We start from the raw sequence: 113,826 nt of genomic DNA, 5'->3' as shown, positions 1-113,826 counted from the left end.
CCGCCTACCTCATCGGGCGCGTCAGGCCGCCCGTCATCGATTTCGCCGGCCCGCCGCTCGCGACGCGCGGCGCCTGGGGGATCTGGCCGGTGCCTCCGGCAGGCGGCGCGCTCGGGGCCTTGCCGGAGGGTGGCTCCAGGGGCCCCGCGCACCCGGCGGACGGGGCGCCATGAGCGAGCCCGCAAAGCCCTACTTCGCGCACCCGTCCGCGTGCATCGACGAGCCCTGCGACATCGGCGAGGGGACGAAGGTGTGGCACTTCTGCCATGTCTCGGCGGGGGCGCGGATCGGCCGCGCCTGCGTCCTAGGCCAGAACGTCTTCGTCGCGGGCACCGCCGTCGTCGGCGATGGCGTCCGGATCCAGAACAACGTGTCTCTTTATGACGGCACGCTGGTCGAGGACGACGTGTTCCTCGGCCCGTCCGCGGTGCTCACCAACGTCGTCAACCCGCGTGCCCCGATCGACCGACGCGCGTTCCTCGACACGACGCGCATCCGTCGCGGCGCCACCGTGGGCGCCAATGCCACCATCGTCTGCGGCGTCACGATAGGGCGCCATGCGTTCGTCGGCGCCGGCGCGGTCGTCACGCGCGACGTGCCCGACTATGCGCTCGTCACCGGCGTGCCGGCCCGGCGAACCGGCTGGATGAGCCGCCACGGTCACAAGCTCGTCGCCTCGCGCGACGGCCTCCTGCGCTGCCCCGAGAGCGGCTATCGCTACGAGCGCCGCGGCGACGTCGTCCGCTGTCTCGACCTCGACGAGGACGCGCCGCTCGCCCGGCCCCGCGCCGCGGCCACGCGCCATTACCGCGATCCCCTCTCCCCGGAGGACACCGACGGATGACCGCGCCTGTTCCCTTCTTCGATCGAGCCCGCGGCGATCTCGCCATGCAGGACGAGCTCTCCGCCGTGTTCCAGTCGGTCCTCCGGAGCGGCCACTACGTCCTCGGTCCGGAGGTCGAGGCCTTCGAGTCGGAGTGCGCCGCGTACCTCGGCGTCCGGCACGCGATCGGCGTCTCTTCCGGCACCGACGCGCTGCTCGTCGCGCTGATGGCGCTCGGCGTCGGCGCGGGCGACGAGGTCGTGTGCCCCGCCTACACGTTCTTCGCGACCGCGGGCGCCATCCATCGCACCGGCGCCACGCCGGTCTTCGCGGACGTGCTCCCTGGCTCGTTGAACCTCGACCCCGCCTCCACGGCGCGCGCCCTGACGGAGCGCACCCGGGCGATCCTCGCCGTCCACCTCTTCGGCGGCTGCGCGCCCATGGACGAGCTCCTCGCGATCGCGGGCGGCCGCGGCCTGCCGGTCATCGAGGACGCGGCCCAGGCGTTCGGCGCCGAGCGCGGTGGCCGCCGCGCCGGGGCGCTCGGGCTCATGGGGTGCTTCTCGTTCTTCCCGACCAAGAACCTCGGCGGCTTCGGCGATGGCGGGCTCGTGACCACCGATCACGACGAGCTCGCGGAGCGCGTCCGGACGCTCAGGGCGCAGGGCGCTCGGAAGAAGCACCATCACACCCGCGTCGGCGGCAACTTCCGGCTCGACGCGCTCCAGGCGGCGCTCCTCCGGCGCAAGCTCCCGCGGCTCGGCGCGCTCCTCGAGCGGCGGCGCGAGCACGCCGCGCGGTATGCCGCGCTGCTCGGCGGGCGCGATCTGCCCCTCGCGCTGCCGGACGCCGGCGCCGCGGGGCGCACGTTCAATCAGTATGTGATTCGCCTGAAGGATGCCTCTCTGCGCGATCCGCTGCGGAGCTCGCTCGCGGAGCGGGGCATCGGCACCGAGATCTATTATCCCGCGCCGCTCCACCTCCAGCCCTGCTTCGCGCGCCTTGGCCCGCCGGAGGGCTCCCTTCCGGTCGCGGAGGCGGCGGCGCGCGACTCGCTCGCGCTCCCCATCTTTCCCGAGCTCACGGGCGAGGAGGTCACCCGCGTGGCGGCCGCCATCGCCTCGTTCTTCGGTTGAGCCGGGCGCCTCGGCGCGGCGGCGTCAAGGCACCTGAGCCGCACCTCGCGTCGAGCGCGGCGCGCGTGCGCCATGGCGCCGGGCTCCGGCTTGCCGGATCGCGCGAGCGGGTGCTAGCGTGCGCCGCGCTGACGATGTTGCCGGCTCGCGCCATCACCCCGACTCCTTCCAGCGATCACCTCGCGCTGGGGGTCTCTGTACGGGAGCGGGCTCCGGCGGTCTCGTCCGTGCACCACCTCGACGCCGACGGCACGGTCTGGGCGAGCCAGGGGCGCGTCGTGCTGCGCCGCGCCCGCGGCGTCGGCGCGTTCGAGCCGTTTTGCCGGTTTCCCGCGGCGATGCCGCGTGACGCGATGGCGTTTCAGCGCCTGCTCGTCCGGGCGGCGCGCGCCGACAAGTGCAATGTGTACCGCACGTCGCGCGGCGTCGTCATCGGGGTCCGCGCGGGGACGATCTACCGGCTCGAGGAGGGGCGCGATCCGGCGCCGCTGGGCACGATCGCTGGCGATTGCGTCCTGCACCGCGGGATCGCGGAGGACCCTCTCGGCGCCGCGTACCTCGGCGAGTACACGAGGAACGAGCGCCGTGGCCCGGTGCGCGTTCACCGGGTCGCCCCCGACGGCGACCGCGTCGATGTAGCCCACGAGTTCTCCGCGGGGTCGGTGCGGCATGTTCATGGCATCTTCGCCGACCCGTTCGACGTCGGCGCGGCGTGGGTGACCACCGGTGATCTCGACGGCGAGTGCTACCTGTGGCGAACGCGCGACTGGTTCCGCACGATCGAGAGGTTCGGGGACGGCACGCAGCGCTGGCGCGCCGTGCAGCTGTTCTTCACCGCGGACCACGTGTGCTGGTTGACCGACTCCGAGGTGACGCAGAACCATGCATGCCGCGCCGATCGACGCACGCTCGCCCTCGAGGTGGGCTGTGCGATCCCCGCCTCGGCGTGGCACGGGGCCCAGCTCCCAGGTCCGGTGCTCATCGCGCTCACGGTCGTCGAGCGCGGCGCCGGGGTCCACCGCGACACGGCGGCCGTCCTCGCGAGCCGCGACGGGATCACCTGGCGGGAGCTCGCCTGTTTCCGCAAGGATCGATGGAGTCCTTACTGGTTGTTCAAGAACGGTGTCCTCACGCTGCCGTCTGGACATCTGCGCCAGGACGATCTCTGGTTGAGCGGAGAGGCGCTCGTCGGGCTGGACGGGAGCAGCGTGCGTATCGCGATCGAGGGGGGCTTGCCGTGACCCTGCGCGATCGCGTGCTGGCGGGCGTCCGCGCCGCCGCGGTGTGGCTCGATGATCCGGCCCGGGGGCGCGAGCGCCGGAGCCGCCTCGAGGCCGCGCTGCGACGGGCGGCGTCCGGGGTGACCCGCGCCGCGCCGGCGCGCGCCGAGGGCGCCCTCCGCCCGGCGCTGGAGCAGCGCCGGTGGCGCGCCGGCGCGTGCGCCGACATCGAGGCGGCGCTCGCCGCGGGCGACGCTCGGGGTGCCGAGGAGCTCGAGCGGCTGCTTCGTCATGTCGAGCTCCGTCGCGGCGACGCCTTGGCGGAGATCGAGCCGCCGCAGGATCGCGCCGGCGTCGCGCGTGAGCGCGCCGCGGTCTGCTCGCTGCTCGCGCGGCAGGCGCCAGCGCGCCGCGACTGGCGCCTGCTCAACGCCGCCCTCAAGCTCGCGGATCGGTTCGCGCCGGGGATGTCGTGGCGGGTCGGACCCGAGGTCGCCGCGGACTGGGCCGCGGCGCTCCGCGACGTCGAATCCGCCCTTGCGGAGCTGGAGGCGCAATGCGCATCGCGCTCCTAGCGCCCGTGCATACGAGCATGTACGCGCGGCTGCTCGCGTGGCGGCTCGGTCGCACCGACGGCATCGAGCTGACCGACGTCCTGCTGCGAGCGCCTTACCAGCTCGACCGGCTCCGCGACGAGCTTCGCCTCACCACGCCCGGCCGCGTGCTCGCCAAGGTCACCGGCAAGGTCCTGGTCGGCAGCCTCTCGTCCCCTCGCGAGGGGGAGCGATCGGTGCGGGACATCGCCGCCGAGGAGGGGCTCCCCGGGGCGTCCCTGCGAGACGTCGCCGCGGCGATCGGCGCGCGGTTCCACGTGGTCCAGAACCACAACGACGACCGGTCGCTCGCCGCGCTCCGGGCCGCCGCGCCCGACCTGATCGTGTTCGCGGGCGGCGGCCTGCTTCGCGCCCCGCTTCTGGCGATCCCCAGGATCGGCGTCCTCAACGCCCATGCGGGCGTCTTGCCCAGGTACCGTGGCATGGACGTCGCGCTGTGGCCCTTCCTCGAGGACGGCCCGCCCGAGCTCGGGGTCACCGTGCACCTCATCGACACGGGCGTCGACACCGGGCCCGTCCTGCTGGTCGAGCGGTTCGCGCTCGAGCCCGGAGACGATCACCCGGCCGTGATGAGGCGCGTCGAGCGCGTCGGGCTCGAGCTCATGTGCCGCGCGGTGCGCGGCCTGCGCGACGGGACCCTGACGCCTTCCCCGCAGGCCGCCGACGCGGGGCGCCAGCATTTCGTGCTGCACCCTGCGATCGCGGCGATCGCGGCGAGGCGGCTCCGGGCGCTCGCCCGCTGATCACGCCCCCGCATCACACGCGCGCCGCCGGCTCCTCGGCTGCGAGATTTCCCCTCGCTGGGGCCCCGGGTCGACGGCCCGCCGCGCGCCCTCCTCCGGCGGCTCCTTCGCGCGGCGCTCCGCGACCGGTGAATCTGAGCCCCGGAGCGTACAATCGACGCGTGAAGGCGAGGATTCATGAGCTCGGTTCATCAATCGACCCGTCCGAGGCCGCGCACGCGCTGCGGCTCCTTGTGGCGATCGCGGATCTGCGCTCGTTCTCCGCGGCGGCCGAGCGGCTCGGTCTCACGCCCTCGGCGGTGAGCAAGGCCGTCTCCCGCGCCGAGGCTCGGCTCGGCGTGCAGCTCGTGCAGCGCACGACGCGCCGGGTCTCGCTGACCGACCTCGGCGAAGCGTACGTCGCGCGCGGCCGGCAGCTCCTCGCCGACGTCGAGTCGCTCGAGCGCGACATCGCCGCGCGCGACCAGGCGGTGCGCGGTCCGCTGCGCGTCGCGGCGCCCGCGGTCTACGGCGCGTGCCGCGTCGCCCCGCTCTGCGCGCGCTTCCAGGCCGAGCACCCGGGCATCACCGTGGATCTCCGCTGCGGCGATCGGCTCGCCGATCTGGTCGAGGAGCGCATCGACGTCGCGGTGCGCATGCTCTCCGCGCTCCCGGCCGAGCTCGTCGCGCGGCCGCTCGAGGACGACCGGCGCGGGCTCTACGCGAGCCCGGGCTACCTCCGCCGCCACCGCGCGCCGCGCGGCGCGGCGGAGCTCGGATCACACGCCGGGCTCCGCTACGGCGCGGGCGGCGCGTCGCACGTGGCCTTCCGCCTCGTCGAGCCCGGCGGCGCCGCGGCGACGGCGCGCTTGCCCGCGGTCTTCTCGAGCGACAGCGTCCTCGCCGTGCTCGAGGCGACGCGCGCCGGCCTCGGCCTGGCCGAGCTGCCCGCGTACCTCGCCGCGCCCGACGTCGCCGCGGGCAGGCTGCGCGAGGTGCTCGCCGGGTGGCTCCCGGTGCGCCGCCAGGTCGTCGCGGTGTACCTCCCGTCGCGCTTCCTGCCCGCGCGGGTGCGCGCGTTCGTCGACCACCTCGCCGGCGCCCTCCGCGCGCCCGGCCGCGCGCGGCGCTGACGGCGGACGGCGGCGCGGGCAAACCGGGAATCTCGCTAGGCGCTAGGCGCTAGGCGCCAGGTGCCAGGCGCCTGGCGCTTGGCGCTTGGCGCTCGGGCGGCGCTGCCCACGGGGCCGGGCCGCGCGACCCTGCCTGTGCTAGACGTGCGCGCCATGAGCGTCGAGGTTGGCATCGTCGGACTGCCCAACGTGGGCAAGAGCACCCTGTTCAACGCGCTGACGGCCGCCAAGGCCGAGGCGCAGAATTACCCCTTCTGCACGATCGAGCCCAACGTCGGTGCCGTCCCTGTCCCTGACGATCGGCTCACGACGCTCGCGAAGCTCATCAAGAGCGAGAAGATCATCCCCGCCATGGTGCAGGTGGTCGACATCGCCGGGCTCGTGCGCGGCGCGAGCACGGGCGAGGGGCTCGGAAACAAATTCCTGAGTCATATCCGAGAGGTAGACGCCATTCTCCACGTCGTCCGCTGCTTCACGCTCGCGGACGTCGTGCACGTCGACGGCGGGGTCGACCCGCTCCGCGACATCGACACGATCGAGACGGAGCTGATGCTGGCCGACCTCGGCTCCCTCGAGGGGATGCTGGAGCGCACGCGGAAGCAGGCCAAGGGCGACAAGGAGCTCCTCCCGAAGATCGCGCTCATGGAGAAGTGCCTCGAGGCGCTCCAGGCCGGCAAGCCCGTCCGCGGGCTCTCCTTCGACGACGAGCAGCGGAAGGTCGTGAAGACGTTCGGCCTGATCACGGCGAAGAAGGTCCTTTACGTGGCGAACGTCGACGAGTCCGACGTCTCCGGCACGGGCCCGCTCGCGACGAAGGTGCGCGAGCGCGCCGCCTCCGAGGGCAGCGGCGTCGTGCCGGTCTGCAGCAAGCTCGAGGCGGAGCTGAACGAGCTCGCGCCCGACGAGCGCAAGGAGATGCTCGAGAGCCTCGGCATGAAGGAGCCGGCGCTCTCGACGCTCGCGCGCGAGGCCTACCGGCTGCTCGGCCTCCAGAGCTACTACACGGCCGGTCCCAAGGAGATCCGCGCCTGGACGATCCCGATCGGGTGCACGGCGCCGCAGGCCGCGGGGGTCATCCACAGCGATTTCGAGAAGGGCTTCATCCGGGCGGAGGTCTACAAGGTGGACGACCTCGTCGAGCACAGGACCGAGGCCGCCATCCGCGCCGCAGGCAAGCTGCGCGTCGAGGGCAAGACGTACGTCTTCCAGGACGCCGACGTCGCGCACTTCCTCTTCAACGTCTGACCGTCCGTCCCACGAGCGCGCCCGCTGCCGTCGCTCTCCCCGAGGGCGCCCGGTGCGCCCCGGCTTCGCGGGCGGCGCGGCACCGCCGTTGCTCCTCCGGCGTTCGCGCAGGCGCGGTGTGCCGGCCACGACCGCCGGCGCTCCGCGGGCCTCGCGCTTCTCGGACGGAGGCAGGACGGTGCCCAGGGCGAGCGTCGGCGCGTTTCGTGTGCTGGTTCTCTTCTCCTCGTGGGGGAGCGTCGCGGCGGGCTGCGTCGCGGCTGCAACCGACGTCCCGCCCGAGGAGGCGGGCGCCCCGGACCCGGGCGGCGGCGCGGCGCGGGCGCCTGTTCCGCCCGCGTCGTGCGATGTGCCGCGCGGGTTCTCGGAGGGCGCGCCGCCTCGTTTTCCTGCGGTGCCCGCGCCGGCCATCGGCCACAGGCCATCCGCGGAGCCCGGCGGCGACGTCTTCGGCCGCTTCCTGCGAGCCACCGTCGTCTTCTGCGGGCCCGACGAGCAGCCGTATTTCCTTCACTATCGCTTTTACCTCACTGGCCCGTTCTCGGGCCGCTGGCTGCGCCCGCCGCTCGTCCAGCCGCTCTGACCGCGTCTCCCTGCCCAGCCCGCCTGGCCGCCGGGGCGATCGCCGTTCGTCGCCGTTCGTCGTCGTTCTCCGCCCGATGGCCGCGGCGCCCCGTCCGGTTTTTTGACCCCCTGGATCCGCTCGGCTACCTCCTGCGTCTTCACGAGACGAAAGGACGATCATTTGGGCGCACTCAAAGGATCCATCTCATTCTCGAAGTTCTATGTCCGCGGCGAGCTCCCCGAGGGGTTCCGCGACAAGTTCGTCGAGCGAATCCGCCTCCGCGCGTTCCGGCCGCTCACGGTCGAAGAGGACGCGGAGCAGCGCGCCGGGTGGTGCTCCATCGAGAATCCGCTCGACTGCGAGCTCGATCACGGCAAGATCTTCTTCAACTCGTACATCAACCTCGGGCTCAGGACCGATCGCTGGCAGGTGCCCTCGGCGCTCTTCAAGGCGCATTTCGCCGAGGCGGAGCGGGAGCACCTCGCGAAGCGCGGGCGCGAGAAGCTCGGGCGGCGCGAGAAGGAGGAGCTCCGGGCCGTCGTGTCGAGGAAGCTCCGCGCGCAGCTCATGCCGGTGATGAAGGTCGTGGATCTGTCCTGGAACCTGGAGGCCGGCGTCGTCCGGTTCTGGAACCAGTCGCCGCGCGCGCACGAGGGGCTCTCGGAGCTCTTCGAAGAGACCTTCGAGCTCGATCTCGTGCCGGAGAGCCCGTATACGGCCGCCCGTGAGCTCGGCTTGACGGCCGAGCAGCTGGCCGCGTTCGAGCTGCTCAAGCCCACGGTCTTCCACGCTGAATCGACCCTTGGAGGTGCCCTGTGAGCCTCGCTGAGCTGATCGAGCAGCGCCGGTTCGTCGGCCGCGAATTCCTTGTCTGGCTCTGGTTCGAGAGCGAGCTCTTCGAGGGCCGCTTCTCCCTGGACGCCCTCGGCGTCTGCGAGCTCTGGCTCGAGGGGCAGATCACGCTCGTCCAGGAGAAGGAGCAGAGCCGGCTCAAGGGCGCGGCGCCGAGCAGCGCCCCCGAGGCCCACGAGGCGCTGCGCCAGGGCAAGCTCCCGTCGCACGCGCGCGTCCGCGTCACGCGCGGAGAGCTCGAGTATGCCTTCCTGTTCAACGCCGACGCGTTCTCGCTCTCGGGCGTGAAGATCCCGAGCGTCGTCAAGGACGCCGCGGACGAGCAGTTCTACGAGCGCATGTACCTCATCGAGGAGCTCGAGACGCTCTTCACCGCGCTTTACGGCGAGTTCCTCGCGCTCCGACTCGGCGCCGCCTGGGAGTCCGGGGTGGCGCCGTTCATCCGCACCTGGGTCCGGGGCGAGCCCGTCGACACGGCCGCGTATCAGAAGCTCCGGGGCAAGCTCGCGCCCGTCCGCGGCGCGGCGAGGTCGAGGACGACCCCGCCGCCGGCGGAGAGGCCCGAGCGCGCGGCGCGCGTCGTCGCCTGAGCGCGCCGGCCGCCGTGCGCCGGCCGCGCCGCGCACGGCCGGCGCGCTCGCGCCGCTGCTTCTACTTCACCTTGTCATAGACCTGCCTCGCCATCGCGAGGTGCTCCCGGAGCAGCGGCAGCGCCGTGGTGGCGAAGCGCTTCACGTCGGCGTCCTTCGCATCCTTCGCGGCCTCCTCGAACTCCTCGACGTCGTCCTCGTGGTCGTCGACCATCTCGCTCATGTATTTCCGGTCGAACGCGGCCCCTGTCTTCCTGGACAGCTCGTCGACCTCCTCGCGGTGTTCCCGGGAGAGCTCCTGCTGCACGGGCACGCCCTTCTGCTGCGCGAGCGCCGCGAGCCGCTTGTTCATCGCCGAGTGGTCGTCGATCATCCGCTGCGCGAAGCGCTTCACGTCCGGGCTCGCGGCGCGCTGCTGCGCGAGCTGCCCGAGCCGCACCTCCAGCAGCCCTCCCTGGCCGGCCTCCTCGAGGAACTCCCGATCCGACTCGTCGAGCTTGGTCTGGTTGGCATGGGCTTGCTCCACTGCCGGGCGCTGCCCCGCTGCAGCTGTGGAGGCCGGCAAGGACGCTGCCGCCGTCATGATGGTGAATAGAACAGGCTTGAGCATCTCCTTCCCTCCTTGTCCTGGCGGTCGCCCGCGGCCGCGCCGAGCGCTCCATCGTCCCGCGACGGCCGCGCTCCACGGCTCGGCGCCTCCGGTCGAGCCCCCCGCCGTTTGTCGTGAGGTCGGGGCGCTCTGGCAAGGGGCGCAGCGAGCATCGGCGAGCAGGTGATCGCCTCCGGCTGGAAGGGCAAAAGGCTCCCGAGAACTGGGCCCCGGCCGATCGCTCCATCTACGGTTGGCGCCTGTGGTCGGCGAGTTCTTCAAGCGCCTCACGAACGGCGTCGTCTTCCTCCTCGCCGCCCTGACCTTCTTCCTCGTCCCCATCGGCAGGAAGACGGCCGCGCAGCACCTCGTCGCGATCGTCTCGACGCCGCCGGCCAGGGAGGCCGCCTCGGCCTTCGCCCATATCGCTCGGCGCATCGCCACCGAGGCGCGCACCGAGCTGGACAAGCTTCGCCGCCCGCCGCCCGCGCAGCGCGAGCCGAAGCCGGCGACCGCGAAGGTGCGGCCGCCGCCGTAGCCGTCCCTGCGTCGTTGCGGGTTGATGGCGCTGGTCGGCCCGCGCCGGGCGGCGCGCGCTGCTCGCGCTGATCGGCCCGCGCCGGGGGCTCAGCCCTTGCGCGGATCCTTCACGTTCGGGTGCTCGTTGTAGAAAGCGTCGAGGCTCTCGCGGGAGATCTCCGCCTCGATATCGCCGTCTTTCAAGATCTTCGCCTGACAGCCGAGGCGGCTCGTCGACCGGACGTCGAAGGCCTTGTCGAGGATGTCCTCCTCGTCCTCCTCGGCCTCGCTGAGGAGCTCGCGCCCCTTCGTGACGTAGACGTGGCAGGTGGAGCACGCGCAGACGCCGCCGCACGCGTCGCCCTCGGGCGCGCCCACGGACTTCGACGCCTGGAGGACGGACGAGCCCACCGGGGCCTCGACCTCCCACGCGCGTCCGTGCGCCAGAAATCGGACCTTGGCCATCAGCTCCTCCTCGCATCGACGCCGGCCTTCGCCGGGCCAGCGCCGCCCGCCTCGACCGGCGCGTGGCTCGCGTCGCCCCCGCCGTGCTCGGCCAGGTGCGCGTCCACGCCCTTCGCCGCGGCGACCTTCGCCTCGACGTCCTCGACCTGCTTGCCCGCGATCGCCCTGGCCACGGCGCGGTCCATCCGCCGCCCCGCCCACCCGTGCGTCGCCTCGTCGAGCGCCTCCGTGCGCGCGAGGATCAGCCCTGGCTTGTCGCCGTGGATCGCCGCGTCGAGGCCCTTCAGCGCGCCCTCGATCGCCTCGCGCTCACCGGGCTCGAGCAGATCGGCGTCCGCGGAGAGCGCCTTGCGCGTCGCCATCGCCACGCGCTCGCCCTCGACCCGCGCCTCGACGAGCCGGCGCTTGAGCAGGTCCTCCTCGCCGTGGTCCAGCGCCGCGAGGAGCATGTCCTCGACCTCCTCGTCCGTCAGCCCGTAGCTCGGCTTCACCTCGACCTTCTGCTCGACCCCCGTCGTCAGCTCGCGCGCGGTCACGCCGAGCAGGCCGTCGGCGTCCACGCGGAACGTCACCTCGAGCCGCGCCATGCCCGCGGGCATCGGCGGGATCCCCTTCAGCACGAAGCGCGCGAGCGAACGGCAGTCGGCGGCCAGCTCCCGCTCGCCCTGCACGATGTGCAGATCGAACCCGGTCTGGTTGTCCGCGTAGGTCGTGAAGACCTGCCGCGCCCCCGCCGGGATCGTTGTGTTCCTGGGCAAGATCTTCTCGGCGACGCCGCCCATCGTCTCGATGCCGAGCGACAGCGGCAGCACGTCGAGCAGGAGCACCTCGTCCGCGCGATCCATCGAGCCGGCCAGGATGTCGGCCTGGATGGCCGCGCCCAGCGCGACGACCTCCTCCGGATCGATGTCCTTGAGCGGCTCCTTGCCGAAGAGTCGCGCCACGTAGTCGCGCACGTGGGGCACGCGCGTCGCGCCGCCCACGAGGATCACGCCGTCGATGTCCACGGCCTGGACGCCCGCGTCGCGGAGCGCGCGGCGGCACGCGACGCCCGTGCGCTCCAGGAGCGGCGTGATGAGCGCGTTCAGCTCGTCGCGGGTCACGGTGACCGGCTTCGACGCCGGGCTGCCCGTCGCCTCGGCCGCCTGTACGGGCAGCTCGATCTCGATCTGCGCCGCGTCGGTCAGCGCGTGCTTGATGCTGCGGGCGGTGTCGAGCGCGAGCCGCACCACCTCGGGCGTGCGCCGCGTCGCGCCCATCTCCTCGAGCAGCCGCTCCGCGAGCGCCCTGTCCATGTCGTCGCCGCCGAGCGAGCTGTCGCCCCCCGTGGACTTCACCTGGAAGACCCCGTTGTCGAGCAGGAGGACGGTGACGTCGAACGTCCCGCCGCCGAGGTCGTACACGGCGAACAGGCCGTTCTGCTGCTTGTCGAGCCCGTACGCGAGCGCCGCGGCGGTCGGCTCGTTGAGCAGCCGCAGCACCTCCAGCCCGGCCAGCCTGCCGGCGTCCTTGGTCGCCTGCCGCTGGGCGTCGTCGAAGTACGCCGGCACCGTGATCACCGCGCCGCCCACGGAGCGGAGCTCGCGCTCCGCCGAGGTGCGGAGCTCCCTCAAGATCTCCGCCGACACCTCGACGGGCGTCACGACCGCGTCCCGCACCTTGAAGCGCACGCTCTTCGCGTCCTCGGGGCCCTTCGGCTCCGCGAACTCGTACGGCCCGAGCCGCCGCGTCTCCGGATCGTCGGCGCCGCGGCCCATGAAGCGCTTCACGCTGACGATGGTCTCGCGGGGGTGGCTCTGCGCGAGCCGCCGCGCGCTGTCGCCCACGACCGCGCGGCCGCGCTCGTCGTAGTGCACGACCGACGGCACCAGCCGCGCTCCATTGCAGTCGTCGATGACCACCGGACGGCCGTCCCGCACGCGGGCGACGAGCGAGTTCGTCGTCCCGAGATCGATGCCGATCGGGCTGGGCCTTGCCTTGGGGTCGAAAATTTCGAGGAGGGTCATTTCAAATCTGCGAGCTCTTCTTCGATGGCGCTCACTTCTTCGAGGAACCGCCGGATGTAGCGGAGCTCGCTGAGCAAGGCGAGCACGCCCCGCAGCTGCTCCGCATCATTCCCTGCGGCGGCGAAGGCGCCCTGGATCGCCGTGAGGGTCGCCTGCTCGCGCGCGAGCATCGCCTCGCCGAGCCGCGCGACCCGCGCGGGATCGCGCCCCTTCGCCGCCTCGGCGAGCTCTTCGCGCGACTCCATCATCTCCATGAGCAGGGCGGGGGAGGCCTTCTGCTCGCCCTCCTCGCCCCGCGCGACCCCGGCGCGCTGGAGCAGCGCCTCGGCCCGGCGGATCGGATCCCTGAGGACGCGCAGGGCGTCGTTCGCCTCGATCGCGCGGCCGAGCGCGAGCCGGCGCTCGGCCGCGGGGGCGCCCGCGTAGCGATCGGGGTGGAGCGCGCGGGAGAGATCGCGGTGGCGCTGCTCCAGCGCGCCCAGGTCGAGGTCGAACCGCGGCTCGACGCCCAGGGTATCGAAGGGATCGGTCATGGCGTGCTCTGGGGAAGGCGCCTCGGCGACGGGCGGGCGCCCCCTGCGGCGGCTCAGGCCACCGTGAACGAGTGCCCGCAGCCGCAGCGCGTCGCCTCGTGCGGGTTCTTGAACTTGAAGCCCTGGTACATGAGCGTCTTCTCCCAGTCGAGCACCGAGCCGCCCAGGTAGAGGATGCTCTTCTTGTCGCAGAAGACGCGCACGGTCGCCTTGTCCGGCTCGGCGAACTCCAGGACGAGGTCGCCGGACCGGGGCGGCTTGTCCTCGAACTCGATGACGTAGGAGAACCCGGAGCAGCCGCCGCCGCGGATCCCGACCCGGATGGCGCCCTCGGGCGTGCCGCGCTTGGCGAGCTGCGCCCGGATGGCCTGCACCGCGGCGTCGCTCACCGAGAGCGTCCGCTTCGACTTGGCCTCCGCCTCGCCCGAGGCCCCGTCGCTGCGCGCGGGCGCGCCGTCCGCGGTCGCGGCGTGCGCGGCGTGCGGCCCGGTGTCCGCCGGCTTGGTCGTGGTCTGCTCACTGCTCTGCATGCGTCGTTCCTTCTCCGGTTCCGGTTCCGGTGCTGCGGGCCGCCTCCGCCCCGAAGCCCCGGCGCTGTTACTCCGCGCTCGCCGTCGCGGCGGCCGCGGCGGGGACCGAAGGCGCCGCGCCCGCGAGCTCCCTCTTCGCCTGCTGCTTGGCGCGGAAATCGGCGATGGCGCTCTTGATCGCGTCCTCGGCGAGGACCGAGCAATGGATCTTCACCGGGGGCAGGTGGAGCTCCTCGGCGATCATGCTGTTCTTGATCGTCTCGGCCTCGTCGATCGTCTTGCCCTTCAGCCACTCGGTGGCGAGCGACGACGACGCGATGGCCGACCCGCAGCCGAACGTCTTGAACTTCGCGTCCTCGATGACGCCGCCCTCGCCGACCTTGATCTGCAAGCGCATGACGTCGCCGCAGGCCGGAGCGCCGACGAGCCCGGTGCCGACGCGCTCGTCATTCTTGTCGAGCGTGCCGACGTTGTGGGGGTTCTCGTAGTGCTCGATGACCTTATCGCTGTATGCCATGGCTCTCTCCTCGACCGTTTCCTTTCGTCTCGAAATCTCGCTCTGTCGGGCCGGCGGCGCTCGCGCCGCTCGTCAGTGGGCCGCCCACTGCACGCTGTTCAGGTCGATCCCCTCTTTGTGCATCTCGTAGAGGGGCGACATGTCGCGCAGCTTGTTCACCTTCCGGATCACGAGGTCAGCCACGTAGTCGACCTCCTCCTCGGTGGTGAAGCGCCCGAGCCCGAACCGGATGGACGAGTGGGCGAGGTCGTCGCCGATGCCCATCGCGTGGAGGACGTAGGAGGGCTCCAGGCTGGCGCTCGTGCACGCCGAGCCGCTCGAGACCGCCACGTCCTTGATCGCCATCATCATGGCCTCACCCTCGACGAAGCTGAACGACACGTTGAGGTTGCCCGGCAGCCGCCGATCGGGCGAGCCGTTCAGCTGGATGGCGTCGAGCTCCTTCCAGAGCCGGCTCCTGAGCCGCTCGCGCAGCGACAGGATGCGCGCCGACTCCGCCTCGCCCTCCTCCATGAGGATCTCGGCTGCCCTGGCGAACCCGACGATGCCGGGCACGTTGAGCGTGCCGGACCGCATGCCGAACTCGTGGCCGCCGCCGTCCATCTGCGCGGTGATGCGGACGCGCGGCTTCGACCTGCGCACGTACAGGAAGCCGATGCCCTTCGGGCCGTAGATCTTGTGGGCCGTCACCGACGCGAGGTCGACCCCCATCTGCTCGACGTTGAACGGGACCTTCCCGACCCCCTGCACCGCGTCGGAGTGGAGGAGGACGCCCCTCGATTTCGTGATCTTCCCGATCTCGGCGATGGGCTGGACCGTGCCGACCTCGTTGTTGGCCAGCATGATCGAGACGAGGATCGTCTTGTCGGTGATCGCCCGGGCGACGTCGTCCGGGTCGACCATCCCGTACTTGTCGACCTTGAGGTAGGTGACCTCGTAGCCCTGCTTCTCGAGCCGCTTGCAGGTGTCGAGCACCGCCTTGTGCTCGATGACGCTCGTGATGATGTGGTTGCCCTTGTCCTTGTAGAACTCGGCGACCCCCTTGATGGCGATGTTGTCGCTCTCGGTCGCGCCGGAGGTGAAGACGATCTCCTTGGGGTTCGAGGCGCCGATGAACCTGGCGAGCGTCTCGCGAGCGTGGCCGACCGCCTCCTCGGCCGTCCAGCCGAAGACGTGGCTCCGGCTCGCGGCGTTGCCGAATTTGCCGTTGAAATACGGCAGCATGGCGTCGAGGACACGCTGATCGACGGGCGTCGTCGCGTGGTAGTCCATGTAGATCGGAAGCTGGATACCCATGATGTTTCTCGCTCAGCGGTGATTCGAGCCGTGGCGGCAATGCCCATTGCCGCGGATGCCGGCGACGAGCTCGGGCTCAGCCGTGCTCTTGTCGTGGAGGTTACAGTTCGTGCAGGCGGCGACGAGCTCTGCCGGGTCGCACGTCTCGCAGGTGTCGAGGTAGGCGAGGCTCGCCACGAGCTCGTGCTCGAGGGTCTTGAGGTGCGCGACCTGCTCCCGCACCTCTTCGAGCTTCTGCTGGTAGACGTGGCGGATCTGCGCCATCGCGCCGGGGGCCGAGGGGGACGACTCCCAGGTCGAGACGATCTGCTGGATCTGGCTCAGCGACAGGCCGAGGTCGTGGAGCTTGCCGATCCACCGGACGCGGGTCAGGGCCGCGTGATCGTAGAGCCGGTAGCGCCCCTTGGAGCGGGCGTGCGGCGTGAGCAACCCCACCTCTTCGTAGTGGTGGATCGCCCGCACGGTTTTCCCGGTTGCCTTGGCGATGTCCCCCACCTGAAGGAGACGCTCCTCTTCTTCCTCGGCACCGCCGAGAGCCCGCATCAGCTCGTCCGTTCGGGACGTGCTGGACGTGATGGGCCCCGCGATGCTTTGCTCGTGGGCTAGCGGAAGGTGGTGGCGGGTGGTCATCGGGTGGTCATCGGCCCGTCGCGCTGGAAACCGTGCTCGGGTGGAACCATGACCCTTACGTGCGCGTGAGGGTTGGGGACCTTGTAGGTCGGAGCGCCAAGACTGTCAACCGGGTCGTACGGGGCCAGCGTGAAACAGCGGAAGGAGGCGGAATCGCCGGCCGCTCGATGTGCCGCAGGAGCAACGTCGCGGGCCGCCGGCCACGGCCGCGAGAGGCGGCTGCTCGGGGCGGCAGGAGGGCGCGCCTGCAGAGCCCGCCTCCACCGCCCTGTGCCGAGGCAGGCTGACTGCTTTCCTGGGGTCGCGGGCCGTTCGGTGACGATCCGGCGCTGTCGGCGCGGCGCTCGGCGAGCGGGCGTTCCCGCCATCCATCGCCGTACAGGTATGGTATCACCTCCGAGACGATAGCGACGCGATGGCAGACAAGAAACGAATCCTGTTCGTGGGCTCGTTCAATCCCCCGGCCGACGGGAAGATGGGTGGGCAGTACTTTGCTTGTCGCTCTCTGATCGAGAGCGATCTGAAAGATGATTTCGATTTCCTCCTCGTCGACTCCACCCTCGACAGCATCCGGGTGCAATCGGCGCGCCGCAGGCTGCACAAGATCGCGCCGAGGGTGCTGAGGTGCGTCAGGGCGCTGCTCTTCTCGAGGGTGGATGCGGTCCTCCTGTTCTCGAGCTCGGGGCTGAGCTTCGTCGAGAAGGGGTCGATCGGGCTCCTCGGCAAGCTGCTCGGCAAGAAGGTCGCCATCTTCCCTCGCTCGGGGCCGATCGTCGACAACGTCGCCAGGAGCAGGCTGTACAGGTCGTACCTGAGCGCCGTCGTGAGATCCTGCGATGTCGTGATATGCCAGAGCGACCACTGGCGGAGCTTCTTCCAGAGCCTGGTCCCCGAGGCGCCCGGGGACAAACTCGTCGTCATCGAGAACTGGCTGCCCGACTCCAGCTTCGGCGACGTGGGACACAAGGCATATCCTCGATCCATGGACAGGCCCTTGAGGCTGCTCTATTTCAACCGGATCGAGAGGCAGAAGGGGATTTACGATTTCCTCGAGGCCATGCTCCTCTTGCAGCGCGCGAACGCCTCGGTCAGCGCCGAGATCTACGGAGACGGAAGCGAGCTGGACGGCGTGCGCAGGTTCATCTCCGAGAACCAGCTCGAGAACACCGAGTACGTGGGCTGGCTCTCGACGGACAAGAACGAGGTCATCTCGTCCTTCGATCTGTGCGTGTTCACCTCGCACAGCGAAGGGTTCCCGAACGCCTTGCTGGAGGTCATGGCCCTCGGGGTCCCCGTCGTGTCCAGCAGGGTGGGCGCCGTGCACGATCTCGTCGTGTCCGGGAGAAATGGGCTCCTCGTGGACGTCGGGAGCCCGGGCCAGATCGCCGAGGCGGTCCTGACCGTCCTCCGCGAGCCGGCGCTGCTGGAGGAGTTCTCGCGGCGCTCGCTCGAGAGGGTGAGGCAGACCAACAGGATGGGTCATGCCGTGACCAAGTTCAGAGACCTGCTGTCGACGCTATGAAGAACCCTTCTGTGCTGCTGTACCGGCTGGGAAACTTCTTTTATCGGAACAACCTGCCCCTCATCGCCACGCTCATCACGTGGTTGAACAGGTTCGTGTTCGCGGTCTTCGTCCCCTCCTCGGCCACGATCGGGGCGAATTTCAGGCTCGCTTACTGGGGGCTCGGGGTCGTGATCCACACGAGGACGGTCATCGGCGACAACTGCCTCATCTGCCAGAACGTCACGATAGGGAGAAACTTCGGCAGCCAGGGCGTCCCGCGCCTGGGCAACGACGTCTATGTCGGGGCGGGGAGCGCGATCTTCGGCGACATCACCATCGGGGATAACGTGATCATCGGGGCCAACAGCGTCGTGAACAAGGACGTGCCGTCCAACTCCGTCGTCGCCGGGAATCCGTTCAGGATCATCGCGTCCGACAGGAAGCTCAAGTACTACGAGCTGGATAACCCGAGCGCCTGATCCGCAGGATCGGGTCGGCCCGACCGCGTGATCGGGCGCATCTCCATGCGCGCCTTGTTCCATGGCGCGGGTGGCCCGCGCGGATCTGCATCACCACGGGCGCGCTGGCCTCGCCCGGCCGGGGAGCGCGCGGGGTGCCGCGCTGCGACAATTCGTCCAGAATTGTCCTGGACCGAGCTGGGAAACCGTGATTTCTTTCGCGAGGCATCCGCCCCGCCGGCGGCCCTGCCCTAGCGAGGACGTGATGAGCAACGCGGCGTCGTCGGCCGGAGACAAGGCAGGAAAAGCGCATTGGAATCAAGTGTGGTCGAACCGGTCGCTCCCAAAGCCGGTGGATCCGCATGCGCGTGGGTTTCGGCAATACGTGCGCCAGGCATTTCATCGGGAGTTCGTCCGCGCGTTCGAGGGCATGGACACGAAGGGGCAACGCCTGCTGGAGATCGGCTGTGGTCGTTCCGCCTGGCTCCCCTACCTCGCGCGTGAGTTTGGCTTTCAGGTCAGCGGGCTCGACTATACCGAGATTGGCTGCGCGCAGGAGCGGGACATCCTCGCGAGCGCCGGCATCCCTGGCGAGATCGTGTGCGCCGATCTGTTCGAGCCGCCGGAGCGCTTCGTGGGCGCCTTCGACGCGGTCGTGTCGCTCGGCGTTGTCGAGCACTTCGAGGACACGGCGGCCTGCCTCCGCGCATGCGCGCGCTACCTGCGCCCGGGCGGGCGCATCGTCACGGAGATCCCGAACATGCGCGGGCTCGTGGGGTGGGTGGCCAAGGTCACCGACAGGCCCACCTACGACGTTCATGTTCCGCTGGACCGCGAGGCGCTGGTGAAGGCGCACCGCGACGCGGGCCTCCAGGTGCTGCGGAGCGACTACATCCTTCCGCTGGACGTCAGCCTCTTCGGCGTGGGCAGCATCGGATCGCGCTGGCTCCGCCTGCCGGCGGTCGGCGCTGCCTCCGCCGTTGCTGAGCTCGTCTGGGCGCTCGACGCGCGCGGCCTGGCTCCTCGACCGAACGCCGTCACGTCTCCGTACATCTTCTGCGTCGCCGAAAAGAGCTGATGACCCGACTCCATCACACCATGGAGTCTCGGGCCAGAAAGCGCACACCAGGCGCGGGCTCCATCGCTGCTATGGAGCGCCACGCGCCTCGCGAGGGGCTCCACGCCCAGCGGAGACGAGGAGGGCCCGCCGAGGCCACGTCTCCGGTGAAGGCGTTTCCGCTTTCACGGCAAGCCCCGCCACGGCCGAGTCCGGCATAACGACATTGTCACCAGGCCGACGCACCATGGTAGACACTCACAGGTAAAATTGTTCGATGTAACTGTAAAATGTAAGCGACAGCAGAAAATTCCAGATGCTCACCGCATTCCAAAGCCTGCTCCTGGGTTGTTCCGTGTGCTGACTTGGGGTACGAAGTGCGCATCAACAACGGGCTGTTCGCCATGGTGATGAGCTATGAATGTCGCCCGCCGCGCCGCACCTTAGGGGTGCGGGATTTCCAGAGGAGCGAGCGATGGTAAGTACGCTCACGGCGGTCATTCTGGCGCTGGTGCTCTCGTGGGCAGCGACTCCGCTCGCGCGCCGCGTGGCGGTGATGGTGGGGGCCGTGGATGAACCGACCGCGCGGCGCGTACATACGCGGTGCGTCCCGCGCCTGGGCGGGCTCGCGATCGTCGCGGGTTTCGTGCTGCCGCTGTTCATCCTGGTCGCGCTGGGGACGCAGATCGGGCTGATGTGGTTCTCGCAGCGCTCGCTGGTGGTGGGGCTGCTGGCTGGAGGGCTGGCGATCGCCGCGGTCGGCGCCTGGGACGACACGAAGGGAATGCGCGCGCGGCACAAGCTGGCCGCGCAGGTCCTCGTCGCGTCGATCGCCTGGGCCTTCGGGCTCCGCCTCGAGTGCGTGACGCTGCCGTACTTCGGGCATGTATCGTTCTGGCCGCTCTCGTTCCTGGTGACGATTCCGTGGTTCGTCGCCATCATCAACGCGGTCAACCTGATCGACGGGCTCGACGGGCTCGCGGCGGGCGTCGGCTTCTTCGCCTGCGTCGCGAACTTCATCACCGCGTACCTCGGCGGCTACCCCGGCAACATGGTGATCTGCCTGCTCGCGGCGACGCTCGCGGGCGCGATCGTGGGGTTTTTGTTTCACAACTTTCACCCCGCGACGATCTTCATGGGGGACACCGGGAGCATGTTCCTCGGGTTCATGCTGGCCGCGATCCCTCTCTTCGGCGTGGGCACGCACAAGGGCGGCACCGCGCTCGCCGTCATGGTGCCGCTGCTCGCGCTGGGCCTGCCGATCTTCGACATGATCTCGGCGATGGTGCGGCGTTATGTCGCTCGCCGGCCGATCTTCGCCCCCGATCGTTCGCACATCCACCACAAGCTGCTCGACAAGGGCCACTCGCATCGCAGCGCGGTGCTGATCCTGTATGGGCTCAGCCTGCTGTTCACCGTGGTCGCGCTGGTGGCGTATGTCGGCCGCTCGCTCGAGATCGGGTTCGCCCTCGTCGCCTGCAGCGTGGTGCTCTTCATCGTGGTGCGCACGGCGGGCTCGCTCCCGCTCTTCGGGGCGCAGCCGCAGGACCCCCGGCGCGCCCGCGAGGCCACCGTGGAGGCGCTGCGCCGCGCTGTGCCGTGGGCGCTGATGGAGATGGAGGCCGCGAGCGGCGTGGACAAGCTGCGCCCGGTGCTCGAGCGCTTCGCCGAGGAGGCGAAGCTCGTCGCGCTCGAGGTGAGCTCGGCCGGGGCCAACGGCAGCGCGCGCGTGAAGCCCTGGAGCTGGGCGCAGGACGCGGCGACGGCGCAGCAGCTCCGCGAGGCGGTGGTCGCGGTGTTCCCGATCCAGCTCGAGGGCGAGACCGTCGAGCTGCGCTTCCGCTGGGACAGCGAGGAGTGCGCGGTCAACCCGCAGGCCGACATGCTGCTGCAGCTCGTGGTGGACTCTGCGGAGCGCCTGCTGCTGCGCCGGCCGCCCCCACGCACGCGGGATTCGCGCCCGCATGGGCGCTTCTCGGTGGTGTGAGGGTCCGCTATCCCGCGCTGATGTGTTCGTGCCGGACTGACTGAGGAGATATCGTGGATATTGCCCGCAAGATCGTTGGTCTCAACAGCAAGACGAACGAGCTCTATTATCGTTTCAGCGATCGTGCGCATTACTGGAAGGTCTATCAGGGCATCGTGGACGAGGCGGTCGCGCCGGCGACGGACATCATCCACCTCGGCTGCGGGCCGCTGTGGTTCGGCAAGGTCGCGACGGTGCCTCTCGACGGCAAGACCATCTACGCGGTCGATCCGGACGAGGAGGCGCTCGCGCGCAACCCGGCGCAGCGGCATATCTGCGCGTTCGGCGAGTCGATCCCGCTGCCGGACGGCTGCGCGGACGTGATCGCCGCGGACCACCTGCTCGAGCACCTCGAGCGGCCCGAGGCGGTGCTGCGCGAGGCGCACCGCCTGCTGCGGCCGGGGGGGCGCTTCGTGTTCACGGCGCCGAACCTCCTCTCCTATTCGGGCCTCGCGACCCACCTCACGCCGCACTGGTTTCACACGCTCTACGTCGGGCTGCTGCGCGGGACGAGCGGCAGCGACAATGCCAAGCCGTACCCGACGTACTTCCGCATGAACACGGTCTGGGCCGTGAAGCGCCTCGCGAAGGCCGCGGGCTTCCGCGTCGACAAGCTCGCTACCGGGGTCGACCACCCGAGCTATACGGTGTTGATCCCCGGGCTCCACCAGGCCGCGCTGGCGCTGCACCTCGTGCTCGACAAGGTCGAGGCCCTCGCGCCTTTTCGCATCACGCTCACAGGCAGCCTCGTCCGCGAGTAGCGCACGGAGACGCGCCCCGGTCTAAAAGCGGATGCGAAAGCCGCCGCGCCAGGCGTCGCGCACGTCTCCGCGGCCGGAGAAGACCGTGGCCGCCTGGGGCCTCCGGAAGCAGGGGTGCCACACGTCCGAGCTGCGCTCGGGCGTGAGCTGGATGCCCTCGATCTCGATGGGCTGGCGTCGCAAGGCGGCCTCGTCGAACCTGAGCCGGGAGCAGGCGCTCGTGCTGCCGCCGAGGATGTCGTCGAGGACCACGAGCTCCCGAGCGGACAGCTCCACCGTCCGGCGATGCCGGGGGGCTCCGGGGAGCGCTCGGTACCCGTCGTGTTCGGCCTCCACGGCGACGTGCGCCGAGGCGCGCTCGAGCCTGCGCACCCCGGCGCGCGCCCGGCGGCCGACGCGGAAGGCGCTCCACACCTCGCTCGAATCCACGTCGCCGAGCTCCACCGTGTTGTGGGCGCGCGTGGAGCGGGTGGTCTGCCGGTCGCCGTCGGTCTTGTAGCTGGAGACCCCGTAGTCGACGACAGCGCGCTCTCCGCGGAGCCATAACTCGAAGGTGAGCGCGTCCGCGTGCACGTGCCCGGGCTGATAGGAGGCTCCATCCATCCCCGCGTCGAGCGCGAGCCAGGCCCGGTCGCCGAACCGCAGGATCACCCAGCCGGTGGCCGCGAGGTGGTCGAGCGACGGCGCGTCGTCCAGCGGCGCGCCGGGGGCTGCCCGCCCGCCACCGGAGGCGCTGCCCGGCGTGAAGAGGCCGAGGTCCTCGCCGAGGGCGAGGACGTTGTCGAGCTCCGGCGCGGCGTCGAGCGACGCATCGTTGAAGAGCGGGTACGAGCCGTCCGGCGCGCGCACGGCGGCGGTCCAATCGAGCGCCCTCTGCGCCGTGGTCCTCCAGCGCTCGGGCACCTCGCGGCCGGACGCCTGCGCGAGCTCGATGGCCTCGAGCAGCCCGGCCGTCAGCGCGAGGTGGTACGACGCGGAGAGCTCGAAATGGCCGCCGTCCGCGAGGAACTGCTCCGGCAGCTGCCACGCCAGGATCGCGGAGCCGAGCCGCCACCACGCCTCCGCCTCGGGTCCGCGGGCCACGGCGCCGCCGCACACGAGCCCGATCGCGTTCTCCAGGAGGTGATTGGCGAGCAGGTGAAGCTCGAGGCCGAGCGCGATGGCCCGACACGCGCGCGCCAGCTCGGCGGAGAGCCCGGGGCGGCCGAGGCGCGCCGCGGCCGCGAGCCGGCGGGCGCGCACCGACGCGGGAAACGGGTGTGACGCGATCGGGTCGTCCCACGCGCTCGGGGCGGGGAGGGTCGGCTCGGCCCCGAGCTCGTAGCCGTAGGCGCGCTCGTAGGCGTGCAGGAGCGACCCGCCGGGAATGGCGGCCAGCCGCGCGCGCCCGCGCTCCTTCTCCGCGTCGGCGAAGGCCGCGAACCGCGGGCTCGGCGGGGCAAAGCCCGGCCGGAGGCGAGGCGCCAGCGCCCCGCTCGGGCCCCCGCCGAGCGCGCGGTGGCCGAGGGCGATCGGGCGGGCGAGGACCTGCAGCGGATGGAGCTGGACGAGGGTGCGGGCGATCCGCGGGAGGTTCATCGCTTGCTCCTGCTCTGGCCTTCACGAGAGCGCGCGCGAGAGAGCACGCGCTCCAGCACATCGACATACTCGCGCGCGAGCATGTCGCGGTCGAACGAGCGCATCACGTAGGCCCGCCCTGCCGGCCCCATGCGCCTCCGCCGCTCGGGATCGGCGGCGAGCTCGACGATCGCCCGGGTCATGGCCTGTACGTCTTCCGGGGGAGCGAAGACGCCGGCGCTCGCCTCCTCGACGATGGACCGCGCTTCGCCGTCGACCGAGATGACGATGGGCCGCTCCATGGCGAGGATCTCGAAGATCTTGGACGGGATGACCGTCTGAAAGAGCTCGGTCTTGCGCAGCGGAACGAGGCAGATATCGGCGGTCGCATACACCTCCGTGACCGCATCGCGCGGGAGGGCGCCGAGGAACGTCACGCTGGAGAGCCCGAGCTCCCGGGCGCGCGCCTCCAGGCTGGCCCGCTCCGCCCCCTCGCCGACGAACAGGAAGCGAATGTCGTCGCGGGCGCGCAGGCCGCTCGCCACGTCGAGCACGGCGGAGAGGCCGTGCGCCATGCCGTGCGTCCCGACGTACGCCACGACGAGGCGGTCGCCGAAGCCGAGCTTCTCCCGGAGCGGCGTGTCGCGCGAGGCGGGGGTGAAGCGCCCGAGGTCCACGCCGTTCCTGATGACGTCGATCTTGTCGGCGGGGACGCCTCGCTGGATGAGCCGCTCCCGGAAGCTCTGCGTGACGACCACGATCCCGTCGGCCGCCTCGTAGAGGTGCTCCTCGACGCGCGTGAGCCCGCGCACGACCGCGTGCCCGGCCGACAGCGCGCCCACGGCCACGATCGACTCGGGCCAGAGGTCGCGCACCTCGAACACGAACGGCAGCCCGCGGAGCCTCGAGAGCCCGTAGCCGGCCACGGCCGCGAGGAACTGGGGGCTCGTCGCGATGAGGACGTCGGCCTGCGGTAAACCGATCTGCGCGAGCGAGAGCGCGGATAGGGCGAAGGACCCATACGCGAGCGAGCGGCGCACCTTGCCCCGGTTGGCGGCGGCGTAGATCCAGGTGCGGAGGACGCGGACCCCGTGGAAGTCCTCTTCCACGCGGAGCCGACCTCGATAGGCAGCCGGGATCACCCCTGTCGGGTGGTTCGGCATGCCCGTCAGGACCGTGACCTCGTGTCCGGCGCGCCGCCAGGCCCGGGCGAGCTCGGAGACACGCGCGGCGGGGGCCCCGGGCTCGGGGGGAAAGTAGGGAGAGACGTAGAGGATGCGCATGAGGGCTTCAGGGAGGTCCGTGCGTGGGAAGCGAGCTTCGCTGCCGGTGAGAGAGGGGCTTCAGCAGCTCAGGATGAGCTCCTTGATCTCGGTTCCGCCATGGATGCTGTCGATGTGCTCGAAGCCGCCCTCCGTTCGCGCGAACAGCGAGGCCTTCTCGGCGTCGCGGTTGTCGATCACGAGGAGCAGCCCGTCAGGCGCGAGCGCGCGCCAGAAATTGCGCGCGGCTCGGCGGAGCTGATCGTCGGAGAAATAGGCGCGGTTCAGGATGTTCGCTGCCTTGACGACCGTCGGCGCGGGGCCGTCCCACGGCTGGAAGATGTCGTGGGGCCTGAGGCGCACGCGCGCGTCGCGGCGCGCGATCTCGCGGAGCCGCGGCTGGACGAGCGATACCTCCGGATAGGCCGGGTCGAACGGCGGGATGGCGCCGCGCCACCCGGGGAGCACCCAGCGCGGCCAGCGGCGCGAGCCCGCCGCCGCGGGATAGAACAGCAAGCGCGGGGTGGCGGCGAGGACGCAGGCGCCGTCCGCGTCGTAGAAGAACGCGCGCCCGCGGTCGTCGGCGCGCACCCGGAGCGAGAGCGCCCTGTCCGTCACGTAGTACGCCTCGAAGGCGTCGCCGAGCGCGGTGATCAGATCGAGCGCCGTGCTCCCGTCGGAGGCGCCGACATCGAGGACGACGGGGCTCTTCTGGCGGAGCGCTCCCACGAGGAGGGCGTCGCTCTGCCGGTGCCTGCCCGGCCGCGTCGTCTTGTAGGTGCCGCCCAGCAGGAGGACGGAGATCCGCTCCGAGAACACCTCGGGCGACGTGATCTCCTCGGGCCGGAGAAGGGCCCGCGGGTCCGGGAAGCAGACCCTGCGAGGCAGCATGCGCGCGGGCCAGCCTGAACGGTTCAAACGAAAGGGAAATCTCATGACGATAGGGACCTGGCTTCTCCGCTCTTCATGTTCCGACGCCGCGCGCCGCGCGGTCCATCCTGCGGCTTGCGGGCGCGCGGTCCCGCGTTGTGCTCGCGCCGGCCAACCCCGGTCGGCGCGGCTACCGCCCCAGCGCCGACGAGGGCCCGAGGCGCGGATCGCGCAGGCGCCGCCCGGATCTCCGGCGTGTCGGGCCGAGCGCCGCCAGCCCGCGCCGCAGGTGCGCGACCACCGAGGTGAGCACGACGGTCGCGAGCAGCGCGATCCCCAGCGACACCGTGATCTTGAGCAGCGCGGTCAGCTCGCCGCGAAACTGGTTGTACGCGAACGAGGCGAGGTTCACCGCCGCGGCGCGGGCGAGCAGGGGCGAGCCGCGCGCGCCGGCCACGAGGAGCGGCATCATGAAGAAGAGCGCGCTGAAGACCGCGATCTCGATGGTCGTGCCGGCGATCCCGAAGTTCAGGTACCCCTCGGCGGCCGCGCCCATCGCGAAGCCGGCGCCGCGGCGCGCGAGGTCGGGGGCCGCCCACATGGCATATCGCTGCGCGAGGCCGAGCGGTCGCTCGCTCCAGAGCGGCTTGGGCACCAGGATGAGGACCGCGTTCACCCAGCTCTCGCCCGGGTAGCTGATGATGGGCGGCTGCTCGTTCACGACGCTGACGAGGTTGGCGTAGACGCGCTGGAGCTCTCCGATCTCCAGCGGGTTATCTATCTGATCGAGGTACGCGCTGGCCGACGATATCTGCGCGTCGAGCCCGCTGCCCTGCTCGGCGCGGGCGCCTTCCACGACGATGCCGTAGAAGAGGACGCCCACCATTCCGATGGCCAGCCATACGCGTCGGATCTGGATGCCGAAGGCATGCGCGGCGAGCGCGACGGAGAGGACCGTCCAGACGAGGGGGCCCCGCCGGCCCATGATCGTGTTGAGCAGGAAGCTCACGAAGAAGCAGAACCCCGCGAGCGAGACCACCCTCGGCACGGCCAGCCCCGCCTTGCGGAGCGATACGACCCGGAGAAAGAGGTAAACGACGGCCACCCCGATGAGATGCCAGCCGCCGGTGAGCAGCCCTTTGCCATCCGCCTCGAGGTGATTGGAGGCATAGTTCATCGAGAAGAACCGCCCCACGCCGATCGTGGCGATCCACGTGGCCACGAGCCCGAGGCCCACCATGCCGACGAGGATCGTGGCCCAGTCCTGGTCCAGCGTCGCCTTGGGCCTGTGCGCCGGGACCAGGCGCTGCAGGTCGGGGGCTTCCCTGGGGCGGCTCAGCGCGGTGCAGGCAAGGGCGCACCCGACCGCGCCGGCATAGGCCACCCGCATGGCTGCCGTCTCATGGCTCGACAGCGAGAACTCGCGGGAGATGAGGAGGCGCAGGATGGGTGAGTAGGCGACGCTGAGGAAATAGGCGGCTGGTATATAGGTCTCCGGATCCAGCGGATGGAACCGGGGGCCGCTGGCGCGGGCGAGCGACGGGGCGGCCAGCAAGAGCAAGAGGCCGATCGTCCATCCGCGGCCGTCGCCGAGCGCTCCCTCGAGGACCGGGCCGAGGGCCGCCAGCGTCCCGACGAGGAGCGTCGCGGTGACCCGGCCGAGGGGCGTCTTCGTCCGCCGCGCGGGCGCCGCGCCGGCGGCGCGCGCGGCGCCGCGCGCGCGGGGGAGTCTCAGCGAGGGCAACGGCGGCGCTCCTCAGTTCGGCAAGGAGGGTGGAGAGGGGGGGGCAGGCGCGTCCGTCGGGGCCGGGGGCGACGGCTCGGAGGGCGCATGGTAATAGCCGTCCTTCCTGTCGCCATAGTAGTGGTAAACCCCGTACTCTTGGCGCTTCAGATCGACGGCGTTCAGCACGACGCCCACCGTCTTGCCGCCGACGTCGAGCAGCGCGCGGATCCCGTGGCGCGCGAAGTCGTGCCTCGTCGAGGAGGCGCGCACGACGAGCACCGTGCCGTCGACAAGCGTCGACAGCACGGCGCCGTCGGTGACCGCCACGATGGGAGGGCTGTCGATGATGACCCGGTCGAAGCGGCTCTGGAGCTTCTGGAGCAGCGCCTGGAAGCGATCGCTGTGCAAGAGCTCCGCCGGGTTCGGCGGGATCGGGCCTGCCGGGATGACGTAGAGGTTCTCCACCTCGGTCTTGAGCGCGCTCTCGTCGTCCACCACGGAGTCGTCGAGCAGCGCGCTGGTGACGCCGAGCTCCGGGCTCTTGCCGAAGATCTGGTGGATGCGCGGCTTGCGGAGGTCGCAATCGATGAGGACGACCTTCTGTCCGGCCTGCGCCATGGCGACCGCGATGCAGCAGCACACGGTCGTCTTGCCCTCGCTGGGGCCCGCGCTGGCGATGAGCAGCGTCTTGTAAGGCCGGTCGGGCGACATGAAGAGCAGGTTGGTCCGGATCGCGCGCGCCGCCTCGGCGATCCCGCTCGTCGGCTGATCGTGCACGACGAGCTCGCGCCGGCCGAGCTGCGGCGCGGCCTTGCCGCGGTGGCGCGCCCTGCGGCGCTGGGCTTCCTTCTGGTCCCGCTTGTCGAACTCCGGGAGGAGCCCGAGGAAGGGCAGCCCGAGCTCCCGCTCGACCTCATCCGGCGTCCGCAGCGTGCGATCGAGCATCGCACGCGCCAGCGCAGCGCCGATCCCGAGGAGCAGCCCGGCGAGGATGCCTATCCCGATGTTGACGCCGACGCGCGGCCGCAGCGCGGTGAGCGGGAAGCTCGGCCGATCGAGGACGTGGATGTTGTTCACCCGCAGCATTCGCTGGAGATCGCTCTCCTTCGTGCGCTCCAGGACGAGCTGGTACAGCTTCTCTGTGTTGTCCTTCGTCCTGCGGAGCCGATCGTACTCGATCTTGAGGGAGTTCAGCTCGAACGCCTGCTTCTTCGCGTCCTCGAGCAGCCCCACGAGGCCCCCCTCCTGGCGCTTCACGATGGCGAGATCGCGGCTCACCGCGCCCTGAACGTTCTTGATCTCGGCGATCAGCGCGCTCCTGTTGGCGGCGACCCGCTCGGTCGCGGCGCGGACGTCGGGGTGGTTTTCGCCCTTGCCGGAGCCGATGAGCGCGTCGCGCTCGCGGACGCACTCCTCCTGGCGCGCGCGCAGCATCTGGAGGACCGGGCTCTGGATGAGCTCGGAGGCGGGGAGATCGAGCGGGTTGTTCGGGTCGAGCTTCGACAGCTCGTGGTTCCGGGCCGCGAACTCTTCACGCTTCGTGCGCACGGACGTGAGAGCGTCGTTGATCTGCTTCATCTCCTCGCGCAGCAGGTTCGTCTTGTCCTCGAAATCGACGTCGAGGATGTTCTTGCTGAGCTTGTATTCGTGGAGCGACGTCTCGCTCGTCTCGAGATCGTACTTCAGCTTGTCGAGCTGCGCCCTGAGCCAATCGACGGCTGAGTTCGTCGAGGCGAGCGCGTCATCGAGGTTCTGCTCGATGTAGATATCCATCAGCGTGGTGAGGACGCGCTGAGCCCGCTCGCGATCCGCGTCGTTGTAGCGGATCACCGCGAGGCGGCTGTCCTTCACCGGCTCGACGACGAGCCGCTCGCGCAGGATCTCCGCGGCCTCCTCCGGGGTCACGGACATCGGCCCGGGCGAGGCCGCGTCCTTCGGGAGGTCCTTCAAAAAATAGGCATCGTTCTGCAGGTTGAGCTGGGCGACGACCGCCAGCGCCACCCGGATGGACCGGATGACCTTGTACTGGGTTTCATAGTACTCGCGGTTATTCCAGTACGAGCCGGCGCCCATGTCGACCACGGTGTCGACCCCGCGGCCGAGCGGCCGAGGAGGGTTCGGATCGAACTGCACCGTCGCCGCGGATTGATAGATCTTCTTCTGCCCGAGCGTATAGAACGTGACGCTGAGGGCGACAAGGAGCAGGGTGGTCAGCGCGATGGCCCAGTGCTTGCTGACCGTTCGCCAGGTGACGACGAGGTCGAACGCGCGCTCGCCTGTGATCTCGTCGCGGAGAGCGGTCGTGGAGGGGGCTCTGGATTCGTCGGCCATAAGTCATGCGCTCGAAGCGCCTTCGAAGCGCCTTCGTGGAGGGTAGAGGTCCGCGCGGAGGGGTAAGGTGCCCGCGGCGTCTCCAAAATTCAAGCTGGGGTTCTCAACAGGGGGACGATGTGGCACAATGTGCGCATCGTGACAATGCGCGGCCTTGCGGCGCGCCTGGCATCGGCTTGGCGTCGGCTTGGCGTCGGGCAGGCGAGGTGCGGCACATTCTCGCGCGGTGCGACGCTCGCGCTGATGGAGTACACTCCGGCCGCGCGTCCGGAAGCGGAAAACGCGCTCGGGCAGTCAGAATGGAACGATCGTCCTTCATGGCGCGCGGCGCGGTCGCGAGCGCGGTTTGCTCTGCGCTCCTCCTCGAGGGAGCCTCGGCCTCCGCCGACTGGCCATCTGCCCGTCACGACGCGCAGCGCACGGGCGCCACGTCGTCCACGAGCAATATCGTGAAGCCGGCGCCCTACTGGCGGGCGTACCTCGGCGGTGTCCTCGGGACAGGCCGGGTGCTCGCAGGGGATACGAACCAGGACGGCGATATCGACCTGCTCTTTGTGTCCGGCGGCCGCGTCGTCCTCTCCGATCCGCTGGGATTCGTCCGCTGGAGCACCCCATCGCTGGGATTGCAAACGCTGCACTCCGTCGACGATCTCGACGGAGACGGGCGGCTCGAGATCGTCGCGCTGAGCGGCGCGGGCGCGGCGGTCATCGATGGATCGAGCGGAGCCATCCTGTGGCGCGAGGACGCCTCGGAGCTCGGAACGCTCGGGGCCGCGCGCCTCGCCGATTTCAACGGCGACGGTCATCTCGATCTCTTCCTGGACGAGTGTGGCTGTTGCACCGTGCGCACGGACAGCCCGGGTGTCATCTACAGCTTCGCGGGGGGGTTCGGCGCTGTCGAGCGGTTGCCTCCTCCTCCGCGGCGCGTGCATTGCAACGCGACGATCGACACGGTGGGCGACTGGAACGGAGACGGCGCGGACGATCTCCTCGTGTCCTCCTATGACCAGCTATTCCTCGTCTCGGGATCGGGGGATGTTTTTGCAGAGTCGGCCAGGATCGGCGTCCATCTCGGCGGGGCCGTCTGCGAGGCCGTGACCATGGGCGATCTGGCGAGCCCCGGTCAGCACGCGCTCTGCTTCCAGAATCGGGTCCGCGGCAACCAGGGCGCGCGCGAGGTCACCCTGCTCGCGTACAGGCCGGACGAGAGCCCGTCGCTCGCTGTGGTCTGGCGAAGGACCCTCAGCCCCAATGACGGCGGCGACGCCCGCGCCCCGACGCGCCTCGCGTGGGATCTCGACGGCGACGGCGCGCTCGAGGTGCTGGCGAGCGGCAAGGTGGGCGAAACCTGGACGTCCTTCGTGCTCGATGCCGCCACGGGCGCCGTGCTCGCCGCCATTCCCGACGCGATAGCGCAGGGCGCGGTCCAGGGAGACGCGGGCTCCGAGCAATGGATCGTCACGTCGCGCGAAGAGCGCGTGTCGGCGCACCGGTTCAGCCGCGCCGCCGGAGGCTCGCTGGAGCGGCTCTGGTCGCTGGACGGCGAGCGGGTGCGCACGCGGCTCGACTGGGCGAGATCCCGCAGGACGAACCTCAGCTTCTCGCTGGTGACTCCGGATCTCACGGGCGACGGACGCGGCGAGCTCGTGCTCGAGTCGACGTCGGAGCCCGTGGCGCTCACCGCGGTGGACATGCAGGGGGGCGGGACGACGGTCGCGGCCGTCTACTCCGTCGGGCCTGGCAGCGGCATCGCGGCGCTCGAGCTGCCCGTCGCGAGCGCTCCGTCGTGGCCGCGGCTGGTGGTCTCGCGTGCCGATGGGTTCCTCACGCTGCTCGACGCGTCGTTCGAGCCCTCGAACCTCGTGCGGGAGGGGCGCGACGTCCTGCCCGGGATGCGCGTCGGCGGCTTCTACACAGGCCCGGGCGCCTTCGTCACGTTTGGCCGCGCCCCGCTCGCCGCGAGGTTCTCTCCGGAGGACGCCGCCGCCAGCGTCGTGGTCGTCGACAGCCGGGGCGACCTCGTCCGGGTCGCGTCCGACGGCGCGAGCAACGTGGCGCCGGCCAAGCCCGCCTGGCGTGTGAGGGACGCGTTCGGCGCGTCCATCGCCCCCGCCGAGGGGAGCTCGCCCGCGACGCTCGCGTGCTTCAGGCGGCTGCGCCCGCTCACCGACCCGGTGAAGTACGCCGTCGCGACGCTCGACGCGAACGGCAGGCAAACGAGCGAAACTCCGCTCGAGAAGCCCCCCGCGTGGGACGTGCTGCACGGGGATCTCGACGGAGACGGCGCGCGCGAGCTCGTGGCGGTCACGGTGGATCCGAACCTGCACACCGAGGTCGTCGCGATCGATGGGGGCGGCGGAGAGCGGTGGAAACACCGTATCGACGCCTCCGCCGGCACCCAGGCCGTCGCGATCGCCGACTGGAACGGCGACGGCGCGGAGGACGTGGCGGTCGCGATCAACAGGGCCAAGGTGCTCTCGGGTCGGAACGGCAGCCCCCTCGGCGAGAACCCGGAGACGCTGCTCTATTTCATGCCCATCCTCGCCGATGTGTCGGGAGATCATCGGCTCGAGATGACCCTGCAGGGGGGGTATGCCCCCGCGCGGGCGCTGCCGCACGACCTGAGCGCCGCGCTGTGGAGGGGCGCAGAGGACATCCGTCCCTACCCGCACGGCGCGATCGCCAGCTGCGACGGCAAGACCGTCCTCGTCGAGGGGTCGTTCATGAATCCGGCGCGGCTGACGTTCTCCGTGCTGGACGCCGCCAGCGGGGGGCAATCGAGCTTCATCGTCCTCGCGGGCGACCGCGCGTTCGACGCGGAGAGCGCCGCCGCACAGGCGGGCGCCCCGATGGGCCAGCTCGGAGACGTGGCGATCTCGGGGAACCTGACCGGGCGCGCGTCCGCCGGTCCGACCGCCCTCGTCGGCTCCACGAACGGCTTCCTTTATGCGGTCGACGCGTGCTCGGCGCGCCTCGTGTGGTCTTATGCTTTCGGCAGCCCCGTCGGCTCACCGAGCCTCGCGGACACCGACGGTGACGGCCACGACGACATCCTCGTGAGCGTGGCAGATGGCTACCTCTACAACATGCGGCACGAGATCCTGCCGGCGCCCGAGCTCGTCTGGGATGTCGATCCGGGCAGCGGCGAGCTGGACGAGGACATCGACGAGATCGAGACCAGGGACACGCTCCACATGAGGTGGTCGAAGGTCGACGGCGCGACGTCGTATCAGGTGACGGTCGTGGGCGGGCAAGGCGATTACCTGACCTCGCCTGCTTGGCAGGACGTGGGCGACGTCGTCGATGCCTCGGTCGGCGGGCTGCCGCTCGTCGACGGGGCGAAGTACTACGTCGGCGTGCGCGCGGTCTCTGCCGCCGGGCTCTCGCCGGACCGGGGGTCGGACGGCGTGATCGTCAGGATGCCGCAGGGCGAAGGGGGAGGCGGCGGTGGAGCAGGAGGCGCCGGCGGCGGCGGAGCAGGAGGCGCTGGCGGCGGAGCAGGGGGGGGCGGCGATGGCGGGGCAGGGGGCACCGGCAGCGCTGGTCCTGGCGGCGCCGGCGCGGCCGGATGGGACGACACGCTCCTGTACGGCCGTGGTTGCGTGTGCACCGAGGCGCCGGGGCAGCGTCCGGCCTCGTGGGCGGCCGGCCTCGGCGCCATCGCCCTGGCGCTCGTCGCCCTCGGCAGGGCCCGCGGGACGGCGAGCGCGCCGCCGAGCCGCCGCGCGACCCGGGCACCTCGCGGGCGCTGGCCGCACGACGCGCGGCCGGCGCGCTAGAAGCTCACGCCCCCGCCGAGCGCCAGCGTGAGCGCGAACGCCGCGATCAGCAGGAGCATCGCGCCGAGCGTGTACCGCCGCACAGGCGCGTCGATCACGAAGGCGAGGCGCGCCACGCCGACGAGCACCGAGGGGCCGAACACACCGAAATGGCGGACCAGGGGCGCCGGCGCCAGCAGGAGCCATCCGGCCACGCACGCGCTGCTCAGCACGCTGCCCGCCGCGAGCACGCGGCGCGAACCCGGGCCGGAGAAGTAAATGCACATGGCGTCCGTGACGAGCGGGGCCACCGCAGAGACCAGCATCGTCATCGTCATGGCGTCGCGCGCGGCGCCCGAGTGCGGCAGGCCGGGGATCCGGACCGTGAAGATCCCATAGATGGCCGCGCCGAGGAGCGAGAGCAGGGCGGCCGGAGGCAGCCAGGCGCGCACGGCGCGCGCCTGCCAGGTCGCCTCGTCTCCCGACCTGCTCGCGCCCGCGACAGCGCGCGCGGCGAACGCCTGCGACGCCTGGGAGAGCACCGCGGCGAACGACCAGTAGAGCACCTGCTGCCCCACGCGATGGTCGCCGATGAGCTTCAGGTTGGCGCTGAGCGAGATCGGGTAAACGATGACGGTCGCGAAGTTCGCGACGGAGTACGGGACCGCGCGCCGGACGACGAGCATCGCGTAACGCGCGGCGCGCCGGAGCCGGGTCGGGCGCAGGAGGAGCAGCGCGGGCGAGGCGCCGGCGATCCCGATCGCGACGGCGACGGCATCGGGGCGCCCCGCGAGCGCGGCCAGCATGGACGCGCCCGGGGAGAAGACGAGGAGCACCGCGAGCGCGCGCAGGTACCGCCCCTGGAGCTGCCAGCTCGGCCAGATGCTCGGCGAGGCGGCGGCGAGCAGCGAGCACGCGCTGAAGAGCGCGGTGACCAGACCCGCCGTCCCGCCCAGCCCGGTGGTCAGCTCATGGGCGAGCGTGCAGCTGAAGGCGAACACGGCGACGAGCGCGAGGGCGCCGCCCACGAGCGCGCGGCCCCCCCTGGTCGCGAAGGCGCGCGCCCGGCGCGCGAGGGTCGGCGCGAGGCCGGCGGAGACCAGCGCGACGACGACCATCCCGCGCGACGTGTAGTTGGCGAGCGCGGCGAGCGCCGCGGGGTCGGCCGACAGCGCGAGCACCCACTGGGCCGCGAGCGAGACGGCGCGAGGCAGGATGACCGCGAAGGCGACCCCCGCGCCGCCGTGCATCCCAGCGCGCAGCAACGACGACAGCTTCACAGGGTGATTCGAAGGAGAGGGAGGAAGGCGAGGATGGCCACGATCGTGCGCAATCTACCTACGGGCTGAGCGAAGGCGCCAGCGCCTTCGCCTTCTCCTCGAGGACCCGCTTGCGCAGCGCAGGGTCCTGCCCCCCGCGCCGCTGCAGCAGGCGCTCCAGCGCCTTCGACGCCTCGATGTGCGCGCCCGCGCGGCTGGCGGCGTCGGCCAGCTTGAGGAGGCGCTCCTCGGTCGGCTCGTCCTGCGCTGCCCGCGCGTAGTAGGTCACGGCCGAAGGATGGTCTTGACGCGCCGCGAGCAGGTCGCCGGCCCAGGTCGCCGTCGCCGCGCACGCCGCGAGCGTCGTGCACGACGCGGAGAGCAGCTCGCGGAGCGCGGGGAGGAGCTTCTCGGACGAGGCCATCTGCGCCGCCGCGACGACCCGCAGGCGAAGACAGCCGGCCCGGTTGTCCAGCCGCTCGCAGCTCCCGGAGAGCAGCTGCTCCGCCTCCGCGCTCTTCTTGCCCAGGAGGAGGAGCCGCGCCCTCAGCTGGACCGCGAAGAACGAGTCGTCGTCGAGGCCCTGCACCGCCGCCGCGTGCGCCTCGATCTCCCGCTCGCAGGCGGCCCTCCGCCCGTCGTCACCGCTGCAGCGGGCGGAGCCCGGGGCCTCCAGCATCGCGAGCAGCGCATCGCCGGCGGCCCAGCGCGCGCCGACCCGCGCGGGGTCGCGCGCGATCGCCTCCTCCGCGCAGCGCAGGCGCAGGTCGACCTCTTGCCGGCGGTCGCCCGCGGTGGCCATGCGCTCGAGCACCTCGACCCCGGCCTTGCCTTCCGGCACGGCCCGCAGCAGCTCCTCCCACGTGTGGGTCCACTGCCGGGCGAGCACCGCGGCCGTGTCGGTCACGCCCGGGTCGTCCTCGACGGCGAGCCGCAGGCTCAGGAGCGCCTGCTCCTTGGCGCCGCGCGACGCGAGCACCTCCGCGAGCAGGAGGTGGGCGCGCCCGTGGCGGCGCGAGCGCTCGAGCGTGCGCTGGAGCCATGGGAGGGGGCTCTCGCCGCTGCCCCGGAGCGCCGCGACCGCGCCGAGCAGCGGGAAGTACGGCTCCGCGGGGTGGCGGAGGATCGCCGCGCGGAGCTCCTCGCGGAAGCGTGGCCAGCCGGCGCCGCTCGCCGCGCCGGCGTCGCTCTGCGCGCGCAGCGACCGGCGGTCGTGGTCGACGTCGCGCCAGCCGAAGCGCACCATCAGGGAGGCGAGCGCGAGCGCGGAGGCCGCGGCGCAGGCCGCCGCCTGCCACGACCGCCACCGCTCCGGGCCGGGCTCGCCTGCCGGCGCCAGGTGCCGCGGCCGCTCGCCATGGGCGTCACCCCAGAGCGAGCCCAGGGTCGCCGCGAGCGCGATGCTGACGCCTGGCACCTCGAGCCCGAGATCGAACAGGTTCTGGAGGACGAGCACCGCGCAGCCGACCCAGGCGCCCAGCGCCGCCGTGCTCGCGCGCAAGGCGATCTTGCCCGGGCGAAACGCGACGCCGAACGCGACGAGCGAGGCCGCCGCGACCGGAGCACCCCACTCCGCAGCCCACTGGATCACGACGTTCTCGGCGTGTGTGAACACGATGTTCCCCGGCGACTGTCGGTACGCCGGGAACACCGTCTCGAACGCGCCGCGCCCGATGCCGAGGAGCCAGTGATCCGCGAGCAGCGGGAGCGTCGAGCGAAAGAGCGACAGCTTGTCGAGGTTGTCGTCCGCCATCTCCGCGAGCGTGCGGTTCGTCGCGGCGAGCGCGGCCAGCAGCGCGCCGCCGCCGATGGCCACGCTCAGCAGCCACGCCGCCGCGCCCCGGCCGCGGGGGCCGGAGCGGTGCCTGCCGCGCCGCCGCCGCGAGAGCAACGCGAAGAGGGCGAGGCCGAGCGGCAGCACGAGCAGCCCTCCGCGGGACGACGCGATGATGCCGACCCCGACGATCGTGGTGAGCCCGACGCCGGCGACCCAGGGCGGCAGGAGCGGCCTGCTCGTGAGCAGCAGCCCGACCCCCGAGAGGATGCCGAGGTTCAGGTAACCGGCGAGGTTGTTCGGGTTGAGCAGCGGCCCGACGTGCCATGACGCCACCGAGAACCGCGGTTGATACAGGCCGAAGACGGTCGTCGCGCCCAGCAGCCCGTGGGCGATCGTCGTGAGCGCGGCGAGGAACGCGCTGCCGAAGACCAGGGTGATCCCGAGCTTCGCGCCGCGCCGCGCGCCGACGAACGCGGCCGTGATGAAGACGCCGGTATAGGTCAGCCATTTCACGGCCTCCACCAGCGTGGCCCCGGGGTCGAGCGAGACGCTGGCGTACCGCGGCGCCGCCTCGCCGAGCGGCATCAGGGAGCGCGACCAGATGTCGGCGCTCGCCGGCGAGAGCCGCTCGAGCCACGCGAGCGGCAGCGGCGCGGCCTGCAGCAGCGTATACGCGGTCAAGCCGAGCAGCGTGAGCGCCGGCAGCGTCTTCACGGGAGACGGCTCGCCGGTGAGCGCGCTGGCGCGGAGCGAGAGCGCGGCGGCGATCGCCACGACCGCGGACACGAGGGCCAGCGTCGGCGTATGGACAGCGCCGATCGCGAGCACGGACCCGGCGACGATGGCCCCGAGCAGCCACGGGATCACGCGCTCGGCGAGCGGTGGTGCGACGCCTCCTGGGCGGCTCCGCGCCGCGGCGCCCATCGAGCGCCGGAGCTCGGCGGGCGACCTCAGCTTCGGGCGTGTGGCGTCCGTCGTCACGGCCGGCCAGGGTAGTCGATCTGCGCCGCAGAGCGGGCACCATCGAGTCGACCTGCGCACTCCCGGGATCGACCGAGAGAGTGTGAGATGACGAGCATCCATCCAGGAGCGCTGTCGTCGTGTAGAGTGCGCCGCGTGCTCACGCTCTCGGCGCATCCTCTGCTCGAAGTCGCCGCCTTCGTCACGACGTTCCCCGCGCCGCTCGGCGAGCTGCAGGGGAGCGACGCGCTCCGCGGCCTCCTGTCCGGCGAGGCCTCGGCCCCGTTCCGCTCGGACGACGCCGTGCGGTCGGCGGTCCGCGATCTGCTCCGGCACGGCGGCTACAAGCCGACGGGCCGGGGCAAGCCGGCCTCCGAGTACCTCATCCGCGCCGCCGAGGGGGGATCGCTCGCGGCCATCAACGCGGCCGTGGACGCGTGCAACGCCGTGTCGCTGCACACGGGCCTGCCCATCAGCGTGATCGATCTCGATCGCGCCCGCCCGCCGCTCCGCATCGACGTCGCGCCCGCTGGCTCCCGCTACGTGTTCAACGCCTCGGGGCAGGAGATCGACCTCGAGGGGCTCCTCTGCGTCTTCGACGCGGAAGGCCCGTGCGCGAACGCCGTGAAGGACGCGCAGCGGACGAAGACGCACCCGGGGACGACGCGCACGCTCTCGGTCCTCTGGGGCAGCCGCGCGCTTGCGGGCCGCGCGGCGGGGGCGGCCGCCTGGTACAAGGAGCTGCTCGCCGGCATCGGCGCGGCGACCTCGGACGCGCCGATCGCGGCCTGATCGCCCGGCGCGCGGGCCATCGCCTCCCACGCGCGCCGGCGCGCCGCCGCTGCAGCGACGCGACCTACGGCTGGGGCGCAGGGGGATCGGGCAGCGTGATCACGCTCTCGTCCTTGTCGGTGAGCCACCGCCAGTTGTCGACGAGCCCGGTCGAATCGAGCTGGTGGTCTCCGGCGTCGTACGCGCCCCAGCGGATCTTGATCTCCGTGTTCGGCTCCACGGGCGCCGAGGTCACCAGCCAGCTCGTCCCCGCGCGGCTCTCGAACCCCGTCCCGAGCAGCTCCCGGGTCCCGCGGGTGCACGCGTACACCCTTTCGTCGAGATCGCAGGGCGGGCCGCTCGCGCAGGCGCAGACGTCGATGAAGGAGCTGTTGACGCTCATCGCGTTCCTCTCGCTGTCGAACAGGATGTGGCCGTCGATGAGGTTGGCCGGCCGCGGCGAGAGGAACGCGACGAAGTAATCGTTGAAGCTGTCGCAGACGACGGGCCAGTCGAACGTGACGTAATTGACGTTGAACGCGAAGCCGCGGACATTCGACGGGACCCGGAGGGTGATCTCGACGGCGGTCGGGTCGGACGGCTTCGCGAGCACCAGATCATCACAGTTGCGAGGGACCTTCGGAAAGCCCTCGGGGAAATCACCTTCGTACTTCTTGTCGAAGCCTTGCGGGCTCTCGAACCCCTCGTCGTCCGCCGTCCGCGCCGTGCCGCTCGAGAGGGCGAGCAGCCGCGTGCCCGCCCTCGGCGGGACGTTGGGCCCGAACTTGGGGAGGATGCCGTGCCCGAGGTGGAAGTTGGCGAGCAGCTGGGCTTCCTGCGGCGGCGGCGCGCCGTCGACCATGACCCAGGCGGCGGAGACCACGCCCCAGTCGGCGGGCCCGGACGACATCTTGCACAGCTCGACCGCCCTCGCGGCGTTGAGCGGATCCAGGTCGTCGATCGGGATCCCCTCGTCGCACGGCTCGGGCACGTTGTCGGCGGTGCCGTCGCAGTCGTCGTCCACGGGCTCCGGCGAGGCTCCCCCTTCTCCACCGACCGTCGGGAGCTCGAGCGCTCGCGGGTTGATCAGCGCGTTGCAATCGTCGCAGTCGCCGTCGAGCTCCGTGAAGCCGTCGCCGTCGTCGTCGGCGTCCGGCGAGCCGCTGCAGCCCGCGCCCCCCGTGCCCACCCCCGCGGACGTGGCGACGGTCGTCGCGTCGGCCGTCGTCTCGGCTGTCGTTGTCGGTATCTCGCCGGTGCTCGACGCGCTCGCGGCGCCGCCCTCCCCGACATCGAGGCCGCCTGCCGGTCCGATGTTCCCGGTGCAGGCCGCGCCCAGACACCCTGCCGCGGTGATGAGGCTCAAGAAATTCAACCAAGGTTTCATCGGTGCTCCTCGAGGTCGCATGGAACCAGGGAGGTTCGGTCGATCCGGCGATACGGGAGTCGTCGATGATTTTATCAGCAGAAGCGGCCGCAGCAGTCAGCTCATCCCGGCAAAGGCCAGTGCTTTTTTGTGAGGTGAATGCCCACATCGTGGCACCCGTATCCGACCCAGGCGCCATGGCCATGAGCGTTCCAGGAGGCGCGGATCGTGGCGCGTGGCGACAAAACGCAGAGCGCCGGCGCTTCCACAGCGCCGGCGCTCTCGGCCCCTCCGAGGGGCCGTCCACGGTTCGCCCCGCTCCCACGCAGCGGGCGGAGCGCTCTGAACGATCAGGCCTGGGCGCCCGCTTCCTTCTTGCCCTTGCGCTTCGGCTCCTTCTTGCTCCCGGCGCCGTTCGTGGCCGCGGGGACGGCGGCGAGCGTCGGGCGCAGCAGGTCCTCGGCCAGCTTGGCCGCGCGGTCCGTCTTCTCCCAGGCGAACTCGTCACGCCCGAAGTGGCCGTACGCGGCCGTCTTCCGGTAGATGGGCTTCAGCAGATCGAGCTGCTCGATGATCGCCTTCGGCCGCATGTCGAAGTTCTGCATGATGTACTTCTCGAGCACGTCCTCACCTACGCGGCCCGTGCCGAAGGTGTTCACGTGGACGCCGACCGGCTGGGCGACGCCGATGGCGTAGGCGATCTGCACCTCGCAGCGCGCCGCGAGCTTGGACGCGACGACGTTCTTCGCGACGTAGCGCGCGTAGTAGCAGGCGGAGCGGTCGACCTTGGTCGGGTCCTTGCCGCTGAAGGCGCCGCCGCCGTGCCGGCCCATGCCGCCGTAGGTGTCGACGATGATCTTGCGGCCGGTGAGGCCGGCGTCGCCGAAGGGGCCGCCGACCACGAAGCGGCCGGTGGGGTTCACGTAGATCTTCGTGCTCTTATCCATCAGCTTGGCCGGGATGCACTTCTCGATGATCAGGCTCCGCACCGCGTCGACGATCGTCTTGTGCTTGACCTCGGGGCCGTGCTGCGTCGACACGACGACGGCGCTCACGCGCACGGGCGTCTGATCTTCGTACTCGATCGTCACCTGGGTCTTGCCGTCGGGGCGCAGCCAGTCGAGCTTCTTGGATTTGCGGAGGTCGGCGAGCTTCCGGGCGAGGCGGTGGGCATAGCTGATGGGGGAGGGCATCAGCTCCGACGTCTCGTCCGTCGCATAACCGAACATGAGCCCCTGGTCGCCTGCCCCCTGCTCCTTGAAGAGGCCCTCGCCCTCGGTGACGCCGCGGGAGATGTCGGGCGACTGCTTCTCGATGGCCGTGAGCACCGCGCACGTCTCGTAGTCGAAGCCCATCGCGGCGTCGGTGTAGCCGATGTCCTTGATGGTGTTGCGCACGACGACCGGCATGTCGACCCACGCCGAGGTGGTGATCTCGCCGGCCACGACGGCCATCCCCGTCTTCACCAGGGTCTCGCACGCGACGCGGGCCGTCGGATCCTTCTCGAGGATCCCGTCGAGAATGGCGTCGGAGATCTGGTCGCACACCTTGTCGGGGTGTCCTTCGGTGACGGACTCGGATGTGAACTGGTAACGGCGCATGAATCGCTCCTTCGGCGGACTCGAAATCGGACCTCTACGCATAGTTCGAGCGCGGGGCACCGTCAACGCGAGCCACGGCCTTCCGCGGACAAAAGCGCCGGCCGGACGAGCTGCCTCCGGGCTGTCGGTGTGGGCTGTCCGCGTGGGCTGTCCGCGTGGACGGTTCCCGGCGGCTGTCGTTGTCGGGCTCGGGCTCGGGCTCGGGCTCGGGCTCGGGCTCGGGCTCGAGCTCGAGCTCGAGCCGCACCGAGGTTTCGCGCAGGCTGCTGCCTGGGCAGCACTCTCACTCGGCTTCCCTGCTTCCCTGCTTCCCTGCTTCCCTGCTTCCCTGCTTCCCGGTGCGTCCGCGCTCCCCACCCCGGCGGGATCGCCCGCGAGACCGGACGAGCGGGGGGCGTCGGGCCTTCGATCCGGCGCGCTCGCCCCGAGTGCGCCGCGCCGTCAGAGGTTATGATGCCGCGCATGACGTTCGACGAGATCAAGGCGTGCCTCGAGCGCGAGGGCTGGGCTGTGGAGGTCATATCCAACGACGCCATGCGCAGCGACTTCCAGGGGGCCGAGCGGCTCTTCCCGCTGTTCGTGCGGCTCTCGCCCCCCTTCGTCGTCTTCGCGGTGATCCCGTTCGTGCGGCTCCCGATGGAGCTCGAGGAGGGCGACGCGATCGTGCGGCGCCTGCTCCAGCTGAACCGCGAGATCAACATGGCCAAGCTCTCGGCCGACGAGGAGGGCGACGTGATTCTCAGCGTCGAGTACCGCCTCCAGGACCTCGATCCGAGCGAGGTGCGCGACGCCGTCGATGTGCTCTCCTTCTACGCGAACAAGCACTATGCCGAGCTCGTGGCGCTCGCCGCGCAATGAGCGGTCACCGGCCCCGCTTCAAGGCAGGATCTGCTCTTCTCTGGGCTTGAGCCCCTCGTGCGCCCTGAGCTCGGTGCGCACGACCCGGACGCGCCGCACGTCGCGCCCGCGGACGACGGTGAGCTCGACGGCGCTCCCGACGGCGCCGCGGAGCCGATCGCGCACCGCCGCCGACGAGAGATCCCGGACATACACGCCATCAATCATCATGATCTCGTCGCCCGGGATCAGCCCCGCTCGCTCGGCGGCGAGGCCCGGCGGCACGTCGCGCACGTAGAGCGCCAGCGACTCGTTGTCTCGCCCAAGGACAGCCCCGATGGATCCCACGCTCGCGGTGCACCCTGCGGCCACGAGCAGGAGCGCCGCGCTCCAGGACCTGTTTGCCACCGCGCCACCATAGCGCCGAGGAGCCCCGGCGCGCCGCCATTCTCGCCGGGCGCCCCCCGGAGCGCCCGGCGGGACGCGGCCGCCACGTCAGACCGGCCCGAGCGGACGCGCGCGCTCGTCGAAGGCCGCAGCGCCGCAGGCGAGAGAATGGGATTTTACAGGAAGGGAGCGCACGAGTGTGCCTGTCGCGTCCGCACGCGAGGTGCGAAGCTCGGTTCTCGGTGGACCTTCAAGAGCGCAAACGACTACGCGGCTGGTCGCCGGAGGTGCGGGATACGCCCTGGAAAGCGCGGCGTGGCGCCGGGACGCGGGCTTGCAGCGATCTGTCACGCCATGTCCATCGAGAGGTCGCAATCCTGTTGGTCCCCGGGGGCGGCTGCCCTAGAGTCCGGCCCGGGATCGCCGATGTCTGAACCGCGCGCTGCTGCCGAGAGCTCGACACCTGCCGCCCAGTCCGGCGGTGTGCCCGGCGGCTGGAAGATGCGGATGGAGGACCCGCTCAATCGCTACTATCGGTACCCGATCGCGCGCTGGATCGTGCGGGCGCTGATGAGGACGCCGGTCACGCCGAACCAGGTGACGCTGGTTCAGCCGCTCTTCGCCGCGCTGGCCGGTTACCTGGTGACGTTCGATGATCCGGGGCACCTCATCGCCGGGGCGCTCGTGTTCGAGCTCCGCTCCATCCTGGACTGCGTGGACGGCGCGCTGGCGCGGGCGAAGAGGATGGTGAGCCCCGCCGGGCACGCCATTGACGGCCTGGCCGACTGGCTGGGCGTCGTCTTTCTTTATGCCGGCATCTTCTGGCACGTTCACCTTCACCCGCCGCCGGAGGGCCCGTGGAGCGCGACCGTGTCCACGAACGCGCTCCTGCTGATCGCGCTGCTCCAGGGGGCGCTGCGCTCTTTCTCCGCGGACTACTTCAAGCTCAAGTACTGCTCGATCTTCGAGACGGGCACCGACGAGACGGCGGACGTGCTGCGCCGGAAGATCCAGGCGCTCGGCCCCTCCTCCTCGTTCTTTGCCCATTTCGATGTCTTCATCGGGCGCATGGGGCACCTCGCGTTCGAGCACGAGTGGTTCGACCCGCGGCGGAGCCGGTCCTCGACCAGCGCGGATCAGGTAAAGCAGCTGATCCGGGAGGAGGCGTCGCCGCTCACGCGCCTCATCGGCGCGCTCTGGGCGATATCGAACGGCGACGCGTTCCTGTCGATGGTGGTGCTGACGCTCCTCGTGAACCAGCTCTGGCTGGGTCAGGTCTTCTTCGCGACGGGCGGGGTCGTCTGGATCGTCGCGGTCATCTGGCTGAACGGCTGGTTCCTCCGCGGCGCGTCCCGCCGCGCGAAGCTGGCCGTGGCCTGAGCTCGGCGCCCTGCGCCGCCGAGCCCAGGGGCCGCGCTGTCCCCCTCAGCGCCCGCTCTAGAGGGAGCTCGCCAGGCGGCGGGCCTTCTCCACGTCTTCTTCGAAGTCGATCTCGGTCCAGGGCAGGTCGTCGACGCGCTCGATACCGAACGGTACCTCCTGGAAAGCGCGGTCCATCGCGGCCTCGTACTCCTGGTCGAGGCGGCCGGCGGAGACCTCCTCCTCGAGGAGGCGCTGCATCGTGCGACCGCCCTGCGGGCCGACCTTGGCGAAGCCGACGGTCTCGCCCGCGATGTCCCAGTCCTTGCCCACGCGGCGCGCGATCTTGAGCACGCGGCCGGCGCGGACGCCGACCATCATCTCTTCGCCGCTCTCCTCCGAGCTCGCGTCGACCAGCAGGCAGTTCTCGTGGGGCGAGCTCACGAGGCGCCGCAGCAGCGCGGCCGGGTACAGCACGTCGGCGTCCATCCACAGCCCGCCGCCTGACAGCCGGTCGGCCGCCACGTGGAGCGAGACGATGCTGCCGTGGGTGAACCGCGGGTTCTTGACGAGCTCGATCTTCAGCGAAGGGCGGAGCGAGGCGAGCGCCTCCTCGATCATCTCGTGCCGGAAGCCGACGACGATCGTCAGATCGGTGACGCCGCTCTCGGTGAGGTTCACGAGGTGGCGCTCGAGCAGCGTCTTGCCCTCGATGGAGATGAGGCACTTGGGCGCGTCCCGGCCGATGCGCCGGCCGCGGCCGGCGGCGAGCAGGATCGCCCTCATCGGCGCGCCTCGGCCGCGAAGCGGGAGGCGAGCTCCTGCGGGGTCTCCGCGACGCGGCCGATGCCCTTCACGGTGCCGCCGTCGACGAGGGCGAGGACCATGACCGGGCCCGGCTGCACGAGCGCGACGCGCAGCGACGCCTCGAACGACTCGACGGAGTCGGCGCGGTGCGTGGCGCGGTAGCCGACCGCGCTGGCGACCGACTCGAGCTTCACGTCGCCCGAGATCGTCCGCTGCCCGCCCGTCGAGGCGTGGGAGCGGTTGTCGAGGACGACGTGCACGAGGTTCGCCGGCCGCTCGCTGCCGACGCTGGCGAGGGCGTTCATGCCCATGAGGACGTTGCCGTCGCCGTCGAGCACGAAGATCCGCTTGCGCGGCTGCGCGATCGAGAGCCCGAGGCCGATCGACAGGCCGAGCCCCATCGAGCCGATCATGTAGAAGTTCGAGGGCCGGTCCTGCGTCGTGTAGAGCTCGCGGCCGATCATGCCGTTGCAGCAGACCACGAGGTCGTCCTTGCCGACCGCCGCCGTGAACACCTTCAGCGCTTCGAGCTTGTTCATTCGAGCACCCCCGCGGGCACGATGAGCGCCGCCGGCTGCCTGGTGGAGAGCATGACGTCCTTCGCCCACTGCACCTGGGGCCCCATCGGCTCGGCGGCGCGGAGGACGCGGTGCTGGATCTTCATCAGATCGAGGATGGGGAGCATGATCTCGCCCATCATGATGTGCTCCGGGGCGTCGTTGCCGCCCTCGCCGCGCCAGGAGATGACGAGCAGCGCGGGCACCTCGTACATCGTGCTGAGCGACGCCAGCGCGTTCACGGAGACGCCGAGCCCGGAGTTCTGCATCAGGACCATCGGCAGCCTGCCGCCGAGCCAGGCGCCGAACGCCATGCCGATGGCGCTGTCCTCGCGGGTCGCCGAGATGTAACGGGCGCCCGCGTCGGCGTCGAGCAGCGAGACAAGGCCCTTCAAGAGCGAGCAGGGTACGCCCGCGAAGAAGTCGAACCCCGCCTCCTTGAGCGCGGCGACGAACTCGGGCGCATACGATTTGCCTGAACCGTGGGACATCACATCACTCCTTGATGAGCGCCCAGGCGCGACGGTAGTCCTCGAACGTGTCGATCTCGAGCCACCCCTTGTAAACGTCGATCGCCTGCACGTCCGCGCCGCGGTCGATGAGCTCCTGGAGCAGGTCGGTGAAGGTCGCGTTGCGGAGCGACTCGGCCTCGTGGAAGCCGCCCTTCGCGCGGCTCTCCTGCAGCTGGTGGTAGCAGTCGGTGAGCAGGCGCGCGCCCTTCGCGGTGAACATGGCCATGCCCACGAACTCGCCGTGCGCCTCGCCCGCCGGGATCGCGCGGCCGACGCGGGCCACCCGGTGCGGCGCCTCGGCGCCGACGAAGCGGTAGCCGGCCTCCTGCGCGTCCTTCAGGGCCACGAGGTCGGGCACGCCGCGCGCGTCCTTGGGCCGCTGGCCCTCGGCGTACGCGCGGTCGATGACGATCGAGATGTCCGCCGGGCTCTTGAGGAGCTTCTCGAGGTGGCCGCGCTCGAACACGATGTCGCCGTAGAGGAAGAGGAACGGCCCGCTCAGCTCCTTGGAGGCGCGGAAGAGCGAGACCACCTCGTTCGTCGTCGCGTACTCGTCGTTGTCGTAGAAGCGGGCGTTCGGGACCTTGATCGCCTCCTTCTTGTACCCGCGCACGACGGCGACGTCCTTGACGCCGCACGCGTTGAGCACGTCGATCTGCCGCTCGAGGATGCTCTTGCCCTTCAGGTCGAGCATCGGCTTCGGCAGCTCCTCCGTGAGCGGCAGGAGCCCCTGGCTCTGGCCGGCGGCGAGGATGACGGCGGTGACGCCCGGGCTGCCGGAGGGCAGGAAGCTCGACTCCTCCTGCTTCATCTTGTCGACGCCCACGAGCTGGTAGACGCGCTCGAGCGGCACGACCTTGTCGTCGACGCTGCCGGTGTACATCTCGCGCTTCAGCGTCTGGAGCGTCTCCGTCATCGCCTTGATCGACGAGCGGATCGCGTGGTTCGCGAAGATGATCAGCTTGAAGCCGGCCTTGTGCAGCGTGTCGACGCTCGTCGTGCGGTAGATCGTCGGCACGCAGACGAGCGGCGTGTTCGGGCGGTCCCACGCGCGGGCGAAGGAGAGCACCTCGTCCGGGTCCTTGCTCTTCGAGTGGATGAGGACCATGTCGGCGCCCGCGTCCGCGTAGGCGCGGCCGCGGCGGAGCGCCTCCTCCATCCCCCAGCCGGCGATGAGCGCCTCGGTCCGCGCGATGACCACGAAGTCGCGATCCTTCTGCGTCGCCTTCGCCGCGCGGACCTTGAGCGCGTGCTCCTCGACGTCCGCGAGCTCGCGCTTCACGCCGGCGTAGAAGCTGCAGCGCTTCGGGAAGATGTTGTCTTCCATGCAGATCGCCGCGATGCCCGCCGCCTCGTACTCCTCGACGCAGCGGACGACGTTGACGGCGTTGCCGTAGCCGTTGTCGCAGTCCGCGACGACCGGGAGCGACGTGTTGTTCATCATCTTGGCGGCCTGGAGGTTCTCCGCCATCGTGAGGATGTTCGCGTCCGGCACCGCGTAGCTCGCGGAGATCTCGAAGCCGGAAGCCCAGAGCCCGTCGAACCCTGCCTCTTCGCCGATCTTTGCAGAGAGCCCGTTGTGCGCGCCGATGATGACGATCGGCCCGGGGCGGGCCATGAGTTCGCGCAGCTTCCTGGCTTTGGTCACGTCTCGTCCACTCCTCCGCGCGGTGTTGCCATCTCCGCCCGACGGGCGACCGCGGCTGCAGGTGCCGCGGTGCGCGTCCCAGGCGAGCGGCGTCCCGTCGTCACCGCGCGCGGGCAGCTCCGGGGTGCGCCTGATCTCGCTCTCCTCCCCGAGGAGCCGGGCCTCAGAACGGGGCCTGCCTTAACACCGTTCGCCTGTGCCGCCAATGGCAGGGCACGACCGGAGCAGACGATCGCGAGGGCGACGGAGCGCGCTCCGCCGCGTGGGGACGTGCGCGCTGCGGCGGTGCCCGATGGCGGGCGCGCGCGATGCTCGCCGCGGGCTCCCTGCCGCTCAGCCCTCGCGGCCGACGACCCCGCGCAAGCGGACCAGCCCGGGGCCCGCGCGGAGCACCGCCTGGCACGCGAGCCGGAGCCGCGGCGGGGCGCCGAGGCGCTCGAGCAGATCACGCTCGCCGCGCGCGGGCGGCTCGAGGAGCTGCTCGCCTTCGACGACCTCGACGCGGCACGTGGCGCAGCGCGCGTCGCGGCACGAGAACACGATCGGAGCGCGCGCGTCGTCGCAGACATCGATGAGCCTGCCGGCTCCCGCCTCCGCGGTGACGGCGGGGCCGAGCGCGCCGTCCTCGAACACGACCGTGGGCACCGCCGATCCCTCCTCCCTGCCCGGCGCGCGACGCCGAGAGCGCATTTTCTCGGGCGTCGGCACGCACTATACGACGAGCGATGACGGATCGCTGGGACGCAATCATCCTCGGCGGAGGGCCGGGTGGGTCGACGCTCGCCGCATCGCTGGCCCGCCTCGGCCGCCGGGCCCTCGTGCTCGAGCGCGAGAGGTTCCCTCGCTTTCACATCGGCGAGTCGCTGCTGCCGCTGTCCCGCGAGGTCTTCGAGCGGCTCGGGCTGGACGCGGAGCTGGACGCGCGCTTCCTCCGCAAATACGGCGCCCGGTTCCTGTGCTCGTCGACCGGGCGGACGCGGCGCTACAGCTTCGCCGACGCGTTCGATCCGAGGTTCGAGTTCGCCTACCAGGTGCAGCGCGACGCGTTCGACCAGCTGCTGCTCCGCCACGCCGCGGAGCTCGGGGCGGAGGTGCGCGAGTCATGGGAGGCCGTCGAGGTGGTGTTCGAGGGCCCCCGCGCCGTCGGGGTGCGCGCGCGGCCCAGCGCTCGACCCGACGGCGCCGGGCCGGAGGAGGCCGCGGCCGCGCGCGCCGGCTCGAGCGACGCCGTCGAGCTCCGGGCGCCGGTGATCGTGGACGCGACGGGGCGGGACACGCTGCTCGCGTCGAGGATGCGGCGGAAGGCGCAGCTGGCCGAGCTCGACAAGACCGCGCTGTTCACCCACTACGAGGGCGTGCCCCGCGAGGAGGGGATCCACCAGGGCGACATCCAGATCGTCCTCTTCGAGCACGGGTGGTTCTGGTTCATCCCGTTCCGCGGCGAGGTGACGAGCGTCGGCGCGGTGGTGTCGTCGAGCTGGATCCGGAGCCGGGCGAAGGGGGAGCGGCTCGACGAGCTCTTCGATCGCACCGTCGCGCAGAGCGGCTGGGCGCGGGAGTTCCTCGCGAGCGCGCGGCGCGTCAGGCCGGTGGGGGCGCTCGCCGATTTCTCGTACCGGATCGACCAGCTCGCCGGAGATGGATGGCTCTTCGTGGGCGACGCGGGCGGGTTCCTCGACCCGCTCTTCTCGACGGGCGCGCACCTCGCCATCAAGGGCGCCGATCTGGCCGCCACGGCGATCGACCGCGCGCTCGACGCCGGGGACACCTCGCGCGCCGCGTTCGCGGCCTACGAGGCGGAGATCCGCTACGCCGTCGATCTCTTCCTGGGGGTTGTTCAGGGCTTTTACAAAGGCCAGTTCCGGGAGACGCTGTTCGAGCCGAACCAGCGGCCCACGATGCGCAAGCTCATCACCAGCATGCTCGCGGGCGACGTGTTCCACGCGGAGCGGCGGCCGCCGTGGGCCTCGTTCCTCCGGCAGCACTATCCGGCGGAGGTGCCCGCCTTCGCATGAAGCGCGGCGGGCGGCCGCGCGTGCCTCGCAGCGTGAACGCTCGCCCGGGCGCTCAGCGGCCGCACGCCTCGCGGTCCAGGACCGCGTCGCTCATCTGCTTGCAGGCGGCCGCGAGCGCGACGCGCGCCTCCGCCCTCGCGTCGCCCTCCAGCGCGTCGTCGTCGGCGTCCGCCCGGGCCTCGAGCACGTCGCGCGCGATCCGGATCGCGGCCTCGTGGCTCTTCCTGCTCTCCGCGGGCAGCTTGCTGGCGCAGGTGGTCATCGTGGCCAGGTAGCTGTCGCAGGCGTCGACCCCCGTGCTGTCGAGGTCGGCCTTCCCCGGATCGCCGCCCGCCTTGCCGCAGCCGAGGGCGAAGGTGCCCCAGAGAAGAAGAAGTGCCAGGTGAGCTCTCGCCATCGTCGCGCGCGCCGGGGCGCTGCAGGAGGCCGTTGCTGGCCGCCTCGCGCGCTGCCCGACGCCGGTGCACCCTGCCATGAGCCCGCGCCGCGGGGCAATTTTCGGTGGCTCATGCGCGGCGGCGCGGCCTGCCATGCGCCTGCGCCGCGGGGAGCTCGGCGGGTCATGCGCGGATCAGCAGGATGGCGTGCTCGTGGCGCGGGCGGCGCTGGAAGGCGCGCGCCGTGGGGCGGTGGAAGTGGGGGCGCGGCTGCGACGCGACCGCGCGGACCGCGAAGCGCGCGCCGGACGCGGCGGCCCTGACCACGTCGACCGCGTAGACCGGCGCGCCGGCGACCACGCTGTCGGCGATGAGCAGCACGAGCGGCGCGCCGCTCCGGAGGACGCGCGCGAGCGCGGTGAGCACGCCGCCGAGCTCGTCGCGCCAGCGCGCGCGGCCGGCCTCGGGGCCGAGCGGGTCGAGGTGCCGGCGGGCCCCGATCTCGTCCTGCTCGAAGCGAGCGCTGCGGAGCCGGAGCCAGCGCAGCCTCGCCTCGTGGTGGGCGAGGTAGTCGTACACGCCCGGGTAGGGCGGCGACGTGATCGCGAGGTGGACGGAGCCGGCCTCGACGCCGCGGAGCACGCGCGCGTCTCCCTCCTCGACGAGCGCGGGGGGGCTCGCTTCGAGCGGCGCCGCGACCTCGGCGAGGCGCTGGGCGAGCTCCTCCGCCTTGCGGATGAAGAGCCGCGCCGGATAACCGGCGGCGATCCGCCGCGGCAGCTCGTGCTCCGACGTGTCGGACGTGCGGCGGCTGAGCTTCGTCAGGATGGCGGAGAGGACGAGCTCGAGATCGGCGCGGAGCGCGTCGGCGCCGTGGCCCGCGAGGCGGTCGAGGCCGACGCGGAGCCCGTCGAGCTCGAGGAGCACGTGCGGCTCGAACAGGGCGACGTCCTCGGGGCCGTACCGGCGGCTCGGACCTGCGCGCGCCTTGCGGCGCTCATCGGCCGCGGCCGCGACCTCGCGGGCGGCGGCGACGAGCCGCTCGCGCTCGCCGGGGGTGCTGCCCTGCACCTTGAGGCGGGCGAGGCGCACGGCCAGCGGGTTCGCGTCGACGCCGATCGCCGCCCGGCCCGCGAGCCGGGCCTCGACGAGGACGGTGCCGCTGCCGCAGAAGGGGTCGAGCACCCGCTCTCCCGGCCTCGAGAGGCCCTCGATCAGCCGGCGTGCGGTGTCCGGGTGCATCCGGGCCGGGTAGCTGTGGAACCCGTGCACGTGCGCGCGCGCCGCTTCCTCCGCCGTGCTCGAGCTGGCCACGTCGAGCGCGTGGGCGAGCTTCGCGGCGCTCTCGGGGTCGCCCTCGAGCACCGTCGCGCCGCCGATGTGGGTCAGGGCGCGGCGCTCCTGGGGCGCGGGCCGGCCCGCGCGGGCCTTCTGCTGCGGCGGGCTCGGCTTCGGCTTGGGATCAGCGCTTCGCGGGGTCGACATGGGCGGTCCGTTGCGTCAGGGGCTCGGCAGCGAAGGCTTCCTCTTCGGCGGCGAGGGCGTGCGCCGCGCTCTCGGCCCCGGCCTCGCCCTGGTCTTCGCCGCGCGCCGCGCCGACGCGCAGCTTCGGCGCATAGCCGAACTCGCCCGCGGGGCTCACCGCGCCGCGCACGACGTCGTTGACCTCCAGCAGGGCGAGGAGCTCCTCGGCCTGGGACTCGGCGATGCGGAGGGTCGAGGCGAGCCCGCCGGCGGTGAGCGGGCCCTCGGCCTGGCGGGCGACGTCGGAGGCGACGGAGACCCAGGCGGCGTCGAGCGCGGGCGCGATGTCGCGGCTCCGCGACTTCGCCCGCCGGAGCGCCCAGAGGGCGAAGGCGCCGACGGGCGCCATGGTGAGGAGGCCGGCGGTGAAGAGCCCGACGCTCGCGTTGAGGACGAGCAGCAGCACGGCGAACAGGAACAGCTCGAAGCCGAGCAGCGCGCTGGCCGCGACGCCCGCGGCGCGCCAGACCGAGCGCGCCGAGGCCGCCACGCGCGCCTTCTGGAGCAGCGGCACCTCGCGGCCGGATCGCTCGACGCGGTCGTCGGCGACGGGGACGCGCGGGCCGCCGCAGGCGTCGCACGCGAAGCGCAGCTCGGGGTGCGCCGAGACGCCGGTCACGCCGCCGCAGTGCGGGCAGGCCTCGGCGCGCGCGGCCGCGCCGCACTGCGGGCAGCGATCGCCCTCCGGCGCGAGCGCCGCGTCGCACACGCGGCAGCGGGCGGCGCCGGGCGACGCGTCGCTCACGGCGCGCTCGCGGATGGGGCCGAGCGGGCGCCGCCCACGCTGCGCAGCACGGCGTCGAACAGGGCGCGCCCATCCGCGCTGCCGTGGCCCTGGAAGGGCTCGCTCATCCGTTCGGGGTGCGGCATCAGCCCGAGCACGTTCCGCCGGGGCCCGCCGTAGATGCCGGCGATGTCCATCGCCGATCCGTTGGGGTTCGCGTCGCCGCCGACCAGCCCCTCCCGGTCGCAGTACTGCAGCGCGATGGCGCGCTCATCGACGAGCTTGCGGAGCGTCTCCGGATCAGCCTGGTACCTCCCGTCGGCGTGGGCGATCGGCGTGCGGACCTGGAGCACGTCGCGGAGCGGTTGGATCATTTCGGCATCCGCGTCGGATCCCGGGAAGATGACCACGGTCGCGTGCATGGGCGTCGACGTACTCCGGTTGCCGGCGCTCGGCCAGGGGTCCTGACGGCGCGCGCGGCTTCACCGGCTTCTTTCGGCGTGCCATGATGGGACATGGCGTCGCGATGGGCGCGGACCGGTCGAACCGACGCGACGGTGCAGGCGGCGTCCGGCTATCTCATCCTCGCGGCGCTGGCGGTCTCGCTGGGCCTGGTGCTGCGGGATGGATGGCCGTGGATCCACCCGAGCCCGTGGCTCGCGCTGCCGCCGCTGGCCGCGCTGCTGACGAGCGCCGCGCTCGGACTCACGCTGGCGGCCGGCGTCATCGTGACGACGCGCGTCGCCGTGGCCCGGTTCAGCTGGGCCCGGCGCCTGCACGCGGAGCTCCGCCCGGTCGCGCGCGACTTCTCGCTCGGCCAGATCCTGCTCCTCGCGGGCCTCTCGAGCCTGGGGGAGGAGCTGCTCTTCCGCGGGCTGCTGACGCCGCTCCTCGGCGTGCTGCTGAGCGCGATCCTCTTCGGTCTGATGCACCAGATGCGCGGCCCCAGCCGCTGGGTGTGGATCGGCTGGGCGGTGGGCGTGGGCGCGGGGCTCGGCGCCATCTTCGCGGCGACCGGGTCGCTCGTCGGGCCGGTCCTGGCGCACGCCGTCGTGAACGCGGTCAACCTGAGCTACTTGCGCGATCACGATCCGGGCGAGGTGGAGCAGCAGCCAACGCTCTAGATCGGCGCTTCCGCTTCTTCTTCTTGTACCCGTTGCCCGCCGTCAGCGCTTCTTTGTGTCGGGGCGGGGAGGCCTGGCCGGCGCCGGTCTCGGTGGGATCGGGGTCGCGCGCGGCGGGCCTTCGTCGCTTGCCGGCTGGGTCTCCGGGGGAGCGAGGGTCCCGCGGGAGAGCTCGCCCGTGTCCACGGCGCTCTGCCGCTCGCGGCCTGGCGAGGACGGCGTTCGGCTCCCGCTTCGCGGGAGCGTCGGAGGCTCGCTCTCCTCCACGCGCCTGCCGCGCTGGCTCGACGGCCTCGCCGTCCTGCGGGCCAGCGAGGGCAGCGTCGGCGGCGCCGCCGGGGTCGCCAGATCGAACTCGAAGTTCAGCTCGAGCGACGGCGGCCCATCGGAGATCGCCAGGCCGGGGTCGGAGCCCTTCGGCGGCGCAGGGGTGGGCCCGCGGCGCAGGCGCTCCTCGGACACGACGCGCGACGACGGCGGCGCGACGTCGTCCAGGATGGATGACGGCCCGCCGAGCGCCGTCGTCGCGCTCCGGGGCTCCGGACGGCGTCGCGATGGCGGGAGCGGCAGCTCGACGCGGGCGCTCTCGTCCTCGAGCCGGGTCGCCTCGAGCAGGTACGCAGCGATGGAGGTCCGCTCCGCGGGCAGGGGGCGGACGCCTGGCACGAACGCGAACCGTCCGACCTTCCAGCTGAGCATGGTGCGGAGCGCGGCGAGCGCCGATGCGCGCGTGCCTCCCACAGTCCCCTCGACGATGCACCCTTCGGCGATGTCCAGCTGAGCCCGACGTTTCTTGCTGCTCACCTCGAACACGCCCGACCGCCGCTCCATCTCGAGCACCGTGAGGACGGTCGCGATGGACATCTGGCTGAGATCGCCCTCGATCGCGGTCTGATCGACGGAGGCCGGGATGGACATGAGGCTGTCCCGCCGCTGGCGCAGGCGCGACGCCATCTGCACGAGCGCCCCGATCTGCGCGACGACCTCGTCGACCCGGAACGGCTTGGTCATGTAGACGTCGGCGCCCACGTGGAACCCTTCGAGGCGGGCCTCCTGGTCGTCGAGCGCGGAGAGGAACAGGAAGGGGGTGACCGATACCCGGGACGGCTGGGTGCGCACGTTGCGCGCGACCCAGTAGCCGTCGTGGTCGGGCAGCCCGATGTCGCAGACGATGCACTCGGGCTCCAGGGTGCAGGCGGTGGAGAGCCCGGCCTCCGCGGTGGAGCAGAAGATGACCTCGTAACCTGCCTCCCGGATCGCGGTGGCGAGCAGGTCCGCGATGTACTCCTCGTCCTCGATCACGAGCACGACCCCGCTCGGCATCTGGCAGACGGTACACGCGCCCTGCGGGGGTGGCCAAGGGTGAATGGCGGAGAGCCAGCCTGATCATTCATTCGCCGGCGCGCCGCCGTCCCGGCGCGTCGCGCGAGCCCTCGCCGCGGCATCCCGCGCGAGCTCGCCGCGGCATCCCGTGCGGGTTCGCCCGCGGCGTCCGGCCGCGGCGAGGAATCCACGCTATAAGAACGGAAATGGCAACTCTGGTCCGAGAGGCCGACGGTACGGCGCGGCCTGGCGAGCGGGCCTCGTCGGGGGCTCGCGTCTTCATCGCGATGAGCGGCGGAGTCGACTCGTCCGTCGCGGCGGCGCGCCTCTGCGACGCTGGATACGAGGTCGTCGGCGTGACGCTGCACCTCTGGGACTACCCCGACGACGGCAGCGTCAAGAGCCGCTGCTGCGCGCCCGAGGATCAGCACGACGCCCGCCGGGTCGCCGACCACCTCGGGATCCCGCACTACACGTTCGACCGCCGCGCCCTGTTCCGCGAGCACGTCGTCGACCCCTTCGTCGACGCCTACCTCGCGGGCGAGACGCCGAGCCCGTGCGTGGCCTGCAACCGCTCCGTCAAGCTCCGGGAGCTGTTCCCGCTGGCGGAGCGGCTGGGCGTCTCGTGGGTCGCGACGGGCCACTATGCGCGGGTCGTCCAGGAGGAGGGCGGCGCTCGCCTCTACCGCGGCCGCGATCGGCACAAGGATCAGAGCTATTTCCTGCACATGCTCCGGTCGGACGAGCTGTCGCGGCTCCTCTTCCCGCTCGGCGACTCGACCAAGGACGAGGTGCGCGCCGAGGCGATCGCCCGCGGGCTCCCGGGCGCCGAGAAGGGGGAGAGCCAGGAGCTCTGCTTCATCCCCTCCGGCCGTTACGCGCCGTTCGTGGCCGACCGCGCCGCGGACAGGCTCCGGCCCGGCCCCATCGTCGATCGGGACGGCCGCGTGGTCGGGTCGCACGGCGGGGTGCACGGCTTCACGGTGGGCCAGCGCAAGGGCATCGGCGTCTCGCTCGGCCGGCCCGCGTTCGTCGTGGGCCTCGACGCCGCGTCCGGCGCTGTGCACCTCGGCGACGAGGGCGATCTGTACGCCGCGGGCGCCGAGATCGCCGACGCTGTGTGGTGCGACGACGCGGTCTTCCCCCTGGAGGCCGAGGTGCGGGTGCGCGCGCGGCACGAGGCGGCGCCTGGCATCATCGAGCGGCGCCGCGATCCCGCGACGGGCGCGGAGAGCTTCGTTGCGCGGTTCGCGAGCCCGGTGCGGTCGGTCTCCCCCGGGCAGATGGCCGTGGTCTACCGGGGCGATCGCGTCCTCGGGGGAGGTCGCATCAAGGCGGCCCTTCGCTCGCAGGCGGCGTCATGACGATCCGTGCGCTCGCGCCCCTCGCCTGCGCGCTCTCGCTCGGGTGCTCGCTCGGGCAGGGGGAAGGCGAGGTCGTCAGCGAACGGCTGCGCGCGGCCGGCTGCTGGGACGACAGCTACGACATGAACCCGGACTTCTTCGCTGCGGTCCCCTACCGCTCCACCTTGCAGGTCCGGGTGCAGCGGGGGAGCGACCTGCAGGAGATCTCGGACGGGCTCGCGGTCCTGATCGATGACGTCGACCTCATCCGCGGGGACGGGACCGTGAACAAGCTCGACGTCGACCTGAGCGTCGGGCTCCCGCCCGGCGTCGAGCTGCCGGGCTCGCCTCCACCGACGCCGAAGCCGGAGGGGCTCGCGCCGCTCGTGCACATGGCGCTTTACCTCCAGCGGTCCTGCCACAACCAGAACATCGTGCTCTACGCCGTCGATGGGACCATCAAGTTCCAGGCGCTGTTCAGCGGCGATCCCAACGAGACGGACGCGGTCGACAAGTACACGGACGCGACGTTCGACGTCTGGGTCGGCGATCCGCGCGACGCAGGGCTCGGTAATCCGGCCGACGCCATCCCTCGGGAGCTCCTCTCGCGGGTCACCGGGGGGTTCCGCTTCTACTTCGAGCGGGGTCAACCTGGGCAACCGTTCCCCTGAGCCCGTCACGACTCCGTCCTGGGTTTCAGGTGGTGTCCTACCTGTCGGGACAGGCGCCTTCAGCGCTCCGGTGGATTGAAGCTGACCATCTGGAAGGTGTCCTGGCCGAGACGACATGGCAAAGCGCCGCGAACTCGCGGTAAAGTAGTGACCGCTCATGCCCCAACCCCCGCCTCGACCCGCATCGCGAATGGGCGGACCTCCAAGCCCCGGGTCGACCCATTCATCGCTCGAAGCGCGCGCGAAGGAGTCCGAGAAGCAGCAGGGGACCTACTTCCTGGGCCGTTACCGTGTGGTCGACGAGATCGGGGTGGGCGGAATGGCGAGCGTTCACCTGGCTCGCATGGATGGCCCGGGCGGCTTCCAAAAGTGGGTCGCGATCAAGCGGATCCACCCTCATCTGGTCGAGGACGATCAGTTCGTCGACATGTTCCTGGATGAGGCGCGCATCGCGGCTGGCATCAACCACGCCAACGTCGCGCAGGTCTTCGATCTCGGGAAGGACGACAACACCTACTGGATCGCCATGGAGTACCTCCACGGCGAGCCGCTCCGGGAGGTGATGCGCCGCGCGGAGGAGCGCCGGCTGCGCATCTCGCCCGAGCTCGCTGCGCGCATCTGCTCCGATGCCGCAGAGGGGCTTCACGCCGCTCACGAGCTGCGCGGAAAGAACGGCCAGCTGCTCGGCCTGGTGCACCGAGATGTCACGCCGCACAACCTGTTCCTCACCTACGACGGCTACACCAAGGTCGTGGATTTCGGGATCGCCAAGGTGGCCGACAGGCTGTCGTCCACCCGCGCGGGAACGCTGAAAGGCAAGTTGGCCTACATGTCTCCCGAGCAGGTGCGCGGCAACGAGATCGATCGCACGACCGACGTGTTCGCGCTCGGGGTCGTCCTCTGGGAGCTCACGACGAACCAGCGCCTCTTCCGGATGGATACGGATCTCGACACGCTCGAGAAGGTGCAGGCCTGCGTGGTCCCGCCGCCGTCCACGATCGTGCACGACTATCCGATCGAGCTGGAGAGCGTGGTCATGAAGGCGCTCGCCAAGCACAAGCAAGACCGCTTCCAGACCGCGCGTGAGTTCTCGCGAGCCCTGCAGAATTTCCTGATGAGGAGCGGGGTCTTCGTTGGCTCCGAAGAGGTCGCGCAGTTCGTGCAGCAGGTGTTCGTCGATCGCATCCAGAAGCGCGAGGCGCACCTCGCGTGGGCCGCCGAGGTGACGTCCACCATCAACGTCGAGCAGGTGCGCGCGCGCAGCTCGACGACGGCCACGGACAGCGTCGGGCTGCGCGGCCGCGGTCGAGAGCCCGAGCCGCAGCAGCGCCTCACGCCGCCGCAGATCCTGCGGCACAACGCTCCGCCGGCGAGCGGGATCGCGCCGGTCGGGCGCCCGCAGCCGAGGGACGCAGACGACAGGCAGATGGTCGCCTCATCGCTGATGGATGACGATGAGGATGTCCCGACGACGGTCGCGACGCGCGAGCAAGCCGAGCCGGTGCGCTCCCTTCCTCACGGGGAGCGCCCGATGGTGCGCCCGGCGGCAGGCATGGTGCCCGAGCCGGCGCCAGCGCAGCTTCGCCAGGCCGGCGTCCAGTCCGGCATTGCCACGGTGCGCCCTGGCATGCCGGCGGCGCGCCCCGGCGTTTCGCCGGCCTACCCGAGCCCACCGCGCGTGCCCGGCGGCCACGACCCTGCTCCGCCTCCGCTCTCCTCGATCCCGTACCCTCCGCGCGACTTCGACACGGGCGAGCTCGCGCCCCTCCCCAAGGGAGGCCTCCTCGACAGCGATCTGGGCAACCCGCTCGCGTCAACGCTCGCGCTCCCGTCGCAGGATCCACCGCCGGTTCTGCAGAGCGCGAGCGAGCCTGCGCGTCACGCCCGGATGACCAGGACCCCTGCCGTCGCCGCGCCGTCGCCGGCGCACGCTGCGGTCCCGTACGCGCTCCCCTTCAATGGCCAGGGCCATGCCCCGGCCCATGCGCCCGCTGTCGGCTCGCCGGTGCAGGCGGCGCCGCCGCCGATGACCGTGGGGCAGGCCCAGCTGTTCGCGTCCGCGGCGACAGCGCAGCCTCCACAGTCGCAGATCGAGACGGCGCTCTCCCTGCCGCGCCCGGATCCGGCGGCCATCTGGGCCGCCACGCAGGACGCGGCGTCCAAGGGGAACGGCAGGAACACGCTCGTGCTCGTCGCGGTCATCACCCTCACCGTGCTGTGCGTGCTCGGGATCGGCGCGCTGATCTACATGAAGACGAGCGCCGCGCAGTCCTCGCCTTCCAGGGGCGTGGACGCTGTCCCTGCGTCGCCCGCCTCGACGGACGCGACAACCACGGGCCAGTCGAGCTCCTGCGTGCCGGGGGGCTCCTCGGGGGACGGGGGCGCGCGCGGCCTCGCTGTCCGCGACCGAGCGTCCGTCGTCCACCCCGGCCCGATCCGCCTGCAGCGCCTTACGATGACGGGATGAAGTCTGTCCACCGCCGCTCGAACGGTGCCAGGGCGCGGCACCGCCCCGGCGAGCGAGCTCAGCTGCGTATCGAGGCGCTGGCCGCCGGAGGCGCGGGGGTCGGTCGGCTCGCGGGCGAGGTCGTCTTCGTACCTGGGACCGCGCCGGGTGATCTCGTCGAGGTCGAGCTCGACAGGAGCGCGCGCCCGGCGAGGGGCAGGCTCCTCGGTGTCGTCGAGCCGAGCGCCGACCGCGTCCCTCCGCCGTGCCGCTTCGCTGACGCCTGCGGCGGCTGCGACTGGATGCACGTCCGTATCGAGGCGCAGCAGGCCGCGCACGAGCAGATCGTCCGGCAAGCCATCGCGCGGGCGACGTCGCTTGCCGAGGCCGATCTGCCGCCGATCCGCGTCCATCCGGCCCCCCTTCCGCTCGGCTACCGGTCGCGGGCGAGGTTGTTCGCGCGCGCGGAGCGCGGCGAGGTGCGCGTGGGGTATCGCGCGCCGAGGACGCACGCCGTGGCGGCGGTCGATCGCTGCGTGGTGCTCGTCGACGCGATCGCGCCGCTCGCCGGCGAGCTGCCCGGCGTCCTCCATGGGGCCGTGGGGGAGGGCGATGTCCTGATCTCGCTGGGCGCCTCGAGCCGCCCGGTGGTCGAGGTCCTGTGGCGTGGCCAGCTGCCGCCGGCCGTGTGGCAGCGGCTGGACGAGCGCACGGCGCGCGGCGGGTGGGCCGGCGCCCGCGTCACGCTCGACGGCGCGCGCGAGGCCGCGTCGTTCGGCGATCCGCGGCCCGCGATCCTGGGAGCGGACGGCCTGCCGCTGTTCCTCGCGCCGGGCGGCTTCGGGCAGCCGTCCGAGGAGGGGGCAGCCGTCCTCGCCCGCCGCGCCGCCGAGCTCGCCCACCTCGACTCCACCCGCCCGCCGCACGTCCTGGAGCTGTTCGCCGGGAGCGGGACGCTCTCCGTGCTGCTCGCGCGCGGCGCGCAGCGACCCTCCCCGGCCGCCGAGCCCGCCGGGGCCGCGGCTTCCGGCGCGACCTCCGACCCCCCGGGGCCCGCGTCCTTCACGGCCGTCGAGCTCTCGTCCGCAGCGGTCGCTTGCCTGCGGCAGAACCTCGCCGCTCGGGGCCTCGCCGGCAAGGCGATCGAGGCGGACGCCGATCAGTGCCCGATCCCGGCGCGCACCGACGTCGTGGTGCTGGATCCGCCGCGCAGCGGGGCTCCCGGCGCGGCGCGCGCGATCGCCGCCTCGAGCGCGCGCGTGGTCGTCTACGTCTCCTGCGATCCGGCCACCCTCGCGCGCGATCTCGGCGGGATCCTCCGCGGGGGCTTCGAGATCACGGACATCGAGGCGGTCGAGCTCTTTCCCCAGACGAGCCATATCGAGTCGATCGTGCGGCTCTCCCGCGCCCGCAGATCCGCGCGCTGATCCGCGCGGGCATGCCGGCTTGCTCGCCGCGCCGAGCGCTGCTCCGCCGAGCTCGGCCGGAGGGCCGCGCGCTGCCGCGCGGCGCCGTCGCCCGGCGGCTTGCGCTACGCTGCCAGGGATGATTCACCACCTCGACGATCGGCTCCGCGACGAGGCGCGGCGCTATCGTCTCGTGTTCGCCTGCCCCGATTGCGCCTCGTTCGAGCCGGTGGTCCCCGATCCCGACGACCGGGGCGCCGGGCCGCCTGGCCGCGGGCCTCGTTGCTCGCTTGGCTACCCGGTCGCGCCGCACCTGAGCACATCGCTCGAGGATCGCGACGAGATCATCTTCTGCAAAGCGTTCGAGCTGCGATGAGCCCTCCTGCTGGACCTCCCCCGCCGCCCAGGCGGGGCCGGTCGCATCCCCCGTCGCTGATCCGCCTCGCCGAGCGGCTGATCCGGGACGAGCGGCTGCTCGCTCGCGGCGACGTCGTGCTCTGCGCCTGCTCCGGAGGCCCCGACTCGACCGCCCTGCTGCACGTCCTTTCGCTGCTCCGGCGGCGGATCGGCCACGAGGTGGTCGCGCACGGCGTCGACCACGGCCTCCGCGCCGCGGCCGCGGCCGAGCTCGCGATCGTGCGCGACCTGTCCGGGCAGCTCGGGGTCCCTTACGCCGAGACCCGCGTGGACGTGGCGCCCGGCGCGAACCTCCAGGCCAGGGCGCGCGCCGCCCGGTTCGCCGCGCTGGCGGCCGCCGCGGCGGCCCACGGCGCCCGCGCGATCGCGACCGGCCACACCGCGGACGACCGGGCCGAGACGGTGCTCTTGCGCCTGCTGCGGGGCGCGGGGCCGCGTGGGCTCGCCGTCCTGCCGCCGCGCGCCCCGCTCCCGTCCGACGTCGCCGGCGCGGCGCGCGGCGGCGCGGAGCCGGGCTCGGCGGCGAACATCGAGCTCATCCGCCCCTTGCTCCAGGCCCGCCGCGCCGACGTCCTGGCCCACCTCGGCCGACATCGCCTGGCGTTCGCCGAGGATCCCAGCAACCGGGATCCCCGTTTCACCCGCGTCCGCGTCCGCCGCGAGCTCCTCCCGCTCCTCGAGGACCTGTCACCGGCGATCGTCGAGCACCTCTGCGCGCTCTCGGACATGCTCGTCGCCGGGCGAGAGCGGCCGCCTGGCGGCGATCCAGACGTCCTCGACGGCAGCGAGCCGCTGTCGATTCCGCTGTCGATTCCGCTGTCGATTCCGCTCGGTCGGGCGCAGCGATTCGCGATCGAGCGGGCTCGCAAGCTGGGGCGGCCGCTGCGCGTCCGGGTTCGCGGCGGCGAAGAGATCGCCGTGGGCTTTCCAGAGGAGTCCAGCGTGCTTATCGAGGACGGGTCTGCGCGTCGCGGGACCTGACCGCATGCACCCCACCCGCGGCCCCTGTCGAGTCCCTTTTTTCGCTGTGTCACCACGGTGGAGAGCCGCGGTCGACGACCGAGCTGACGGGTGGCATGCTGACTGGAACACGCGTACAATTTCAGTACACGCCGGCTCGCCGCGCGAGCTTAGAGGGTCCTCGTGAAGCAATCGCACAAGACGCTGCTGCTCTGGGTTCTGCTGATCATGATGTTCTTGGCGATCTGGCGTTTCTTGAGCCCGGATTCCCGGCCCGCCACACAAGTCGCGTTCAGCGAGTTCATGGCCCAGGTCCAGGTCGAGGCCAAGGACAAGGATCCGCACGTCGAGTCGGTCACGATCAAGGACCGCGAGTACACCTTCTGGGTCAAGGACCCGAAGAGCGGGACGAAGACGAAGAAGGTCACGATCGGGCCTGACAACGCCGACGAGATCACGAAGACGATCGTCGACAACAAGGTCGCGGTGTTCTTCGAGAAGGAGGACACGTCGCCGTTCTGGCCGGGGGCGATCATGTACCTCCTGCCGACGGTCTTCCTGCTCGTGATGTTCTATCTGTTCATGCGCCAGCTCCAGGCCGGCGGCGGCAAGGCGATGAGCTTCGGCAAGTCGCGCGCCCGGCTGCTCAGCGAGGCGCAGAACAAGGTGACGTTCGCCGACGTCGCGGGCATCGACGAGGCGAAGGACGAGCTCGAGGAGATCATCGCGTTCCTCAAGGACCCGAAGAAGTTCCAGAAGCTCGGCGGCCGGATCCCGAAGGGCGTGCTGATGATGGGCCCCCCCGGGACGGGCAAGACGCTGCTCGCGCGCGCGATCGCCGGCGAGGCGGGCGTGCCGTTCTTCTCGATCTCCGGGTCGGATTTCGTCGAGATGTTCGTCGGCGTCGGCGCGAGCCGGGTGCGCGACCTGTTCGAGCAGGGCAAGAAGCACGCGCCGTGCATCATCTTCATCGATGAGATCGACGCGGTCGGCCGCCACCGCGGCGCGGGGCTCGGCGGCGGTCATGACGAGCGCGAGCAGACGTTGAACCAGCTGCTCGTCGAGATGGACGGCTTCGAGTCGAACGAGGGCGTGATCATCGTCGCCGCGACGAACCGCCCCGACGTCCTCGACCCTGCGATCCTGCGGCCTGGCCGCTTCGACCGGCGCATCGTCGTGAACCGCCCCGACGTGCGCGGCCGCGAGGGCATCCTCCGGGTCCACACGAAGAAGGTCCCGCTCGGTCCGGACGTCGACATGGAGATCCTGGCGCGGGGAACGCCCGGGTTCGTCGGCGCCGACATCGAGAACCTGGTCAACGAGGCGGCCCTCCTCGCGGCGCGTCAGGACAAGGACGTCGTCTCGATGGTCGACTTCGAGATGGCCAAGGACAAGGTGCTGATGGGCGCCGAGCGCCGCAGCATGGTCATCAGCGACGAGGAGAAGCGGACCACGGCCTACCACGAGGCCGGGCACGCGCTCGTCGCGAAGCTCCTGGAGAAGTTCTCGGATCCGGTCCACAAGGTGACGATCATCCCGCGCGGCCCGGCGCTCGGCCTCACGCAGCAGCTGCCGAAGGAGGACCGGCTCAGCATGTCGCGCGACTTCGCCAAGGCGCGGCTGTCGGTGCTGATGGGCGGCCGCGTGGCGGAGGAGATCGTGTTCGGCCAGTTCACGACGGGCGCGGGCAACGACATCAAGCAGGCGTCGAACCTCGCGCGGCGCATGGTGACCGAGTTCGGCATGAGCGACGTGATCGGGCCGATCTCGTACGGCGCGGACGAGGAGAGCGTGTTTCTCGGGCGCGATTTCACGAGCCGGCGCCGCGACTACTCGGAGACGATCGCCAACCAGATCGACGACGAGGTGCGGCGGTTCATCCTCGACGCCCACGCCGAGGCGCGGCAGCTCCTCACGGACAACCGCGAGATCCTCGAGCGGCTCGCCACGGCGCTCCTCGAGCGCGAGACGCTGGACGCCGAGGAGGTCGAAGCCATCGTCGGGGGCCGCGAGCTGCCGCAGCGCCAGCGCGTCGTGATCCCGAGCTACAGCGATCGCGATCGCGCCGCCAAGGAGAAGCGCCGCGCGGCCAGCATCTTCGGCACCCCGAAGCCCGCCCCGAGCACCTGATCCCGAAGCGCGGGGCGGCGCCCGATGCCTCGGGCGGCCCCCCGCGCACCTGCGGCGCCACGCGGGACGGCGCGGCGCCCCGGGCCCCCTCGATTCCCTTCCTCATCAGAAAAGCGGCGCGCGCAGCCGGCGCGCTCCCGGGATCGCCTCAGGGGGCGGTCAGCGTTGCCTGCAGGAACGCCCACTGCTGCAGATCCGCCGGGCGGCCGTCGTCGTGCGCGCGGTTCGCCTTCGTGAAGATCGCCTGGGCGCCGTCACCGAAGATGAACAGGCCGTAGCCGAGCGCGAGGCGCAGCGGCTCCCACGGCTGCAAGGTGAGCGAGACGTCGATCTCGTGGCCCAGCGTCCGGCTCTCGTTGTCGCTGGCGGCGCCGACAGGGAGGAGGCGCGCTGTCACCCACCTGCCTGCTGGAGAGGCGAGGCCGACGAACGTGTATCCGGCGGAGACGGTCAGCGGGTCGAACGGTGAGGCGCGGACGCTTCCGCCCCCCTCGATCACGTTGGACCACGCGTAGAGCCCCATGGGGCCGTGGTTGTTCTGTGCGTCGGGCAGGATCGGATCGAAGCGGCGCTGCGTCTCGCCCACCGCGAGCGCGCCATCGTCGCCCGTCGCGTAAGCGCCGCGGGCGCTGAAGGTGAGGTGGGCGGGGAGCGCTGTCTCGAGCTCTGCCCGCGCCGCGGCCGCGAACGCGCCGAGAGCGCGGTCGGCCGCGAACGTGGCCACACGACCGAGCTCGTACGCCCCCTCGATCGCGTAGCGAAAGCCCCGGCGGTCGCCGGAGACGCGCGCGTCGAGGACGACAGTGTCGCCGGGCGTGAGCCAGGTCGGGCGCGGCTCCCGGGTGATGCGCGCGAGCGCCGTGGCCTCGAGGTGGAGCAGGGGAGCGAGCCGCCAGATCGCGTTCAGGCCGTAGAGCTGGGACCCTGTCCCGGCGGCGATGGGCTTGCGCGTCCCCGCCACCTCGGGCGGAGCGCCTCCCGGCGCGGCGAGGAGCACGGCCATCGCCTCGAGGTCGACGTTGCCGAGCTGCAGCCCTGCGCGCACCGCATCGAGCGATCGCCCGGTGAGCGTCTCGTCGTCCGCTCCGACGAGGCGGCCGTCCCCCCACGCTACCCGCTGCCGGCCCAGCCGGAGGAAGGCGCGGCGTCCCGAGCGCGTGCGCAGATCGATGTACGCCTCGTAAGGCGCCGTCTCCGGGAGGGCCGGCTCGCCCGGCCCGACGAAGATCGCGTCGTCGTTCCCCCAGAGCCGCGCGTCCTGCAGCGTGACGACGCCCGTGACGGGGCCGCGCTCGACGGTCAGCCCGAGGCGCGCGCGCTGGGCGAAGAACCACTGCGTCTTGACGACGTTGCCCGTGTCGCTGAGCGGCGGCAGCGCGCCTCCGAAGCCCTCGGCGAGCACCGCGTTCGAGCTGTAGACGTCGCCGCCCGTGTCGACCGGGTACCGGCGGAACTCTCCGCGGAGCCGGAGCTCCACCGAGGGGCGGAACGTGAACCCGCCGACGGCCAGGCCCTCCGACTGCGGCGACGCCTGCGCCGCTGCCCTCCTGGGCGCGGACGTGAGCGCGAGGAGCGCCGATCCCAGAGCGATGGAGGCGAACGGCAGGGATCGGATCATCAGCGAGGAGGGCCGGAGCGCGGGGGCGTCGAACTGCAGATGTGCGGCCAGGACCGCGCCGTTCAGGCGGGCCGCGCTCCTGGAACGCTCGCGCGAGGATAGGCGTCCCGATGCGCGTCGGACAAGTGGGGAAGCGGCTCCGCTCCTCCCCGGCGGCCCAGGCGTCCGGCGGACCAGCTCGCGCGGCGTGCGGCGTGCGGCGTGCGCCATGCCGACGTCAGGGATCGAAATCGTCCTCGCCGTGCGACGTCGGTGGCTTCGGCGGCTTCGGGGCGGCCCCCGTGCTGCTCCCGCGCCGCGGCGGCGCCTTCACGCTCGCGGCGGGTCGCCTCGTCGGCGGTCGGCTCGCCGCGCCCCGCCGCGCCGGAGCGTCGCCCGAATCGACGGCGAGCACCAGATCGAGCGCGAGCTTCGACGCCCTGCCGGCGTGTCGATCCGCGGACGCGCCCGCCTCCGCGATCACGCGCTCGGCCGCCTCGAGCTCGTGCTTCACCTCGCGGCGCTGCGGATCGTCCGCGAGCGCCTCTGCCCACGCGGCCGAGAGCGACGCCCGCTTCTTCTCGAGCTCCGCGGCGCGGCTCGACAGCTCGCCGAGCTGCTTCGACATCGCGAGGGAGCTCTTCAAGGACGCCTCGAACGCCGCGATGGTGTCCCTGTCCTCCGCGCCGAGCGAGCGTCCGCCTCGTGCGCTCACGATCCGCGCCTCTGGCACGAGCTCGACCTGGAGCAGCACGCCCGCCGCGCGGAGCTCCGCCGCGCGCGCGCGCGCCGCTTCGAGCGCCGCCTTGCCGTCCGATCTCGGATCGAGCCCGAGCGCGCGCGACAGCTCGGTGGCCGCCGCGTTCGAGAGCTCCTCGGCCTTCAGCGACTCGTCGCGGAGCGCCCGCGTGGCCTCGAAGAACTCGTCGTAGGGCTGCTTGCCCGTGCGCAGGGCCTGTCCCTGATCGAGCAGCGAGACCTGCGCGGTGCACGCGGCGAGCAAGGGGGCGTGCGGCGCGACGAGCAGCAGCGCGAGCGCCGCCATGCGGAGCCGGCTCGCGCGGTCCGGCGGCCTGGTCACCCACATTGGAGGATGACCCCCCAGAGCTCGTAGCTCGCGGCAGGCTTCGAGAGGAACACCACGCCCACGTAACCCGAGCGCGACGATACGCCGAGCACGCCTTGCCCGAAGTTCCCGGCCGGCGGCGAGAGCGCGATCGGGTCCCCGATCGGGGAGAAGTTGGCGGCCAGGGTCTGCGCGCGCATGGCGCGGCTCCCCGGAGGGCCCTCGGTCCACACGAGGAGCCAGCGTCCATCGCCGAGCCCCGCGATGTCCGGCGCGAAGGCGTCTCCCCCGGGGCCGCCGGAAGGGAGCGGGATCACCTGGGTCGACCCGGGGATGGACCCCGGAGCGGCCTGCCCGGCGCGGATCTCCCATCGCCCGTCCGCTGGCCGATCGGCAAAGACGACGGCGAGCGCGCGCTCGTTCCATCCGAGCGATGGCTTGCCGAGCGAGCCTCCGGAGCCGGTCACCCGGGTGAGCTCGCCGACGGGCTTCCGCTCGGCGTCGAGCCAGCCTGCCCACACGGCCTTCTCGCGGCGGAACGCGACGGCGTAGCCGCCGGCGCCGGCCGAGAGCGCGCGCGGCGCCTCGAGCGGCTCATCACCCTGCACCGGCCAGAGCGTGGAGGGGGCGGCGTCGGGAGCATCGGCCGCCACCAGGGCGCCGTCCGCCAGACCGACGACGAACGGCCTCGGCCCCGGCACGCTGACGGGAGAGCGGATGGCCTGCTGCGCCGCCGTGAGAATGGTGAAGCGCTCCTCGACCGGCGAGATGCTCACGATGTCGGCGGCCTCTCGGTTCGAGAACCGCTCGCGCCGCTCCCCGGTCGCGGGATCGATCTCGAGGCCAACGGCCTCCATGGGGCTCTTCGCGTACCCCACCACGAGCTTGCCGCCCTTCGTCGCCGTGACCTCGAAGGGGATGCTCTTCGCGACGAGCGGCGCCCATGGCTGGGGCTGACGCGCCACCCAGCAAGGCTTCGGCGGGACGGGGATCGCCGAGCGCGCGGCGTCCTGCGCTGCGCCGAGCGTCGTGCGCGCCGTCCCGACCGGCGACTGGCGCGCGGTCGTGACGGAGCGGCGGCCCGCGAAGAAGGCGACGACGCTCATGAGCAGCGCCGCCCCGCAGAGGCCGACGAGCGACGAGACCGGCACGGTCACCGCTGCAGAGAGCCCGTTGCCGTCGCCGCGTCGCGCCGCGAGCGCGCGCGGGTTGAGCGCTGGCGGGCCGTTGCCCGATCCGGGGACAGAGCCCCGATCCGAGCGCTGGCCCGAGGCCTGGAGCGCGTCGGCAGCCGTCGCGCTGCGCTGCGGGTTCGGCAGCCCCGGCCACGAGCGCATCGCCGGGTGCCCCGGCGACGCGCTCGATCCGACGCCGACCGACGGGATCGTCGCGTACTCGCGGCGCCCCATCGGCGCCTCGGCGGCCAGAGGAGAGCGCTTCGTCTCGCTGGGCACGGGCGGCGTGGGGAGCTCCGGGCTCTCGCGGCGCAGCACCGTGGTGGAGGGCTCCGGGGCGTCGCTGCGATCGCGGCTCGCCGCGGGATCGTGGCCGTCGGCGGCCGGCGTGTCCTCGGCGCTGCGGGGCGAGGGACCGTCGGTGGGCGTCGCTGGGCTCGCAGGGCGAGAGCCAGGCGAAGAGCCAGGCGACGCCGTCGCCGTGGGGGCGGCGCCCGTGACAGGCGCAGCTTCGGCCGGCGGGGTCGGCGCAGCGAGCGGCAAGGTCGGCGTCGCCAGCGGGGCCGATGGCGCGGGGGGCGCTGCCATCAAGGGCGTGGCGCGGGGCGCGTCCGCGGGGGGGCGCGGCGGCGGCGCGGGGAGCGCTCCGAGACGGACGAGCGCCTTTGCGCCGGCCGCCGTCTGATCCGGCGCGTCAGGCGCGCGCGGGCCTGCAGGCCGCTTCGCGGCGACCGCGGGGAACCGGACCGGAACTGGAGGTGGCGGCACGGAGCGCTTCCCCGCGGGCGCGAGGCGCCTCGTGGCGCGGCCGGGGCTCGACGGCGCCGGTGGCGTCGCCGCGAGCGGCTTGCCGGCGCCCTGATCCGCGCCGGTCGTCGCTCCGCCGCGCCCATCGTTCTGCGGTGCGGCGCCCGCCGGCGGCGCGTCGCGATCGGCGGGGAGAGGCGGCGGCCGGGGTGGTCTCGCCTCCGCGCGCGACGTCGTACCGCCCGCGGCTCTCGGCGCTGTTCCCGGGCTGCTGGGCGCGGCCGCGCCCGCCGCACGCCTCGGCGGCGCCGGCTCATCGCCGTCCGTCGTCGCGCCGGCGCCGCCCGCGGCGCTGCCTGCGTCTGCGGCGGGGCGCTGACCCGCGGAGGTCTCCTCGGGTTCCTCCGCCCCCGAGGGGAGCTTCGGCGCGCGCGGGATCTCGGTCGTCCCCTGGTCGCCCGGCGAGGGGCCGTCGTAACGGGGGAGCTGGGTGATCGCGCGGGCGACCCCCGCATCGAACGTTCCGCCCGCGGCTGGCACGACGATCGGCGCGTTCTGTCCGCTGGCCGGCGCGTCTGCCGGCGCCTCGACGCCCGTGAGCGTCCTCATGGACTCTCGCTTGCGCGGCGGCAGGGGAGGCGGCTTCGGTCGCGTGGTCGCCCGGCTCGCGTGCGGCGCCGCGGGCCTCCGCCCGTTCGAGGACCTCTCCGCGGGCGCCGGGCCGATGGGCTGACCGCCGCGGGCGGGCGCTGGACCCAGATCCTCGATGAGCTCGAGCTCCAGCGCCGCGCCGTCCTCGTGAGCGGCCTCTTCAACCCCGGCGGCCGACCCCTCGGGCGCAGCGGTGCGCGCCTCGGGCTTGCGCCGGAGCTGGGCGGCGTCGGCGAGCTCCGGCTGCCCGGACGCGGGCGCCCAGGCGTCCATGCCCTTGCGCCAGACGAGCGTGGAGCCTGGAATGATCCCGGCAGCCAGCGCGCTGCGCAGCTCGGCGGTGCTCAGGCTCCGCTGGACGCCACGCTCGTCCGTCCACCTCCACGCGCTCAACGGGGGCCCCTCCGCCAGCTGGTAGAGCGCCGGAATTTCAGGACGTGAACCACGACGATCGCGATCGTACCGCGCGTCGTTTGCAAAGAGATCTTCTTTCGTGCGCCCACGCAACCGCACGTCCACTCACGACGAAGATCGCGCTGGTAGCTCATGAGCCTTTCCAGCGCCCTCGCCGCCGCAGTCCGCTCCGTGGTCGCCGCCGCTGCGCGCACGCTCAGCCCGCCGGCCTGCGCGGGCTGTGACACCCCGATCGCCGATGCCTCGGTGTTCTGCGCCGATTGCGCGCGGACCTCCGTGCCGTACGCAGAGGGGGCGCCGCGGGGAGGAGCGGGCACGCGCGCCGCGGCGGGAGCACCTCTCGTCGCGTTCGCTCCGTTTGGAGGGGCGGTCGCGGAGGGTATCCGGCGCTTCAAGTACGGAGATCGTCCGGATCTCGCGCGCCCGCTCGGCCGGTTGATGCTCTGCGCGGCGCGCGATGCGGGGGTGCGCGCCGACCTCGTTGTCCCGGTGCCGCTGCATCCACGCCGTCTCGCCGAGCGCGGGTACAACCAGGCCGCCCTGCTGGCCGCGCACGTCGCTGACGGACTCGCGGTGTCCTTCGCGCCACGGGCCCTCAGCCGTGTCCGTCCCACCGCGCAGCAGGCGCAGCTCCCGCGCGATCTCCGCCTGCAGAACGTGGCAGGTGCGTTTCGCGTGCACGCGCCCGAGCGCGTCCAGCGCCGGAGGGTCGCGCTCATCGATGACGTGGCGACCACGGGGGCCACGCTCGCGGCGTGCCGAGATGCGCTCCTCGGGGCGGGCGCAGCTTCGGTGACCTACCTCGTCCTCGCGGCCGCCGAGAGCGGGGCGGACGAGCTCAGAAGCTCACCTCCGTCAGCACACCGCACTTGACGCGGACGGTCCTGCCCTCGGTGAGCCATCGCGTGCCGTCGCGCGTCGGCTCGCCGAGCCGAACGAAGAAGCGCCCGCAACGCACCTCGACGGGTCGCTCGCTGGGCCCCACCGGCACGCCCGTCACGTAGACGGTCGCATTCCGGGAGGAGTTGAGCTTGAGCAGGCCGTGGCCCTTTCGCGGGGTCGGTAGAGTCGTCGCTGCAGCGTCGACGGATGTCTGTTGTTGAAGGGCTGCCGTCTCGGTGGCTGGTGGTGCTGGAGGTGCCGCGGCCTCGGTGGCTGGTGGTGCTGGAGGTGCCGCGGCCTCGGTGGCTGGTGGTGCTGGAGGTGCCGCGGCCTCGGTGCTTGGCAGTGCTGGCGGTGGCGCAACCTCAGCACGTGGCGTCGGGGATGCGGTCGGCGTCGGCTGTGCCGTGGCGTCGGTCGCGCTCGCCAGCTGCACGGGGGCGGCTGCTTGCTTTGAAGCCACAGCGGTGATGCTTGCAGGATCGCCGGTGGTCACGATCGCCGGTCGAGGCGCTCGGCTGCGCGTCGCCAGTTCGGGCAGGCTCGTCTCGACGGCGTACACCCCCAGCGCAAACAGGATGGTTGCTGTCGCCAGCGCAACTCCGGCGGTGCCGAGCGGCGAGAGCGGCTTCGACAGAGGCGCCGCGACTGACTCAGGTTGAGGCGAGGCCGAACCAGGTTGGGGCGAGGGCGGCTTCGACGGGGGGCCATCGTCCGACCCAGGTTGAGGTACGTTCGACCCAGGTTGAGGTACGTCCACGCCCGTCGACCCAGGTTGAGGTACGTCCGACCCAGGTTGGGGGGCGTCCGCAGGTTGGGGGGCGTCCGGGGGAGCGTCCGCGTCCGTCGAGAACATCGGGCGCCACTCTAGCGGGATCGCTGTCGCGCCGGATTCCCCGGTCGGCGGCCCACCCGCCGGAAGCGCAGGAGCTTCGCCGTCGGAGCCGCTCTCGAGAGCAAGCACGAACGTCGAATGTGTGCTGGAATACATTCGTGTACGTCGTCGCACATCCACTGACGTGGATCCGCAGGAGGTTGCCGCGCGGTCGTCGTGTGCTGGCTGCCGGGGTGCTCGACACCCTCGGGCTCCTGGATCGCTTCCTCTGGCTGCGCGCGAAGCTTCGGCTGCCCGTGCTCTCCGTGTTCACCTACCACCGCATCGCGGACGTCTCGGAGGTGGACGAGCTCGATCCGGGGGTCGCCGAGGTGAGCGCGCGCGAGTTCGAGGAGCAGCTCGCGGTCATCAAGACGCACGGCACCGTGGTGTCCCTCCGGGACGTGCGGCTGCTCGCGAAGGGGCGGAAGCTCCCGCCGAACCCCGTCATGGTCGCGTTCGACGACGGCTACCGTGACAACCACGACGTCGCGTTGCCCCTCCTCGAGCGCGCGGGGGTCACGGCCACGTTCTTCATCGCCACCGGGTACCCCGACAGGGGCCGCCTCTTCTGGTGGGATCGCGTCGCGCTCCTCATGCACCGGTGCCGGCGGGCGCGCGTCGAGATCGCCTACCCAGCGACGCTCGTGCTCGAGCCGCTGCGCGACCCGATCGCCGCGGCGACGCTCGTCTGCCAGACCATCAAGCATACCTCCGGGGTCGACATCGGGCGCCTCTGGGACGAGATCGAGCGCGCCACGGGGGTGTCGATCGACCTCGGCGAGGAGCGCGCGCTCGCGACCAGGACGATCATGGACTGGAAGCACATCGGGGCGCTGCGCCGGGCGGGCATGGACGTGCAGTCGCACTCGCACAGCCATCGTGTCCTCCAGACGCTCTCGCCCGAAGAGGCGACTCGCGATCTTGCGCGCTCCCGCCGCGTGCTCTCCGACGCCCTGAACGAGGCCGTGCACGCGGTCGCGTACCCCGTCGGATACAGCCTGTGCGGCGCCTTCCATCGCGCCGTGAAGGAGGCCGGCTTCGAGATCGGCTTCACCAACAACTCCGGCCTTTGCATGCTCTCGTCCTTCGACCCCCTGAATTTCCCGCGCATCGCCATGGACCGCGGGCAGATCGGCGCGCTCTTCAAGCTCAAGCTGCTCATCGGCCAGCGGCCCGGCTCTCGGTCCGGCCGCTGATCGAGCAAAGACCGCGCGCCGCTCCGCCGCCGCGCGCCCCGAGCGCCTCCGCTCGCCCGACGCCGCCTCGGCCGGCGCGCGTGTGGCCTGGGCTGTGCACGTGCACGTCGCTGGGCCGGTTCTGCACGCGCGTGGCCTCGATGGGCCAGCAAAGCTGCTGCGCAGCCTGTTCGACGAAGGGGGGGCTCCCGTGAAAGGCACAATCCAAGAACGCAGCTTCCGCGCCGCCGTCTCCATGCTCGGCGCGGCCTCGCTGATCTCCGCGGCCCTCGCGTCGGGATGCGGCGGCGCGCCGGCGCCCGCCGCCTCCGCGAAGGCGCCCGCGCGGCCCGCGCAGGCGTCGCCCGACGGGCAGGGCGCGCGGGGGGCGGGCGTCGAGCAGCGCGAGCAGCGCGAGGCCCAGCGCGCCTGGTGCGTGTACCTCGAGGCGCTCTACCAGCGGGCCACCGAGCAGGCGAAGGGCTGGCCGAAGTTCGAGCAGTGCACGCAGATGACGACGATGGCCTCGCCGAAGATGCTCCGCGCGACCTCGGAGTGCTCGCTGGCAGCGCTGCGGCGCTTCGAGGGCGATCCCTTCACCGCCGCCTATGCGGAGGAGGTGAGCCGCTGCGGCTCCGAGGCCATGACGGCCACCACGCTCGCGCGCGCCGACCTGGCGCCGTACATGGCCGTCCTCTGCGGCCGCCTCGCGGGGTGCGGAGACCTCGACTACGACACCTGCCGGCACAGCCTGGAGGACGGCCTCGGCCCGCAGCTCGAGCGAGCGATCGGCGCGATGAACAGCCGCGGCCGGCACGAGGTCCGCGCCTGCTTCGGCAAGCTCGCGTGCGGCGGCGATCTCGGCCCCCAGATCTCCGCGTGCCTCGAGCCCATCATGGACGACCTGCTCTGGCTGCCGGGGTGAGCGGCCGCGGCGCCGCGCTCCGCCGCGCCCAGAGCGCGGCGGCGCCGCGCGGCGGTCAGCCGCCGGCGCCCGGCAGGCGGCAGCGCGCGATCAGGGGGACATGATCGGATAGCCCTGCGAACGCGCCCTTGTGCCCGAACGGGTGCGTGCCCGTGAAGTCCAGCCACTGGAGGCGCTCGGACGAGTAGACGTGGTCGAGGTGCATGCGGAGGTTCATGAAGCCGGCCGTCGGGAAGGCGCGCGCCTCGGTCTCGGAGAAGCAGCGGACCTTGGCGAACGCGTCCACGAAGCCGATCTCCTCGCGCAGGAAGCGATCGACCGGCGAGCCTGGCAGCGAGTTGAAGTCGCCGACCACCACGAAGTTGTCGCTCCGGCGCTCGCGGCGGACGAAATCGGCGAGCACCCTCGCTTCCTCGATCTGATTGGGCCCGAACCCCATCCGCGCCTCGCCTGTCCAGAACTCCCGCGAGAACACGCTCGGCAGGCTGAGGTGGGTGTTGAACACATCGAAGCTCTGCCCGCTCTCGTGCTCGAACGACACGTGCGCGCAGATGCGCGTCTGCTTCAGGCTCTTGACCCCCCGCCGATGGGTGATGTCGTGCGGGCGCTCCGCGTTGTGGTGTCCGATGTGGAATGTGTCGCGCGCGAGCACCGCGAGCCCGGTCGTGTAGATGTTCGTCCGCGAGGTAAGCCTGTAGGTGTGCGCGGGGAAGTAGTAGGCGACGTAGCGCTCGCGCCGCGCTGCCTGCGCCAGCGCCGCGTGCAGCTCGGTCATCAGGCGATCGAGCTGGGTCTCCTCCGGGTGCCAGCGCGGGTTCATCGTCGAGGACCTCAGCGACTGGGTCTCGACCTCCTGGAGGCACACGAGATCGGGCAGCGGGGACATCCGCGCGAGCGTCGTCGCGATCCGGGTGATGGCGGCGCTGGTCGAGGCGATGCCCCGCGTCCCGTGCCCGAAGTAGCGGACGTTATAGGAGACGATCCTGAGCGACGTGGCGTCGTCGCGCGGTGTCCCGGGGCCGAGGAGAGCGCCGGTCGGCGCGCGCGTCGAGGTCGGGTCCGGCACCCGCTCCGCCGGTGTTGGGCCGCTCGAACGAGGTGGGAGGCGTCGCTCGGTCATGTATCCTCTCGCCCATGGGCAAGAACATCATCGTTTCCGAGGATACCATTCGTGACCTGCTGGAAGCGCATGCCTCCCTCTCCGCCTGGTATTACGAGCTCTGGTCGGCGCTGCGGGTCGCGAAGGCCTCGGCGAGCGCCCCCGATGATGCGGCCCGTGCGGCGTTTGTCGAGCGGATGGCCACGAGCTTCCCGGAGGTCGCGTCGATCGCCCGCTCGATCCAGGTGCCGAGGATGTTCGTCCCGCCGCCGCCCGCGGTGAGCGTGCCCCCCGTCGCGGCGGGCGAGACGGGAGGAGATGAGGCCCCGACAGCGATCGAGCCCGCGCCCGCCCGGCTGCGGGAGCTCCACGGCCAGCCACCCAAGAGCCAGCCAGGCTCGGACCCCACCGATGAGCCTGCCCCGGCGCCGTCGCAGCCCGCCATCGCTCCTCCGCCGATGGTGGTCCCGTCGACCGTGAAATACGACACCTGAGGTCGAGTCCACGCCCGGCCGGACTCTCGATCTCCCACCACCAAGGCACGCCTCGCGTGCTCACCCCCAGCGCGCCTCGCGCGCAGCTCCTCGCACAGGCCGTCAGCGCGGCGGGCCGCGGGGGGCCCTGCGACGCGCGAGGAGCTGCTCGGCCTCGGCGGCCCCTGTCATGTCGAACCTGGGGTTCAGATCGAGCGCCTCCCGCACGAGCCGCTCGCCTCCCGCCACGTCCCCCAGGGCGATCCGGATCGCCCCGGCGTGGTAGAGCAAGCGCGCGTCCCTCGTGCCGAGCGCCAGCGCCCTGTCGCTTGCCGCGCGCGCTTCGGCCAGCTTGCCCGCGCGGTACAGCGCCCAGGCGTGGGTGTCCTCCGTGTAGATGTCCGCGCGGACGGCGCGCTCCGCGGCGGCGAGGCGGAGCGCCTCGTCGCGCTCCAGGCCCTTGGTCGCGTAGTACAGCGCGAGGGCCTGGCGGTCCGACCGCTGCCCCGCGTCGACCGCGCCGGCGTAAGCCCGCGCCGCGCCGGCGTGGTCGCCTGCAGCCATCCTGGCGTCGCCGAGCAGCCACGCGGTCTCCGCGTCCGGGCCCTGCTGGTGGGCCCGCTCGAGGAGCTCGACGGCGCGGCCCCACGCGCCGCGGGCCAGCGCGACGCGCGCCCTGCCGGTGAGCGCCGGCGGATACCCGGCCTGCGCGGCGAGCGCCCGCTCGAAGCCCAGGTCTGCGCCCTCGTGGTCGCCCTCGTGCCAGAACATCATGGCCGCCTGGGTCAGGGTCCACGCGAGCGCCTCGGGTTCGCCCGGGTCGCCGGCGTCGATCGCGAGGCGGATGATCCGCTTCGCCGTCGCCGCGTCGCCCTGGAGCCACCGCAGGTGTGCGGCCCGCGCGTAGGACGGCAGGCCGGGCCGCAGGTCGACCATCCGCTGCGCCGCGTGCGCCGCGACCTGGAAGGCGCCGAGCGCGAGGGCGGCGTCGCTGAGCGTCCCGAGCGCGAGCGCGTCGCCCTCGTCCCGCGAGAGGACCCGCTCCGCCGCGTCGCGCGCCTCAATGAACCTGCGCTCGTGGATCAGCACGAGGCCGAGCAGGTTGAGCGACGCGCGATCCCCTGCGGCCAGCGCGAGCCCGACCTCCGCGCACGTGTGAGCCCGGCCGTAGAGCGACGGATCGCCCGATGCGCGCGCCTTTCGGAGCCACGCGTGGCCGAGCGCGCTCCAGAGAGCCGCGCCGCCGGGCGCCGTCGCGAGGCGTCGGGACAGCGCCTGGATCTTGCGATCGACGGCGCTCGCGCCCACTGGGGCCGCGAGCGCGAGCGCGCGCGCCGCGTCGAGGCTCGAGGGCGCCGGCGCCTCGGCGGCGCGCCCGGTCGATACCGTCGCGGCCGGGACGGCCTCTGCGCGCGGGCGCTCGGTGCAACCGAGGCTTCCGCTCAGGGCAGCGCAGGCGAAGAGGCAACCCGTTCGTCGCAGCATCGGAGCGCTGACCTCCCCTCGCGCTGGAGCTCCGCCCTGGGCGCGCCGCGGCTCACCTGGGGCGTCACAGGCGCGAGCCGATCGCGAAAGAGCTTGCCTCGCCGGCCTGCGCCGGCAAGCTCGCCGCTCCAGCGCATCGCTCGATCGACCAGCAGCGCGCAGCGCGAAGGAGATCGCATTGCCTGTCCAGACGGATGGCCGCCGCCTGCAGCGGCTCTGCGCCGCGGCGCTCATCGTGCACCTCTGCGCCGCGTGTGCTCGCCGCACCTCGCCGGAGGCGGGCGCGACCGCGGCGCCCTCGCCGGAGGCGGGCGCGGCCGCGACGCCCTCGCCGGCAGGGCCCGCGGAGAACCTGCCGGGCGACGAGATCACGCCCGTCTACGGGAAGGCCGAGGGCGCGCCGGAGCCGCTCGCGGCCCGGCTGTGCGACGCGCTTCATGCGTTGCCCGCGCGGCGCAAGGCGGCGTGCTGCGGCGGCGCCGCGGGCTTCCAGGCCGCCGCCGAGTGCGCGCGCGCGCTGAGCGTCGCGGTGCGCGCGCGGGCGGTGACGCTATCGACCGACGAGGTGGGCCGCTGCGTCGAGGCGATGGAGCGGTCGCTCGATGGATGCGACTGGGTCTCTCCGCTCGCCGCCCCGGTCCCGCCCGCGTGCGAGGGGATCGTGCGGGGCGCGCTCGACGAGGGGGCCCGGTGCCGGTCGTCGCTCGAATGCGCGGGCGGGCTGCGCTGCGACGGCGCCGGCCCCACCGACGCGGGCACCTGCCGCGCCCCGCGCGCCGCGGGGCCCTGCGGCCTCTCGGTCGACGCGCTGGCCGCGGTCACCCGGCAGACGCGCTACGCCGAGGCGCACCCCGAGTGCCGCGGCCACTGCGCCGGGCGCGCGTGCGCGGACGACGTCCCGCTCGGCGGCCGGTGCGAGGCCCACGCGGCCTGCGGGAGGGGCCGCCGCTGCGTCGACGCGCGCTGCAGCGAGGCGGCGCTGCCCCCCGCCGGCGCCGCCTGCCTCGGCGGGCTCTGCGCGGCCGGCGCGCGCTGCGTGGACGGGCGCTGCGCGGCGCCGAAGGCCGAGGGCGAGGCCTGCGCGCGCGACGGCGAGTGCCGCGCCGCGTGTGTTCGACGAGCGCGCGGGGGCGCCGCGGGCGGCGTGTGCGGGATGCGGTGCGCCGCGCCGTGACGGGCGAGCTGCGCGCGCTGCGCCACGCCGGGCGGCTCAGGGCCGGAAGTGGCCCTGGGTCGCGCCCTCCCAGGCCGTCGCGAGGTAAGGGAAGGCCGGGAGGAACCGCGCGTCGTTCGCGCCCACGCCGTCGCCCGCCGTCGCGCCGAGCGCGCCGGTCAGGACGAGCGTGAGCAGCGCGTCGGTGACGTCGGTCTGCTCGTGATCCGCGCCGGGGACCAGCGCGCGGCCGTTCGGGAAGCCCGACGGCATGCCCAGATCGATCCGGAGCACGTCGCCGACGGTCTCCAGGCTGTGCCCTCCGAGGTTCGCGGGCTTCAGGTTGAAGGCGTCGATGAGGTCGGTCCGGCTCTGCTTCAGCGCCTCGGGATCGAACGCCGCGAGCGGCTGGCCTGCCTGGTAGAGCCCGGCGAACTCGGCGTCCCGCACCAGGATCGGGTTCAGGAAGTAGGCTCCGAAGTTGGCGAGATCGTCGCGCGGGTGCGCGCGGTTGTACTTGTCCTTGTCCTGCAGGCCGATGATCCAGGTGTTGATCAGCGGCAGGCCGACGCGCGACACCTGGACCCAGGGACCGAGGCCATCTTCCTTGCCGTTCGCGCGCAGGATCCGCACCTTGCGGCGGCTCGCGGAGGCCCAGACGCCGAGCGTCTGCCGGTCGCTCGGCCCCGGCGTCGGCTCTGCGCCGCCGTTGACCGCGGCGAGCGGGAGCTCGAGGGCGAGCGTGTGGACGTTGAAGCCGGCGAGGTTGTCGCGCGGGGTGCACGACGGGTTCGGCGCCGCGAGGAGCGGGCACAGCCCCGCCAGATCGGACGCGCGGCCGAGATCCGCGTAGAACCCGTCGTCGCGCGGCCCGGCCCAGGCGCGCCCCGCGCCGCCCGCCATCTGCTTGAGGAACTTCGAGGACGTCGCGAAGGCCGGGTAGCCGCCGCCGGTGATCCGGTAGGCGAGCTGGTTCGTCCTCCTCCCGATGTTCGGCGGCGCGACAGGGGCGTCCCTCAGGAGCACGGTCGACGCGCCGCCCTCGATCCTCGTCACGGTGTACGTCTGCTCCCCGCCGGCGAGCTGCGAGAAGAACTCGTTGCCGCCGCTCGGCGCCGGCGTGAGCCCCGCCGGATCCGCCGCCACGTACGGCCTGGTCGAGAACCGGAACTGATAGGTCAGCGCGTCCTCGAGGCTCGACGGCCCGCGCGCGATGTGCACCTCGTAGAGCACGTCGTCCGAGAAGCCGTGGAAGTTCGGCCCGCTGGCGGGCTCCTCGAGCGGAATGTAGCTCGCGAGGATCACGAGGTTGCCGCCTTCCACCCACGCGTACAGGTCGGTGTTGTCGGCGGCCGGATCCCTCGCGATGGCCGGCGCCTCGCGGTGGCTCGACGCCGCGGCGAGGCTGGGCGCGCTGAGCGCGACGGACGCCGTGAAGACGGCGACGGCGCGCGACGGTCGGTGGATCATGCGTGCGGGTCCTTCCATCGCTCCTCTGCGGCTCATTGCCTGAGCAGGAACACCGAGCCTCGCTCCTGGGCCCTGTGATCGACGAACGCGAAGACGTCGGCGCCCCTCGCCCGGTGCAGCCCCCCGGGCTCGTCGTGGCCAGGCGCGCCAGCGGCCGTCGCCGAGCGCGCTCCGGACGCCACCTCGATCCACACGACCTCGTCGGCGCCTCGGGTCGGGTCGCGCGTGAGCACGAGCAGCGCCGCGTCGTCGCGCGTCAGCGCGATGCCGCACGGAGTACCGACGTGGAGCCCGGTCGCGAACGGGCTCACGAAGCCGTCCTCGATCCTGAAGATGGTCGCCGTCTTGTCGGGGCTCGCGAGGGCGTCGCACACGAAGACGTCGCCCCGCCCGGTGACCGCGATCCCGCTCGGGTCGACGAGCGGGCTCCCCTTGGCGAGCGCCGACACCTCGCCGCCGCGCGCCGGCAGCGAGAACACGCCGGGCTGGCCGTCGTCGCGATCGCGCCCCGAGAAGATGATCCGCTCCTCGTTGTCCGCGCCGCGGGCGACCTCGAGGCCGCGCGCGCGCAGCCCCTCGCCGCCGTCGATCGGGGCCACGGCGCCGCCGGGCAGGTCGATCGCGAAGAGGGCGCCCGCGTCGTCGAGCGCCGGGTCGCCCGCGCCTGGGTCGGCCACGAAGACGCGACCGCCGTCCGCGCTCGTCGCGATCCCGAGCGGCGCCACGAGCGGCGGACCGGCCGCGATCTCGGTAGCGCCCCCGCCGCCTTGCGCGCCGATCCTGAAGACCCCGGCCCTGCCGTCCGCGCCAAGAGCGGTGAAGTACACGTAAGCCCCGGCGACATCCGGCGTCGCATCGAACGCGATCGCGGGGACGAGCGGCAATGCCGCATACGGAGCATCCCCCCCCGCGCCGCCCCCGCCTCCCGTTCCGCTCGCCGCGGTCGTGCCTGGCGCTCCGCCGGTGGAGCCCGCGCTGCTCCGTCCGGGCGGATCCTCCGCGCGGCTGCAGCCCGGGTTGCTCGCGGCGGCCGCGAGCGACGCGGCAGCGCACAGCACACCGGCGCTTCGCCGGAAGTCCCCCCTGGCTTCCGTCATGCCTGCTCCTCCCGAGGGCGCCGTTCGTGCGCTCGGCTCGCGCGGCGCGCGCTGGCGCACGCGACGCGAGCCGCACGGCGATCGCGCGGCGCTGGACGCTGCCCGTTCTGCCACGTGCCTCCCGGATCGAGTAGGCCGCGGCCGCGCCGCGCGCGACAAAGCCGCGCGCACCCTGCCTCTCGGGTCCGGGGTAGCCTGCTGGCGCTCAGGCCCATGAGCAGCGCCGCCCTGGGTGTCCGGACGGCGTTCCCCCGTCGACCGGCTGACAGCCGCGTTTTATAACGACGTCATGTTCGATGTCGCTCGGTCACTGTACGTACGGGCGTTGGAGGACATCCGTGCGGCGGGTCTCTACAAGGAAGAGCGGATCCTCGCGACGCCGCAAGGGCCGGTGATCCGGACCGAGGGCGGCGCCGGGGTCCTCAACTTCTGCGCGAACAACTACCTTGGCCTGTCGTCGCACCCGGCGGTCATCGCGGCGGCGAAGGAGGCGATCGACACGCACGGCTTCGGCCTCTCCAGCGTGCGCTTCATCTGCGGCACGCAGGACCTCCACCGGCGGCTCGAGTCCAGGATCGCCCGCTTCTTCGGCGCCGAGGACGCCATTCTCTACTCGTCGTGCTTCGACGCGAACGGCGGCCTCTTCGAGACGCTCCTCGGCGAGGAGGACGCCGTCATCTCGGACGCGCTGAACCACGCGTCGATCATCGACGGTATCCGCCTCTGCAAGGCCGAGCGGCACCGCTACCCGAACGGGGACATGGCCGCCCTCGAGGACATCCTCCGCGCGACGGCCGGCAAGCGGCTCCGGCTCATCGCCACCGACGGCGTGTTCTCGATGGATGGGTACCTGGCGAAGCTCGATACCATCTGCGATCTCGCCGACAAGTACCGCGCGATGGTGATGGTCGACGACTCGCACGCGACCGGGTTCATCGGGCCGACGGGGCGCGGGACCGCGGAGCTCTGCGGCGTCATGCACCGCGTCGACGTGATCACCTCCACGCTGGGCAAGGCGCTGGGCGGGGCGAGCGGCGGCTTCACGACCGGCCGGCAGCCGATCGTCGACCTGCTCCGGCAGCGATCGCGCCCGTACCTGTTCTCCAACACGCTCGCCCCGGCGATCGCCGGCGCCTCGATCGCCGTGTTCGACCTCATCGACGCGGAGCCCTCGCTGCGCCTGCGGGTGATGGAGAACGCGCGCCGGTTCCGGCAGGGGATGACGCAGGCCGGCTTCACCATCAAGCCCGGCATCCACCCGATCGTGCCCATCATGCTGGGCGACGCGCAGCTCGCGAACGAGATGGCGAGGGCGCTGCTCGCCGAGGGCATCTATGTCATCGGCTTCTCGTACCCCGTCGTGCCGAAGGGCGAGGCCCGCATCCGGGTGCAGCTCTCCGCCGCGCACGAGCCCGAGCACGTCGATCAGGCGATCGACGCTTTCCTGCGGGTCGGCCGGCGCCTCGGCGTCGTCGCCTGAGCGGCTCAGTAGCGGAGGATCACCTTCGGGTGGCTCGAGATCGCCTCCTGGAAGGCCGCGGCGTCGTAGTCCTCGAAGTCGAACACCGTCCCCTCGCCCCGGTTCAGGATGACCTCCCAGATGAGGTCGTGGATGTTCGGATCGCGCGACTCGAGCAGGTGGCGCGTGATGTGCCACGTCTCGAAGATGCGCCGGCCGATCACGCTGTGGAGGCTGATGCCGTCCACGATGAGGCGGTCGAAGTTCTCGATCACCGCGTCGCCGCTCTTCAGGCCGAAGAGGATCACGTCGCCCCCGCGCCTCGCCGCGTGGATCGCGTTGTTGACGCTGCTGTTCACGCCGCTCATCTCGAGCACGACGTCGACGCCGACGCCGTCGGTGAGCTTCCGGACCCGCTCCGTCAGCTCGGGATCGCTCGCGTGGGGCCGCTCGGGGCTCGCGCGGTGCGGGCGCAGGACCGCGTCGGCGCCCAGGCGGCGGGCCATCTCGGCGTTCCGCTCCGCCGGCTCCACGCCGATGACGTAGATCGCCCCCATCGCGCGGGCGATCGCGATCGCGAACAGGCCGATGGTGCCGCAGCCGAAGATGGCCACGCGCTTGCCGCGGAGGTTCACCTTGGTGCACGCGTGCACGGCGTTGCCGAACGGCTCCTGCACCGCGGCGACCTCGGGCCGGATCCTCGCGATGTCGGTGCGCCAGAGGTTCTTCGCGGGCAGCTTGACGAGCTCGGCGAAGCAGCCATCCTCGCTGATCCCGATGATCTTGTCGTCCGCGCACACGTGGGTGTCGCCGACGCGGCACTGGTAGCAAGCGCCGCAGGCGATGTGGCTCTCGGTCGACACGATGTCGCCGATCTGAAGCCCGAAGGACCGGCGCGCGTCGGTCCCGAGGTCGACCACGCGGCCGAGCAGCTCGTGGCCGATCGTGCGCGTCGCCTTCCGATCGCGATCGAGCGACGAGAGGATCATGTCCTTGAAGGCGCTGCGGAACCAGATGCCGCGATCCGAGCCGCAGAAGCCCGTCATGATCGGCTTGACGAGGACGCTCGCGCGGTCGTGGTAATCCCTGGCCTCGTCGATCGCCGGGCGCTCGACCTGATCCTTGGACAGCCCGACGGTGGACTCCCACGGCTGCTTCTCGCGGTTGTACGTCAGCGCCCACATCGCGTCGCTCATGCACCTGGCTCCTGTTCGGGGTTCGAGGCGCACGCAGCTGGCGCACGGGCGCCTCGGGCACGGGAAGCGTGGCGCGTGGACGACCGAGCGCCCATCAGAAAATTGCGCTCGGGCTGCTCCCGTCTCCGGCGTCTCCCCTCGGCCTCTTCGGCTCGATCCCGCGGCGCCCCGGGCGCACCGTCGGCTCCGTCGCCCTGGACCGGATGACTCGCCGCGTCGACCGCGAGCGCACAAAGACCGCCTGCGCGCTGTCGGGGAGACTGCGTTCGAACGCGCTGCCGGAGCGGCTTCAGCGGCGCTTCGACGGAGGGCGCGCGGACGGGGGCGGCGGGGTCGTCTCGGAGGCGGGGGGCCGCTCGCGGAGGCATTTCTCGAGGCCGTCGTGCAGGGTCGCCTCGTGGGCGCCGGGGAGCTTCGGGCGCCCCATGACGTTCACGAAGAGGCGATCCTGCGCGATGCCGCCGCCGGGGCCGAAGCTCATCCACACGAACATCGCGCGCCCCTTGATGTGATCGAAGGGCACGCCCGCGCCGAGCCCGCCGCGCCAGCTGCGCGAGTCGTGGCTGTTGTTGCGGTTGTCGCCCATCACCCACGCCTCTTCGGCGGCCACCTTGAAGGGGCCCTGGAGATCGCCGCAGATGCCGCCCCGGCACGTGGAGCCCGGCGTGCAGTCGTTGCTCTCCACGCACATCATGCCGTCGGGGTTCTTTTCGTAGAGCGTGAAGTACGACTTGTCTCCGAGGTACTCGACGAACAGCTCCGCTTGCCGGCCCTCGTAGTGGTAGGGGCCGACGTGACAGTGGGGGACGAGCCAGCCGTTGAGGACGGGGCGGCCGTTGATCGCCTCCAGCGTGTCGCCGGGGATGGCGATCGTCCGCTTGATGAAGTCCTGCTCCTTGTTCTCGGGGAACTTGAACACCATCACGTCGCCGCGCGACGGCGGCAGGCGAGGGAAGAGGCGCTGGTCGGTCCAGGGGATGAGCGGGCCGTAGGTGAACTTGTTGACGAAGATGTGGTCGCCGACCATGAGGGTCGGGATCATCGAGCCGCTCGGGATCTTGAACGCCTCGACGACGAAGGCGCGAAGGAGGAGCGCGACGGCGACGGCGATGCCGATCGACTCCGCGTACTCGCGCATCTCGCCCTTGCGCCAGCGGCCGAGGTGCTCGCCGACCGCGCGATCGGCGCGGCTGTGGGCGGCGTCGAACTCGTCGGCGTCGAACGTCTCGGCGCTCATCGCGCGCTCGAGGGCCGCGATCGCCTGCGCCACCTGCTCGCGCTCGCCGCTCGTCAGCTCGCGCTCGACGTCACGCTTGCGGCCGCGCAGGATCCGGTGGGCCTCCTCGAGGAGCGCCGCGGCGTCCTCGAAGCGAGCGCGCGCCTTCGGCGGGATGTCCCGGCGGCCGCCCACGCCGATCGCCGACGCGAACGGCAGCTCGTGGCGGAACCGCCAGAGGATCATCGCGAAGATCGTGAAGAGCACGATGCCCGCCGGGATCTGCTGCTCGCCGACGAAGACCCGCAGCGGCTGGGAGCTCCCTCCCTGGGCCGGCGGGGTGAGCAGCCAGACGTTCAGGACCGCCAGCGCGAAGGGGACGATGCAGATCCACACGAGGTGGAACAGGAAGCGCAGCGGCGCCCGGCCGTCCCTGCCCCCTGGCGGAGGAGAGCTGCCAGTCGAGCGCGGGTCTGCGCCGCCTGTCGCCTTGGCCGCGCTGGCGCGGGGCTCCGAGCTCGCGCTGCCCCTCATCGAGGGTCTGAACTCCGAGCTTGCGGGCCGGTTGGCCGCGACCGACGGGACGCTCTGGGGTTGATCATCGGGGCGCGGCGGCAAGAGAGAGCTTATGTATACGCCGCCCCTCGCCGCGGCAAGTGCGCAGGCGTGGCGGGCGACGCGCGGTCCGTCGGCGTCGTCGCCCGCGTGTCCTCGTTCGCTCTCGTCGCCTTCGTTCGCCCCTCGTTCGCCCCCTGTCAGGGCGCGTCTCCGACCTCGACGGCGTAGCTCACGAGGGCCGCGCGGTCGTCGCGGGCGTACGTCGTTGGCTGCGTCCGCCCCGCGGCGCTCGTGTTGTCGATGACCAGGTAGTACTGCCCCTTGGGCAGCGGCACCGTTCGCCGCCAGGGGGCGCCGGAGTACACAGGCTCGTCGAGCAGGGCCGCCGCTGGCAGGGGCGTCGGCGCGGGCTGCGTCAGGTACGCCTGGAGCCACGGCTCCCCGGTGCCTCGAGGCACGAGGAGGACGTCCACGCCGGGCGCGCCCTCGACGGCGACCGTGAGCGTCAGGGCCTCGCCGCTGCCCGCGATCTCCAGCGGGCCGATGGTATCGCGCTGCTCCTGGTGCACCTCGGTGCGCTCGTTTGCCAGGAGCAGCTTGCCGTTGTCGCGGCGCTCGTACGGAGCGTCGGGCCGCTTTCCCTTCTCGATGATGCCGAGCCCGAACTGCACGGCGCCGTCGTCGTCGCGGATGACGGTGAACCCCCGGGCGATCTCGGTCTTCAGGAGCTGGGCGCCGAGCGCGTTCGCGTACGCGCTGCCCTGGGCGAGCGACACGCCGCCGAGCGAGATCGCGGCGGGCTGCTCGATGAGCTTGGTCGTGAAGCTCGCCGCCGTCGTCGAGCGCTGGCGGAAGTACACGTACATCGTGTCGCCATCCATCAGGAAGTCGTGGTCGTACTCGACGGCCGCGCTCGCATCGAAGCTCATGCGCTTGGTCAGGTTCGTCCAGACGACGCCGCTCCCCCCGAACTGGAGGAGCAGGTGCCCGTTCGCGAGCTCCTGGGCGACGCACGCGCCCGGGTAGAACCGGCCCGTCACCGGATCCTCGTCGCGGAGGCGCAGCGGCACGCTCCGCTTCCGCATCTCGGTGCAGAGCTGGCTCGTCGCGAAGGCGAGGATGGCCCTGCGGAGGGACAGGTTTCCCGGATCGTTCACGACGCCGGGCATCACGCCGAGCGCGCCTTGGCCGCACGCGACGCCCACCGTTCCAAGCAGCGAGAGGCAGAGCGCGAGGCCGAGCGCGCGCAGCGCGGCGGTGCGGAAGAGCATGGGCGCAGCATAGTCGAAACACCGGCGGGTCGAGCGGCGCGCCGCCGGCCCCAGCGCGCCGTGAGGCGCGTCGCCGTCGGCCCCCGCGCGCCGCGAGGCGCGTCGCCGTCGGTCCCCGCGCGCCGCGAGGCGCGCCGCCGTCCGCCTCGGCGCGCGGGTGGTGATAGGGTCACTGCCATGGCGAACGTCGCAGTCATCGGGGCCGGCGCGTGGGGGACGGCGCTGGCGAAGTTGCTGGCGGACAAGGGCAACCCCACCGCGCTCTGGGCGCACCACGGCGAGCTCGCCGAGCGCATCGGCCGCGAGCGCCAGAACGACCGGTACCTGCCGGGCGTGGCGCTGCCCGCGAGCCTGCGGGCGACGGGCGATCTCGAGGACGCGCTCCGCGGCGCGGAGCTCGCCGTCGTGGTCGTCCCGTCGCACGCGCTGCGCGAGGTCGTCCGGGAGGCAGGGCGCCACATCCCGCGGGACGCGCTCGTGTGCAGCGCGACGAAGGGCATCGAGAACGACTCGCTGATGCTGATGAGCGAGGTGCTGATCGACGAGCTCGGGCGCGAGGCCGAGCCGCGGCTCTCGTACCTGTCGGGCCCGAGCTTCGCGCGCGAGGTCGCGGCCGGCCAGCCGACCACGGTCGTGGTCGCCGGCAGGAGCGAGCGGGAGACGCACGCGGTGCAGCGCATGTTCGCGACCGACAGGTTCCGGGTCTACTCGTCCGATGACGTCGTGGGCGTCGAGGTCGGCGGCGCCCTCAAGAACGTCATCGCCATCGCCGCCGGCATCTGCGACGGCCTCGGCTTCGGCCACAACGCGCGCGCCGGCCTCGTCACGCGCGGCCTCGCGGAGATCGGCCGCGTGGCGGCGGCGAAGGGGGCGAACCCGCTCACCCTCGCGGGCCTCTCCGGGATGGGCGACCTGGTGCTCACGTGCACGGGCGAGCTGTCGCGCAACCGCACCGTCGGGATCGAGATGGGCAGGGGACGGAAGCTCGACGAGATCCTCGCCGGCCTCGGCCATGTCGCCGAGGGCGTGAAGACCGCAAAGAGCGCGCACGACCTCGCGGACAAGCTGGGCGTGAGCGCGCCGATTACGGTCGAGGTGTACCGGATGCTGTACGAGGGGAAGCCGCCGCAGCAGGCCGTCGTGGACCTCATGACCCGCGCCCTCACGAGAGAGTGAGACGCGGGGCCGGCTCGCGGGAAGGCGCTTTCTCGCGCCGCCGCGCGCCTCGCCTCTCGCGAGCGTGTAAAGTGGCGGCGCGATGCACACGCGACCTCTCGTGAGTCTCCTCTCCGCGCTCCTCCTGTCGAGCGTCAGCTCGACGGCCGCTGCCCAGTACGGCGCGCCGCCCTACGGTGGTCAGCAGGGCGGCGGGTACGGCGGTCAGTACGGCGGCGGATACGGCGGTCAGTACGGCGGCGGATACGGAGGCCAGTACGGCGGCGGGTACGGAGGCCAGTACGGCGGCTACGGGTACGCCCCGCAGAAGAAGAGCGAGCCCAAATCGACGCCGCTCGAGGTCGGCTACCTCTACGCCACCTCCGTGGCCTACGGCGTGGGGACCGGCATCTGGATCGACGCGCTCGCCGGCATCGACGATCCCGGCGCGCAGTTCATCGCGCCCGCGCTCCTCGGCGTCGCGGCGCCGGTCGGCGTCTACTTCCTCGACTCGCCGCCGATGCCGCGCGGCATGCCGTCCGCGATCGCCACGGGCATGGTGATCGGCGCGGGCGAGGGGCTCGGCATCGCGTCCTACCAGTACGTCAGCGCGCGGAAGGGCAAGGAGTGGGGCTTCCTCGGGCTCGCGACCGCCGAGGTGATCGGCTCCACCGTCGGCGGCGCGGCGGGCTGGGGTTTCTACTACCTCCTCCGGCCCAAGCCGCAGACCAACATGCTCGTCGCCTCGGGCGCGGTGTGGGGCTCGCTCATCGGCAGCGCGTTCGGGGCCGCCGCCAGCAACGGCGACTGGAGCGAGTCGAACGACAGCATCTCGCTCGGGGGCCTCATCGGGTTCAACGTCGCGACCGCGGGCGCCGTCGGCCTGTCCGTCGCGTGGACGCCCTCGTGGAACCAGCTCGCGTGGATGTGGGGCGGGCTCGGCATCGGCACGGTGGTGTCGTTGCCCATCTACCTCGCGTACATCGGGAGCGATCATGACCCCCGCCGCGGCCTCATCGCCCAGGGCGCGGCGGGCACCCTCGGCCTCGTCGCGGGCGCCTTGTTCCTCGGGAGGCCGGACTCGAGCGCCTCCGTCGCCCTGGACGACCAGGAAGATCGTGGCCGTCCCCCGTTCGCGCGCGTGCTCGGCGGCAGCCTCACGCCCTATCGGGGCGGGCTCGGCGCCGTCGTCGTCGGAGAGCTCTGGTAAGCCGCCGTGTGCCGTCCAACACGGCTGCATGAGGCCGCGGCACGCCTGCTATGCTGCCCTCGATGCCGACCCTGAAGTATTTCGCCGCCGAGGGCGCGCCACGCCTCTACAGCGTCCACAAACCGGTCACGACGATCGGCAAGGCGCTCGGAAACGACGTCGCGGTCGCGGGGGCGGGGGTGCTGGACCATCACGCGCAGATCGTGTTCGACGGACGCGACTTCGTGCTGGAGGAGTGCGAGCGCGACGGCGAGATCGCGATCAACGGCAAGAAGAAGCGGCGCGCCCGCCTGGTGCACGGCGACCGCCTCCAGCTCGGCACGGTCGAGGTCGGCTTCTCGATGTTCGCCGAGGCGCCGACCGTCCAGGAGCGGCTCCCGGCGTGCGACGGCGGGGCGGAGCGGCCCGCGCCGCTGCAGGGATCGTCGGAGCTCGCCGGCGTCCGCAAGCTGTTCGCCTTCAGCGAGAAGCTCATCAACCGGCGCAGCGTCGACGAGCTCCTCGAGGCGATGCTCGACGACGTCATCGAGCTGACGCACGCCGACAAGGGCTTCCTCCTGCTGCTCGAGGGGGCGGAGGCGGCGGCCGACACGGCGGTCAGCGGCGGCGCTCCGGCCGCGCCGGCTGCTGGCGGCGATCGCAAGCTGGCGGTGCGCGCGTCGCGCAACATCCGCAAGGAGGCCATCACCGACGCGGCCGGGGGGATCTCGGACAGCATCGTGCGTCAGGTCATCGTCTCGGGCCGCCCGGTGATCGTCTCCGACGCGCTCGCCGACACGCAGTTCGGCCGGAGCGACAGCGTCATCGCGATGAAGCTCTCCAGCGTCATGTGCGCGCCGCTCCTGTCGCAGGGCCAGATCATCGGCGCGCTCTACGTCGGCAACGACAAGATCAAGCACCTCTTCGACCGCGCCCAGCTCGACCTGCTCAGCATCTTCGCGTCCCAGGCCTCGCTCATCCTCCAGAACGCGATGCTCCTGAACGCCCTCAGGGCCGACAAGGCCAAGCTCGTCGCCGAGCTGCACGACAAGAAGTTCGGCGAGATCATCGGCGCCTGCCCGTCGATGCTCGAGGTGTTCCGCAAGCTGCAGAAGGTCGCGGCGACGGACATCAGCGTGCTCATCACGGGCGAGACGGGGACCGGGAAGGAGCTCATCGCGCGGGAGCTGCACCGGCGCAGCCCGCGCGACGGCGGCCCCTTCGTCACCATCAACTGCGGCGCGATCCCCGAGAACCTCATCGAGAGCGAGCTCTTCGGCCACGTGAAGGGCGCCTTCACCGGCGCCATCGCCAGCCGCCCGGGCAAGTTCCAGGTCGCCGACAAGGGCACGCTGTTCCTCGACGAGATCGGCGAGCTGCCGCTGAACCTCCAGGTGAAGCTCCTCCGCGCGCTCCAGGAGCGGGTCGTCTTCCGCGTCGGCGACTCGAAGCCCGAGAAGGTCGACATCCGCATCGTCGCCGCCACGAACAGGAACCTCGAGGAGGAGATCCGCGCCGGCAATTTCCGGGAGGATCTCTACTACCGGCTCAACGTCGTGAACCTGTGGCTCCCGCCGCTCCGCGAGCGCGGCGACGACGTGCTCATCATCGCCAAGGTCCTGCTCTCGAAGTACGCCGACGAGCTCGGCAGCGCCGTGCGAGGCTTCAGCCCGGCCGCGCTCTCCGCGATCAAGAAGTACCCCTGGCCGGGCAACATCCGGCAGCTCGAGAACCGCATCAAGAAGGCGCTCGTCCTCTGCGACCAGGCGCTCCTCGCCGTGGAGGATCTCGATCTCGGCCCGGGCGCCGAGACGGCCATCATGCCGCTGGAGAAGGCCAAGGAGGAGTTCCAGCGGCGGTACGTGCTGGAGGCGCTCGAGCGCAACAACGGCAACCGCACGCAGACGGCCCGCGACCTCGGCGTCGACCCGCGCACCATCTTCCGCTACCTCGAGAAGGAGCAGAACCCGATGCCGAGCGGGGCCGGCGGCGTGGCCCGCGATCCGACCGAAGCGTGATGGACTACAACCCCGAAGGGCCCTTCGCAGATCCCTGTCCCACCAAGACCCGCGCCGACCTGGAGTGGGATCGCGTCCTCGAGGCGCTCGCGGAGCGATGCGCGTCCCGGGGCGGGAAGCGGCTGGCCCGGGCCCTGCCGTTCGCGTCGACGCGCGCCGAGGCCCTCACCGCGCTCGCGGAGGTGCGCGAGGCGGTGGCGCTCGCCCGGGCCGGGGAGCCGGTGCCGGCGCGCGACGTCGCGGAGCTCGAGGGCGCGCTCGATCGGGCCCGCATCGGCGCGGCGCTCGCGAACGAGGAGCTGCGCGCCGTGCTCGGCGTCCTCGAGGCCGCGCGGACGTCGCGGCAGTACCTGCAGGGCCGGCGCCAGATCGCGCCCGCGCTCCACGCCGCGTGCGCGACCGACCCCGAGCTCGACGCCGTCGCGCGCGAGCTCGCGGCGGCGTTCGATCCGGACGGCACGCTCGCCGATCGCGCGTCGCCTCGCCTGGAGGCGCTGCGCGCGGAGCGGCGCGCGGTGCGCGAGCGGCTCGTCCGGCGCCTCGAGGACCTCATCCAGAAGCACGAGGACATCCTCCAGGACCGCTACTGGACGGAGCGCGACGGGCGCTACGTGCTGCCGGTGCGATCCGACGCGCACGAGCGCTTCCCCGGCATCGTCCACGCGACGAGCGCGAGCGGCGCCACCGTGTTCGTGGAGCCCCGGGTGCTCGTCGAGACGGGCAACCGGATGAAGATGGTCGACGCCGAGGTCGCGCGGGAGGAGCTGGCGATCTACGCGGCGCTCACCGCCCGCGTGGCCGAGGACGTCGAGAGCGTCGCGGCCGCTGCCCGCGCGCTGGCCCACGCCGACGTGCGGGCCGCTGCGGCGCGGCTCGCAGAGGACCTCGACCTCACCTTCCCGGACGTCCCGGAGGACGCCTTCGGGGCCGGGCGGGGCGCCTCGGAGGGCGGCTCGAGTCCGACCTCCATCGAGCTCGTCGGGGGCCGCCACCCGCTCCTCGCGCTCGACGGCGTGAAGGTGGTCGCGAGCGACCTCGCGATGAGCGCGGGCCGCGCGATGATCGTCTCCGGACCGAACGCCGGCGGCAAGACCGTGGCCCTGAAGACGCTCGGGCTCGCGGCGCTGATGGTGCGCGCGGGCCTGCCGGTCGCGGCCAGGGAGGGCTCTCGCGTCGCGCTCTTCGACGTCGTGCTGACCGACGTCGGCGACGAGCAGAACCTCCACAAGAACCTGTCGACCTTCAGCGCCCACGTGAAGAACCTGGGGCTCATCCTCGGCGAGACGCGCCCCGGCGCGCTCGTCCTGCTCGACGAGCTCGCCGGCGGCACCGATCCGCGCGAGGGCGAGGCGCTCGCCGCGGCCGTGCTCGACGCGCTGTGCGCGCGGGGGGGCACCGTCGCCAGCACCACGCATTACGAGGGCCTCAAGGCGCTCGCGCTCGGCGATCAGCGCTTCGAGAACGCCTCGGTCGGCTTCGATCTCGCCACCATGAGCCCGACCTTCCGGCTCGTCGTCGGCGTGCCCGGCGCCTCGAGCGCGCTCGCTGTCGCGCGGCGGTTCGGCATCCCGGGCGCCGTGCTCGAGCGGGCCGAGCGCTTCCTCACGAAGGAGGCGGTCACCTTCGAGCAGATGGTCGAGAAGCTCTCCGCCGAGCGCCGCGCGCTCGAGCTCGCGCGCGAGGACGCCGCGCGGGAGGCGGCCGCCTCTCGCGCGAAGCGGCGGGAGCTCGAGGCGGAGATCGAGCGGCTCCGGGACAAGGAGCGCGGCGTGATCACGCGGGAGGGGGAGGCGCTGCTCGCCAGCCTGCGGCGCGCGCGCGAGGACCTCAAGGCGGCGCAGGCGCGCCTGCGCGGCAAGCCCACCGAGGACGACGTGCGCGCGGCCGCTCGCGCCATGGACGCGGTGGGGCAGAAGACGTCGATCGGCGGCGAGCTCGAGCTGCGCCCGAAGGACGAGCCGCAGGCGCGGCCGGCGATCGATCCGGCCGCCATCCGCGTCGGCGCCCGCGTCTACGTGCCTCGCTTGCGGGCCGAGGCCGAGGTGGTGGAGGTCCTCTCGGGCGGCCAGCTGCGGGTCACCGCCGGCTCGCTCAAGCTCACGACCTCGATCGCCGAGCTGCGCGGCACCGGCGCGCCGCCGGCCGCCGCGGCGCCCCCGCAGCGCCGCGTCGATCTGGACGCCGCCGCCGACCCCGACGTCCCGATCCAGACGGCGGACAACACCGTGGATCTCCGCGGCCTGCGGGCGCACGAGGCGGTCGCCATGGCCGAGCAGTTCCTCGACCGCTCGCTCGGCGCGGGCCGCAAGGTCACGTTCTTCGTCCACGGGCACGGCACGGGCGCCCTGCGCGACGCCGTCCGCGAGGCGCTGCGCGGGAGCCCTTACGTGGCGCGCCTCCGCCCGGGCGGCCCGAGCGAGGGCGGCGACGGCGTGACGGTCGCCTGGCTGAAGTGGTGAGCGAGGCGCGCGCCTGAGCGACGGCGCGCCGTGACGCTCAGCGATCCCGGTCGATGCGGCCGAGGTTCTCGGCGATCCGGTCGAGCACGCCGTTCACGAAGGCGCCGCTCTCCTCGCTGCCGTAGCGCTTGGCGAGCTCGACCGCCTCGTCGAGGATGACCGCGCGCGGCACCTCCGGGCGGTTCATGAGCTCCCACGCGCCGAGCCGGAGGACGTTCCGATCGACGCGCGCCATCCGCTCGAGGCGCCAGTTCGTGCTCGCCTTCCGGATCGCCTCGTCCACGGCCGCGAGATCCTCGGCGACCCCGACCACCACCTCGTCCGCGTAGGCGCGTCCCTCGGGATCGCCCGGCGTCTCGCGCCAGAAGGTCGCGACGACGCGGGGCGCCGAGCTCCCGCCGGCTTCCACCGCGAACAGCATCTGCAAGGCCGCTTCGCGGCCGGTAGAGCGCGCACCCATCTCTCAGAACCTTCGTTTACAGGCCAGCGGTGTCCAGCGCGGCGCCGAGCGCGAGCATCTCGATCGCGCTGACGGCGGCCTCCCACCCCTTATTGCCATGCTTCGTCCCGGCCCGCTCGACCGCTTGCTCGATCGAGTCGGTCGTGAGCACCCCGAACGTGACCGGCACCCCGGTCTGGAGCGACACGGTCGCGATCCCCTTCGTGACCTCGGCCGCCACGTAGTCGAAATGCGGCGTCGAGCCCCGGATCACCGCGCCCAGCGTGATGATCGCGTCGACGCCCTTCTTGTGCGCGAGCCTCCCCACGATGGTGGGCATCTCCCACGCGCCCGGGACGCGCACGATCGACGTCCGACCGAGCGCGCCGCCGTGCCGCGCGATGGCGTCGAGCGCGCCCTCGACCAGGCGGTCGACGATGAAGTGGTTGAAGCGGCTCGCCACGATCGCGAAGCGCGCCCCCGGCGGGACCACCAGGTTCCCTTCGATCACCCTCGCCTGTGCCTGCCCGACCGCTTGCTCTGCCATCCGCCGTTCCTCTCTCCTGCCGCGCGGGATGCGCGATCGCTGTGATCGCGATCCTGTCCGAGCGTCCTTTTACCAGCGAACGAGCGCGCCCGTCTGTCAGGCTTCGCCCTTCATCGAGACGAGCGGCACCCGCTCGATCACGGTGAGCCCGTACCCGGTGATCCCCGCGATCTTCGGCTGGCTGTTCGTGAGGAGCCGGATCTGGTGCACCCCGAGGTCCGCGAGGACCTGCGCGCCGAGGCCGAACTCCCGCAGCGTCCACGGCTGCTGCGTCTTCACGACGGGGAGCGCCTCGTCGGAGCCCGAGCCCTTCAGCAGCTCCAGCTCGCGGCCGAGGTCCCCGCGCGACGGGATGTAGACGACGACCCCGACGCCGGCGCCCTCGATCGCGAGGAGCGCCTCGCGCAGGTTCGAGCCGCCGTCGAGGGGCGTCGAGCTGAAGAGGTCCGCGATGGTCGACCCGGAGTGCACGCGGCACAGGATGGGGTCCGGCGTCGCCACCGCGCCCTTGGTCAGCGCGAGGAACTGCCGCTGCTCGTTGATCACCTCGTAGACGTACACGGTCCACTCCGTGCCCGTCAGATCGAGCCGCAGCGTCCGCTCGCCCACGCAGCGGACCAGCCGCTCGGTCTGGAGCCGGTACTGGATGAGATCCGCCACCGTCACGATCAGCAGGCCGTGCTTCGCGGCGAACCCCTCGAGATCCCGCATGCGGGCCATGCTGCCGTCGTCGTTCATGATCTCGCAGATCACGCCCGCCGGCCGGAGCCCGGCGAGGCGCGCGAGATCCACGGACCCCTCGGTCTGCCCCGTCCGCACGAGCACGCCCCCGCGGCGCGCCTTCAGCGGAAACACGTGCCCCGGCGTGACGAGGTCCTCGGGCGCGGCGTCGCGCGCGATCGCGACCCGGATCGTGTGCGCCCGATCGGCGGCGCTGATCCCCGTCGTCACCCCCGTGCGCGCCTCGATGCTGACCGTGAAGGCGGTGCCGAGCGGCGGTCCGCTCCGCCCTGGCGCGGACATCATCGGCAGCTCGAGGCGCGCGACCTGCTCCTCGTCGAGGGCGAGGCAGATGAGCCCGCGCCCGTGCATCGCCATGAAGTTGATCGCCTCGGGGGTGACCGCCTCCGCGGCCATGCAGAGATCCCCCTCGTTCTCGCGATCCTCGTCGTCGACGAGGATCACCATCTTGCCCGCGCGGATGTGATCGAGCGCGGTGTTCACCCGGTCGAGGACCGCTTTGTCGATGGTCAGCCGATGAGGCATCGGGCCCCCGGAGGTCATGTCCTGGTCGAGCCTGCCGCTCGAGGCGGCCGACACAGCCTCACCAGAATCCCCCCGCGCGCAGCTTTGCGAGGAGTCGTTCGTCGTGATCCGCATGCTCTCCCGTATTTCCACGCTCTTCGTCGCGCTCGGCGGAGGCATCGCCGCCGAGCGCGTCCTGGCTCGAGCGGCCCTTCACGCTGGCGAGCGACGCGACCGCGAGCGCCCGCGCCACGTAGCGCGCGAGCACGTCAACTTCAAGGTTGACGGCCGCGCCGGGGCGGAGCTCTCCGAGGAGAGTCCGGCCGATGGTGTGCGGCACCAGCATCACATCGAACCAGATCTCGGCGGCGCCCGGCGTGGACACGGCGTTGAGCGTGAGGCTCGCGCCGTCGACGGCGATCGAGCCCTTGGGAGCGAGGTACGGCGCGAGCTCGTGCGGGGCGCTCACCCGGAGGCGGATCGCGTCGCCGGCCCGCGCGTGCTCGACGACGCGGCCGAGCCCGTCGACGTGGCCCAGCACCACGTGCCCCCCCATCCGCGCGCCGAGCGGCGTCGCGCGCTCGAGGTGGACGCGCGCGCCCACCGGCAGCGCGCCGAGCGTGGTGCGGCCGAGGGTCTCGGCGGACATGTCGCACTCGAAGCCGCCGGGCGCGATGCGATCGACCGTGAGGCAGGCGCCGTTCACGCTCACGGACTCGCCGAGCGTCAGCGGCCCGAGGCTCGCCTCCACGAGCGCGCGGGCCACGGCGCCGCCGCTCCGGCGGCGGAGGACCCCGATCGTCTCGACAAGCCCGGTGAACATCGCCGACGCCCTCTGCCTAGCCCTTCGAGGTGCGGTGCCCCTGGCTGGTCAGGAGCTTGTCGATGAGCCCCTGCGAGTAGCCCGACAGCTCGGTGAAGACGACGCCCATCCCCTGCGGATCGTCGTGCACGCGCACGACCTCGCCGACGCCCTCGACCGTCTCGATGTCGTCCATGATCACGGTGAACCGCAGGTTCACCTTCGTCCCGACGGCGAGCGGCGTCTTCGAGCGCACGAACACGCCGGTCCGCGAGATGTTCGTCACGTACTCGTTGATGAACGCGTCGTAGGACTCGAACTCCTTGTTGATGGTGACGCGCTCTTCCTTGCGTCCCGTCTTCGCGTCGCTGCTCTCCGGAGAACCCTGATCGTCCACCATGACGCCTTACCTGCCTTGCAGATCGAACTGCTCGAGGTGGTACTCCTTCCGGGGCACGAGATCGATCCGGCGCTGGAACAGCCGCTCCGCCTCTTGCACGGCGATGCGCTCGTCGTTCTTCAGCAGGTCGATCACGGCCGGGTGCGCGTTGACCACGACCGAGTAGCCGGGCAGGTTCATCCGCTCGCGCCGTATCTGCCGCAGGATCTCGTAGGCGACGGTCTGCTTGGATTGCAGCTGGCCCGTCCCGTCGCAGTAGAAGCACGGCTCGAGGATCGTCCGCCCGAGGCTCTCGCGCGTCCGCTTCCGGGTCATCTCGATGAGGCCCAGATCGGAGATCCGGTTCAGCGTGGTCTTCGCCTTGTCCCTGGAGAGCAGCTCCTCGAGGCGGCGCCGCACCTTCTCCCGGTTCTGGGCGCGCTCCATGTCGATGAGGTCGAGGATGATGAGCCCGCCGATGTTGCGGAACCGGAGCTGGTAGGCGATCTCTTCGACCGCCTCCAGGTTCGTGGTCAGGATCGTCTCCTCGAGATCCTTCGACCCCTTGCCGACGAACCGCCCTGTGTTCACGTCGATCGCGGTGAGCGCCTCGGCCTGGTCGATGATCAGGTGCCCGCCCGAGGGCAGCGGGACCTTCCGCGACAGCGCGCGCTGGATCTCGTCCTCGATCCCGTACGCGTCGAAGATCGGCTCCGTCCCCTCGTAGAGCTCCACCGCGTCGGCGCGCTCGGGCATGAACATCTCGACGAAGCGCCGCAGCCGGATGTACTCCTCGCGGTCGTCGATCACGATCTTCTCGATGTCGTCGGTGAAGAGGTCGCGGGCGGTCTTCAGCACGAGGTCGAGCTCGGTGTAGAGCACCGCAGGCGCCCTCACGCCGCTCTCCCGCTTCTTCGCCACCTCGCCCCAGAGGCGCACGAGGTAGCCGACGTCGGCCTTGAGCTGCTTCTTCGTGAGGCCCTCGGCGAGCGTGCGCACGATGAGCCCGCCCTGCGGAGGCTTCATCGCCTCGATGGCGTCCCGCAGCCGGGATCGCTCCTTCTCCGAGCCGATGCGCTTGGAGATCCCGATGTGATCGACCGTCGGCAGGTACACGACATAGCGGCCGGGCAGCGAGATGTGGCTCGTGACCCGGGCGCCCTTCGTCCCGATCGGCTCCTTCGAGACCTGGACGATGACCTCCTGCCCTTCGCGGACGACCTCCCGGATCGGCGTCGACTTCGAGATCCGCGGCGGCTCGTTCTGCCAGCTGCGTGAGCTCTGCTGGCCCCGCGCCGCGCTCTTGCCCTTGCCGTCCCGCGACTGCTCGCGCCCGCGCTCTCGCGTCCGCTGCTCGCGCCCGCGTTGCTCGCGATCGCGCCCCTCGCGTCCGCCGCCCTGTCCTTTGCCGCCCCGGTCGCGCCCTTCGCGCGGCGCCTCGCGGCCCTCGCGCCCTTCGCGCGGCGCCTGGCGTCCCTCGCGCGGCGCCTCGCGGCCTTCGCGCGGGGCCTGGCGCCCCTCGCGCGGGGCCTCGCGGCCTTCGCGCCCCTCGCGCGGGGCCTCGCGGCCTTCGCGCCCCTCGCGCGGGGCCTCGCGGCCTTCGCGCCCCTCGCGCGGGGCCTCGCGGCCTTCGCGCCCCTCGCGCGCTTCCGCGGGGGCCGCCTCCGCGAGCGCGGCGCCGCCCTCGAGGTTGGCGCGCCGGTCGCGCGTCCGTCCCGATCGGCGCACGCGCGCCTCGCGCCGTCCGCGCGCGCGCCCGCTGCGCGCTCGCGCTGCCGGCGGGACGTCATCGTCCGAGGCCGCTGCCGCGGCCTCCGGGACCGGCGGCGCGCTCGCCTCCTGTCCGGCTGGCCAGTCGCCGGCGGCGCCGTGCGCGGCGGGCTCGTCCGACGCGCTCGCCTCCTGCGCTCCCGCCTCGCCGCTGTCCGCGGTGTTGCTCAGCGCTTCCGGATGCTCCTCGGCCGCGCTCCACGCGTCCGCGGCATCCTCCGGTGGCGGGGAGGCAGGCTCGACCTCGTAGCCGGGCGCGTCGAGCTCGTCGTCGTCCTCGATGCTCGCCTCGTCGGGGCCGGATTCCTCGTCGCTGGCCTCGTCGGCGTCGCTGCCTCCGCCTGGCGCGACCAGCTCCTCGTCGTCGTCGTCCGCGCCGTCGTGCTCGTGCCCGTCGTCGATCTCCGGCTCCGGGTCGTCGGCCTCGTCGAGCGCCACCATCGTCCCCACGCCGGCGAACGCCTGGCCGGAGGGGCTTCCGAGCACATCGAGCGCCGTGGGCAGCTCGATCGGCACGTCCCTCCCTTCGTCGAGCGAGCCGCCGGCATCGACGGAGCCGCCGGCCTCGAACCCTTCTTCCGCCCCGAAGTCCGCTCCTTCCCGGAGCTCGTCTGGCCCGGGCGTCAGGTCGGGGCTCTCGGGCGCGGCTTCTGCGCCCGATAGCTCATGCACCTCGCTTTCATCAGGTCTAGGCGCCTCGCTGCCACGCGCGGCGCGGCCTCGCGAGGAGGCGCGCTCTTCCTCGACAGTCCGGCGGTGCCCAGCCAGGTACGCCTCGAAATCGTCGGGCCGGATGAGGTCCTCGACGTGCAGGAAGGCTGCTCGCTCGAGCCCCACGTCGATGAACGCGGCCTGCATTCCGGGCAAAACACGGCTGACTTTGCCGAGGTAGATGTTTCCGAGCGTCCCCTTGGAGCTCTCCCGCTCGAGATGCAGCTCAGCGATGATCCCGTTTTCGATCAGCGCGACGCGTGTCTCGCGGATGTCCACATTGATGACGAGAAGGTTCTTTCCCATGTCGGATGCCGCACATCGGCGGCGCCGCCAAGCGTTACCACGGGTTGCCCGGCCCATGAAGGCGCAACCCGGAGTATGCTGCGCGATTGGGGGCCCGGGACCGGAGGTCGCCGAGTCAGGCCGGCCGCCTGCGCGTGAGCTACCTCGCGTCTCCGCCGCTCTGCCTCGGCGGCACCCGGCGGCGCCCGGCGGCGCCTGCCGCCTGGCCCGCGGACCGGCGGCGCCTGCCGCCTGCTCGTGGACCGGCGGCGCCTGCCGCTGGGCCAAGGCCCTGGCCGGGAGCGCCGGGTCGAGGCGCCCGCACGGCGGCGAGGGCGCGCGCGCGCTGGGGCGACGTCCCTCGGGAGGCGCTCCCCGCCCTCGCTCGGGACCCGAACCGCCCCGCTCCCTCGCCCCGCTGGCACGCCGCCGCTTCCGTGCTGCTCCGGAGCCGCCGGTGTCGTGCCTCGCGCCCCCTGCGCCGGCTGCCGAGCCGCGACGGCTGGCGCGGGCGAGCCGTCCGCCGCGGCTCGGCCCGCATAAAGGCCGAAGGGGGCGGCCATCTGGCGCCCCCTTCGGAGATGCGCTGCTGTTGTCAGGAGCTCACAGGCCACATACCGGCTCTCCGCCGGCATCGCAGCTCTCGGCGCACTCCTCGCAAACAGTGCACGTGATGAGGGCGTCGTAGGCCTCGACCCCGGCCGCGTTGTCGGTGCGGCACGTCTCGATGCACGTGGCCGAGTCTTCCTCCGCGGCGCATTCAGCGATACACACCACCACGTCAATACAATCCTCGCTGTCCACGCAGCCCTGGTGGACCTCTTTGCACGGCCCATCGACGGCGCACTTGTAGCAGCCCGCATTCGTGTCGCGGCCGCACGTGTCCTCGGTGTCATCACAGGTCGGGGTACCCGTCGAGGAAGTGCTCGTGGCGCTCGCGCCTCCTTCTCCGCCGGCGCCGCCGCTGCCGCCATTGCCGCCGTTGCCGCCGTTGCCGCCGTTGCCGCCGTTGCCGCCGCCAGAGCTGCTGCTCCCGCTGCTGCTGGTGGTGGTGCTGGAGCCCGACGACGTGTTGCCGTCGTCACCGCAAGCCACGAGGGCGCAGCCGGAGATCAAAATCGCAGCGAATACCCAAGATTTCATGCTCAATACCTCCACAGAACCCAACCGACCCTTCATTCGTGTACTCGGCGCCCCCCCAACGCTCGGCATGCCTGCCAAACCACCCGTTTCCTGCGACCGGCCCCCGGGTGCACCTGTGCAGATCGTCGGTCAGAGAGAAGCATCGCGCGTGGAGTTCAAAGAAAAACAGCCACGCAAGTCGTTTCTACACGCTCGGGATCGGCCGCGCAACGGCGTCGCTCGCCCCAGCACCCACCTGCCGTGGCGCTCTAAGCGGTTTGCTCGCCGATCTCTCCCGGAGCCCAGCTCTCGCGGGCTGCCAGCTGCCGCAAAATTCTGCTAAAGCGGGATGTTTCCGTGCTTCGTCGGTGGGTTCTTGTCCCGCTTGTCGCGCGGGAGGTCGAGGGCTCGAGCCAGTCGAGTGCGGAGCATGCGCGGGCAGATCACCTCGTCTATGAAGCCGAGCTCGGCCGCCTTGTACGGGGTGGCGAATTTCGCCTTGTCGTCGCCGACGATGCGTGCGCGGGCGGCGGCCGGGTCGGCCGCTCGCTGGATCTCGCTGCGATACACGATGCTCACCGCGCCTTCCGGGCCCATGATCGCGAGCTCGGCCGTCGGGAACGCGAGGTTGTCATCGACCCCGATGTGCTTGGAGGCGATGACGTCGTGAGCGCCGCCGCAGGCCTTGCGGTTGATCCCCGTCGCCTCGGGCGCGGTGGCTCCGGCGAACGCATAGAGGAGCTTCGCTCCGTGAGCGATGATCCCGCCCTGTCCCGCCGCGCGCGACCGCGCGAAGCCATGGCGGGGCGACGACCCCTCGCTGCCTGTACGACAAGGGAGCGAGGCCGGCGGAAACGTGCGAACCGTGCGAACCGTGCGAGACATGCGAGACATGCGAAACATGCGAAACATGCGAAACGCGCGCGACCTGGAGACGTGGGGACGTGCGAGTCGCGCGGGACCTGCGACGAAAAATGACCGCGCTCCTCGAGCGGCTCCGCCCTACTCTCTTGCATGGGCGAGGGGACACCACGTACGCTGAACGGCGCTCAGCTGCCGATGGTAAATGCAGGAATTCCCGATACGTAGACCATCTGAAGACCGGGACGCGGGGGGCGCCATCGCCGCTGCGGGCCCGCCGCGCCGCGACTTCGAACGGGGCAGCTCGGGCCGGCGTGGCAGCAGAGCGGTCGCCTGCCACGGCAACTGACGTGCGGCGCCTCGTGAGATGCGCACGGAACAGCGTCACCGGCAGCCCTCGATCGCTCGCGGGAGCGCCACGCGCTCCTGGCTCGCCGCGCCTTGCGCTCGACGGCCTCAGCGTGGCCTTCCGCCTCGCGTCGCGGGGTGAGATCGTTTCGGACGAGAGGTCGCTCGAGTGAAGCTCGCTCAGACTCGTGAGGCTCGTGCCCTGGCCGTCGCCGCCGTGGCGCGAGGGCTCATCGAGCCCAACGCCCTTTGGGATATGGCTTGCCGATGGACCCTCGGCGGCGCGTCGACGCCCCAGGAGCTCTTCGAGGGGATCCTCACGCCGGAGCAGCTGGCGGCGCTGCCGGAGCTGCTCGCGCAGGAGGGCCGCAGCCCGCCCGCCGCGCGCGCCCTCTCGCCGCAGAGCGAGGACCAGGACGCGCTGCGCTTCGACACGCAGCGGGAGATCGACCTGCCCGAAGAGGACGTCGGGGCCGATTTCCCGACGCTCGCGACCTCCGCCACGCGCGCCGTGAACTCCGGCGGCACCCGGTACGAGGTGGGCGAGGCGCTCGGGGCCGGCGGCGCCGGGAAGGTGGTGAAGGCGCGCGACCGGGAGATCGGGCGCGTCGTCGCGCTGAAGACCTTGAAGCCGGGGGCCGAGGAGGACTCCGCGGTAGGCAACCGCTTCCGGACCGAGGCGCGGATCACGGCCCAGCTCGAGCACCCGAACATCATCCCGGTCTATGACCTCGGCACGCTGCCGAACGGTCAGCCGTACTACTCCATGCGGGTCGTCAAGCGGCAGAGCCTGCAGAACGTGCTGACGAACCCCGAGCTCCGCAGGCAATGGCCGCTCGTCCGGCTCATCGGCGCGTTCGTGCAGATCTCCCGGGCGCTGGCCTACGCGCACCGGCGAGGCGTCGCCCACCGCGACATCAAGCCGGAGAACGTGCTGCTCGGCGACTACGGCGAGGTCTACCTGGGCGACTGGGGCAACGCGAAGCTGCTCGCGAGGGCGGAGGTGAGCGAGCCGATCTCCATCGATCCGAGCGGGCAGGACTTCGGCCGCAGGCGGCACGAGGCGATCGCGAGCGCGCTCTCGGGCACGCCCGGCTACATCGCGCCCGAGCAGATCCGAGGGGACCACGCGCGGATCGATCACCGCGCGGACATCTTCGCGCTCGGCGTGGTGCTCTACGAGATCCTCACCGGCGAGCACCCGTTCGACGCGCCGACCGTCCTCGCCGTGATCCTCGCGACGCAGACGCGCGATCCCAGGCCGCCGCGCTCGATCGCGCCGAGCTGCCCGCTGCTGCTCGAGGATCTCTGCCTGGCGATGCTCGCGAAGGATCCCGATCAGCGCCCGCCGACCGCCGACCGCGTCGCGGCGGAGGCGGAGGCGTTCCTCGAGGGCGCCAAGGAGCGGATGCGCCGCCGCGAGGAGGCCATCAAGCTCTGCGAGCTCGCCAAGGCCCCGCTCGAGCGTGACCGGCGGCTCGACGGCGAGCGCGAGCGGCTCGTCGAGGAGGCGCGGCGGCTGCTCAAGGACGTGAAGGAGTACGAGGCGATCGAGCGCAAGCGGGCCGGGTGGCAGCTCGAGGACAGGGCCGCCGGGGTCGAGCGCGAGCAGGCGCGCGCCGCGGCGGAGGCGATCGATCTCTACACGAAGGCGCTGGCGTACGATCCGGACCTGGTCGAGGCGCGCGCCGGGCTCGCGGATCTCTACTGGTCGCGCGCGGTGCGGGCGGACCAGGAGCACCAGCACGCGGCGCGCATCTACCACGAGGCGCTCGTGGCGGAGTTCGACGTGGGCCGCTACGCCGCGCTGCTCACCGCCGATTCCGTCCTCTCGTTCGACTCGTCGCCGCCCGGCGCGAGCGTCGTCGCGTACCGTTACGTCGAGAAGGATCGCATCCTCGTGGCGAGCGACGAGCGCTCGCTCGGCCGCACGCCGCTCCGCGAGGTGCACCTCAAGCCGGGCAGCTACCTCTTCATCCTGAAGCGCGCCGGCTGCCGGGACGTGCGCTACCCGCTGCTGCTCAAGCGCGGCACCCACCACCGCGTCGAGGTGAACCTCTACACCGACGCGGAGATCGGCGAGGGGTTCGTGTACATCCCGGGGGGGACCTTCATCGCCGGCGGCGACGCGCAGGCCGACGATCCGCTCCGCCGCGCCGAGCTCCACGTCCCCGACGTCGCGATCGCGAAGTTCCCCGTCACCTTCCGCGAGTACTGCGAGTTCCTGAACGAGCTCGAGACGCGCGATCTCGATCTCGCCCTCAAGCGCGCGCCGCACGGGACGCGCGGCTCCGAGGGCTACGTCGCGCGGCCCGCCAGCAGCGGCGGCTGGGAGCCGTTGCCCAGCGTGGTCGAGGGCGACGCGCAGAAGCGGTTCCCGGCGGAGGAGGGGCACCTCTGGAACCTGCCGGTCATCCTCATCGACTGGTTTGACGCCGTGGCCTACTGCCGTTTCCGGAGCGAGCGCGACGGGATCGAGATCCGGCTGCCCACCGAGCTGGAGTGGGAGAAGGCGGCGCGCGGGACCGACGGGCGGTTCTACCCGTGGGGAGATCACTTCGACCCGACGTTCTGCCTGATGCGCTCGTCGCGGCCGTTCCTGGCGCAGCCGGAGCCGGTAGGGACCTTTCCCATCGACACCTCGCCCTACGGCGTGCGCGACATGGCGGGCGGCGTGCGCGAGTGGGTCGCCGACGTGAACGGCGAGCGATCGTGGGCGGAGACGTCGGGTGAGCTCGAATCGGCGGCCGACGCTGGCGGGGACGCGCCGCCGTGGCGCATCGTCCGCTCCGGGAGCTGGGCCGCGGACTCGCAGCAGTGCAGGAGCGCGTCGCGCACCCGCTTCTTCGGGATCGCGCGGGCGCTGAACCTGTCGTTCCGGGTCGCGAAGCCGCTCTCGCGGGGCCTGGGTCGCTGAGCGGGCGGCTCAGCCAGAAGACCCCGCCGGGGGGTCGACGTACTCGACCTCGACGCCGCGGTGCGTGCGGAGGACGGTGCGCCCCGGCCGACGGTCGACGACGTACTCGGGCCCGACGGGCACCTTGCCCATCCCGCCGGGCGTATCCACGATCAGCTTCGGCAGCGCGATGCCGGTGAGCCGGCCCTGGAGCTGCTCCATGAGGGAGACGCCGGTCGCGAGCGGCGTGCGCAGGTGCGCCGTGCCGCGCACGGGGTCCATCTGGAGCAGGTAATAGGGGCGCACCCGCCAGCGCACGAGACCCCGGAAGAGCGTCGCGAGCGTCGTCGCGTCGTCGTTGATACCGCGCAGCAGCACGGTCTGGTTCATGACGGGGAAGCCGTGATCCGCGAGGCGCTTGCACGCGCGCTCGGCGGCGGGCGTGAGCTCCTTCGGGTGGTTGAAGTGCGTCATCACCCAGAGCGGGTGATACGGCTTGAGCGCGCGCACGAGCTCCGCGGTGATCCGCTGCGGCAGCGTGACCGGCACGCGCGTCGCGATCCGGATCGTCTCCACGCTCTGGATCTGCCGCAGCCGAGCGATGAGCCGCACGACGCGGTCCGTCGAGACGGCGAGGGGATCGCCGCCGCTCACGATGACATCGCGCACCTCCGGGTGCGCCTCGAGGTACGCCATCGCCGGCGCGAGGCGCTCGAGCGCCACCGCGCCGCCGCCGTCGCCGACCATGCGTGATCGGGTGCAGAAGCGGCAGTAGACGGCGCAGCGGTCGGTCGCGAGGAGCAGCGCGCGATCCGGGTACCGCTGCACGAGGTGGGGGGCGACCTCGTGCGCGACCTCGCCGAGGGGGTCGACCAGATCGCCGGGCACCTCGGCGGACTCGTCGGCGAGCGGCACGCACTGCCGGCGGATCGGGCACGCCGGATCGGCGTCGTCGCAGAGGCTCAGGTAATAGGGGGTGACGCGGATGGGCAGCCCCGCCTTTTCGGCGCGCCTGGCGCCAGCGAGCTCCTCCGGCGTCAGCGACAGCGCCCCGTGGAGCTCATCGGCGCTCGAGAGAGCGTGACGCAGCTGCCATGTCCAGTCGCTCTTCCGCGTCTTCACGCGGGCTGGTCGCGCTCCCTGCTGCGCGCTCGCGGCGAGCGGCCCCGGTCGCTCCGGCGGCGCGACGGCGCGGGTGTTCGCGCCTTCCTCGCCGGGTCCCCGGGCGAGCCGCGCGGCGGCGACGAGCTCGCTACTTGCCCGCATCGCTCGACGGCGCCGCGGCAGCGCCGGACCGCTCCGGCTGTGGCGTGCGGGGCTTCGCGGGATCGGGCTGCGCCGCGCTCCCGGTCTCCGTGAGCTGCTCCGGCAGCTTGACCGAGGAGAGCGCCGCCTCGTTGATCTCGACGGGGAACTTCTTCCGCAGCTCGTCCTCGAGAGCGCGCTCCTGCTCCTGCATCTTCTGCTGGAGGAGCGCGACCCGGATCGAGCGTTCGGCCTCCGCGAACTCGCGCCGGTGCCCGCTGGTGAGCCCGTTCAGGCGGACGACGAAGAACCGTCCGTCGGCCTCGACGAGCTCCTCGCCGACCGCACCCACGCCGCCGATGCGAAAGGCGGCCGCGCGGACCGGCTCTGGGACGCGGGGGTGGGCGCCGCGCGGATCGCCGGGCGGGCTGACGATGCCGAGCTCTCCGGCGAGATCAAGCGGCGGGGCCGCGCTCTTGTCCTTCGGCGCCGTGAGCGAGTGCTTGAAAAAGAGCTCACCCCACGCGCTGCTGCTCCCGGCCTTCTGCGCCTCCTTGAGGACCTTCTCCCCGAGGGCTCGGTCGCCGACGACGATGGCGGCCACGCGCCTGCGCTCGGGCTCGCTGAACTTGTCGGCGTTCGCCTCGTAGTACGCGCGCACCTCGGACGCGGGGATGTCGGCCGGCGCGGGCAGGCCCTTTCGCGCCCGGGCGATCATCGCCTCGCGGAGGATCTGCCGGATCGTGTCCTCGACCGCGGGGTCCTTGTCGAGGCCTCGGCGCCGGGCCTCCAGCGCGAGCAGCTCCGCGTCGATGAGCTCGCTGAGCAGCTCGCGGCGCCGCTCCTTCGTCTGGTAGCGGAGCCGATCGAACTGGTCCATTCGCTCCAGCGTCCTGCCGAAGTCGCCCAGCGTGATCACCCTGTCCCCGACCTTCGCGAGCACGCGCGCCGACTGCTCGGCGGTGAGGCCGAAGACCGGATCCCCCGCGTCCGAGGGGACCTGGAGGGCGGGCTCGTCGCAGCCCGCGACGAGCGCGACGAGCGAGATGGCGAGCAGGGGTCGGCGCACCGGAGCTCGGGTCATTGCTGGCTCGGGGTCTAGCATGGTTTCCGCGTGGCTCGAGGTCGCAGCGCCTCGTTCGGGCTGGCGTGCCGGCGGACGCCTCGGATCGTCGCGCGCGCTGAGCGCTCGAACGCGCGCTCAGTCGACGATCGTGCCGATCTCTTCGCCCCTGCAGACGCGGAGGATGTTGCCGCGGGTCATGAGCTTGAACACCCGGATGGGCATCTTGTTCTCGCGGCAGAGCGTGACCGCCGTCGAGTCCATGACCCCGATCCTGTCCGCGAGGAAGCGGTCGTAGCTCAGGTGCGCGAACATCTGCGCGCCTTCGTGGCGCACGGGATCGCGGTCGTAGATGCCTTCGACCTTGGTCGCCTTGAACAGCGCCTGCGCCTGGATCTCCATGGCCCGCAGCGCCGCCGCCGTGTCGGTCGAGAAGAACGGGTTGCCCGTGCCCGCGGCGAAGATGACGATGCTGCCCTTCTCCAGGTGCCGCATCGCCCTGCGGCGGATGTACGGCTCGGCGACCTGCCGGATCTCGATCGCGGTCATCACGCGCGTCGGCACGCCCGTCTTCTCGAGCGCGTCCTGGAGGGCGAGCGCGTTGATGACGGTGGCGAGCATGCCCATGTAGTCGCTCTGGGAGCGGTCCATCCCCGCGCTCGCGCCCTTCAGCCCGCGAAAGATGTTGCCGCCGCCCACGACGACCCCGATCTGCACCCCCATCCGCTGGAGCTCGGCGATCTCGCCGGCCACGTGGTGGAGCGTCTCGGGACGAATGCCGAACCCCCCTTCCTCGCCGCAGAGCGCTTCGCCGCTCAGCTTGAGCACGATGCGGCGGTACTTCAGCCCGGGGGCCGGACGAGGGGGAGGGGGAAGGAGAGAGTCCTGGTCAGCGGCCACGGTGCGACCTCGTAGCCGGGACCTGCGTGGAGGGCAACGAACAACGTGAACCACCGCTCGGGCGAAGCGGCAGCGCGCGCCGCAACCGCAAAAGGAGGAAGAGCGGGAGGCAGAACCAGAAGGGGCAGAGGAAGCAGAGGAAGCAGAGCAGGTAGACCCGCCGGGGCGGCATGTCCCTTGCGCTTGCCGGGGCGGGGAGCTACTCTCGGCCCCCCTATGGCGCGTGTGACTGTGGAAGACTGCCTCGAGCGCGAGGAAAACCGTTTCGCTCTCGTCGTGCTCGCGGCCAACCGGACGCGGCAGCTCATGAAGGGCTCGGACGCCCTCGTGAAGACGAAGAACAAGCCTGCCGTGACCAGCCTCCGAGAGATCGCCGCGGGCAAGGTGCACTTCCACCGGAGCTCCCACGAGGTCGTATCCGAGTGGCTCCAGCAGATGAACGCTGGCGGCCAGCGCTGATGCCGCATCGGAAGGGCGCGCGTCCGGTGATGCGCGCCTCCGTAGGGGCTCCGTTCCGCAGCTCGCTCCCGTCACCGTGCCAGCGCTGCGCTTGATCTGTTGCCTCGCATGAGCGGGATGGCCACGAGGCGGTCGGCGCGCGTTTCAGGCTCCGGCCAGCGTCGCGATCCGGAGCTCGAAGCAGGGACGTCGGCCCACTACGAGGATCCGGCGTACTACGCGAAGACGTACGCGCGCCGTAAGGATGACGTCCGCTACTACGTCGACCTCGCGCTCGCGTCTGCGGGGCCGGTGCTCGAGTACGGCTGCGGTAACGGGCGGATCACGCTGCCTGTCGCGAGGGCGGGGGTCCAGATCACCGGCGTGGACCTGTCCGCGCCGATGCTCGGCGATCTGCGCGCTCAGCTGGGACGTGAGCCGCGCGCTGTCTCCTCTCGCGTGAGCCTCCGGCGGGGCGACATGCGGGCGCTGCGGCTGGGGCGCCGCTTTCCGCTCGTGATCTGCCCGTTCAACGCCTTCTTGCACCTGTACACGCGCGTGGATGTGGAGCGGTTCCTCGCGCGAGCGCGCGAGCATCTGACGCCGAAGGGCGAGCTCGTCTTCGATGTTTCCATGCCCGAGCCGGCAGAGCTCGCGCGAGATCCGGATCGCGCCTACGCCACGCCGCGGTTCCGGTACCCCACGAAGGATGGCCCCGGCGAGTTCGTCCGGTACACGGAGCGGTTCGACTACGACAAGGTCCGGCAGATCCTGTTCGTTTCCATGGAGTTCTCGCCCGTCGACGGCGGCCAGCGCTGGATGACGCCGCTCGCCCATCGTCAGTTCTACCCGCAGGAGCTCGAGGCCTTGCTCCACTACAACGGCTTCGAGCTCACGGAGCTCCGCAGCGATTTCTCCGCCGAGTCGCCGGACAACCAGACGAGCATGCTGCTCTATCATTGCCGGCCACGCCGTTCTGCCAGGGCTCGCCGCCCTGGACATGACGCGAGCCGCTGAAGGGGCGCGGCACCGGCGCGCAAACGCCTGGCCCAGCTGCGCCTCGCGCCGCCCTGAGGCCTCAAGCCATGCGCGACGTGTCCGCGCACGAGCGCGCGCATGCCCTCGGTCCTGCCGCACCGAGCGTGCGCCAGGTGCCGCCGCTGTCTGGAGCCTCAGACCCCGATGTAGAGGCGGTGGGCGAAGTTGCGCTCGAGCTTGGCGCGCAGCACCTTCTCCGCCGCTGTCTCGATATCGTACTCGACGCGCTTGAACTCGAAGCGCTTCGTGTCGCTGTCGTAGACCGTGTAGCTCGCGCGGTTGTCGTAGTCCCGCGGCTGTCCCACCGAGCCGACGCTCACGATGTACTTGCGACCCTGCTCGAGCTGGAAGTCCACCGCAGGGAGCTCCTCGACGCTGTTCGGCGTGAGCGCGAACACCTTGCAGAGGTGGGAGTGGCCGATCAGCGTGATGTGACCGAGCTCGTTCCACATCGGGAGGCACTCGCGCGCCTGCTCGGGCGCGAAGATGTACTCGAACTCTTCGAGCCGGACGGGCGAGCCATGGCAGAGGTCGACGTTGATGTCCGTCAACTTCTCCTGGTACGTCAGGCTCCGGAGCCAGGCCGCGTTCTCGGAGGACAGCATCGCTGCGTGGGTGTCCAGCGCTTGCCGGGCGGCCTCGTAGTAATACGAGTAATCCATCCGACCCGCGACGGCCGCGTCGTGGTTGCCGAGGATCGTCTTCTTGGCCACCTTGCGGACGAGATCGGCGCACTCGTTCGGCGAGCCGCCGTAGCCGACCGTATCCCCGAGGCAGTAGTAAACGTCGATACGTTCGTGGCGGTAGGACTCGAGCACAGCGCTGAGCGCCTCGTAGTTGGCGTGCGTATCGCTGAAAATCCCGAGTCTCATTTCGACGCGAGGGCGGAGCTTAGCACGAAGGCCTCGACTTCCGTTAGGAATTCAAACCTGGATCCACGGATGGCCCGGTACGACCGGCACCGAGCTTTGTCGGCCCGTTGGCGTTGTGTCGGCTGGCTCGTCGGTTCCCCTGGCTCCGGCGGATCCATCGGGTCCGTCAGTTCCGTCGGTCCCGTGAGTTCCGTCAGTCTCGTCTGCTTTGTCAGCTCCGACGGAGCGTGCTTCCGCTGCGCCCGGGGATCTGCAGAGGACGGTCGAGGGCCGGACACGGTCCTTGCGGAGCTTGCCGAGGCGCTCCAAGCACGACCACGTTGACGAGCGGCCACCCGCACCGGAGAAGAATAGCGTGGAGCCCATGAATACCAAACAGAACGGTGCAGGGACGTCTCCGATTTCTGCGGAGCGGCCGGCCGAGTCTGCGCTGTCCGCTGCAGCTGTCGAACCTGTCGCGCCGCCGCCGTCCACCGTGGAGGATCTCGCCGAGGGGTGCGTGCGGTTTGTGGAGCGCGCCCTCGGCGTACGGCTTGACTATCGGCCGGAGACCCTGCCCGTGCTCGACCACTACCTCGAGCAGGCGCGCGGCGCGACGTCGGAGCGGGTCGAAGCGTTGCCGGTGATCGCGCACATGGCAGGCGCTTACTTCGGCGAGGTGATCCGGCGCCGGCACGCGTCGTGGTGGCGCCTGGATGGCGAAGATCCGACCTACTGGCAGGTGCAGTTCGGCTCGGTTTACCTCGCGTTCAGCCCCGTCCTCTTCGTGCGCGAGGCGCTCACGCGCGGACATCGGGCCGACGCCGCGCCGGACCTTGCAGAGGACTCCCTGAGCGGCGATCCGGCGGCGCTGGAGCTGGAGGAAGACGATCGCGAGGCGGTCGCGGCCAGGCTCGCGGAGCTGCCGTCGGTCTCGGAAAACGAGTACTACGCCCCCTCGACGCGGCTCGAGGTGATCGACATCGCCGTGGACGCGATCCGTTCGCGCCGGCTCGAGGCCGGCGAGGATACCGACGCCGCGCTCGATCCGGGCGACTACGAGCGCGGCGGCGACTGACGCGCGTATCGCGGCGCGCGGTCGGCCCACGCTCGCCCGGCGGCGCCGCGTGGACGTGCTCCGGAAGCGGCGACCGGTGGTATCGTCGCTTCCGTGTTGTGGGTCCTCTTCGGGCTGTTGTTCCTCATCTCGTGGGCGGCGTTCTTCACGTTCGACCTGCCCACCGCGATCCCGATCGCGACGAGCGTCGTCATCGCGCTCGCCGCGATCGCGCTCTTCGTGTACCGCCGGATCAACGCGCGCCGCGCCGCGTCTGCGCTTGAGCGGGCCATCGTCCAGCAGGGAGCGCAGCAGGCGCTCAACGCGCGGCCCGAGCGCCGCGCCGAGATCCAGGAGCTCCAGCGGCAGGTCCAGGGCGGCATCAGCGCCCTGAAGAGCTCGAAGCTCGGCAAGGGGAAGGAGCACGGCAACGCCGCGCTCTACTCGCTGCCCTGGTACGTCATCATCGGCCCGCCCGGGGCGGGGAAGACGACGGCGTTGAAGCACTCCGGCCTCGTCTTCCCGTACGCGCACCCGAGCAACGGCGGCGGCGTGCGCGGCGTCGGCGGCACGCGCAACTGCGACTGGTGGTTCACCAACGAGGCGATCCTCCTCGACACCGCGGGGCGCTACACGACGGAGCAGGACGACCACGAGGAGTGGATCGCGTTCCTGCAGATGCTCCTCAAGCACCGCGCTCGCCGCCCGCTCAACGGCATCCTGGTCGCCGTGAGCGTGGCGGATCTCATCGACGCGAGCGAGCAGCAGGTCGAGCTGATGGGGAAGAAGCTCCGGGCGCGCATCGACGAGGTGATGACGCAGCTCCACATGGTGCTGCCCGTCTACCTCCTGTTCACGAAATGCGACCTCATTGCGGGCTTCTCGGAGTTCTTCGGCGACATGCGCAAGAGCGACCGCGCGCAGGCGTGGGGAGCGACGCTCAAGCTCAGCGCGGACAAGGCCGACCCAGGGAGGCTGTTCGACGCGGAGTTCGACGCCCTGGCGAAGCAGATCCACGGCCGCTCGCTGAAGCGGCTCGTGATGGAGCGCAGCCGCGAGGCGCGCGAGCGCGTCTACCAGTTCCCGCTCGAGTTCTCGGGTATCCGGCGGAACCTCTCCGATCTGGTCTCGACGGTCTTCATGGTCAACGCGTTCCAGGGGACGCCCATCTTTCGCGGCTTCTACTTCACGAGCGGCACGCAGGAGGGCAGGCCGCTCGACCGGGTCCTCCAGCGCATGGGCCAGGCGATGGGGATCCGCACGCACGAGGCCGCGGCGCAGCAGAACGTGGAGTCGAAGAGCTACTTCCTCCACGACGTCTTCATGAACGTCGTCTTCCCGGACGGGGACATCGCCGCGAGGAGCGCGAGCGAAATCCGGCGCCAGCGGCTCGTTCGCGGCGCGATCAGCGCGGCGGCCGCGGCGCTCGGGGTCATCCTCGCGATCCCCAGCGTGGTGTCGTTCGCCAACAACCGCGCGTTCCTGCGCGACGTGGAGGCGGACGCGCGCGCCGTCAGCGCGCTCCGGTGGGAGGACACGCGACCCCTCTCGGAGAAGCTCGCCGCGCTGCGGCCTGCGCTGGATCGGCTGAAGGAGATCGACAAGGCGCGCGAGGAGGGGCCGCCGGACGGGATGGGGTGGACGATGTTCCAGGGCGAGACGGTGTACCCGCCGCTCGTGCACGTCTACGTCGCCAGCCTCCAGAACGGCTTCGTGATCCCGTGCAAGCAGCGGCTCGAGGATCGCCTCAAGCTCGCGAAGGGCGACCACTACCTCCGCGAGCGGAACGACCTCAAGCTGTACCTGATGCTGAGCGACGTCGAGCACCTCGACGTTGCGTGGGCGAAGGACAGGTTCACCTCGCTCTGGGCCGAGGTGCTGCGGGCGACCTCGAACCTCACCGAGACCGAGCTGAAGAAGCAGCTCGAGCGGCACGTCGAGTACTACCTGACGCTCATCAAGGAGAAGCGGGTCACCCCGATCGCGCGCAAGGAGGATCTGGTCGCGAGCGTGCGCGCGACGCTCCAGGCCGTGCCGCCGCGGAAGCGGTACTACGACTTCTTCGTCAACGCGATCATCGAGGAGAAGTACGACGAGACGGGCGACAACAGCCGCGCCAACCGCAAGTACCCTCCGCACACGCTCGGCGACATGTTCGCCGACCGTCCCGCCGTGCTGAAGATCATCGGCAGCAAGCTGTACGCGAAGGAGAAGCGCTGGAAGGAGGTGGACGGTCCGTACACCGAGAGGGGGCACTTCGCGGTGCTCGAGAGGCTCGAGAGCGGCGCCGACAGCTTGATGGCTGAGCGGTGGGTCGTGGACCTCGCCCCCGGCGAGGAAGCCTCGATCAACAAGAACCTGGACGGCCTCGCGGCCGACTACGACGTCAGCTACATCGCGCAGTGGACCGACTGGATGGCGGACCTCACCGTGCGGGTCCCGGCCAACCTGAAGGAGGCGAAGGAGACGTACCAGGCGCTCACCCAGGCGGATTACCCCTACCTCCGCATCCTCCGCGCTCTCGAGGACAACACGCAGTGGAAGCGGGATCGCAGCGCGATCGAGGACTCGGCCTTGGCCAAGCGGGGGAAGGAGTACCTCGATCGAAAGATCGAGCAGAAGACGAGGCTGAAGGTCCCCGTCAACGTGAAGCTCATCAGAAACCGGCCGAGCTCGGTGCCGGATGAGTTCAAGCGGACCGTCGAGTTCGGCGTGCCGGCCGCGCCGAGCGGCTCGGCGCCGATCACGGACACGCCCCTGGCGAGGTACATCTCGTTGCTCAGCGCGCTTCGCGACGAGATCCAGCGCCTCGAGGATCTGAACCCCAACGTCGACGCGCGCCTCATGGCCGATCGGTTGGTCGAGGCGACGCGACAGGCCGACGCGCTCCTCCAGCCCTTCGACGAGCGGGCCAAGACGCTGCTCCGGCCGCTGTTGCTCACCCCGATGCAGGTGGTGGCGGCGCGGCTGCCGCCGCTCGCCGCGGTGTCTCGCTTTCCCGCGGCGCCTGCTGCGGGCCCGCGCTGAGCCGCGCGGCGCGGTTCAGATCTCGATGCGGATCTCGTCGCGGCCTGGTTGCACCGCGCCGGTCGCTGGATCGAGCGTGAGCACCATCTCGATCGCATCCTCGCCGTTGTCGCTGTAGTACCGAGGGCGCACCCCCATCGCGGTGAAGCCGAGCTTCCGGTAGAGCCGGATCGCCGCCCGGTTCGAGCGGCGCACCTCGAGCAGGATCAGCCGCACTTGCTGCTGCTGCGCATACTCGAGCGATCGATTCATCAACGCCGTCGCGAGCCCGCGCCGCCGCGCGGCCGGGCAGGTGGCCACGTTCAGCACGTGGAGCTCGTCGGCGACGTGCCACGCGATGAGGAAGGCGAGCGCGCGCCGCTCTTCGCGCGCGATCCAGCAACGCGTCCAGGGGCGGCG

97 protein-coding genes (2 of these 97 cut by a window edge) are annotated in these 113,826 nt (G+C 71.8%); 45 read left to right on the top strand and 52 right to left on the bottom strand.

Annotated elements, in window-relative coordinates:
• The 11 genes from WMF22_RS39645 to WMF22_RS39595 form a co-directional block, all read left to right on the top strand.
• On the top strand, positions 1 to 173 hold the end of the coding sequence (locus WMF22_RS39645) for a hypothetical protein (RefSeq protein WP_438033096.1). The gene continues 1,480 nt to the left of window position 1, outside the view; 173 of the gene's 1,653 nt are visible here — the last part of the coding sequence; its start codon lies beyond the left edge, outside the window; its stop codon occupies positions 171 to 173.
• Complete coding sequence (locus WMF22_RS39640) at positions 170 to 844, top strand: acyltransferase (protein WP_438033095.1); 675 nt, start codon at positions 170 to 172, stop codon at positions 842 to 844. The genes WMF22_RS39645 and WMF22_RS39640 overlap by 4 nt, the downstream gene beginning before the upstream one ends.
• Positions 841 to 1,959 carry a DegT/DnrJ/EryC1/StrS family aminotransferase gene (locus tag WMF22_RS39635; RefSeq protein WP_438033094.1) on the top strand — a complete coding sequence of 373 codons (1,119 nt, stop codon included), beginning with the start codon at positions 841 to 843 and terminating at the stop codon, positions 1,957 to 1,959. Before WMF22_RS39640 ends, WMF22_RS39635 begins: the two co-directional genes overlap by 4 nt.
• 134 nt (positions 1,960 to 2,093) lie before the next feature.
• The gene (locus WMF22_RS39630) at positions 2,094 to 3,200 is read left to right on the top strand and encodes a hypothetical protein (protein WP_438033093.1); all 1,107 of its coding nucleotides are present in this window, start codon (positions 2,094 to 2,096) and stop codon (positions 3,198 to 3,200) included.
• Positions 3,197 to 3,754, top strand: a complete 558-nt coding sequence (locus WMF22_RS39625; RefSeq protein ID WP_437295132.1) for a hypothetical protein — start codon at positions 3,197 to 3,199, stop codon at positions 3,752 to 3,754. The genes WMF22_RS39630 and WMF22_RS39625 overlap by 4 nt, the downstream gene beginning before the upstream one ends.
• Positions 3,736 to 4,536, top strand: a complete 801-nt coding sequence (locus tag WMF22_RS39620; protein WP_437295131.1) for a formyl transferase — start codon at positions 3,736 to 3,738, stop codon at positions 4,534 to 4,536. Before WMF22_RS39625 ends, WMF22_RS39620 begins: the two co-directional genes overlap by 19 nt.
• 161 nt (positions 4,537 to 4,697) lie before the next feature.
• A complete protein-coding gene (locus WMF22_RS39615; RefSeq protein ID WP_438033092.1) occupies positions 4,698 to 5,648 on the top strand; it encodes a LysR family transcriptional regulator in 951 nt (316 codons plus the stop codon).
• Between the two features lie 153 nt (positions 5,649 to 5,801).
• Positions 5,802 to 6,893 (top strand): redox-regulated ATPase YchF, encoded by a 1,092-nt coding sequence (gene ychF / locus WMF22_RS39610; protein ID WP_437295129.1) that lies wholly within the window; start codon positions 5,802 to 5,804, stop codon positions 6,891 to 6,893.
• A 118-nt stretch (positions 6,894 to 7,011) separates the two neighbouring features.
• Positions 7,012 to 7,476, top strand: coding sequence for a hypothetical protein (locus tag WMF22_RS39605; RefSeq protein ID WP_438033091.1), 465 nt, complete (start codon positions 7,012 to 7,014; stop codon positions 7,474 to 7,476).
• A gap of 162 nt (positions 7,477 to 7,638) precedes the next feature.
• Positions 7,639 to 8,277 (top strand): hypothetical protein, encoded by a 639-nt coding sequence (locus WMF22_RS39600; protein WP_437295127.1) that lies wholly within the window; start codon positions 7,639 to 7,641, stop codon positions 8,275 to 8,277.
• Positions 8,274 to 8,900 (top strand): hypothetical protein, encoded by a 627-nt coding sequence (locus WMF22_RS39595; RefSeq protein WP_437295126.1) that lies wholly within the window; start codon positions 8,274 to 8,276, stop codon positions 8,898 to 8,900. Before WMF22_RS39600 ends, WMF22_RS39595 begins: the two co-directional genes overlap by 4 nt.
• Before the next feature lie 61 nt (positions 8,901 to 8,961).
• Here WMF22_RS39595 and WMF22_RS39590 read toward each other — a convergent pair whose 3' ends face one another.
• Complete coding sequence (locus WMF22_RS39590; protein ID WP_438033090.1) at positions 8,962 to 9,510, bottom strand: DUF4142 domain-containing protein; 549 nt, start codon at positions 9,508 to 9,510, stop codon at positions 8,962 to 8,964.
• 241 nt (positions 9,511 to 9,751) lie between these two features.
• Here WMF22_RS39590 and WMF22_RS39585 point away from each other — a divergent pair, with 241 nt between their 5' ends.
• A complete protein-coding gene (locus WMF22_RS39585; RefSeq protein ID WP_437295124.1) occupies positions 9,752 to 10,027 on the top strand; it encodes a hypothetical protein in 276 nt (91 codons plus the stop codon).
• 89 nt (positions 10,028 to 10,116) lie between these two features.
• Here WMF22_RS39585 and WMF22_RS39580 read toward each other — a convergent pair whose 3' ends face one another.
• From WMF22_RS39580 to WMF22_RS39550, 7 genes are all read right to left on the bottom strand, one after another.
• Complete coding sequence (locus WMF22_RS39580; protein WP_437295123.1) at positions 10,117 to 10,473, bottom strand: 2Fe-2S iron-sulfur cluster-binding protein; 357 nt, start codon at positions 10,471 to 10,473, stop codon at positions 10,117 to 10,119.
• Positions 10,473 to 12,479 (bottom strand): Fe-S protein assembly chaperone HscA, encoded by a 2,007-nt coding sequence (gene hscA, locus WMF22_RS39575; protein WP_438033089.1) that lies wholly within the window; start codon positions 12,477 to 12,479, stop codon positions 10,473 to 10,475. The genes WMF22_RS39580 and hscA overlap by 1 nt, the downstream gene beginning before the upstream one ends.
• Entirely contained in the window at positions 12,476 to 13,012 is a 537-nt protein-coding gene (hscB, locus tag WMF22_RS39570) for a Fe-S protein assembly co-chaperone HscB (RefSeq protein WP_437295121.1), read from the bottom strand. Before hscB ends, hscA begins: the two co-directional genes overlap by 4 nt.
• 53 nt (positions 13,013 to 13,065) lie before the next feature.
• Positions 13,066 to 13,542: a HesB/IscA family protein gene (locus WMF22_RS39565; protein ID WP_437295120.1), complete on the bottom strand. Its 477-nt coding sequence runs from the start codon at positions 13,540 to 13,542 to the stop codon at positions 13,066 to 13,068.
• A gap of 67 nt (positions 13,543 to 13,609) precedes the next feature.
• Positions 13,610 to 14,059, bottom strand: coding sequence for a Fe-S cluster assembly scaffold IscU (gene iscU / locus WMF22_RS39560; RefSeq protein ID WP_012239938.1), 450 nt, complete (start codon positions 14,057 to 14,059; stop codon positions 13,610 to 13,612).
• Between the two features lie 72 nt (positions 14,060 to 14,131).
• Positions 14,132 to 15,349, bottom strand: coding sequence for an IscS subfamily cysteine desulfurase (locus WMF22_RS39555; RefSeq protein WP_437301662.1), 1,218 nt, complete (start codon positions 15,347 to 15,349; stop codon positions 14,132 to 14,134).
• A gap of 18 nt (positions 15,350 to 15,367) precedes the next feature.
• Positions 15,368 to 15,898: a MerR family transcriptional regulator gene (locus WMF22_RS39550; protein ID WP_437295119.1), complete on the bottom strand. Its 531-nt coding sequence runs from the start codon at positions 15,896 to 15,898 to the stop codon at positions 15,368 to 15,370.
• Between the two features lie 502 nt (positions 15,899 to 16,400).
• Between WMF22_RS39550 and WMF22_RS39545 the strand changes: the two genes are divergently transcribed.
• The 5 genes from WMF22_RS39545 to WMF22_RS39525 all read left to right on the top strand — a co-directional run bounded on the left by WMF22_RS39545 (position 16,401) and on the right by WMF22_RS39525 (position 21,791).
• A complete protein-coding gene (locus WMF22_RS39545; RefSeq protein WP_437295118.1) occupies positions 16,401 to 17,507 on the top strand; it encodes a glycosyltransferase family 4 protein in 1,107 nt (368 codons plus the stop codon).
• On the top strand, positions 17,504 to 17,968 hold the full coding sequence (locus tag WMF22_RS39540) for a serine O-acetyltransferase (RefSeq protein ID WP_437295117.1): 465 nt from the start codon (positions 17,504 to 17,506) through the stop codon (positions 17,966 to 17,968). Before WMF22_RS39545 ends, WMF22_RS39540 begins: the two co-directional genes overlap by 4 nt.
• A gap of 364 nt (positions 17,969 to 18,332) precedes the next feature.
• Complete coding sequence (locus tag WMF22_RS39535; protein WP_437295116.1) at positions 18,333 to 19,025, top strand: class I SAM-dependent methyltransferase; 693 nt, start codon at positions 18,333 to 18,335, stop codon at positions 19,023 to 19,025.
• 454 nt (positions 19,026 to 19,479) lie between these two features.
• The gene (locus WMF22_RS39530) at positions 19,480 to 20,991 is read left to right on the top strand and encodes an MraY family glycosyltransferase (protein WP_438033088.1); all 1,512 of its coding nucleotides are present in this window, start codon (positions 19,480 to 19,482) and stop codon (positions 20,989 to 20,991) included.
• 53 nt (positions 20,992 to 21,044) lie between these two features.
• The gene (locus WMF22_RS39525; protein ID WP_437295114.1) at positions 21,045 to 21,791 is read left to right on the top strand and encodes a class I SAM-dependent methyltransferase; all 747 of its coding nucleotides are present in this window, start codon (positions 21,045 to 21,047) and stop codon (positions 21,789 to 21,791) included.
• A gap of 21 nt (positions 21,792 to 21,812) precedes the next feature.
• Here the strand turns inward: WMF22_RS39525 and WMF22_RS39520 are convergent, their stop codons facing one another.
• The 5 genes from WMF22_RS39520 to WMF22_RS39500 all read right to left on the bottom strand — a co-directional run bounded on the left by WMF22_RS39520 (position 21,813) and on the right by WMF22_RS39500 (position 29,537).
• Positions 21,813 to 23,369 carry a heparinase II/III domain-containing protein gene (locus WMF22_RS39520; RefSeq protein WP_438033087.1) on the bottom strand — a complete coding sequence of 519 codons (1,557 nt, stop codon included), beginning with the start codon at positions 23,367 to 23,369 and terminating at the stop codon, positions 21,813 to 21,815.
• Positions 23,366 to 24,631 (bottom strand): glycosyltransferase family 4 protein, encoded by a 1,266-nt coding sequence (locus WMF22_RS39515; RefSeq protein WP_437295112.1) that lies wholly within the window; start codon positions 24,629 to 24,631, stop codon positions 23,366 to 23,368. Before WMF22_RS39515 ends, WMF22_RS39520 begins: the two co-directional genes overlap by 4 nt.
• Before the next feature lie 60 nt (positions 24,632 to 24,691).
• On the bottom strand, positions 24,692 to 25,501 hold the full coding sequence (locus tag WMF22_RS39510) for a hypothetical protein (protein WP_437295111.1): 810 nt from the start codon (positions 25,499 to 25,501) through the stop codon (positions 24,692 to 24,694).
• Between the two features lie 169 nt (positions 25,502 to 25,670).
• Positions 25,671 to 27,224: a hypothetical protein gene (locus tag WMF22_RS39505; RefSeq protein WP_438033086.1), complete on the bottom strand. Its 1,554-nt coding sequence runs from the start codon at positions 27,222 to 27,224 to the stop codon at positions 25,671 to 25,673.
• Between the two features lie 12 nt (positions 27,225 to 27,236).
• Positions 27,237 to 29,537 carry a GumC family protein gene (locus tag WMF22_RS39500; RefSeq protein ID WP_438033085.1) on the bottom strand — a complete coding sequence of 767 codons (2,301 nt, stop codon included), beginning with the start codon at positions 29,535 to 29,537 and terminating at the stop codon, positions 27,237 to 27,239.
• A 299-nt stretch (positions 29,538 to 29,836) separates the two neighbouring features.
• Here WMF22_RS39500 and WMF22_RS39495 point away from each other — a divergent pair, with 299 nt between their 5' ends.
• Complete coding sequence (locus tag WMF22_RS39495) at positions 29,837 to 33,316, top strand: FG-GAP-like repeat-containing protein (protein WP_438033084.1); 3,480 nt, start codon at positions 29,837 to 29,839, stop codon at positions 33,314 to 33,316.
• Here WMF22_RS39495 and WMF22_RS39490 read toward each other — a convergent pair.
• Together WMF22_RS39490 and WMF22_RS39485 are read right to left on the bottom strand one after the other, a co-directional pair.
• Positions 33,313 to 34,575 carry a hypothetical protein gene (locus WMF22_RS39490; RefSeq protein WP_438033083.1) on the bottom strand — a complete coding sequence of 421 codons (1,263 nt, stop codon included), beginning with the start codon at positions 34,573 to 34,575 and terminating at the stop codon, positions 33,313 to 33,315. The two genes, WMF22_RS39495 and WMF22_RS39490, sit on opposite strands and share 4 nt — an antisense overlap.
• A gap of 58 nt (positions 34,576 to 34,633) precedes the next feature.
• Entirely contained in the window at positions 34,634 to 37,312 is a 2,679-nt protein-coding gene (locus tag WMF22_RS39485) for an O-antigen ligase family protein (RefSeq protein ID WP_438033082.1), read from the bottom strand.
• Between the two features lie 135 nt (positions 37,313 to 37,447).
• Between WMF22_RS39485 and WMF22_RS39480 the strand changes: the two genes are divergently transcribed.
• Entirely contained in the window at positions 37,448 to 38,083 is a 636-nt protein-coding gene (locus WMF22_RS39480) for a phenylalanine--tRNA ligase beta subunit-related protein (RefSeq protein WP_438037318.1), read from the top strand.
• 64 nt (positions 38,084 to 38,147) lie between these two features.
• Here WMF22_RS39480 and WMF22_RS39475 read toward each other — a convergent pair whose 3' ends face one another.
• A complete protein-coding gene (locus tag WMF22_RS39475; protein WP_438033081.1) occupies positions 38,148 to 39,449 on the bottom strand; it encodes a hypothetical protein in 1,302 nt (433 codons plus the stop codon).
• A gap of 329 nt (positions 39,450 to 39,778) precedes the next feature.
• Positions 39,779 to 41,029 carry a methionine adenosyltransferase gene (gene metK, locus WMF22_RS39470; protein WP_437295103.1) on the bottom strand — a complete coding sequence of 417 codons (1,251 nt, stop codon included), beginning with the start codon at positions 41,027 to 41,029 and terminating at the stop codon, positions 39,779 to 39,781.
• A 462-nt stretch (positions 41,030 to 41,491) separates the two neighbouring features.
• Between metK and WMF22_RS39465 the strand changes: the two genes are divergently transcribed.
• Entirely contained in the window at positions 41,492 to 41,887 is a 396-nt protein-coding gene (locus tag WMF22_RS39465; protein ID WP_437295102.1) for a YbjN domain-containing protein, read from the top strand.
• Between the two features lie 18 nt (positions 41,888 to 41,905).
• On the opposite strand, the gene WMF22_RS39460 is transcribed toward WMF22_RS39465, so the two are convergent.
• On the bottom strand, positions 41,906 to 42,274 hold the full coding sequence (locus WMF22_RS39460; protein WP_231864455.1) for a PDZ domain-containing protein: 369 nt from the start codon (positions 42,272 to 42,274) through the stop codon (positions 41,906 to 41,908).
• Between the two features lie 405 nt (positions 42,275 to 42,679).
• On the opposite strand from WMF22_RS39460, the gene WMF22_RS39455 reads away from it, so the two are divergent.
• Entirely contained in the window at positions 42,680 to 43,633 is a 954-nt protein-coding gene (locus WMF22_RS39455) for a CDP-alcohol phosphatidyltransferase family protein (protein WP_437295101.1), read from the top strand.
• 57 nt (positions 43,634 to 43,690) lie between these two features.
• Here WMF22_RS39455 and WMF22_RS39450 read toward each other — a convergent pair whose 3' ends face one another.
• From WMF22_RS39450 to WMF22_RS39430, 5 genes are all read right to left on the bottom strand, one after another.
• A complete protein-coding gene (locus WMF22_RS39450; protein WP_438033080.1) occupies positions 43,691 to 44,398 on the bottom strand; it encodes an NTP transferase domain-containing protein in 708 nt (235 codons plus the stop codon).
• Positions 44,395 to 44,958 (bottom strand): thiamine pyrophosphate-dependent enzyme, encoded by a 564-nt coding sequence (locus WMF22_RS39445; RefSeq protein WP_437295099.1) that lies wholly within the window; start codon positions 44,956 to 44,958, stop codon positions 44,395 to 44,397. Before WMF22_RS39445 ends, WMF22_RS39450 begins: the two co-directional genes overlap by 4 nt.
• The gene (locus WMF22_RS39440; RefSeq protein WP_437295098.1) at positions 44,955 to 45,467 is read right to left on the bottom strand and encodes a thiamine pyrophosphate-binding protein; all 513 of its coding nucleotides are present in this window, start codon (positions 45,465 to 45,467) and stop codon (positions 44,955 to 44,957) included. The genes WMF22_RS39445 and WMF22_RS39440 overlap by 4 nt, the downstream gene beginning before the upstream one ends.
• A 4-nt stretch (positions 45,468 to 45,471) precedes the next feature.
• Positions 45,472 to 47,136: an isocitrate lyase/phosphoenolpyruvate mutase family protein gene (locus WMF22_RS39435; protein ID WP_012239913.1), complete on the bottom strand. Its 1,665-nt coding sequence runs from the start codon at positions 47,134 to 47,136 to the stop codon at positions 45,472 to 45,474.
• Between the two features lie 333 nt (positions 47,137 to 47,469).
• A complete protein-coding gene (locus WMF22_RS39430; protein WP_438033079.1) occupies positions 47,470 to 47,781 on the bottom strand; it encodes a 2Fe-2S iron-sulfur cluster-binding protein in 312 nt (103 codons plus the stop codon).
• 80 nt (positions 47,782 to 47,861) lie between these two features.
• Here WMF22_RS39430 and WMF22_RS39425 point away from each other — a divergent pair, with 80 nt between their 5' ends.
• Positions 47,862 to 49,151, top strand: coding sequence for an NAD(P)/FAD-dependent oxidoreductase (locus WMF22_RS39425; protein ID WP_437295095.1), 1,290 nt, complete (start codon positions 47,862 to 47,864; stop codon positions 49,149 to 49,151).
• A gap of 52 nt (positions 49,152 to 49,203) precedes the next feature.
• Here WMF22_RS39425 and WMF22_RS39420 read toward each other — a convergent pair whose 3' ends face one another.
• From WMF22_RS39420 to WMF22_RS39405, 4 genes are all read right to left on the bottom strand, one after another.
• Positions 49,204 to 49,548: a hypothetical protein gene (locus tag WMF22_RS39420; RefSeq protein ID WP_437295094.1), complete on the bottom strand. Its 345-nt coding sequence runs from the start codon at positions 49,546 to 49,548 to the stop codon at positions 49,204 to 49,206.
• Positions 49,549 to 49,711: 163 nt separating this feature from the next.
• On the bottom strand, positions 49,712 to 51,013 hold the full coding sequence (locus tag WMF22_RS39415; RefSeq protein WP_438033078.1) for a DNA methyltransferase: 1,302 nt from the start codon (positions 51,011 to 51,013) through the stop codon (positions 49,712 to 49,714).
• A complete protein-coding gene (locus tag WMF22_RS39410) occupies positions 50,991 to 51,797 on the bottom strand; it encodes a zinc ribbon domain-containing protein (RefSeq protein WP_438033077.1) in 807 nt (268 codons plus the stop codon). The genes WMF22_RS39415 and WMF22_RS39410 overlap by 23 nt, the downstream gene beginning before the upstream one ends.
• Complete coding sequence (locus WMF22_RS39405; RefSeq protein ID WP_438033076.1) at positions 51,794 to 52,150, bottom strand: phosphoribosylformylglycinamidine synthase subunit PurQ; 357 nt, start codon at positions 52,148 to 52,150, stop codon at positions 51,794 to 51,796. The genes WMF22_RS39410 and WMF22_RS39405 overlap by 4 nt, the downstream gene beginning before the upstream one ends.
• A gap of 141 nt (positions 52,151 to 52,291) precedes the next feature.
• Between WMF22_RS39405 and WMF22_RS39400 the strand changes: the two genes are divergently transcribed.
• Complete coding sequence (locus WMF22_RS39400; RefSeq protein WP_438033075.1) at positions 52,292 to 52,900, top strand: CPBP family intramembrane glutamic endopeptidase; 609 nt, start codon at positions 52,292 to 52,294, stop codon at positions 52,898 to 52,900.
• 42 nt (positions 52,901 to 52,942) lie between these two features.
• Here the strand turns inward: WMF22_RS39400 and WMF22_RS39395 are convergent, their stop codons facing one another.
• Positions 52,943 to 54,223 (bottom strand): response regulator, encoded by a 1,281-nt coding sequence (locus WMF22_RS39395; protein WP_438033074.1) that lies wholly within the window; start codon positions 54,221 to 54,223, stop codon positions 52,943 to 52,945.
• Positions 54,224 to 54,429: 206 nt separating this feature from the next.
• On the opposite strand from WMF22_RS39395, the gene mnmA reads away from it, so the two are divergent.
• From mnmA to ftsH, 7 genes are all read left to right on the top strand, one after another.
• Positions 54,430 to 55,587 (top strand): tRNA 2-thiouridine(34) synthase MnmA, encoded by a 1,158-nt coding sequence (gene mnmA / locus WMF22_RS39390; protein ID WP_437295088.1) that lies wholly within the window; start codon positions 54,430 to 54,432, stop codon positions 55,585 to 55,587.
• Positions 55,584 to 56,237: a hypothetical protein gene (locus tag WMF22_RS39385; protein ID WP_438033073.1), complete on the top strand. Its 654-nt coding sequence runs from the start codon at positions 55,584 to 55,586 to the stop codon at positions 56,235 to 56,237. Before mnmA ends, WMF22_RS39385 begins: the two co-directional genes overlap by 4 nt.
• 190 nt (positions 56,238 to 56,427) lie before the next feature.
• On the top strand, positions 56,428 to 58,704 hold the full coding sequence (locus WMF22_RS39380) for a protein kinase domain-containing protein (RefSeq protein WP_437295086.1): 2,277 nt from the start codon (positions 56,428 to 56,430) through the stop codon (positions 58,702 to 58,704).
• A complete protein-coding gene (locus WMF22_RS39375; protein ID WP_438033072.1) occupies positions 58,701 to 60,110 on the top strand; it encodes a class I SAM-dependent RNA methyltransferase in 1,410 nt (469 codons plus the stop codon). The genes WMF22_RS39380 and WMF22_RS39375 overlap by 4 nt, the downstream gene beginning before the upstream one ends.
• 118 nt (positions 60,111 to 60,228) lie before the next feature.
• Positions 60,229 to 60,465 (top strand): hypothetical protein, encoded by a 237-nt coding sequence (locus WMF22_RS39370; RefSeq protein WP_438033071.1) that lies wholly within the window; start codon positions 60,229 to 60,231, stop codon positions 60,463 to 60,465.
• Positions 60,462 to 61,487 carry a tRNA lysidine(34) synthetase TilS gene (gene tilS, locus WMF22_RS39365; RefSeq protein ID WP_437295083.1) on the top strand — a complete coding sequence of 342 codons (1,026 nt, stop codon included), beginning with the start codon at positions 60,462 to 60,464 and terminating at the stop codon, positions 61,485 to 61,487. The genes WMF22_RS39370 and tilS overlap by 4 nt, the downstream gene beginning before the upstream one ends.
• Positions 61,488 to 61,649: 162 nt before the next feature.
• Positions 61,650 to 63,596, top strand: coding sequence for an ATP-dependent zinc metalloprotease FtsH (gene ftsH, locus WMF22_RS39360; RefSeq protein WP_437295082.1), 1,947 nt, complete (start codon positions 61,650 to 61,652; stop codon positions 63,594 to 63,596).
• A gap of 148 nt (positions 63,597 to 63,744) precedes the next feature.
• Here the strand turns inward: ftsH and WMF22_RS39355 are convergent, their stop codons facing one another.
• From WMF22_RS39355 to WMF22_RS39345, 3 genes are all read right to left on the bottom strand, one after another.
• Entirely contained in the window at positions 63,745 to 65,214 is a 1,470-nt protein-coding gene (locus tag WMF22_RS39355; protein ID WP_438033070.1) for an alginate export family protein, read from the bottom strand.
• Between the two features lie 217 nt (positions 65,215 to 65,431).
• A complete protein-coding gene (locus WMF22_RS39350) occupies positions 65,432 to 66,280 on the bottom strand; it encodes a hypothetical protein (protein WP_437295080.1) in 849 nt (282 codons plus the stop codon).
• Complete coding sequence (locus WMF22_RS39345) at positions 66,271 to 69,225, bottom strand: GYF domain-containing protein (protein WP_437295079.1); 2,955 nt, start codon at positions 69,223 to 69,225, stop codon at positions 66,271 to 66,273. The genes WMF22_RS39350 and WMF22_RS39345 overlap by 10 nt, the downstream gene beginning before the upstream one ends.
• A gap of 153 nt (positions 69,226 to 69,378) precedes the next feature.
• Here WMF22_RS39345 and WMF22_RS39340 point away from each other — a divergent pair, with 153 nt between their 5' ends.
• Entirely contained in the window at positions 69,379 to 70,119 is a 741-nt protein-coding gene (locus WMF22_RS39340) for a ComF family protein (protein WP_438033069.1), read from the top strand.
• Here WMF22_RS39340 and WMF22_RS39335 read toward each other — a convergent pair.
• Complete coding sequence (locus tag WMF22_RS39335) at positions 70,085 to 70,246, bottom strand: hypothetical protein (RefSeq protein WP_438033068.1); 162 nt, start codon at positions 70,244 to 70,246, stop codon at positions 70,085 to 70,087. The genes WMF22_RS39340 and WMF22_RS39335 overlap by 35 nt on opposite strands.
• A gap of 950 nt (positions 70,247 to 71,196) precedes the next feature.
• Between WMF22_RS39335 and WMF22_RS39330 the strand changes: the two genes are divergently transcribed.
• Both WMF22_RS39330 and WMF22_RS39325 read left to right on the top strand, forming a co-directional pair.
• Complete coding sequence (locus tag WMF22_RS39330) at positions 71,197 to 72,201, top strand: polysaccharide deacetylase family protein (protein ID WP_437295077.1); 1,005 nt, start codon at positions 71,197 to 71,199, stop codon at positions 72,199 to 72,201.
• Positions 72,202 to 72,391: 190 nt separating this feature from the next.
• Complete coding sequence (locus WMF22_RS39325) at positions 72,392 to 73,105, top strand: hypothetical protein (protein ID WP_437295076.1); 714 nt, start codon at positions 72,392 to 72,394, stop codon at positions 73,103 to 73,105.
• Between the two features lie 55 nt (positions 73,106 to 73,160).
• Here the strand turns inward: WMF22_RS39325 and WMF22_RS39320 are convergent, their stop codons facing one another.
• Complete coding sequence (locus tag WMF22_RS39320; RefSeq protein WP_437295075.1) at positions 73,161 to 74,225, bottom strand: endonuclease/exonuclease/phosphatase family protein; 1,065 nt, start codon at positions 74,223 to 74,225, stop codon at positions 73,161 to 73,163.
• A gap of 14 nt (positions 74,226 to 74,239) precedes the next feature.
• Between WMF22_RS39320 and WMF22_RS39315 the strand changes: the two genes are divergently transcribed.
• Positions 74,240 to 74,698, top strand: a complete 459-nt coding sequence (locus tag WMF22_RS39315; protein ID WP_437295074.1) for a hypothetical protein — start codon at positions 74,240 to 74,242, stop codon at positions 74,696 to 74,698.
• Between the two features lie 102 nt (positions 74,699 to 74,800).
• Here WMF22_RS39315 and WMF22_RS39310 read toward each other — a convergent pair whose 3' ends face one another.
• On the bottom strand, positions 74,801 to 76,162 hold the full coding sequence (locus WMF22_RS39310; protein WP_438033067.1) for a tetratricopeptide repeat protein: 1,362 nt from the start codon (positions 76,160 to 76,162) through the stop codon (positions 74,801 to 74,803).
• 178 nt (positions 76,163 to 76,340) lie between these two features.
• Between WMF22_RS39310 and WMF22_RS39305 the strand changes: the two genes are divergently transcribed.
• Complete coding sequence (locus WMF22_RS39305; protein WP_438033066.1) at positions 76,341 to 77,336, top strand: hypothetical protein; 996 nt, start codon at positions 76,341 to 76,343, stop codon at positions 77,334 to 77,336.
• Positions 77,337 to 77,372: 36 nt separating this feature from the next.
• Here the strand turns inward: WMF22_RS39305 and WMF22_RS39300 are convergent, their stop codons facing one another.
• Positions 77,373 to 78,785 (bottom strand): DUF4331 domain-containing protein, encoded by a 1,413-nt coding sequence (locus WMF22_RS39300; protein ID WP_437295071.1) that lies wholly within the window; start codon positions 78,783 to 78,785, stop codon positions 77,373 to 77,375.
• 32 nt (positions 78,786 to 78,817) lie between these two features.
• Positions 78,818 to 79,882, bottom strand: coding sequence for a hypothetical protein (locus WMF22_RS39295; RefSeq protein ID WP_438033065.1), 1,065 nt, complete (start codon positions 79,880 to 79,882; stop codon positions 78,818 to 78,820).
• A 289-nt stretch (positions 79,883 to 80,171) separates the two neighbouring features.
• Between WMF22_RS39295 and kbl the strand changes: the two genes are divergently transcribed.
• Positions 80,172 to 81,362 carry a glycine C-acetyltransferase gene (kbl, locus tag WMF22_RS39290; protein WP_438033064.1) on the top strand — a complete coding sequence of 397 codons (1,191 nt, stop codon included), beginning with the start codon at positions 80,172 to 80,174 and terminating at the stop codon, positions 81,360 to 81,362.
• Between the two features lie 5 nt (positions 81,363 to 81,367).
• Here the strand turns inward: kbl and WMF22_RS39285 are convergent, their stop codons facing one another.
• From WMF22_RS39285 to WMF22_RS39275, 3 genes are all read right to left on the bottom strand, one after another.
• Positions 81,368 to 82,537, bottom strand: a complete 1,170-nt coding sequence (locus WMF22_RS39285; protein ID WP_437295068.1) for a zinc-binding dehydrogenase — start codon at positions 82,535 to 82,537, stop codon at positions 81,368 to 81,370.
• 289 nt (positions 82,538 to 82,826) lie between these two features.
• Positions 82,827 to 84,287 carry a signal peptidase I gene (gene lepB, locus WMF22_RS39280; RefSeq protein ID WP_437295067.1) on the bottom strand — a complete coding sequence of 487 codons (1,461 nt, stop codon included), beginning with the start codon at positions 84,285 to 84,287 and terminating at the stop codon, positions 82,827 to 82,829.
• A gap of 221 nt (positions 84,288 to 84,508) precedes the next feature.
• On the bottom strand, positions 84,509 to 85,582 hold the full coding sequence (locus WMF22_RS39275) for a hypothetical protein (protein WP_438033063.1): 1,074 nt from the start codon (positions 85,580 to 85,582) through the stop codon (positions 84,509 to 84,511).
• A 177-nt stretch (positions 85,583 to 85,759) separates the two neighbouring features.
• Here WMF22_RS39275 and WMF22_RS39270 point away from each other — a divergent pair, with 177 nt between their 5' ends.
• From WMF22_RS39270 to WMF22_RS39255, 4 genes are all read left to right on the top strand, one after another.
• On the top strand, positions 85,760 to 86,758 hold the full coding sequence (locus WMF22_RS39270; RefSeq protein ID WP_437295065.1) for an NAD(P)H-dependent glycerol-3-phosphate dehydrogenase: 999 nt from the start codon (positions 85,760 to 85,762) through the stop codon (positions 86,756 to 86,758).
• 82 nt (positions 86,759 to 86,840) lie between these two features.
• Entirely contained in the window at positions 86,841 to 87,947 is a 1,107-nt protein-coding gene (locus WMF22_RS39265; protein WP_438033062.1) for a hypothetical protein, read from the top strand.
• A gap of 62 nt (positions 87,948 to 88,009) precedes the next feature.
• Complete coding sequence (locus tag WMF22_RS39260; protein ID WP_438033061.1) at positions 88,010 to 89,944, top strand: sigma 54-interacting transcriptional regulator; 1,935 nt, start codon at positions 88,010 to 88,012, stop codon at positions 89,942 to 89,944.
• On the top strand, positions 89,944 to 92,403 hold the full coding sequence (locus WMF22_RS39255; protein WP_438033060.1) for an endonuclease MutS2: 2,460 nt from the start codon (positions 89,944 to 89,946) through the stop codon (positions 92,401 to 92,403). Before WMF22_RS39260 ends, WMF22_RS39255 begins: the two co-directional genes overlap by 1 nt.
• A gap of 37 nt (positions 92,404 to 92,440) precedes the next feature.
• On the opposite strand, the gene nusB is transcribed toward WMF22_RS39255, so the two are convergent.
• From nusB to WMF22_RS39215, 8 genes are all read right to left on the bottom strand, one after another.
• Complete coding sequence (gene nusB, locus WMF22_RS39250) at positions 92,441 to 92,863, bottom strand: transcription antitermination factor NusB (RefSeq protein WP_438033059.1); 423 nt, start codon at positions 92,861 to 92,863, stop codon at positions 92,441 to 92,443.
• 16 nt (positions 92,864 to 92,879) lie between these two features.
• Complete coding sequence (gene ribH / locus WMF22_RS39245) at positions 92,880 to 93,389, bottom strand: 6,7-dimethyl-8-ribityllumazine synthase (RefSeq protein WP_437295061.1); 510 nt, start codon at positions 93,387 to 93,389, stop codon at positions 92,880 to 92,882.
• 96 nt (positions 93,390 to 93,485) lie between these two features.
• Complete coding sequence (ribB, locus tag WMF22_RS39240; RefSeq protein WP_438033058.1) at positions 93,486 to 94,673, bottom strand: 3,4-dihydroxy-2-butanone-4-phosphate synthase; 1,188 nt, start codon at positions 94,671 to 94,673, stop codon at positions 93,486 to 93,488.
• A 40-nt stretch (positions 94,674 to 94,713) separates the two neighbouring features.
• Positions 94,714 to 95,457: a riboflavin synthase gene (locus tag WMF22_RS39235; RefSeq protein WP_437295059.1), complete on the bottom strand. Its 744-nt coding sequence runs from the start codon at positions 95,455 to 95,457 to the stop codon at positions 94,714 to 94,716.
• 16 nt (positions 95,458 to 95,473) lie between these two features.
• A complete protein-coding gene (locus WMF22_RS39230) occupies positions 95,474 to 95,836 on the bottom strand; it encodes a PilZ domain-containing protein (RefSeq protein WP_272102827.1) in 363 nt (120 codons plus the stop codon).
• 6 nt (positions 95,837 to 95,842) lie between these two features.
• On the bottom strand, positions 95,843 to 98,602 hold the full coding sequence (locus WMF22_RS39225) for an Rne/Rng family ribonuclease (protein ID WP_438033057.1): 2,760 nt from the start codon (positions 98,600 to 98,602) through the stop codon (positions 95,843 to 95,845).
• A gap of 582 nt (positions 98,603 to 99,184) precedes the next feature.
• Entirely contained in the window at positions 99,185 to 99,724 is a 540-nt protein-coding gene (locus WMF22_RS39220) for a hypothetical protein (RefSeq protein ID WP_438033056.1), read from the bottom strand.
• Positions 99,725 to 100,042: 318 nt separating this feature from the next.
• Complete coding sequence (locus tag WMF22_RS39215; protein WP_438033055.1) at positions 100,043 to 100,588, bottom strand: carboxyl transferase domain-containing protein; 546 nt, start codon at positions 100,586 to 100,588, stop codon at positions 100,043 to 100,045.
• Positions 100,589 to 101,168: 580 nt separating this feature from the next.
• Between WMF22_RS39215 and WMF22_RS39210 the strand changes: the two genes are divergently transcribed.
• Positions 101,169 to 103,829 carry a protein kinase domain-containing protein gene (locus WMF22_RS39210; protein WP_437295055.1) on the top strand — a complete coding sequence of 887 codons (2,661 nt, stop codon included), beginning with the start codon at positions 101,169 to 101,171 and terminating at the stop codon, positions 103,827 to 103,829.
• 9 nt (positions 103,830 to 103,838) lie between these two features.
• Here WMF22_RS39210 and WMF22_RS39205 read toward each other — a convergent pair whose 3' ends face one another.
• The 3 genes from WMF22_RS39205 to pyrH form a co-directional block, all read right to left on the bottom strand.
• A complete protein-coding gene (locus WMF22_RS39205; RefSeq protein ID WP_437295054.1) occupies positions 103,839 to 105,074 on the bottom strand; it encodes a KamA family radical SAM protein in 1,236 nt (411 codons plus the stop codon).
• Positions 105,061 to 106,122, bottom strand: a complete 1,062-nt coding sequence (locus tag WMF22_RS39200; protein ID WP_438033054.1) for a peptidylprolyl isomerase — start codon at positions 106,120 to 106,122, stop codon at positions 105,061 to 105,063. Before WMF22_RS39200 ends, WMF22_RS39205 begins: the two co-directional genes overlap by 14 nt.
• 132 nt (positions 106,123 to 106,254) lie before the next feature.
• Positions 106,255 to 107,016 (bottom strand): UMP kinase, encoded by a 762-nt coding sequence (gene pyrH, locus WMF22_RS39195; protein WP_438033053.1) that lies wholly within the window; start codon positions 107,014 to 107,016, stop codon positions 106,255 to 106,257.
• Between the two features lie 216 nt (positions 107,017 to 107,232).
• Between pyrH and rpoZ the strand changes: the two genes are divergently transcribed.
• Together rpoZ and WMF22_RS39185 are read left to right on the top strand one after the other, a co-directional pair.
• Positions 107,233 to 107,475, top strand: coding sequence for a DNA-directed RNA polymerase subunit omega (gene rpoZ / locus WMF22_RS39190; protein WP_044966694.1), 243 nt, complete (start codon positions 107,233 to 107,235; stop codon positions 107,473 to 107,475).
• Between the two features lie 117 nt (positions 107,476 to 107,592).
• Positions 107,593 to 108,471, top strand: coding sequence for a class I SAM-dependent methyltransferase (locus tag WMF22_RS39185; protein WP_438033052.1), 879 nt, complete (start codon positions 107,593 to 107,595; stop codon positions 108,469 to 108,471).
• A gap of 155 nt (positions 108,472 to 108,626) precedes the next feature.
• On the opposite strand, the gene WMF22_RS39180 is transcribed toward WMF22_RS39185, so the two are convergent.
• Positions 108,627 to 109,364, bottom strand: a complete 738-nt coding sequence (locus WMF22_RS39180) for a metallophosphoesterase family protein (RefSeq protein ID WP_012239864.1) — start codon at positions 109,362 to 109,364, stop codon at positions 108,627 to 108,629.
• A gap of 292 nt (positions 109,365 to 109,656) precedes the next feature.
• Between WMF22_RS39180 and WMF22_RS39175 the strand changes: the two genes are divergently transcribed.
• Both WMF22_RS39175 and tssM read left to right on the top strand, forming a co-directional pair.
• Complete coding sequence (locus tag WMF22_RS39175; protein ID WP_437295050.1) at positions 109,657 to 110,421, top strand: hypothetical protein; 765 nt, start codon at positions 109,657 to 109,659, stop codon at positions 110,419 to 110,421.
• Positions 110,422 to 110,514: 93 nt separating this feature from the next.
• Positions 110,515 to 113,427, top strand: coding sequence for a type VI secretion system membrane subunit TssM (tssM, locus tag WMF22_RS39170; RefSeq protein WP_437295049.1), 2,913 nt, complete (start codon positions 110,515 to 110,517; stop codon positions 113,425 to 113,427).
• Positions 113,428 to 113,442: 15 nt separating this feature from the next.
• Here tssM and rimI read toward each other — a convergent pair whose 3' ends face one another.
• Positions 113,443 to 113,826, bottom strand: partial view of a ribosomal protein S18-alanine N-acetyltransferase gene (gene rimI / locus WMF22_RS39165; RefSeq protein ID WP_437295048.1) — the 3' portion only. The gene runs 141 nt beyond the window's last position; 384 of the gene's 525 nt are visible here — the last part of the coding sequence; its start codon lies off the right edge, out of view; the stop codon is at positions 113,443 to 113,445.

This window comes from Sorangium sp. So ce204 (assembly GCF_051526795.1).
In the GTDB taxonomy this organism is placed as follows: domain Bacteria; phylum Myxococcota_A; class Polyangia; order Polyangiales; family Polyangiaceae; genus Sorangium; species Sorangium cellulosum_B.
Note: the sequence above shows the minus strand (reverse complement) of the source record. Positions and strands in the feature narration are given on the sequence as shown.

Bases quoted from the DNA above. Each gene is read 5' to 3' on its own strand.
- WMF22_RS39475 (WP_438033081.1), bottom strand. From the start codon at position 39,449: ATGAAACCTTGGTTGAATTTCTTGAGCCTCATCACCGCGGCAGGGTGT.
- WMF22_RS39185 (WP_438033052.1), top strand. From the start codon at position 107,593: ATGGCCACGAGGCGGTCGGCGCGCGTTTCAGGCTCCGGCCAGCGTCGC.
- WMF22_RS39640 (WP_438033095.1), top strand. From the start codon at position 170: ATGAGCGAGCCCGCAAAGCCCTACTTCGCGCACCCGTCCGCGTGCATC.
- WMF22_RS39315 (WP_437295074.1), top strand. From the start codon at position 74,240: ATGGGCAAGAACATCATCGTTTCCGAGGATACCATTCGTGACCTGCTG.
- WMF22_RS39300 (WP_437295071.1), bottom strand. From the start codon at position 78,785: ATGATCCACCGACCGTCGCGCGCCGTCGCCGTCTTCACGGCGTCCGTC.
- WMF22_RS39540 (WP_437295117.1), top strand. From the start codon at position 17,504: ATGAAGAACCCTTCTGTGCTGCTGTACCGGCTGGGAAACTTCTTTTAT.
- WMF22_RS39320 (WP_437295075.1), bottom strand. From the start codon at position 74,225: ATGACCGAGCGACGCCTCCCACCTCGTTCGAGCGGCCCAACACCGGCG.
- nusB (WP_438033059.1), bottom strand. From the start codon at position 92,863: ATGGGTGCGCGCTCTACCGGCCGCGAAGCGGCCTTGCAGATGCTGTTC.
- WMF22_RS39445 (WP_437295099.1), bottom strand. From the start codon at position 44,958: ATGAACAAGCTCGAAGCGCTGAAGGTGTTCACGGCGGCGGTCGGCAAG.
- WMF22_RS39415 (WP_438033078.1), bottom strand. From the start codon at position 51,013: ATGTCGACCCCGCGAAGCGCTGATCCCAAGCCGAAGCCGAGCCCGCCG.
- ribH (WP_437295061.1), bottom strand. From the start codon at position 93,389: ATGGCAGAGCAAGCGGTCGGGCAGGCACAGGCGAGGGTGATCGAAGGG.
- WMF22_RS39495 (WP_438033084.1), top strand. From the start codon at position 29,837: ATGGAACGATCGTCCTTCATGGCGCGCGGCGCGGTCGCGAGCGCGGTT.
- WMF22_RS39230 (WP_272102827.1), bottom strand. From the start codon at position 95,836: ATGGTGGACGATCAGGGTTCTCCGGAGAGCAGCGACGCGAAGACGGGA.
- WMF22_RS39385 (WP_438033073.1), top strand. From the start codon at position 55,584: ATGACGATCCGTGCGCTCGCGCCCCTCGCCTGCGCGCTCTCGCTCGGG.
- WMF22_RS39260 (WP_438033061.1), top strand. From the start codon at position 88,010: ATGCCGACCCTGAAGTATTTCGCCGCCGAGGGCGCGCCACGCCTCTAC.
- WMF22_RS39405 (WP_438033076.1), bottom strand. From the start codon at position 52,150: ATGATCCAACCGCTCCGCGACGTGCTCCAGGTCCGCACGCCGATCGCC.
- WMF22_RS39400 (WP_438033075.1), top strand. From the start codon at position 52,292: ATGGCGTCGCGATGGGCGCGGACCGGTCGAACCGACGCGACGGTGCAG.
- WMF22_RS39635 (WP_438033094.1), top strand. From the start codon at position 841: ATGACCGCGCCTGTTCCCTTCTTCGATCGAGCCCGCGGCGATCTCGCC.
- WMF22_RS39550 (WP_437295119.1), bottom strand. From the start codon at position 15,898: ATGCGGGCTCTCGGCGGTGCCGAGGAAGAAGAGGAGCGTCTCCTTCAG.
- WMF22_RS39220 (WP_438033056.1), bottom strand. From the start codon at position 99,724: ATGAAATCTTGGGTATTCGCTGCGATTTTGATCTCCGGCTGCGCCCTC.
- mnmA (WP_437295088.1), top strand. From the start codon at position 54,430: ATGGCAACTCTGGTCCGAGAGGCCGACGGTACGGCGCGGCCTGGCGAG.
- WMF22_RS39235 (WP_437295059.1), bottom strand. From the start codon at position 95,457: ATGTTCACCGGGCTTGTCGAGACGATCGGGGTCCTCCGCCGCCGGAGC.
- WMF22_RS39520 (WP_438033087.1), bottom strand. From the start codon at position 23,369: ATGAACCTCCCGCGGATCGCCCGCACCCTCGTCCAGCTCCATCCGCTG.
- WMF22_RS39515 (WP_437295112.1), bottom strand. From the start codon at position 24,631: ATGCGCATCCTCTACGTCTCTCCCTACTTTCCCCCCGAGCCCGGGGCC.
- WMF22_RS39270 (WP_437295065.1), top strand. From the start codon at position 85,760: ATGGCGAACGTCGCAGTCATCGGGGCCGGCGCGTGGGGGACGGCGCTG.
- WMF22_RS39500 (WP_438033085.1), bottom strand. From the start codon at position 29,537: ATGGCCGACGAATCCAGAGCCCCCTCCACGACCGCTCTCCGCGACGAG.
- WMF22_RS39350 (WP_437295080.1), bottom strand. From the start codon at position 66,280: ATGTGGGTGACCAGGCCGCCGGACCGCGCGAGCCGGCTCCGCATGGCG.
- kbl (WP_438033064.1), top strand. From the start codon at position 80,172: ATGTTCGATGTCGCTCGGTCACTGTACGTACGGGCGTTGGAGGACATC.
- rpoZ (WP_044966694.1), top strand. From the start codon at position 107,233: ATGGCGCGTGTGACTGTGGAAGACTGCCTCGAGCGCGAGGAAAACCGT.
- WMF22_RS39340 (WP_438033069.1), top strand. From the start codon at position 69,379: ATGAGCCTTTCCAGCGCCCTCGCCGCCGCAGTCCGCTCCGTGGTCGCC.
- tilS (WP_437295083.1), top strand. From the start codon at position 60,462: ATGAGCCCTCCTGCTGGACCTCCCCCGCCGCCCAGGCGGGGCCGGTCG.
- WMF22_RS39420 (WP_437295094.1), bottom strand. From the start codon at position 49,548: ATGGCGAGAGCTCACCTGGCACTTCTTCTTCTCTGGGGCACCTTCGCC.
- WMF22_RS39370 (WP_438033071.1), top strand. From the start codon at position 60,229: ATGATTCACCACCTCGACGATCGGCTCCGCGACGAGGCGCGGCGCTAT.
- WMF22_RS39425 (WP_437295095.1), top strand. From the start codon at position 47,862: ATGACGGATCGCTGGGACGCAATCATCCTCGGCGGAGGGCCGGGTGGG.
- WMF22_RS39530 (WP_438033088.1), top strand. From the start codon at position 19,480: ATGGTAAGTACGCTCACGGCGGTCATTCTGGCGCTGGTGCTCTCGTGG.
- WMF22_RS39355 (WP_438033070.1), bottom strand. From the start codon at position 65,214: ATGATCCGATCCCTGCCGTTCGCCTCCATCGCTCTGGGATCGGCGCTC.
- WMF22_RS39565 (WP_437295120.1), bottom strand. From the start codon at position 13,542: ATGCAGAGCAGTGAGCAGACCACGACCAAGCCGGCGGACACCGGGCCG.
- WMF22_RS39395 (WP_438033074.1), bottom strand. From the start codon at position 54,223: ATGCCGAGCGGGGTCGTGCTCGTGATCGAGGACGAGGAGTACATCGCG.
- WMF22_RS39620 (WP_437295131.1), top strand. From the start codon at position 3,736: ATGCGCATCGCGCTCCTAGCGCCCGTGCATACGAGCATGTACGCGCGG.
- lepB (WP_437295067.1), bottom strand. From the start codon at position 84,287: ATGAGGGGCAGCGCGAGCTCGGAGCCCCGCGCCAGCGCGGCCAAGGCG.
- WMF22_RS39380 (WP_437295086.1), top strand. From the start codon at position 56,428: ATGGGCGGACCTCCAAGCCCCGGGTCGACCCATTCATCGCTCGAAGCG.
- ribB (WP_438033058.1), bottom strand. From the start codon at position 94,673: ATGACCTCCGGGGGCCCGATGCCTCATCGGCTGACCATCGACAAAGCG.
- WMF22_RS39255 (WP_438033060.1), top strand. From the start codon at position 89,944: ATGGACTACAACCCCGAAGGGCCCTTCGCAGATCCCTGTCCCACCAAG.
- WMF22_RS39545 (WP_437295118.1), top strand. From the start codon at position 16,401: ATGGCAGACAAGAAACGAATCCTGTTCGTGGGCTCGTTCAATCCCCCG.
- hscB (WP_437295121.1), bottom strand. From the start codon at position 13,012: ATGACCGATCCCTTCGATACCCTGGGCGTCGAGCCGCGGTTCGACCTC.
- WMF22_RS39265 (WP_438033062.1), top strand. From the start codon at position 86,841: ATGCACACGCGACCTCTCGTGAGTCTCCTCTCCGCGCTCCTCCTGTCG.
- WMF22_RS39375 (WP_438033072.1), top strand. From the start codon at position 58,701: ATGAAGTCTGTCCACCGCCGCTCGAACGGTGCCAGGGCGCGGCACCGC.
- WMF22_RS39215 (WP_438033055.1), bottom strand. From the start codon at position 100,588: ATGTCTCGCACGGTTCGCACGGTTCGCACGTTTCCGCCGGCCTCGCTC.
- hscA (WP_438033089.1), bottom strand. From the start codon at position 12,479: ATGACCCTCCTCGAAATTTTCGACCCCAAGGCAAGGCCCAGCCCGATC.
- WMF22_RS39205 (WP_437295054.1), bottom strand. From the start codon at position 105,074: ATGCGGGCAAGTAGCGAGCTCGTCGCCGCCGCGCGGCTCGCCCGGGGA.
- WMF22_RS39465 (WP_437295102.1), top strand. From the start codon at position 41,492: ATGACGTTCGACGAGATCAAGGCGTGCCTCGAGCGCGAGGGCTGGGCT.
- WMF22_RS39630 (WP_438033093.1), top strand. From the start codon at position 2,094: ATGTTGCCGGCTCGCGCCATCACCCCGACTCCTTCCAGCGATCACCTC.
- ychF (WP_437295129.1), top strand. From the start codon at position 5,802: ATGAGCGTCGAGGTTGGCATCGTCGGACTGCCCAACGTGGGCAAGAGC.
- WMF22_RS39225 (WP_438033057.1), bottom strand. From the start codon at position 98,602: ATGGGAAAGAACCTTCTCGTCATCAATGTGGACATCCGCGAGACACGC.
- WMF22_RS39285 (WP_437295068.1), bottom strand. From the start codon at position 82,537: ATGAGCGACGCGATGTGGGCGCTGACGTACAACCGCGAGAAGCAGCCG.
- WMF22_RS39590 (WP_438033090.1), bottom strand. From the start codon at position 9,510: ATGCTCAAGCCTGTTCTATTCACCATCATGACGGCGGCAGCGTCCTTG.
- metK (WP_437295103.1), bottom strand. From the start codon at position 41,029: ATGCGCCGTTACCAGTTCACATCCGAGTCCGTCACCGAAGGACACCCC.
- WMF22_RS39440 (WP_437295098.1), bottom strand. From the start codon at position 45,467: ATGTCCCACGGTTCAGGCAAATCGTATGCGCCCGAGTTCGTCGCCGCG.
- WMF22_RS39180 (WP_012239864.1), bottom strand. From the start codon at position 109,364: ATGAGACTCGGGATTTTCAGCGATACGCACGCCAACTACGAGGCGCTC.
- WMF22_RS39450 (WP_438033080.1), bottom strand. From the start codon at position 44,398: ATGAGGGCGATCCTGCTCGCCGCCGGCCGCGGCCGGCGCATCGGCCGG.
- WMF22_RS39210 (WP_437295055.1), top strand. From the start codon at position 101,169: ATGGCTTGCCGATGGACCCTCGGCGGCGCGTCGACGCCCCAGGAGCTC.
- WMF22_RS39310 (WP_438033067.1), bottom strand. From the start codon at position 76,162: ATGCTGCGACGAACGGGTTGCCTCTTCGCCTGCGCTGCCCTGAGCGGA.
- WMF22_RS39580 (WP_437295123.1), bottom strand. From the start codon at position 10,473: ATGGCCAAGGTCCGATTTCTGGCGCACGGACGCGCGTGGGAGGTCGAG.
- iscU (WP_012239938.1), bottom strand. From the start codon at position 14,059: ATGGCATACAGCGATAAGGTCATCGAGCACTACGAGAACCCCCACAAC.
- WMF22_RS39295 (WP_438033065.1), bottom strand. From the start codon at position 79,882: ATGACGGAAGCCAGGGGGGACTTCCGGCGAAGCGCCGGTGTGCTGTGC.
- WMF22_RS39455 (WP_437295101.1), top strand. From the start codon at position 42,680: ATGTCTGAACCGCGCGCTGCTGCCGAGAGCTCGACACCTGCCGCCCAG.
- WMF22_RS39275 (WP_438033063.1), bottom strand. From the start codon at position 85,582: ATGCTCTTCCGCACCGCCGCGCTGCGCGCGCTCGGCCTCGCGCTCTGC.
- WMF22_RS39510 (WP_437295111.1), bottom strand. From the start codon at position 25,501: ATGCTGCCTCGCAGGGTCTGCTTCCCGGACCCGCGGGCCCTTCTCCGG.